Source organism: Streptomyces spinoverrucosus, from assembly GCF_015712165.1.
In the GTDB taxonomy this organism is placed as follows: Bacteria; Actinomycetota; Actinomycetes; order Streptomycetales; family Streptomycetaceae; genus Streptomyces; species Streptomyces spinoverrucosus_A.
In genome coordinates this window covers 3,675,001-3,790,343 of the sequence record NZ_JADPZX010000001.1, presented here as the reverse complement: position 1 = coordinate 3,790,343, position 115,343 = coordinate 3,675,001, and the positions used below count along the sequence as shown (strand labels likewise).

The window sequence follows — 115,343 nt, the reverse complement described above, 5'->3', positions numbered from 1 at the left end:
GGGACGGCAATATGCCCCGGTGCAGCATGTCGGGGTTGGTCAGGACGTACGTGGCGTACTGGCGGATCCACTCGCGTTCCTCGAACGGGGTGTCGCCGTCGTACACGGCCGGGCGTACGGACTGGCCCAGGGGATGTGAAAGTTCCTTCACGGCTCGGCACTGGTCCGCCGCAAGGGCCTTGGTGGGGGCCAGGTAGAGGGCGGTGGCGCCGCGGCCGTTCGGGGCCTCGGAGCCGTCCAGGAGCGTGGAGAAGACCGGGACCAGGTACGCCAGGGACTTGCCGGACGCCGTGCCGGTGGCGACGACCACCGACTGGCCGTCCAGGGCGTGTTCGGCGGCCCGCGCCTGGTGGGCCCAGGGATGTTCGATGCCCGCGGCCCGCACCGCGGCGATGACCTCGGAGCGGATCCGGTCCGGCCAGACGGCATGGCGACCCGCCCGCGGGGGCAAGTGCTCCGTATGAGTGATGCGCGAAGCCCTGTTCGGTCCCGAGGCGAGCCGGTCCAGGACCGTGCCTGGTGCGGGGCGGGATGCGGTGTCCGTCGGGGATCGATCGGATCGGTGATTCTTGGCCATCGGCACCGAGTGTGTCACCGGCGTGACGGACAATGGGTCCAAGGCGTCGTGCACGCCTGCCGGTAAGTGATTGAATGCCATCGCGGCTGGCGAACCGTCCAGGGGGATCTGCCGAGATGACCCAAGGACGACCGCTCGATAGCAAGGTGCTGGAGGATCCGTGGACCTGTCCCTGTCGACCGAGACCATCGGCGATCGCACGATCGTCAGGGTCGGTGGCGAAATCGACGTATATACCGCGCCCAAGCTGCGCGAGCAGCTGGTCGAGCTGGTGAACGACGGCAGTTTCCACCTCGTCGTCGACATGGAGGGCGTGGACTTCCTCGACTCCACCGGGCTCGGCGTGCTGGTCGGCGGCCTGAAGCGGGTGCGTGCCCATGAGGGCTCGCTGCGCCTGGTCTGCAACCAGGAGCGCATTCTGAAGATCTTCCGCATCACCGGCCTCACCAAGGTGTTCCCCATTCACACCTCGGTCGAGGAAGCGGTGGCGGCCACCGACTGATCACCGCCCCGGGCCGTGGGCCCGGGGCGGCAGTTTCGAACACGGGGGCCTGGACTTTCGGCGGTCCGGCCCCGAGCACGCCCGTAGCTCCGAGGGGGATGCATGGCCACCGTCGAACTCCGCTTCAGCGCGCTGCCCGAGCACGTCAGGACCGCCCGATTGGTGGCGGCCGCGGTGGCACGCAGGGCCGGGGTGGACGAGGCCGTCCTCGACGAGGTCCGGCTCGCCGTCGGCGAGGCCTGCTCCCGTGCTGTGGGACTGCATCAGATCAGCGGGATCACGGCGCCGGTGAAGGTGGCGCTGATCGAGGAGGAGAAACAGTTCTCCATCGAGGTCGGCGACGAGGCGCCGCACGCCCCCACCGGGGTCCGCACGGCCGGCGAGGCCGCCGAGGACCCCGACGCGGAGGCCGAGGAGGACGAGATGGGCCTCGCGGTCATCAGTGGCCTGGTCGACGATGTCGAGGTCACCGCCGGAGAGAACGGCGGATTGATCCGTATGACCTGGCCCACCACGCCGCCGCCGACCGCGGTGCTCCCCTGACCGTCCTCACTCCACCGGAGTAATCGCTGCGAGGGCCCTGCTGAGCAGGGCCCTCGCTGTTTTGTGCGGGAAGCGGGCCGGAATTCGTGAAGAAATTCACGATCAGTGATGGATCAATTGACCGATCAGCGCCCCCGTAATTCGATCAAGCGTGCACGCATCTGGGGCATTACCACTTTCGGGTTCGGTGGCTTCCTGCGATCATTTGCGGTGAAGCCGGGAAGACGAATTCCGCTTGCCGCGCCCTGTTTTGATCAGGACCGGCTCCCTACAATCCGTCCACATCTTGAGCTCAGCCCAAGCGTCAAGGAGGACGAATGGCGGGGCTTTCTACCCCTCATCGGTTGGACCATCTGGACCACTCCACAACCTTCGCAGCCGCAGTGCTGACCGACGACAACCGCGTCATGGTGATGGTCATCGCGGCCGTCGCCCTGGCCGCGCTCGTGGTCGCCGGCGTGCTGCTGCGCCAGGTGCTCGCGGCGGGCGAGGGCACCGACAGCATGAAGAAGATCGCCGCGGCCGTCCAGGAAGGCGCCAACGCCTATCTGGCCCGGCAGTTGCGCACGCTCGGTGTATTCGCCGTGGTCGTGTTCTTCCTGCTCATGCTGCTGCCCGCGGACGACTGGAATCAGCGTGCCGGGCGCTCGGTGTTCTTCTTGATCGGCGCGGCGTTCTCGGCGGCCACCGGCTATATCGGCATGTGGCTCGCGGTGCGCAGCAATGTGCGGGTCGCCGCGGCTGCCCGGGAAGCGACTCCGGCGGCGGGTGAGCCGGAAAAGGATCTCACTCTCGTCTCGCACAAAGCCATGAAGATCGCTTTCCGCACGGGCGGCGTGGTCGGCATGTTCACGGTGGGGCTCGGTCTCCTGGGCGCCTCCTGTGTCGTGCTGGTCTACACGGCCGACGCGCCGAAGGTGCTGGAGGGCTTCGGCCTCGGTGCGGCCCTCATCGCGATGTTCATGAGGGTGGGCGGCGGCATCTTCACCAAGGCCGCCGACGTCGGCGCCGACCTGGTCGGCAAGGTCGAACAGGGCATTCCGGAGGACGATCCGCGCAATGCCGCGACCATCGCCGACAACGTGGGCGACAACGTCGGCGACTGCGCGGGCATGGCGGCCGACCTGTTCGAGTCGTACGCCGTGACCCTGGTCGCCGCGCTGATCCTGGGCACGGCGGCCTTCGGCGACTTCGGGCTGGCGTTCCCGCTGCTGGTTCCCGCGATCGGTGTGATCACCGCGATGATCGGCATCTTCGCCGTGGCCCCGCGGCGCGCCGACCGCAGCGGGATGAGCGCGATCAACCGCGGCTTCTTCATCTCCGCGGTGATCTCGCTGGTGCTGGTGGCGATCGCCGCCTTCACCTACCTGCCGTCCTCGTACGCCGAGCTCGACGGGGTCACCGACGACGCCATCCTGGCCAAGGCCGGCGACCCACGGATCCTGGCCCTGGTCGCGGTGGCGATCGGCATCCTGCTCGCCGCCGTGATCCAGCAGCTCACCGGCTACTTCACCGAGACCACCCGGCGCCCCGTCAGGGACATCGGCAAGACCTCGCTCACCGGCCCGGCCACCGTCGTCCTCGCCGGTATCTCCGTCGGCCTCGAATCGGCCGTCTACACCGCCCTGTTGATCGGCCTCGGCGTCTACGGCGCCTTCCTGCTGGGCGGTACGTCGATCATGCTCGCGCTGTTCGCGGTCGCGCTGGCCGGTACCGGTCTGCTCACCACGGTCGGTGTGATCGTCGCCATGGACACCTTCGGGCCGGTCTCCGACAACGCGCAGGGCATCGCCGAGATGTCCGGCGACGTCGAGGGCGCGGGCGCGCAGGTGCTCACCAACCTGGACGCCGTCGGCAACACCACCAAGGCCATCACCAAGGGCATCGCCATCGCCACGGCCGTTCTCGCGGCGTCGGCGCTCTTCGGGTCGTACCGTGACGCGATCACCACCGGCGCGCGGGACGTGGGTGAGCGGCTCAGTGGTGAGGGCTCACCGATGACGTTGGCGATGGACATCTCGCAGCCCAACAACCTCGTCGGCCTCATCGCGGGCGCGGCGGTCGTCTTCCTGTTCTCCGGGCTGGCGATCAACGCGGTCTCGCGGTCGGCGGGTTCGGTGGTGTTCGAGGTGCGGCGGCAGTTCCGGGAGCGGCCCGGGATCATGGACTACACCGAGAAACCGGAGTACGGAAAAGTCGTCGACATCTGTACGAGGGACGCGCTGCGGGAGCTGGCCACGCCGGGTCTGCTGGCCGTCATGGCGCCGATCTTCATCGGGTTCACGCTCGGCGTCGGCGCGCTCGGCGCGTATCTGGCGGGCGCGATCGGGGCCGGCACCCTGATGGCGGTGTTCCTCGCCAACTCCGGTGGCGCCTGGGACAACGCCAAGAAGCTCGTCGAGGACGGCCACCACGGCGGCAAGGGCAGCGAGGCGCACTCCGCCACGGTGATTGGCGACACGGTCGGTGACCCATTCAAGGACACCGCCGGACCGGCGATCAACCCGCTGCTGAAGGTGATGAACCTGGTCGCGCTGCTCATCGCGCCCGCCGTGATCAAGTTCAGCTACGGCGACGACGCGAGTCTCGGCATACGGATCCTGATCGCCGTACTCTCCCTGGCCGTGATCGTCGGAGCGGTGTACGTCTCCAAGCGGCGCGGCATCTCCATGGGCGACGACAACGCCGAGCCGAGCTCCAAGTCGGCTGATCCGGCGGTGGTTTCGTAGCTCGTCGTACCCGGCTCGACCCAAGGGGCGGGCGGGGGGCGCGCATTGGCGCGTCACCCGCCCGCTCCGCTGTGTTCACGCCCGCGCCGTGAGCCTTCTCTCCCTTGGTATAAATGGCTGCAATGTGATGAATATCGGACGTTAGTCATACGTTTATCGTCCGCTTGGCGTGTATCTTCCGGGGCCGAGAGCCATGGAAGGGACCAATCCGGTGAACAAGAAGCTCGCGGTCGCACTGTCCGGCGGTGCGGTACTGGTACTGGCGCTGTCGGGATGCAGCGGCGACGACAGCAACGAGAAGCTGGATGCCTGGGCCAAGCAGGTCTGCGACGCCGTACAGCCGCAGGCCAAGAAGATCGCGGCGGCCAATTCCGCGATCCAGAAGGAGACCTCGGACAGCAGCACGCCGGAAGAGGTCCAGAAGACCGACGCGCAGGCCTTCCAGGACATGTCCGACGCCTACAAGGCGATCGGCGCCGCCGTGAGCAAGGCCGGGGCGCCCGACGTCGAGAACGGCGACAAGAAGCAGCAGGACGCGGTGAAGGAGCTCAACGGCATCGCCTCCTCCTACGCCTCCCTGAAGAAGCAGGTCGACGACCTCGACACCAAGGACCAGGCGAAGTTCGCGGACGGCCTCAAGGACATCGCCACCGAACTCGACAAGCTCAGCCAGAGCGGCAGCGACGCGCTGACCACCCTGGAGGAGGGCGAGGTCGGCCAGGCGATGGCCAAGCAGGAGACCTGCAAGAGCGCGTCGTCCACGCCGTCGGCCACCCAGGGCTGACGTTCGCGACGACTGTGCCGCGCGGTCACAATGGGGGCGTGAGCAACGCCAGCCTCTCCGCCCTGCCCGCCACCGACCGTCCCGACGTCACCGCGCGGCTGCGGGACGCCCTCCTGGGGGCCGCCTTCACCGCCGACGGACTGCTCGAACTGCTCGGCGCCTCCGCGTACGCGGCGCTGGCGCGCAGCGAGGTCGTTCCCGCGCTCCGGGCGACACGCGGCGACACGCCGTTGGAGATGCTCGTGCGGCTGTTCCTGTTGCAGCAGCCCGTTGCGCACGCGCGCGTGGAGGGCGTTCTGCCCGTCGCCGAGTGCCTGGAGAGCGGGTGGCTGACGCGCGTCGGCGGCGACGAGGTCGCGGCGACCGTGGACGTACGGCCGTACGGCGGGCTCGACGGCGAGGACTGGTTCATCGTGTCCGACCTCGGCTGCGCGGTCGGCGGCGCCGGGGGCATCGGGCGCCGGGAGGAGGGCGTCGTCCTGGGCGTCGGCGGCGCGTCGACGACGCTCGCCGGGATCACGGTCCGTACGCCCGTCTCCTCGGCCCTCGACCTCGGCACCGGCTCCGGCATCCAGGCGCTGCACGCCGCACAGCACGCCACGCGCGTGACGGCGACCGACGTCAACCCGCGCGCGTTGCACATCGCCGCGCTCACTCTCGCGCTGTCCGGCGCACCGGCCGCGGACCTGCGCGAGGGCTCGCTCTTCGAGCCGCTGTCGGACGACGAGAAGTTCGACCTGATCGTGTCGAACCCACCCTTCGTGATCTCCCCCGGTGCCCGGCTGACGTACCGCGACGGCGGCATGGGCGGGGACGAACTGTGCCGCACGCTCGTTCAACGGGCGGGGGAACGGCTGAACGAGGGCGGGTTCGCGCAGTTCCTCGCCAACTGGCAGCACGTACAGGGGGAGGACTGGCAGGAGCGGCTGCAGTCGTGGGTGCCGCACGGGTGCGACGCGTGGATCGTGCAGCGCGAGGTGCAGGACGTCACGCAGTACGCCGAGCTGTGGCTGCGCGACGCCGGCGACCACCGGGGCGACGTGGCCGAGTACGAGGCGCGGTACGACGCCTGGCTGGACGAGTTCGAGGCGCGCAAGGTGCGGGCGGTCGGGTTCGGGTGGATCACCCTGCGCAAGCGGGGGGCCGCGGTGCCCTCGATCACCGTGGAGGAGTGGCCGCATCCGGTCGAACAGCCGCTCGGCGAGACGGTCCGGGCGCACTTCGAACGGCTCGACTACCTGCGCTCGCGGGACGACGCGGCCCTGCTGGAGGAGCGCTTCCGGCTGGCAGCCGAGGTGGTGCAGGAGCAGGTCGGGCTGCCCGGCGCGGAGGATCCGGAGCATGTCGTGCTCCGTCAGAATCGGGGGATGCGGCGGGCCACCAAGGTGGACACGGTCGGCGCGGGGTTCGCGGGCGTGTGCGACGGGTCGCTGACCGCGGGGCGGATCCTGGACGCCATCGCCCAACTGGTCGGTGAGGATCCGGTGTTGCTGCGGGACCGGACGCCGGCGCAGATCCGGTTGTTGGTGGAGCAGGGGTTCCTGGAGCCGGCGGGGTGAGGCGAGCCGGGAGCGTGCTCGATGCGGTCGAGCTTCAGGTGGTCGTACGGAATGCGGGGCCGCTGCCGCCCACGGGATGTGAAACCGGCCAACATCGTTCTGGCGCCCTCCTCTCCCCAGACGATCGGGACGACACCGGCGCCGGTGGGGTCTGAGGGCGGCTGTGGAAGCCGTGGACGAAAAAATCTTCGAAAACCTCGGAGTGCCGGATCCAGGCCATGGCTGAAAGCGGACGCACAGCCCCGTCGCCCTCGCGTTCACGTCAGGTTCGCCTGGACGCAGCCCGTGCGTGTCAACCTCCCGGGGAGTGGATACTCGCCGACGGGAAAAAGGGGCACGGGAGCCATGGAGAGCGGACCGGCGATCTTCGCGGGAGTGGTGTTCGCCCTGTTCGGAGGCGGCCTGCTGGTCTGGACGGCGACCCGGGTGCGCCGCCGCGAGCCCGTCGCCCTCGGTGTGAACCCCGTCGCATCGGCGACCCTCGCGAGCATCGCCGCGGTGATCGCGCTGACCCTCGGGGCGTGGTGCTTCACCCAGGTCTGACAACTGAGGACGCGTTCGACCTGGGGTAATCGGTAGGACACGCTCCGGATCGACGCGGTCGGGTCGGTGGACACGCCGGGCGGCAGGAATGGCGGTAGTCGGGTTACCGTTCGAGTGGCCGTTGCGGGCTTTTCCCGTTTGACACGGGGGCGGGATGTACCGTCACACTCCGCAGCGTCACCAGCGAGTGAGCCATGAAAGGTGCCCAGACCCCGGGAGCAAGGCCTGGGGAGGCCCCAGCGTCGACCGGAGAGAAGAGCGAAGTTGTCCCCGACCAGCGAGACCGCACAGGGCGGCCGCCGACTCGTCATCGTCGAGTCGCCTGCCAAGGCGAAGACGATCAAGGGCTACCTCGGCCCCGGCTACGTCGTCGAAGCGAGCGTCGGGCACATCCGCGACCTCCCCAACGGCGCCGCGGAGGTGCCCGAGAAGTACACCGGCGAGGTCCGCCGCCTCGGTGTGGACGTCGACCATGACTTCCAGCCCATCTATGTGGTCAACGCCGACAAGAAGGCGCAGGTCAAGAAGCTCAAGGACCTGCTGAAGGATTCCGACGAGCTGTACCTCGCCACCGATGAGGACCGCGAGGGCGAGGCCATCGCCTGGCACCTCCAGGAGGTGCTCAAGCCCAAGGTCCCGGTCAAGCGGATGGTCTTCCACGAGATCACCAAGGCCGCGATCCAGGCCGCAGTCGCCAACCCGCGCCAGCTCAACCAGAAGCTCGTCGACGCCCAGGAGACCCGCCGCATCCTCGACCGTCTCTACGGCTACGAGGTCTCGCCGGTGCTGTGGAAGAAGGTCATGCCGCGGCTGTCGGCGGGCCGTGTCCAGTCGGTCGCCACACGACTTGTCGTGGAGCGGGAACGCGAGCGCATCGCGTTTCGTTCGGCTGAGTACTGGGACCTGACGGGCACCTTCGCGACCGGCCGCGCGGGGGATTCGTCGGACCCGTCGTCGCTGGTCGCCCGCCTGCAGACCGTCGACGGCAGGCGGGTCGCGCAGGGCCGCGACTTCGACTCCCTGGGACAACTCAAGAGCGCGAACACCCTCCACCTCGACGAGGCGAACGCCCGCGCCCTCGCCGCCGCCCTGGAGGACACCCGGTTCTCCGTCCGGTCGGTCGAGTCCAAGCCGTACCGCCGCTCGCCGTACGCCCCGTTCCGTACGACGACGCTGCAGCAGGAGGCCAGCCGCAAGCTCGGCTTCGGCGCGAAGGCGACCATGCAGATCGCGCAGAAGCTGTACGAGAACGGCTACATCACGTACATGCGTACGGACTCCACGACCCTGAGCGACACGGCGGTCGCCGCCGCCCGCGCGCAGGTCACCCAGCTGTACGGCGCCGACTACCTGCCGCCGCAGCCGCGGACGTACGCCGGCAAGGTCAAGAACGCCCAGGAGGCGCACGAGGCGATCCGCCCCTCGGGTGATCGTTTCCGCACGCCCGCCGAGACGGGTCTGACCGGCGACCAGTTCAGGCTCTACGAGCTGATCTGGAAGCGGACGGTCGCCTCCCAGATGAAGGACGCGACCGGCAACAGCGTCACCGTGAAGATCGGCGGCACCGCGGCCGACGGGCGGGACGTCGAGTTCAGCGCGTCCGGCAAGACGATCACGTTCCACGGCTTCCTGAAGGCGTACGTCGAGGGCGCCGACGACCCGAACGCCGAGCTGGACGACCGCGAGCGTCGGCTGCCGCAGGTCAACGAGGGCGACCCGCTGACCGCCGAGGAGATCACGGCCGACGGTCACGCCACCAAGCCGCCGGCCCGCTACACCGAGGCGTCGCTGGTCAAGGAGCTCGAAGAGCGCGAGATCGGCCGCCCGTCGACGTACGCGTCGATCATCGGCACCATCCTCGACCGCGGCTATGTGTTCAAGAAGGGCACGGCACTCGTCCCGTCCTTCCTCTCCTTCGCCGTGGTCAACCTCCTGGAGAAGCACTTCGGGCGGCTCGTCGACTACGACTTCACCGCCAAGATGGAGGACGACCTCGACGCCATCGCCCGCGGCGAGGCACAGGCCGTGCCGTGGCTGCGGCGCTTCTACTTCGGCGAGGGCACGGGCAACGGGGGCGCGGCCGACGCCGGCAACGGCGACGGGGACCACCTCGGCGGCCTCAAGGAGCTGGTGACCGACCTGGGCGCGATCGACGCGCGCGAGGTGTCGTCGTTCCCGGTGGGCAACGACATCGTGCTCCGCGTCGGCCGCTACGGGCCGTACATCGAGCGCGGCGAGAAGGACACCGAGCAGCACCAGCGCGCCGACATCCCGGCCGACCTGGCGCCGGACGAGCTGTCCGTCGAGCTCGCGGAGGAGCTGCTCGCCAAGCCGAGCGGCGACTTCGAGCTGGGCACGGACCCGGTGACCGGCCACACGATCGTCGCCAAGGACGGCCGCTACGGCCCGTACGTCACCGAGGTGCTGCCCGAGGGCACGCCGAAGACCGGCAAGAACGCCGTGAAGCCGCGTACGGCCTCGCTGTTCAAGTCGATGTCCCTGGACACGGTGACGCTGGAGGACGCCCTCAAGCTGATGTCGCTGCCGCGTGTCGTCGGCACGGACGCGGAGGGCGTCGAGATCACCGCGCAGAACGGGCGCTACGGGCCGTACCTGAAGAAGGGGACGGACTCGCGGTCGCTGCAGTCGGAGGACCAGCTCTTCACGATCACGCTGGAGGAGGCGCAGGCGATCTACGCCCAGCCGAAGCAGCGTGGCCGCGCCGCCGCCAAGCCGCCGCTGAAGGAGCTCGGCACGGACCCGGTCAGCGAGAAGCCGGTCGTCGTCAAGGACGGTCGCTTCGGTCCGTACGTCACCGACGGCGAGACCAACGCGACCCTGCGGTCCGGCGACAGCGTCGAGACGATCACTCCGGAGCGCGGCTTCGAGCTGCTCGCCGAGAAGCGCGCGAAGGGGCCGGCCAAGAAGACGGCGAAGAAGGCCCCGGCGAAGAAGGCGACGGCCGCGAAGAAGACCGCCGCCAAGAAGACCACGGCGGCGAAGAAGACGACGACCGCGAAGAAGACGGCCGCGAAGAAGGCGACGGCTTCCAAGACGACGTCGGAGGACTGAGTCCGCAGGGCCGGCGCAGCAGGAGGGCCCGGCTTCGCGGGCAACGGTGTTTTCTCCACCGCACGTTCGCGAAACGAACGCCCCGGCATCACATAGGTGCCGGGGCGTGCGGACGTTCGGGCGGGCGCACTGGAGTGTCGGTGCGGCCCGATAGGCTGAAAGACATGACGCGAGCCGAGCAGCCAACGGCCCATCACCCGGCCCCCGACGACGCCCTGGTCGCGGACTCCCGCGAGCGTGCCGTGCGCGCGCTGCTGCGCCGGCCGCAGCTGAAGCGGCTGTGGAGCGCACAGCTCGTCAGCGGCGTCGGTGACGTGCTGGCGCTCCTGGTGCTGGTCCTCCTCGCCCTCCAGGCGGCGATCGCCGAGGGGTCGTTCGGCGGTGGGTACCGGGGCGTGGCGTTCGCGGTGGCGACCGTCTTCGCGGTCCGCGTCCTCGCGACGCTGCTCTTCGGTGCCGTCCTCCTCGGCCCGCTCTCCGCGCTCACCTCGCAGGACGGCCCGCTCGACCGCCGCTGGACCATGGTCGGCGCGGACGGCCTGCGGGCCGCGCTGCTGATCGTCGCGCCGCTGTGGATCGACTGGATGCCTCAGGACGCGCTCGCCGTGCTGCTGGTGACCGTGTTCGTCACCGGTGTGGCAGAACGGTTCTGGACGGTGTGCCGCGAGAGCGCCGCGCCCGCGCTGCTGCCCGCGCCACCTCCCGAGGGCGCGACGGTACGGCCGCTGCCGGACCACATGGACGCGCTGCGCCGCCTGTCGCTGCGTACGAGCTTCGTGGCCGTCCCTCTCGCGGCGGCCGCGCTGGTCGGCGCGGGACTGTTCAACAATCTCCTCGGTGCCGGGATCGACTGGTTCGCCGAGCACCAGGCGGCCCTCGCCTCGTATGTCGCGGCGGGTCTGTTCGCCGCGTCCCTTTCCGTGCTGACGTTCCTTGAGGTACCCGGCACACGCACCCCGCGCGCGCGGTCCCCGCTGGAGGGGCTGCGGCGCCCCCGGACGGCCGAGGGCGGCGACAAGGGGCGTACGGGCGCGATGCCGCTGCTGGTGCTCGCCTGCGCGGCCGTCGCGGGCGCGGTGGCCGCCGTCGTCGCGGTGTCCGTGCTGCACGCCAAGGACCTCGGTGGCGGCCCGGTGACGTACGGGCTGCTGGTGTGCCTGCTCACCGGCGGTGTCGTCGTCGGAATCCGTACGGCACCGAAGGTGCTGGGGTCGCTGTCGCGGCGCCGGCTACTGGCGCTGGCCATCGCCTTCACCGGCATCGCGCTGCTGGCCGCCGGGCTCGTCCCGGACGTCGCCACCGTGCTGCTGATCGTCGCGCTGGCCGGGGTCGGCGCGGGCATCGCCGCCAACACCGGGCACACGCTGCTCGACCAGGAGGCCGAGGACTTCCGGCGGGCCCGCACGACCGAGCACCTGCACGCGGTGGTGCGGGTCTTCGTGGCGCTCGGCGCGCTGATCGCGCCCCTGGTGGCGGCGCTCATCGGGCCGCACCGCCTGGAGAACGGCAAGTTCGTGTTCGCGCATGGCGGGGCGGCGTTCACACTGATGCTGGTCGGCGCGCTGCTGCTGCCGGTGGCCGCGCTGGTGCTGGCCAAGCTCGACGACCGCTCCGGGGTGCCGCTGCGGCAGGACCTGCGCCACGCGCTGCTCGGCGGCGACGACCCGGAGCCGACGACCGCCGCCTCCGGGTTCTTCATCGCCCTGGAGGGCGGCGACGGTGCCGGGAAGTCCACGCAGGCCGAAGCGCTCGCCGAGTGGATCAGGTCCAAGGGCCACGAGGTCGTGCTGACGCGCGAGCCGGGGGCGACGCCGGTGGGCAAGCGGCTGCGGTCGATCCTGCTGGACGTCTCCAGCGCCGGGCTCTCGCACCGCGCGGAGGCGCTGCTGTACGCGGCGGACCGCGCCGAGCACGTGGACACCGTGGTGCGGCCCGCGCTGGAGCGGGGTGCCGTCGTGATCACCGACCGTTACATCGACTCCTCGGTCGCCTACCAGGGGGCGGGCCGCGACCTGTCCCCGACCGAGATCGCCCGTATCAACCGCTGGGCGACCCATGGTCTCGTCCCGCACCTGACGGTCCTGCTGGACGTCTCGCCGGAGACCGCGCGGGAGCGGTTCACGGAGGCGCCGGACCGGCTGGAGTCGGAGCCGGCCGAGTTCCACGCGCGCGTGCGGTCCGGTTTTTTGACGCTGGCCGCGGCCGACCCCGGGCGGTACCTGGTGGTGGACGCCGGGCAGGAGCCCGAGGCCGTCACGACCGTCGTCCGGCACCGGCTCGACCAACTGCTGCCGCTGTCCGAGGCCGAGGTGAAGGCCCAGGAGGAGGCGCGCCGCAAGGCCGAGGAGGAAGCCCGCCGCAAGGCCGAGGAAGAGGCCGCCCGCAAGGCCGAGGAGGAGCGCCTGGAGCGGGAGCGCCAGGAGCAGCTCGCCCGGCTGCGCGCCGAGGAGGAGGAGCGCAAGCGGCGCGAGCTGGAGGAGGCACAGCGGCGCGAGGCCGAACGGCAGGCGGAGGAGGCCCGACTGCGCGCCGAGGAGGCACGCCGCCGCGCCGAGGAGGAGCGGGCCCGGCTCCTGGCCGAGGAGCAGGCGCGGGCCGAGGAGGAGGCCCGCCGCAAGGCCGAGGAGGAGCGGCGTCGCAAGCAGGCCGAGGAGGAGGCCAGGATCCGGGCCGAGGCCGAGGCGCGGCGCCTGGAGAAGCAGCGCAAGGCCGAGGAGGCGCTGCTGCGGGCCGAGGAGGCACGCCGGGCCGCCGAACAGGCAGCGGCGGCGGCAGCGGCGGGTCCCCGGCAGCCGACGGCTCCGGCGACGCCGGCGGTGCCGCCCGATGCGGCGACCGTGCCCACGCCGGTGGTGACGCCGACGAACGCGTCGGGCGGGCCCGTGGAGGACACGGCCGTGCTGCGGCCGGTGCGGCCCGGGGACGAGCGACCGGACACCGGGGCCGACGCCGGGGGTTCCGATGCCGAGGTGACCGCGGAGTTGCCGCAGCCGGGGGCGGCTCCCCGGGCGGCCGACGAGACTGCGGTGTTGCCGCCGGTGGAGCGCCGGGATGGTGCGGGTGGGTCCTCTGGTGCCGGTGATGAGACTGCGGTGTTGCCGCCGGTGGAGCGCCGGGACGGTGCGGGTGGGGCCTCCGGTGCCGCTGACGAGACTGCCGTGCTGCCGCCGGTGGAGCGTCGGGATGGTGCGGGCGGGCCCTACCGTGCCGCTGACGAGACCGCCGTACTGCCGCCGGTCGTGCCCGGTGCGGCGGACGAGACCGCGGTGCTGCCTCCCGTACGGGGTGAGGGCCCCGCCGACCGGGTGCCGCCCGGGTTCTTCCGGGACGAGCGGCCGGGGGCTGGTCCGGACGGGACCGAAGACCGTACGCGGGAGCTGCCGCAGGTTGACGCCGACGGCAGGCCGCAGCGGCGGCCGCGGCCGGACTGGGCCGAGGAGACCCCGCTGGACGACCTGCCGTCACTGGCGGACGAGCTGCTCGGGCCGCACCAGGACGAGGACGACGAGCAGAACCGGCGGGGCAAGGGGCGCGGGCGCTGACGCTTGGCGGCGGGGCGCGGGCCGGGGCGGTGACGGGTGCTGGTGGGGCGAGGGCTGTGGGCGTCTGGCGGCGCAAGGGCCGCCGGCGCTGACGTATGGCGGCCGGGGGCGCTGACGCATGGTGGCGGGGCGGAGCCGGCCGTCGTTGTCAGTGGTCGGCCGCACAATGGAGGGCGTACCGGCGGAGTGTGACGGAAGGGCGGCGTGACCCGTGAGCGTGTGGGACGATCTCGTCGGGCAGGAGAGGGTGAGCGAGCAGCTCACCGCCGCTGCCCGGGACGCCGACGCCCTGGTCACCGCCGCCGCGGCCGACGCGCCGCTGCCCGAGGCGTCGAAGATGACGCACGCGTGGCTGTTCACCGGGCCGCCCGGCGCGGGACGGACGCAGACGGCGCGGGCGTTCGCGGCGGCGCTGCAGTGCGTCAGCCCGGACCGCGCGCTGGGCGGCGCACCGGGGTGCGGGTTCTGCGACGGCTGTCACACGGCGCTGGTCGGCACGCACGCCGACGTCACCACGGTCGTCGCGATCGGCGCGCAGATCCTCGTGGACGACATGCGGGACACGGTCCGCAAGTCGTTCACCTCGCCGGCGAACGGCCGCTGGCAGATCATCCTCGTCGAGGACGCCGAGCGACTGAACGAGAAGTCCGCCAACGCCGTCCTCAAGGCGGTCGAGGAGCCCGCCCCGCGCACGGTCTGGCTGCTCTGCGCCCCCTCCATCGAGGACGTCCTGCCCACCATCCGTTCCCGTTGCCGCCACCTGAACCTGACGACACCCTCGGTGGAGGCCGTCGCCGACATGCTCGTACGCCGGGAGGGCGTCGAGCCCGACGTGGCCGCCGCCGCGGCGCGCGCCACGCAGGGCCACGTCGACCGGGCCCGGCGCCTCGCCACCGACCCGGCGGCGCGGACGCGCCGGGCGGCGGTGCTGAAGCTGCCGCTGCGCGTCGATGACATCGGCGGCTGCCTCAAGGCCGCCCAGGAGCTGGTCGACGCGGCCGCGGAGGACGCCAAGCAGCTCGCCGAGGAGATCGACGTCAAGGAGACCGAGGAGCTGAAGGCGGCACTGGGCGCGGCGCAGGGCGGCCGGATGCCACGGGGTACGGCGGGCGTCATCAAGGAGCTGGAGGACAAGCAGAAGCGCCGGCGCACCCGGACGCAGCGCGACAGCCTCGACCTCGCGCTCACCGACCTCACGGCCTTCTACCGCGACGTCCTGGCCCTCCAGCTCGGTTCCCGCATCGCGCTGGCCAACACGGACGCCGAGGACGCGCTGGAGCGGCTCGCCCGCGGCAGCTCACCCGAATCCACCCTGCGCCGCATCGAGGCGATCGCGGCGTGCCGGGACGCGCTCGACCGGAATGTGGCGCCGTTGCTGGCAGTGGAGGCGATGACGATGGCACTCAGAGCGGGCTGAGCAGGGGCTCCCGGGACGGGAGCCGGCAGCGACCGTCACCCATGACGCCGACGTCGACGGGCGGGTGCACGGTCGCCGGTGCCGAGGCGGCTGTCGCCACGGGTGACGGGCGTCGAGCATGGGCGGCAGCTGTGACCCGCGGGCGCTGGGCGTCGGGCGTCCGAGGCGGCTCTCCCGGCACGGGCGCCGGGCGTCAACGGGCGGGTGCACGGTCGCCGGTGCCGAGGCGGCCGTAAGAGCGGCACCGGGCATCGGAGGTGGCCGTCACCAGCGGCACCGGGCGTAGGCAACGGCCGTCACCACCGGCACCGAGCGCGCGGCAGCTGCCGTCACTCCCTGAGGAGCCCGTTGACGGCGTCCCTCTTCCGTGGGACAGCCCGTACTCGTCCGAGGCACAAGGCGCACGCACGGCATCGGAGCCATCGCAGAGCGTTACGCTCGCTGAATGTACACAAGGCGCACCCACCGCAGGTACAGGACCATGTTCAGTGCCAGGTCCCGCACCGGAGCCACGTTCCTCGCCCTCGCGGCGCTGGTCGTCTCCGCCTGCTCCTCCGGGAGCTCGACGAGTTCCGCCAGCTCGCCGGCGGCCCGGACGGCGGCGCTCGCGGCGCTGCCCCAGACGACCCCGTCCGCCCTGGCGCCCTACTACGGGCAGAAGCTCAGCTGGCGTTCCTGCGGTGCCCCCGGCTTCGAGTGCGCCACGCTGCGGGCACCGCTCAACTACGCCAGGACGGACGCCGGCGACGTACGGCTCGCGGTGGCCCGCAAGAAGGCCACGGGCCCTGGCAAGCGGCTCGGCTCGCTGCTGGTGAACCCGGGCGGGCCGGGCGGCTCGGCGGTCGGCTACCTGCAGTCGTACGCGGGGATCGGCTACCCGTCGCAGGTGCGCGCCCGGTACGACATGGTCGCGGTCGATCCGCGCGGAGTCGCCCGCAGCGAGCCCGTCGAGTGCCTCGACGGCCGGGAGATGGACACGTACACGCAGACCGACGTCACGCCCGACGACCGGAGGGAGGTCGACGGGCTGGTGAAGGCGTACAAGGGCTTCGCAGACGGGTGCGGAGCCGACGCGCCCGAGCTGCTGCGGCATGTCTCGACGGTCGAGGCGGCCCGGGACATGGACATCCTGCGGGCGGCGCTGGGGGACCGGAAGCTGACGTACGTGGGGGCGTCGTACGGAACGTTCCTCGGTGCGACGTACGCCGGGCTCTTCCCCAAGCGGGTGGGGCGGCTGGTCCTGGACGGCGCGATGGACCCGACGCTGTCGGCCCGTCGGCTGAACCTGGAGCAGACGGCCGGGTTCGAGACGGCGTTCAAGGCGTTCGCGAAGGACTGCGTACGGCACGCGGACTGCCCGCTCGGGGGCCGTGGGGCGAGGCCGGAGCAGGTCGGCCGGAACCTCAAGGCGTTCTTCGACAGGCTCGACGCGAAGCCGGTGCCCACGGGCGACGCCGACGGACGCAGGCTCACCGAGTCCCTCGCCACCACCGGCGTGATCGCGGCGATGTACGACGAGGCGGCCTGGCAGCAGCTGCGCGAGGCGCTGACCGCGGCGATGAAGAAGAACGACGGCGCGGGCCTGCTCGCTCTCTCCGACGGCTACTACGAGCGCGACGCCGACGGCCGCTACTCGAACCTGATGTACGCCAACGCCGCTGTGAACTGCCTCGACCTCCCGCCCTCCTTCGACACCCCGGACGACGCGCGCCGGTCGCTGCCCGCCTTCCAGAAGGCGTCCCCGGTCTTCGGCGAGGCCCTCGCCTGGGCCGCCCTGAACTGCGCGTACTGGCCGGTCGCGCCCACGGGTGAGCCGCACCGCATCGAGGCCAAGGGCGCGGCCCCGATCGTCGTGGTCGGTACCACGCGCGACCCGGCGACCCCGTACCGCTGGGCCCAGGCCCTGGCCCGCCAGCTCTCCTCCGGCCGCCTCCTCACCTACGACGGCGACGGCCACACCGCGTACGGCCGCGGCAGCGAGTGCATCGACCGTACGATCAACACGTACCTCCTCCGCGGCACCGCACCCACGGACGGAAAGCGCTGCTCCTAGGCCTGCGCACGGCCTCGGAGCCTCGCGCTCCGGGGCCGGTACGGAGCACCCCCGGAAACTGTGTAGACTTACCGACGTTGCTGATCGCACCATAGTGCGGACAGCGCGCCGCCTTAGCTCAGATGGCCAGAGCAACGCACTCGTAATGCGTAGGTCTCGGGTTCGAATCCCGAAGGCGGCTCCATTCGAAAGCCCAGTTCAGACAGTGTCTGAACTGGGCTTTTTCGTTCAGCGCATGCGGCGACGGCGGCGGGCGCGGGCCGTGCGGGTGTCGGCGGTCTCAGTTCTGGTCTCAGTAAAGGCCCGAGACGAGGGAACGAAGTTCACCCCCATGCGCCGCATCGCGTCCTTCGAAGCAAGATCTCCATGATCGTGGGCATGTCGACGCCCAGCTCGTTCAGGATCGTGCCGGCCGTGTGGCGGCTCCCGTCGTACCGCCTCCGGTCATCGATTCCGGCTTCGGCGAGCAGCTCCTTGAATTCCTCGTAGTCGGCGCGCGGGTTGAGGGGGCGCCCGTCCGGGCGCGCGAACACGACGTCGTGGTCCTGCCACAGCTCAGCAGCCGCCGCGCGCATCTCCTCTTGCTGGGCCCTGTGCTTGCGCAGGAACGGGATGAAGACGGGCGGGATCGGCACGGCGTTCCGGCTCTTCTTGGTCTTTGGGCGAGTGAAGACGAGTCCGCCCTCCTTGCGGGCCGGGCAGGCGCTCGCGTGCTCTGTGCACGTCTTGGTGCATGGCTTCGGGCAACCGCGCTTGTAGCCCGTGTGCGTGGTGCAGTCCGGAGGGCACGTCTCGAAGCGGTGCAGGCGCGCTTCACAGGTGTGCGGGTCGTCGCAGCCGTGCCGCCACGTGAGGTGCTGTAGCTGCCACTCCGGGCGGAACAGCTCTGCTTCCAGGTCGTATGGCCACCTCAGGCCGGGTCACGTCCCCGGTCGTGGTGTAGCCGATCATGACCCGTCGCCTCCGGTCCCGGGCCGGACGGGCATGTCCCGCCATGGGGTGCCAGGCAGTTCTCGCCGGTAGCGGCCGCGTGAGCCCCAACAGCCCGTCGGGCAAAGGCGATCGGGGCGGCGACCTGGGGTGTTCCGCTTACTTGATCGGCTACACCACGGGGCGGGACACCACCGTGATCCAACCAACCACCGCTCTCGGTCAGGTTCATCACGGCGCCGATCAGGTCGCACGGGTCGTTCTCGTCCAACCCGGATGCAGGCGACGTGCCCAGCCGCCGGCCATCGCCGCGCGGATGAGTGCGTCCTCATCGGTGATGTGGAACTCGCGCAGGTGGGTAGTGCGTACGACCTTGCCCAGCAGGTCCCTCAGACGTGCTCCACGGGGCGTTCCTGACTCCGGCGCGGCAGGGGACTCGTCGCCTTGCGTCTCCACGTCCTCTCCAGGTGTTTCCTCAGGCGGGTAGAACGCCGTGCCTGCCGGGGCGGGCCATTTTCCTGAGGCTGCGTGGGCCGTAGCCATGCGCAGGGTCCTGGCGGGAGCGTCGGGTAGCGCTGAGGCCGGAGTATGCAGGTCTTCCGCGACGACCGCGGTGTCGCGGGAGGCCGGCGCGCGGCGCAGTAGCTGGACCGCTTGGTAGGCCTGGTGCTTGTCCTTGCAGCTCAACACTCCAGTGACAGGTCGACGACGGGCGTGATTCGGGCTCGGTGGCCATGCGGGAGACTCCGGGGACGCGTTGGGCGCGCAACCTTGCGGGTGCGCATGCGATAGAGGAGGTTTCCGCTGCTGAGCGCGTTGCTGGCGCGCTCCCGGACGGGGAAGCGTGTGAGCCGCGGCTGGTCCCCCGGGTGCTACCGGCGTCCGGACCGTGCGGAAAGGCAACGTACTTCAGTGCACTGACAGTGGGCGCCCAGATGGCTGGACAGAGCTGTGCTGAGCGGCACCGAGTCGATGGTCGCGGTCGGCCCGGCAGCGCACTGTGTCAGATCTTGATGACATGGACGACGGAGCCGCAGAGGATGTGGATGTCCTCGGGGTCTGACGTCAGGACGGTCACGGGCGAGGGCGAGGCCAATGCGGTAGCAGCCACAAGGGCGTTGGAGGCGTATTTGTGGCCGTGCAGGCCGGCTGCGGCGAGGAGCTTGCTGGCGTGGCGGGCGATGGCTTCGGTGGGCGGGGCGACGTTGACGCGCGAGATGGCGTAGTCGAAGCGGGCCTGGCTGGTTCTGGGGTCGCGGGCTTCGACTGGGGTGACGGAGCTGGTGATCACGCGGATGTCCTCCGCCTCGGCCGCAGTCAGCCACTCGGTGAGCTCGGGTGAGCGGCGTACGAGTTTGGACATGCCCTCGTAGTCCAAGACGAGGGTGCCGCCCACGCGGCGTCCGCCGAGCCGCCTGCGTTGCCGCGCAAAAGTGCCCGCTTGGCCTCGACCGCTGTCTGATCCACCGGCCCGTGCTCGGCCTCCGCGTCTTCGATGAGTTCGCGCAGCCGGTCTCGTTCGAGTTGGCGCTGGATGAGAGCTTCGACGTAGGCGGACATGCCGCGCTTGCCGGTGCGCGCCTTGAGGGCGGCGATGGTGCCTTCATGGAGGGAGACGGAAACCGGGCGGACAGGGCCTTCGCCAGGAGCGGGGTCGGGGGTGATGGCCATGGAGCCAAATTAACAAAACTCTTGTTATTGGGCGGGGCTCAGGTGAGGAGCCGGACGGGGGAGTCGGCGAGGTAGGCCTGGATGTTTTCGACTGCCTGGCCGTAGTAGCGCCGGTAGTTGGCCTGGGAGACGTAGCCGAGGTGCGGGGTGGCCAGGAGGTGGGGGGCCGTGCGCATCGGGTGGTCGGTGGGTAGGGGTTCCGCGTCGAAGACGTCCACCGCCGCTCCGGCGATGCGGCCCTCGTGGAGGGCGGTGAGGAGGGCCTCCTGGTCGATGATCGCCGCACGGCTCGTGTTGATCAGGTAGGCGGTGGGCTTCAGGAGGGACAGTTCCGTTGCGCCCAGGAGGGAGCGGGTGCGGTCGCTCAGGGCCAGGTGGACCGAGACGAAGTCGCTCGTGGTGAGGAGGTCCTCCTTGGTGGGGGAGAGGTGGACTCCGAGTTCGTCCGTGCGCTCCTTGGTGAGGTTCTGGCTCCAGGCCGTGACCTCCATGCCGAAGGCCAGGCCGACGCGGGCGACGCGGCTGCCGATCTTGCCGAGGCCCAGCAGACCCAGGCGGCGGCCGTGCAGATCGGCGCCCACGGTCGACTGCCAGGGGCCGCCGGTGCGCAGGGCGGTGTTCTCCTGGACCAGGCCGCGGGCCAGGCCCAGGAGCAGGGCCCAGGTGAGTTCGACCGGGGGAGTGGAGGAGCTTTCGGTGCCGCACACCGTGACGCCATTCGTCCGCGCGGCGGCGTAGTCGATCACCGAGTTGCGCATGCCGGACGCGATGAGGAGCTTGAGGCGGGGGAGGCGGTCGAGGAGCGAGGACGGGAAGGGGACCCGTTCGCGCAGGGTGACCACGAAGTCGAAGTCGGCGAGGGCGGCCGCCAGTTCGTCCTCGGTGGGGAAGTGCTCGGAGAAGGTGACGACTTCCACGCGGTCGTCGAGCGGGCTCCAGTCGGCGATCGTGGTCGCGACGCCTTGGTAGTCGTCCAGTACGGCGCAGCGGTATCGCATGTCTCGTCCTCCCGGGGTGTCGGTGTCTCCCCCAAGGGTGGCGGGTGTGCCTCGCGGAGCGGACGCGGGCCCCCGTCGGTCACCTCTGCCGACCGGGGCCCACTGGCGTCCCGGATCCGGCCGCGGCGGCGACACTCCCCCGAGTTGCGCGACGTACGCGCGCACCGTCGGGCCAGATCCGATGAAGTGATCACATCAGGCCGTACCAACGGATCGCTAACATATGGCCAACGGTTTCCCATGGCGTTGGCTGGGGTTGGCGTGAAGTCGCCGGGCTGTCGCGGGAGAACCGCCGTATCCGTGGTGGATTCTCGTGCGGTAACGGTGGCGGGATTCGGTGGTGGTCGTCCGGGCGCGGGTGGCGGGAAACGCCCGGGCGGGGGCGGGAAATGCGCCAGAAGTGGTCCTTCCTGTGTGGTGGAGCGTGCTCCGGCTCGGGTTGGGGACCGGGGAGTTCGGGCGTGGGTGCGTGGAAGGGCTGTGGGCGGAGTGATGCGGTGCGGGCCTCGCTTCGGACTGCGGTTCGGCTTGCTGGGGCCGCCTGTCCTGTACGAGCCGTGTGAGGGCGAGGGGTGCGAGCCTGCCGACGGGCCCGGTGGGGTGTACGACGTCGGGGGCGCGGGCGCCGGGCGGCCGGGCCTTGCCGCGCGGGCCGTGGGCAGCCCCAAGGCGCGTGTTCTGCTCGCCGCATTGCTGCTCGAAGCCGGGCGGGTCGTGCCCGTCGCGTCGCTCAAGGACGCCTTGTGGGGCGGCGCGCCGCCCGCCTCCGCGCACGCGTCCCTGCATAACCATGTCGCCCGGCTGCGCCGGATGCTCGACGATCCCGGACGGCTGCGTGCCGTGCCGCCCGGGTACCTGCTGCGCGTCGAACAGGGCGAATTGGACGTCCATGTCTTCGACAGCCATGTCGCCGCGGCGCGCGCCGCGCACGCCGGGCGTGAGTGGGAGCGGGCGGTGCGTGAGTGTGCGCGGGCGCTCGCGTTGTGGCGGGGTGCGCCCTTGAGTGGGCTACCGGCCGAGGTCGGCGGGTACGCGTTTGTGCAACGGCTGGTCGAGGCGCGGTTGCTGGTACTGGAGTGGCGGTACGACGCAGAGCTCGCGCTGGCGGAAACGGGGGAAGCCCGAGGCGATCGACTTGCCGGACTCGTGCCGGAGTTGGCCGCGCTCGCCGCCGAGCATCCGCTCCGCGAGGCCTACCACCGTCAGCTCATGCTCGCCCTGCACCGCACCGGTCGCCGCGCCGAGGCCCTCGCCGTCCATCGTGATCTGCGCAGCCGGCTCGTGGAGGATTTGGGGGTCGAGCCGGGGGCGGGCGTGCGCGGGGCTCATGTGGAGGTGCTGCGGGGGGTTCCGGAAACATCGGAAACACCCGAAACGGGTGACGGTGGCGATCCGGGTGAGTCTTCCGGCGATGCGCCGTCCGACACGGCCGTGCGTCCTGCCACCGCCGTGACCGGTCCCGTGGCACCCACACCGCGGCCATCCCAACTTCCCCCACCCCCGGCCCACTTCACCGGCCGCCCCGCCGTAAGCGACGCCCTCCTGCGCAACCTCGCGCGGCCCGCCGCCCTCGCCGTCCTCAGTGGTATGGCCGGCGTCGGCAAGAGCGCGCTCGCGCTGCATGCCGCGCACGCCCTGACGGAACGTTTCTCCGACGGCCAGCTCTACGTCAATCTGCACGGCGCCACCCCCGGCATGACCCCCCTCACCTCCGGCCAGGCACTCACCGCGCTCCTCCGCGACCTCGGCGTCGAGCCCCGCCGTATCCCCGAGCACCCGGACGCCGCCACCGCGTTGCTGCGCTCGCTGCTCGCGCCGACGCGCACGCTCCTGGTGCTGGACGACGCCGCGAGCGCCGCGCAGGTACGGCCGCTGCTGCCGGCCGGCGCCGGGTGCGCGGTGATCGTCACCAGCCGTTCGCCGCTGACCGCCCTCGACGGCGCCCGCCGCTTCCCGCTCGCGCCGCTGACCAGTGCGGAGAGTGCGGCACTGCTGCGCGCGGTGTCGGGGCGGGACGGGCTCGACGCCGGTCACCCGCTCGTCGAACTCACCGGCCGGCTCCCGCTCGCCCTGCGGGTTGTGGCGGCCCGGCTCGCCGCGCGCCGGGCGCTCACGCCGGACGTACTCGCCGGTCAACTGGCCGCCACGGAGGGGCGGTTGCACCATCTGGAGTACGACGACCTGAGCGTACGGCGTTCCCTTGCCGTCGCCCATGACGCGCTCGCCGCCTCCGACCGCGAGGTCGACCGGGACGCCGCCCTCGCGCTGCGGCGGGTCGGCGCGCTCGACCTGCCCTCCTACGGCGCGCCCCTGATCGCCCGCCTCACCGGCACCGATGAGCGCCGCGCCGAGGCCGCGCTGGACCGGCTGGTCGACGTGGCCCTCCTGGAGGAGACGGCGTACGCCCGCTACGCACCCCACGACCTGGTCCGCGACTTCGCCCGCGAACTGGCCGCGGGCCGGCACGGCAACGGCGCCGACACAAGCGCCCGCGCGATGGAGCCGGTCCCGACAGGGCAGGGCGACGGAAGCACCAATGCGGCCCGCGTCCGCGCTCAGGTCGAGGGCGCGGATGTTGGCCGCGTCGGCGCTCGGGTCGAAGGCGCGGATGTTGGCCGTGTCCGCGCTCGGGTCGAGGGCGCGGATGTTGGCTGCGTCGGCGCTCGGGCCGAGGGCGCGGATGTTGCCCGCGTCGGCGCTCGGGCCGAGGGCGCGGATGTTGCCCGCGTCCGCGCTCAGGCCGACGGCTCCGATGTTGCCCGCGTCCGCGCTCGGGCCGAGGGCGCGGATGTTGGCCGCGTCCGCGCTCAGGCCGAGGGCACCAATCTCGCCCGCGTCCGCGTGCCTGCCGCGGTGGACCGGTGCGGGGCGGCTGACGTGGCTCATGCCGACCTCGTCGACACCGCTCTCCGCTGGTACGCCGCCGTGGCCGAGCGCAGCCTCACCGCCGTCGTCGAACCCGGCCTCGACCAGGACGACCGTCGGCGCCCCACCGCCGCGCAGCCGTCGGAGCATGCCGCGTACGTGACGACGGTTGCCGCCTTCGACGGGGCCGAGGCGGCGTTCGCCTGGGGGGACGGTGAGCTGGGTAACGTCGTCGCGCTGGTCGAGGCGTACGCCGACGGTGCCTGCGAGCGTCGTGCCGCCTACCTGTCCACCCTCCTGCGGCTGCTCTTCCCGTACCTCCACCGCAGTGGCCGGATCCCCGAGATGGAACTGCTCGGGCGGGCCGCGCTCGCCTTGGCGCGGCGGCTCGGGGACGCGGCGGCCGAGGGGTACGCGTTGGGCGACCTCGCCGGGATGCACTTCCTCACGGGGCGGCAGAGCGAGGCGCTCGCGCTCAGCGACCAGGCGCTGGCGATATGGCGGCGGCTCGGGACCGTCTCCTGGATCCGGCGCTGTCTCAACAACCGCGGGCTGCTGCTCGAAGGGCTGGGGCGGTACGCCGAGTCGGAGGACGCGCTGCGGCAGAGCCTCGGCTACTCGCGCCGGCTGTGCGATCCGTACGGCGAAGCCGTGACGTACAGCCATCTCGGCAACCTGTACGAACACACCGACCCCCGCGCCGCCATCGAGCACCACCGCCGCTCGCTCGCCCTCGGCGTCGGGATCGGCGCCGTCATCGTGCAGCACACCGCGCACTGCAACATCGGCTACGCCCACCTGACCCTCGGCGAACCGGCCGCCGCCGTCGAGCACTTCGAGGAGAGCCTGCGCATCCTCGGCGGCCACGGCGACTGGCACGGCGAGTCCCAGACCCGGCTCGGCCTGGTCCGCGCGCTGCGCCAGCTGGGCCGCGTCGAACGGGCCGTACACGAGTGCGCGGAGCTGCTGCGCCGTGCCGACGCCCGCTCCGACCGGTACACCGGGGGCCTCGGCCGGCACCAGTACGGTCTGCTGCTGCGCGACCAGGGGCGTGAGGACGGCGCGCACGAGGCGTGGCGCACCGCTCTCGCCGATCTGGAGGGCACGGACGAGCGTGCGGTCGTCACGGAACTCCGGTCCCTCGTCCGCGGCGCCGCCGCTGATCACTTCGCGTCCGCATAGCACTCCACCACCGCCGTCGTGAACGGGAAGCGCACCGGCGTCTCCCCGAACGTCAGGCCGGCCGCCAGCGCCGCCGCCTCCCGGATCGCCGCCACGACCGCCTCGGCCTCCTTTGCCGGGCAGTGCACGATCACCTCGTCGTGCTGGAAGAAGACCAGCTCGGCCGCCATGTCCGCGCAGGTGCGGCGCAGCGCGGCGAGCAGCAGCAGGGTCCAGTCGGCCGCGCTGCCCTGGACGACGAAGTTGCGGGCGAAGCGGCCGCGGGCGCGGGCGTTGGTGGAGGCGTAGCCGGGGACCCACTGCTGGCTTTCGGGCTCGTCCTGCGCCGCCGTGACCGGGATGCCCGCCTCCTCGGCCGCGTCCTCGCCCGCCCCGGCGGCGGGCGGGCAGGTCCGGCCGAGCCACGTCCGCACCAGCCGCCCCTCCTCGCCCGCACGCGCCGCCTCGTCGACGTACGCCACCGCCTTGGGGAAGCGGCGTCTGAGGGCGGCGAGGTTCTTCAGGCCGTCGCCGGACGTCTGGCCGTAGACCGCGCCGAGCACGGCGAGTTTGGCCTGGTCGCGGTCGCCGGAGAAGGCGCGGTCGGAGACGGACTGGTACAGGTCGCTCTCGCGGCCGGCCACCTCCATCAGGCCGGGGTCGCGCGAGATCGCCGCGAGCACGCGCGGCTCCATCTGGTCGGCGTCGGCGACCACCAGCCGCCAGCCGGGGTCGGCGACCACGGCACGCCGGATCACCTTGGGGATCTGCAGGGCGCCCCCGCCGTTGGTCACCCAGCGGCCGGTGACCGTGCCGCCGGCCAGGAACTCCGGCCGGAACCGGCCGTCCCGCACCCAGTCCTGCAGCCAGGACCAGCCGTGGGCGACCCAGATGCGGTACAGCTTCTTGTACTCCACCAGCGGCTTCACCGCCGGGTGGTCGAGGGACTCGATCTCCCAGCGCCGCGTGGAGCCGACCTTGATCCCGGCCTGCGCGAAGGCCTTGATCACGTCGGCCGGCAGATCGGGCCGCACCCGGCGCCCGAACGCGGCGGACACCTCGTCGGCCAGCTCGGCCAGGCGGCGCGGCTCGCCACCGCCCGCGTACCGCTCGCCGAGCAGTTCGTGCAGCACCTCGCGGTGCACCCGCGCGCTCCACGGCAGCCCCGCGCGGTTCATCTCGGCCGCCACCAGCATCCCCGCCGACTCGGCGGCCGTCAGCAGCCGCATCCGGTCCGGGTGGGCGGTGCGGTCGTGCCGCCGCTGCTGGTCGGCGTAGACCGCCAGGAGGTCGTCCAGGGGCAGGCGGACGCCCTGGGGCTCGAAGAGGGAGGACTGCGCGCCCGGTTCGGCGGCGCGCAGGGGTGGGTCGGGCGGTACGGCGCCGCCGCGCAGGCGGGCCAGCGCGGCGGCGGCCGAGCGGGGTTCGCCGTAGCGTCCCTCGTGGCCCAGGAGGAGGGTCTCGGCGTCCTCGATGTCGTAGCACCGCTCCACTCGCACCCCCGTGGCGAGCAGTCGCGGATAGACCTCGGCGGTGGACCGCCACACCCACCGCGTGACGTTCGGCCGACTGCGCACCGCCTCCGCCAGGTCCCCCTCCCGCCGCACCGGCCCCGCGGGCAGCCCGTCCGGACCGAGGGGGGCGACCTCCACGCCACCGTCCTCGGCCGGAGCGAGCGCCCATCGATCGGCCATGCAAGCGAGTGTCGCAGCCGGGTCTGACAACGGCCTCAGCTCTGCGCTTCGCCCTGCTCGTCGAAGGTCACCTTGATCTTGGCGAGTGCCTCCGCGACGTACTCCTCCACTCCCTGCTTGGTGATGCCGAGGCCGGACAGGACGCCCTTGCCGTTCTCGAACTCCAGCAGGGCGAGGAGGATGTGCTCGGTGCCGATGTAGTTGTGGCCGAGGCGGAGGGCCTCGCGGAAGGTGAGCTCCAGGACCTTCTTGGAGTCCGACCCGTAGGGGATGAGCTCGGGTGCCTCCTCGGCGGCCGGCGGCAGCGCCGCCTTCGCCGCCTCGCGGACCGTCTCGAAGGTGACTCCCTGGGCCGTGATCGCCTTGGCGCCCAGACCCTCGGGTTCCATGATCAGGCCCAGGATCAGGTGCTCGGGCAGCCCCTCGGCGTGACGCGCGTGCTTCGCCTCGCTGTGGGAGGCCACGACCACCGCGCGCGCCCGGGGGGTGTAGCGGCTGAAGCCCTGGCTGGGGTCCAGGTCCATGGACTCCTTCGGCACGAAGCGCTTCTGCGCGGCCTGCCGGGTGACGCCCATGCTCTTGCCGATGTCCGTCCAGGACGCGCCGGAACGCCGGGCCTGGTCCACGAAGTGGCCGATCAGGTGGTCGGCCACGTCGCCCAGGTGCTCCCCGGCGAGTACGGCGTCCTGGAGCTGGTCGAGAGGCTGGTCGTGGACCTTCTTGATGGCCGCGATGAGGTCGTCGAGACGGATGGATGACGTGATGTCGGGGTTGGTCGCCATGTGTCAACCGTAGGTTGACACGCCTGGGGCGTCAACCCTGAGTTGACATCAAGCGGCTCCACGCGCGCGTGCCCCGGGGCACCCCTCGCCGGACGCCCCCGACCGCCGCCTCGACCGCATGGCACGACGCCCACGACCCGCATGACACGATCCCCACGTGGACACCAGCACCGTCGACCGAGCCTTCCAGGCCGCCCTCTACGCCCCCACCGACGACCACACCGCCCTCGACACCGGCGCGTCCCTGCTCGCGGCCGACCCGGCGGCGGACGTGGAACTCACCCGGCGGGGGCTGGACTTCGTCGCCGGGGCGTGGCGGCGTGGCTGGCAGCCCGCCGACGTCGTACGGATCGTCCGCCGCGAACTGGACGACGTACACGAACGCCTCGTATCCGCACTGATCCTCGAACAGGCACCGCACGACCGCCCGCGCGGCCCCCGCTGGGCGGCGCAGCTCGCCCAGCTCGCCGAGGAGCCCGCCCCGCCCCGCACGGACCGCTTCACGCACGCCACCGCCGTCCTGGAGCTGTACCGCCTCCTGCTCCGCCTGCCCACCCTCGAAGCCCTGGACGAGACCCGGACGCAGCCTCAGTCGCACGCACATGCGAGGCCCGAGTCCCGCATGCTGACCCGTGTCCGCGCCCTGCTCGCGAAGGCCGAGGCGACCGGTTTCCCGGACGAGGCGGAGGCGCTCAGTGCGAAGGCGCAGGAGCTGATGGCCCGGCACAGCATCGACGAGGCGCTGCTCGCCGGCCAGGCGCAGGACGGTGGCGGGCCGTCGGCCTGGCGGATCGGCGTCGACCAGCCGTACGAGCAGGCCAAGGCGGTGCTGCTGGACGCCGTCGCCACCGCCAACCACTGCCGCGCGGTGTGGAACGAACCCCTCGGCTTCTGCACCGTCGTCGGCTTCGAACCCGACCTGGAGGTGGTCGAACTCCTCTACACCTCGCTCCTCGTCCAGGCCACGACCGCGATGACGAAGGCGGAGGCCGCTCAGCGGGCGGGCGGACGCAAGCGTACGAAGACCTTCCGGCAGTCCTTCCTCGCCGCGTACGCCCACCGCATCGGCACCCGCCTCGCCTCCGCCGCCGAACACGCTGCCGAACAGGCAGCCACCGAAGCCCAGGCGCCCGGCGATTTGCTCCCGGTCCTGGCCTCCCGTGAGGTCGCGGTCACCGAGCGCATGGAGAGCATGTTCCCGGAGACCACCACGACCCGACTGCGCGGAGTCACCGACGCGGCGGGCTGGACGGAGGGTTCCCGCGCGGCGGACCGGGCGGAGGTCAGGTCCCGCCCTCGCCTCGACTGACCTTCGGCCGCACCGGCCTGCCCGCCTGCTGAAACGCCCGCCCCGTCGCCCGACTCGACTGACCTTCGGCCGCACCGGCCTGCCCACCTGCCGAAAGCGCCCGCCCCGTCGCCCGGCTCGACTGACGTTCAGCCGTCGGCCTGCCCCCCTGCCGAAAACGCCCGCCCCGTCGCCCGACTCTCAGTCGCCCGCCCGCTGAAACGCTCCCACCGAGGCGTCCGGCGCGCCACCCGCGACGAGCGCGACCGGACCGTAGGACCACTCGAAGCTCTGCTCCGCCGACGCGCCCGGCAGACCGATCTTCACCGTCGTGGCGTCGAGGCTGTCATCACCGCCCGCCTCGGCCCGTACGTACGTGATCGTGAACGTCGCCGCCGTGTCCTTGGCCAGCGTCAGCTTCTGCGCCTTCGCCGCCTTGTCCGCCGGCACGGTCGCGGAGGTGCCGTCGGCCTGGAGATCGACGGCGGGGAAGCCGTCCAGGGTGCAGTCGGCGCCCTGGTTGGTGACCGTGACGGGGATGTTGCCGGTGTCCCCGGCGACGGGCGCGGCGTTGGCGGGGCCGACCTCCACGCCGATCTTGTCGAGCGCACAGGCGGCGGTGTCCTGGCCGCCGCCGTCACCTTCACCGCCGCTGTCACCGCCCCCGCAGGCGGTCAGCAGCAGGGCGGCGGCGAGGGCGGCGGAGCCGACGGTGAGCGAAGTGGCGCGCATGAGTGGATCCCCTGGGTTCGTGACGATGCCCCAGGATCATCACGTACGCCCGCACCATGCGGTCACCCGGCCCGTCCCCGACCGCTCGGGTCACGTCACGAGCCGAGCCCCGCCGTCGGCAACCCGGACGGCATCTTCCCGCCCTCGGCCTTGGTGTAGGTCTCCTCGCCGAGACCGCCGTCCCACGTCACCTTCAGGCTCGTGGCGCTGACGGAGTCGACCGTGCCGGTACCGCGCTTGTCCTGGCCCTTCCCGCAGGCGAGCCGGATCGTCTGCGTGCCGGACGCCTCGCCCACGCGCCCGCTGCACACGGTCCCGCCGGTGGCGAACAACCCGACGTCCTCGCCGGTGACCACCAGGGCCACCGCCTGGCCTTCACTGGTGGCGAGCCAGCTCCCCTCCAGCCCCCCGGCAGCCGCGGACGGCGAACCGCCGCTCCCACCGGTACCGGCCGACGACGTACCAGGACTGGGACTGGAGCTCACAGAAGACCCGCCCGACCCCGACCCCGCGTCCGAGCCTCCGCCCCCACTGCAGGCAGTCAGCACGCCCGCCCCCACCACACCCGCGGCCACGGCCGCGAACCGCCACCGCCGGCGCACCACACCACGCGCGCGGGCCGCCGAAGTCGTCGCGGAAGTCACTTGCATGCCCCCAGGGGTGAGCCGGTAGCCGGTGTCGGCCGTTCAAGCCGCGTTGCCGTCGGTACAGCCGCATTGCCATACGGCCGTACATCCGTACATCCGCATTGCCGTACGGCCGTACATCCGCATTGCCCTACGGCCGGACAGCCCTACGACCACACAGCCTTACGACTACACAGCCCTACGACCACACAGCGCTACAACCACACGGCCCTAAGACCACACAGCCCTAACACCGCATAGCCATACAGCCACATTGCTGTACGACCGCATTGCTGTACGACCGCATTGCTGTACCAACGCATTGCCGTACGTCCGTACCTCCACATAGCCGTACACACATACAGCCCTACGACCGCAGCAAGCTACCAGCCCGTAACCGCGCCTACCAGGACGACTTCCGCACCCCCGGCAGATACCCCGCATGCGCCTGCTCCCGCAGACTCACCCGGGACAGCCCGAACGCCCGGAAGTATCCGCGCGGCCGCCCGTCCACCTGATCCCGGTTGCGTACGCGCGTGGCGCTGGCGTCGCGCGGCTGCCTGCTCAACTCCTGCCGCGCGGCGAGCCGTTCCGGTTCCGTCGACGACGGCCGTCGGATGATCTCCTTCAGCTCGGCCCGCCGGGCGGCGTACCGCGCGACGATCTCCTGCCGCTTCTCGTTCTTCGCGATCTTGCTCTTCTTGGCCATCAGACCTTCACTCCCCGGGCGCGGATACGGGCCACCGCCGCCTCGACGCCGATCACGTCGACCGTCTTGATCCCCTTCGCGCTCAGCCGCAGCCGTACGTACCGGCCCTCGCTGGGCAGCCAGTAACGCTTGGTCTGGATGTTCGGGTCGAAGCGGCGTGAGGTGCGCCGGTGCGAGTGGGAGATGCGGTTGCCGAAGCCTGGCTTGGCACCGGTCAGCATGCAGTGGGCGGACATGGGTGACGTACCTCTCCAGCGACTCTGTCGTAAATGGAATTCATTTTCAGTAAGATAGCAGCATGGCACGCAACGAACTCCGCCCGGTCATCAAGCTCCGGTCCACCGCCGGCACGGGCTACACCTACGTCACCCGCAAGAACCGCCGTAACGACCCGGACCGCATGACTCTGCGCAAGTACGACCCGGTCGTCGGCCGACACGTCGACTTCCGAGAGGAGCGCTGAGTCACCGCCATGCGCAAGGGAATCCACCCGGACTACGGTCCCGTCGTCTTCCGTGACCGTGCCGCGAACTACGCCTTCCTGACCCGGTCGACCATGACCAGCGAGAAGACGATCGAGTGGGAGGACGGCAACACCTACCCGGTCGTCGACGTCGAGATCTCCAACGTCAGCCACCCCTTCTACACCGGCACCGCCCGAGTCCTGGACACCGCCGGACGCGTCGAGCGCTTCGAACGCCGGTACGGGAAGCAGGGCTAGCCCATGCCCGAGCTCTCCGTCGTCATCGTCGGCGGGCTGCACGCCGACGCCCGCAGGGCCGCCGTCGAGCAACTGCTCGCCGACGTGCCCGGCAGTGTCGTACTCCACCACGACCTGGCGACCGCCGCGGCCGGCACCGTCGTGCGGACCGTCCGCGACGCCACCGGCATCCGGGACGCCGGTGAGACGCCCCTCGTCAACGACTGCGCGTGCTGTGCGCTGCGCGAGGACCTCGTCCCGGAGCTGGAACGGCTCGCGGACGCCGGTGACACTCCGCTCGCGGTCGTCGAGCTGTGGGACTCCGTCGAGCCGAAGGCCATGGCCGAGGTGGTCACGTCCGGCGGGCTCACGGTCACCGGCGTGATCACCGCCGTCGACCCCGCGCTGCTGCTGCCGTACCTCGGCAACGGCGACGACCTCGCCGAGGGCGGCCTCGCCGCGGCCGCCACCGACCAGCGGACCGTCGCCGACACCTTCGCACGGCAGCTGGAGTACGCCCCCGTCCTCGCCCTCCTGGACTCCCCGGAGGCCGACGACGAGGACCGCGAGCTGCTGGCCCAGCTCCATCCGACGGCCCGCCAGGTTCGGATCGGCGACGGTGGCCTGCCGGGCGGCACGCCCTCACCCCTCGCCCGTGCCGCCCTCGCCGGTTTCGACGTGGAGGCCGCCGCCGCGGCCCAGCACCCCGCGTGCGCGCTCCTGCCGACCGAGGCCGACGCGCGCGGGGTCGCCACCCTCGTCTGGCACCGGCGCCGCCCCTTCCACCCCGAGCGGCTCTACCAGGCGCTGGAGGACCTGACCTGCGCCGCAGCGCGCAGCCGGGGCCGGTTCTGGCTCGCCGACCGGCCGGACACGCTGCTGCACTGGGACGCCGCCGGCGGTGCGCTGTGCGTGGAGAGCGCGGGCCCGTGGCTCGCCTCGCTGCCCGACGCCGCCTGGGACATGGTGCCGCCGGTGCGCCGTGCCGCCGCCGCGCTGGACTGGCACCCGGAGCACGGCGACCGCTGCCAGCACCTGGTCTTCACGTCCCCCGGGCTGGACCGCGAGGGGCTCGCCCACCTGCTGGAGTCCTGCCTGCTCACCGACGCCGAGTACGCCGCCGGGCGCGATGCCTGGAAGCGGCTGCCGCCCGCCTTCGACACCCTTCTGGAGGTCTGACCCCGCCATGCCCCGCAAGACCGACCGCAAGCCCGCCAAGAACCGCCCCAACCCGCTGGACCAGGCCGGGATCACGTACATCGACTACAAGGACACCGACCTGCTGCGGAAGTTCATCTCCGACCGCGGCAAGATCCGCAGCCGCCGTGTCACCCGCGTCTCGGCCCAGCAGCAGCGACTGCTGGCCCGCGCGATCAAGAACGCGCGGGAGATGGCGTTGCTGCCCTACTCCAGCCGCTGACGTCCGTCCGCCACCGAGGCCCGCGGAGGCGGACGGCCTATAGGTAGGAGATTCCCTACGCTTGATTCGTAGGGAATCTCCTACCTATCTTCGTTTCCATGAGCATCCCCACGAACATCACCCACGCCTCCTTCATCACCGTCCCCGTCGCCGACCAGGACCGAGCCCTGCGCTTCTACACGGAGGTCCTCGGCTTCGAGGTCACCGCCGATCTCCAGATGCCCCCCGGCCGCTGGCTCCAGGTCGCCCCGCGCGGCGCGCAGACCGTGTTCACGCTCTCCGGGCCCGGGATGGGTGGTTTCGAGCCCGGTTCCACCCGGGGGATCATGTTGGTCACGACCGATGTCGACGCCGACTGCGCCCGGCTCGCGGAAGCGGGTGTGCGGGTGGAGGGCCCGGACGACCACCCCTGGGGGCGGATGGCCGCCTTCCGGGACCCCGACGGCAACGGTCTGATGCTGCTGACGGAGAAGGAAGGCTTCTGACGACGCCATGACCACCACCGGGGCCGGGGCGGGTGCCGCCGCCGACACCGCCGACCGTGTTTTCGCCGCGCTCGCCAACGCCACGCGCCGTGAGGTGCTGCGGCTGCTGCGCGACGGCGGGCCGCAGCCCGTCCAGGCCCTGGCCGACCACTTCGACATGCGCCGGCCCAGCCTCTCGGAGCATCTGAAGGTGCTCCGGGACGCCGGGCTGGTCTCCGAGCAGCGTTCCGGCCGACAACGCATCTACCGCCTGGAGGCGGCCCCGCTCGCCGACGTACAGGACTGGCTCCATCCGTACGAGCGGTTCTGGCGCGAGCGGTTGACGGGCCTCGGCGATCTGCTGGACCGCATGCCCGACGATGAGCCGACATGAGCAGCCCGCCCCACGCCGCAGACGGTGACGACCTCACCGTCATCCGCGTCGACCAGTTCTTCCCGCACCCGCCCGCCAAGGTCTGGCGGGCGCTGACCGACCCCGAACTGCTGGCGCAGTGGCAGATGCCCGGCTCCGAGGACTTCCGCCTGGAGGTCGGCCACCGCTACCGGATGACCTCCGTGCCCCGCCCCAACACCAACTTCTCCGGTGTCGTGGAGGTGCGCGTACTCGCCTACGACACCGAGCGGATGCTGCGCGTCCGGTGGGCGGACCCCGATCCCGCGAACGCGGCCGACTGGACCATCACGTGGACGCTGGAACAGGAAGGGCGCGGAACGCGTCTGTTCCTAGTGCACGAAGGATTCGATCCGGACGACCCGGCGCAGTTGATGGCGCGGAAGATCATGGACGGGGGCTGGCGGTCGCATGTCTTGCGATCCCTGGGGCAGACGCTGGAACGGCTTCGGTAAAGCGGTCGTCAAAGCTGTAACCGCAGGAACACCCCCCGTGCACGTGCATCTGCCCATGCATCTGCACATGAACAAGGTTATGATCCGGCTCAGTTGACCACTGCATCCATGGCCACACCAGCCAGTGCACCACCGGGGAGCGACCTGTGGATCACGACGTGTACGACGGTGACGTGTACGACGGTTACGTGCACCACGGCGCCGGCGCGTCCGGCGTGTACAACGGCATGGCCGCCACGAAGCTGCGCGGGGTGGCCTGGCAGAAGAGCCGGCACAGCAACTCGCAGGGGTCCTGCGTGGAGTTCGCGCGGCTGCCGGGCGGGAGAGTGGCGGTGCGCAACTCGAACTTCCCGGACGGGCCGGCGCTCGTCTACACGCGCGCGGAGATCGAGGCGATGCTCCTGGGCGTGAAGGACGGTGAGTTCGATCATCTGATCGCGGGCTGAGACCGCACGAGCGGGCCGGGTGACCGGTCGCCGACTCGCCGCAACACGCGTAACGCGCGTAGAACCTCGGCACCAGAAGGTGCCGAGGTTTCTCAGCCCTCCGGCTGCAGCCGGAACATCGCCCAGACGACCTTGCCGCTCAGCGTGCCGGCCAGCGGGTGCCAGCCCCAGCTGTCGCAGAAGGAGTCGACGAGGAACAGTCCGCGACCGGACTCCGCCGAGAAGTCGTCCGCCTCGCGCGCGACCGGACTGTCGTTGCTGGGGTCGCGCACCGCGCACACCAGCCGCTCGGTCCAGCGCATCAGGTGCAACCGCACCTGCGGCGGCTCGTGCGCACCCTCCCTGGCCGGCGGGCGCGGGGCGACAGCCGGCAGGGCATGCCGCAGGGCGTTGGTGACCAGTTCGGAGACCACCAGGCAGACGTCGTCGAAACGGTGGCCCACGTCCCACTGGTCGAGCGTTCTGCGGGTGAACTGCCGCGCCTCGCGCACCGCTTCGTAGCGGGCGGGCAGGGCGCAGGAGGCGGCGTTGGACACTGCCGTGGGATCAAGCGGCGGAAGGCCCTGCCGTAAAGGCTCGAGCATGGTCGATCCATTCGTCCCCATGCGAGGCACTCCCCCGGGAATTCGCGGTCGTGGCGATGCAGCGGTGGCGCGGGACCATGGTTTCGGATGCGTACAGCAGATGCAAGGGCAGATGCACGTGCACGCGACCGAATTGGACCCTCCCGTACCACTTGTTGGCCATTTTTTCCGCCATCTTCACGCCGTCCGCTTGCCTTCTCCTTCCCTCGGACTTGCTGAACCGATCCGGAATCTTTGGCTTCTTTCCGTCTGTGTAATCGGACGAGTACAGCTCGGAGTGGTTTAGTGGCAGACTGCGGGCCCTGAAGACCGTTGGGGAGGCTGGAACGTGAGCGCGGGAGAGCCCGGATCGGTGGTGCGGCGCATGCTGCTCGGCTCGCAACTCAGGCGACTGCGAGAGGCGCGAGGCATCACGCGCGAGGCGGCGGGGTACCACATCCGCGCCTCCGAGTCGAAGATCAGCCGGATGGAGCTGGGCCGGGTGAGCTTCAAGACGAGGGACGTCGAGGACCTGCTGACGCTGTACGGAATCGTGGACGAGACGGAGCGCACCTCACTGGTCTCCCTCGCCCGGGAGGCCAACGTCGCGGGCTGGTGGCACAGTTACTCGGACGTCCTGCCGAGCTGGTTCCCCACCTACGTGGGCCTGGAGGGCGCCGCGTCCCTGATCCGCGCGTACGAGGTGCAGTTCGTGCACGGGCTGCTGCAGACCGAGGCGTACGCGCGTGCCGTCGTTAGGCGCGGCATGAAGGGCGCGAGCGAGGCCGACGTCGAAAAGCGCGTGGCGCTGCGCCTGGAGCGGCAGAAGCACCTCGTCTCCGAGAACGCCCCCGACGTCCACATCGTCCTCGACGAGGCCGCCCTGCGCCGCCCCTACGGCGACCGTGAGGTGATGCGCGGCCAGCTCCAGCACCTGATCGAGTTCTCCGAGCGGCCCAACGTACGGCTGCAGATCATGCCGTTCAGCTTCGGCGGGCACTCCGGCGAGTCCGGCGCCTTCACCATCCTCAGCTTCCCCGAGTCCGACCTGTCGGACGTGGTCTACCTGGAGCAGCTCACCAGCGCGCTGTACCTGGACAAGACGGAGGACGTCGCCCAGTACGAGAAGGCGCTGAAGGAGCTCCAGCGGGACAGCCCCGGACCGGCCGAGAGCCGGGACCTGCTCAGGGGGCTGCTCCAGCTCTCCTGACCCGAGCTCTCGTGAGAGGTTCCCGGAGAGTCACTCCAACTCGGTTGCATCACAAGTACGATGACGCGTGATCAGGGCACTGCTTCACCGCAGGGATTGAGGGATCACATGTCGTCCTACTTCACCGACCTGGCTCAGCAGTACATCGACGGCGAGTGGCGTCCGGGCACCGGTTCCTGGGACATCATCGACTTCAACCCGTACGACGGTGAGAAGCTGGCCGCGATCACGATAGCCACGGTCGACGAGATAGATCAGGCCTACCGCGCCGCCGCCCGCGCCCAGCGGCAGTGGGCCGAGGCCGGGCCGCACGCCCGCCGCGCCGTGCTGGAGAAGGTGCTGCGGCTGGTCGAGGAGCGCGAGCAGGAGCTCACCGAGGCGATCATCGCCGAACTGGGCGGCACGCGCGTGAAGGCCGGCTTCGAGCTCCACCTCGCCAAGGAGTTCCTGCGCGAGGCCGCGAGCCTCACGATGCGCGCCGAGCACCGCCTGATCCCCTCCCCGGACCCCGGCAAGGAGAACCGCCTCTACCGCGTCCCGGTCGGCGTGGTCGGCGTCATCAGCCCCTTCAACTTCCCGTTCCTGCTGTCCCTGAAGTCGGTCGCCCCGGCCCTCGCCCTGGGCAACGCGGTCGTCCTCAAGCCCCACCAGGACACCCCGATCGTCGGCGGCACCGTCATCGCCAAGCTGTTCGAGGACGCGGGACTGCCGGCCGGTCTGCTCAACGTCGTCGTCACCGACATCGCGGAGATCAACGACGCCTTCCTGGAGCACCCGGTCCCCAAGGTCATCTCCTTCACCGGCTCCGACAGGGTCGGCCGCCATGTCGCCACCGTCTGCGCCCAGCACTTCAAGCGCGCGGTCCTCGAACTCGGCGGCAACAGCGCGCTGGTGGTCCTGGACGACGCCGACCTCGACTACGCCGTCGACGCGGCCGTCTTCAGCCGGTACGTCCACCAGGGCCAGGTCTGCATGGCCGCCAACCGCGTCCTGGTGGACCGCTCGGTCGCCGGCGCGTTCACCGAGAAGTTCGTCGCCAAGGTGAGCGGCCTGAAGGCCGGCGACCCGAGCGACCCGGAGACGGTCATCGGCCCGCTGATCAACTCCTCGCAGTCCGAGGCCGTCACGTCCGTCGTCGAGCAGGCGGTCGCCGAGGGCGCCACCGCGCTGGTGCGCGGCGCCACGCGCGGCAACCTGGTCGAGCCGTCGGTCCTGACGGACGTACCGGCGGACTCGGCGCTGCTGCGCCAGGAGATCTTCGGGCCGGTCGCGCTGCTGGTGCTGTTCGACGGCGAGGAGGAGGCGGTCCGCCTCGTCAACGACAGCCCGTTCGGCCTGAGCGGGGCCGTGCACACCGCCGACGTCGAACGCGGCGTCCGCTTCGCCCAGCGCATCGACACCGGCATGTTTCACGTCAACGACGGCACCGTGCACGACGAGCCGCTCGTCCCGTTCGGCGGCGAGAAGCACTCGGGCCTCGGCCGCCTGAACGGCGAGACGACGCTGGAGGCGTTCACGACGCTGAAGTGGATCTCGGTCCAGCACGGGCGGAGCGCGTTCCCGTTCTGAGCGGGCCGACCGGGGCGGACCTCGGTCGGGTCGGCCGGGCGGCCTAATCTGGACCGCATGTCAGCGATCCGTCTCCTGGTGCTGGGTGCCGTCCGCCAGCACGGGCGGGCCCACGGGTACCAGGTGCGCAACGACCTGGAGTACTGGGGCGCGCACGAGTGGTCCAACGCCAAGCCCGGCTCGATCTACCACGCCCTGAAGCAGATGGCCAAGCAGGGCCTGCTGCATGCGCACGAGATCGCGCCGTCCACCGCGGGCGGCCCGCCGCGCACCGAGTACGAGATCACGCCGGAGGGCGACCAGGAGTACTTCGCCCTCCTGCGTGACGCGATGACCTCGTACGACCAGAAGGTCGACGTCAAGTCCGCGGCCATCGGCTTCATGGTGGACCTGCCGAGGACCGAGGCGGTCGCGCTGCTCAAGGAGCGCATCCGGCGCATCGAGGAGTGGCGCGACGCCGTCACCGACCACTACGTCCCCGAGGACGGCCCCGAACAGCTGGGCCACATCGGCGAGATCATGAACCTCTGGATCCACACGGCGGACGCCGAGGCCGAGTGGGCCAGAGGCGTGATCGGCCGTATCGAGGGCGGCGCCTACACCTTCGCCGGTGAGGGCGAGCCGTTCGTCGGCGTACTCGCCGAGGGCGAGAAGAACCCGTACGCGACGACGGAGCGGCATCCCGAGGACGACCGCTAATCAAGTTTGACCAATACTCCCGCCGGGTACTACGGTGAACTGGTAGTCAAGTTTGACTAGCAGCGGGCTAGCGAGGGAGTGACTCAGTGGCCGACACGGCGATCACCGTCGTAGGAGCACGCAAGCAGTACGGCAACGGAAAAGACGTCAAGCACGCACTCGACGGGCTCGACCTCACGGTCGCGCGCGGCGCGGTGCACGCAGTGCTCGGGCCGAACGGCGCCGGCAAGACCACCCTGGTCCGCATCCTGTCCACGCTGCTGCGCCCCGACGCGGGCCGGGTCGAGGTGGCCGGGCACGACGTCGTGCGAGCGGCGTACGAGGTACGGACGCGCCTCGGGCTGCTCGGCCAGCACGCGGCCGTGGACGAGGAGCTGAGCGGCTTGCAGAACCTGGAGATGTTCGGCCGCCTGTACCACCTGGGCGCCCGGCACGCGCGCGTGCGGGCCGGTGAGCTCCTGGAGCGCTTCGGCCTCGCCGACACCGGCCGCAAGGCCGTCAAGCAGTACAGCGGCGGCATGCGGCGCCGCCTGGACCTCGCCGCGTCGCTGATCACCGACCCGGAGGTGCTGTTCCTGGATGAACCGACCACCGGCCTCGACCCACGCGGCCGCGCCGAGGTGTGGGCGTCAGTCCGCTCCCTGGCCGGCGGCGGTACGACGGTGCTGCTCACCACCCAGTACCTGGAGGAGGCCGACCAGCTCGCCGACCGCATCTCCGTCGTCGACCGGGGCCGGATCGCCGCCGAGGGCACGGCGGACGAGCTGAAGGCGCTGACCGGCGGCGACCGGATCGACGTCGTCCTGCGCGACGCGGGCCACCTGGGCGCCGCCGTCGCGCTGCTTCCCGTACCGAAGGACGACATCACCGTCGACGCCGACCGGCGGCTGCTCAGCGCGCCGGTCACCGACCGGATGGCCGCGCTCTCCGGCGTCGTACGAGCCCTTGAGGAGGCCGGTATCGAGGCCGAGGACGTGGCCCTGCGACGCCCCACCCTGGACGAGGCGTTCCTGCACCTCACCGCCGACCGCGCGAAGGAGGCCGCGTGACCACGCACGCGCTGACCGACTCCTGGACCATGACCCGCCGTGAACTCGCCCACTGGGCACGGCAACCGGTCCAGGTCGCCGTCAACGTCGCCTTCCCCGTGATGCTGCTGGTGATGTTCGGCTATCTGATCGGCGGCGGCCGGGCCGTCACCGGCGACTACATCGACTACCTGCTGCCCGGGATGCTCGCCCTCACCATGGCGTTCGGCCTGGAGGGCACGATGATCGCCGTCACCGAGGATCTCAACAAGGGAGTGATCGACCGCTTCCGGTCGATGCCGATGGCCAACGGCGCGGTCCTGGTGGGCCGTTCGGTCGCCGACATGCTCCAGTCGGCGCTCGCCCTGGCCGTCCTCATCGGCGTCGGCCTCGCCCTGGGCTGGCGCGCGCACGGCGGGCCGGTCGCCTTCCTCGGCGCCGTCGGCCTGCTGCTCCTGTTCCGCTTCGCCATGCTGTGGATCGGCATCCACCTCGCGATGGTCGCCGGGAAACCGGAACTGGTGCAGGCGGTGCAGATCCTGGTCTGGCCGGTCGGCTTCCTGTCCAACGCCATCGCCACCCCCGAGGCCATGCCCGGCTGGCTCGGCACCGTCGTCCAGTGGAACCCGATGTCCCAGACGGCCACGGCTGTGCGCGACCTGTTCGGCAACCCCGGTGGTGAAACCGGTCACATCTGGGCGGCGGTCATATGGCCGCTGGCGCTGCTCGCGGTCTTCTTCCCGCTCGCGGTACGACGGTTCGCGCGCCTGAGCCGATGAGGCCGCCGATTCCGGCTTGCACCTAACGTTGCGTGAGGCCTCAGCGTGGAGGGCGTACCGAGAAGGGAGCGGAAGTGAGCTACTCCGTGGGACAGGTCGCCGGGTACGCCGGGGTCACGGTGCGCACCCTGCACCACTACGACGACATCGGCCTGCTCGTGCCCAGCGAGCGCAGCCACGCGGGCCACCGGCGGTACAGCGACGCCGACCTCGACCGGCTGCAGCAGATCCTGTTCTACCGAGAGCTCGGCTTCCCGCTCGAAGAGGTCGCCGCCCTGCTCGACGACCCGGCCGCGGACCCGCGCGTACACCTGCGCCGCCAGCACGAACTGCTGACCGCCCGGATCGAGAAGCTGCAGAAGATGGCGGCGGCCGTGGAGCACGCCATGGAGGCACGCAAGATGGGCATCAACCTCACGCCCGAGGAGAAGTTCGAGGTGTTCGGGGACTTCGACCCGGACCAGTACGAGGACGAGGTGCGGCAGCGCTGGGGCGACACCGACGCCTACCGGCAGTCGCAGCAGCGCGCGGCCTCCTTCACCAAGGAGGACTGGAAGCGCTTCACCGAGGAGTTCGACCGGATCCACCGGAGCATGGCCGACCTGATGGCCGCCGGCACCCCGGCCGACTCCGAGGCGGCCATGGACACCGCGGAGGAGCACCGCCTCTTCATCACGCGGTCGTCCTACGACTGCTCCCACGAGATGCACGGCTGCCTCGGTGAGATGTACGTCTCCGACCCGCGGTTCACGGAGACGTACGACAAGATCCGCCCGGGCCTCGCGGTGTACCTCCGCGACGCGATCAGGGCCAATGCCGCCCGGCACACCTCCTGACCCTCCTGGCCCGGGAGCCTGCTCCCGGGCCAGGACCACCGGGACACCTCACAGCTTTGTCGCGGTCGGCTCACAGTGCATCCTGGAGACACCGGTGGAACCTGGGGCGGACACCTTGCGTTGATAGCTTTGTCCGGCCGTATTGGATGCCGTACTTCCCGACCCCTCAGGAGCCCGGAACCGTGACGACGCTTGCCCTCGGACCGAGCTGGCTGGATCCGAACTATCTGCTGGACAACTTCGGTATCTGGGGCCTGCTCCTCATCGTCTTCGCCGAATCGGGCCTGCTCATCGGCTTCTTCCTGCCGGGCGACTCGCTGCTGTTCACGGCCGGTCTGCTGATCACGTCCAAGCAGCTGGACTTCCCGCTGTGGGCGGCCATCGTGCTGATCTGCATCGCCGCGATCCTCGGCGACCAGGCGGGTTACATGTTCGGCAAGAAGGTCGGCCCGGCGCTCTTCACCCGCCCCGACTCCCGCTTCTTCAAGCAGGAGAACGTCGCCAAGGCCCACGAGTTCTTCGAGAAGTACGGCCCGAAGTCCCTGGTCCTGGCCCGCTTCGTGCCCATCGTGCGCACGTTCACGCCGATCATCGCGGGCGTCAGCGGCATGCGGTACCGCTCGTTCCTGATCTTCAACGTCGTCGGCGGCATCCTGTGGGGCGCGGGCGTGACCATGCTCGGCGCCTGGCTGGGCAACATCGGCTTCGTCAAGAGCAACATCGAGGCGATCCTGATCCTGATCGTCTTCGTCTCGGTCCTGCCGATCATCATCGAGTTCTGGCGAGCCCGCTCGAAGAACAAGAAGAACCCTCAGCAGCCCCAGCCCCAGCACCAGCCTCCGGCCCAGCAGCAGCCCGTGATGGACGACGCCACGACCCAGCTCCGCCGCATCGAGCCGCACCAGCAGAACGACCAGGGTTACGGCCAGGAGGGTTACGGCCAGGAGGGTTACGGCCAGGAGGGTTACGGCCAGGAGGGTTACGGCCAGCAGGGTTACGGCCAGCAGGGTTACGGCAACCAGGGCTACCAGCAGCAGTACCCGCACCAGCAGCAGCCGTACGCCGAGCAGTACCCGCAGCAGCAGTACGGCGGCCAGCAGGGCCAGCAGCAGTACCCGTACGACCCCTACCGGCAGAACTGAAAACGCCTCAAGGGGCGCGGGGAACTGCGCGAGCAACCACCCACAACCCGCAGCCGCCGAACAAAGCGGACGCACCGATCTCGTAGGCGCCCGGCACCCCCCGTAGGCGCCCGGCGTCAGAATCCCCGCGTCCGCTTGGCAGCCCTGCGCCCCCCGGTGGCAGCGCCCGGCAGTCGCAGGAACAACCGCGAGATCTCCGACCCCAGGTTGACCCCGATCGCAATGGCCATCGCCAGCGCCGCGGCCTTGGTCAGCGACCCCAACCCCGAGTCCACCTCGTTCTGCGCGATCGACAACAGCCCGAAGTACGTCGCGGAGCCGGGCAGCAACGGCCCGATCGCGGCCGTCGTGTACGGCAGCGCCGACGCGTACCGGTACCGCGACAGCAGCTGCCCGAACAGCCCCACCAGCCCCGCCGCCACCGCCGTGGAGGCGACCGGCGAGATGCCCCCGGCGTAGTGCATCGCCCCGTACACGGTCCACGCGACGCCCCCGTTGAGCGTCACCGCGAGCACCGTGGCCCGTTCCTGCTGCAACAGCACGGCGAAGGTCAGCGACAGCAGCATCGACGCGGCGATCTGCAGCCATGGCCGCTCGGCGATGTACAGCGCCGCGTCGGGGTTGAGCTGGGCACCGAGCTGAACGCCGAAGTACAGCACGACCAGCACACCCACGACGATGCCCACGAAGAGGTACATGACCTCCAGCAGGCGTGCCGCCGCGGTGATGTAGAAGCCGGTCAGCCCGTCCTGCACGCCCGCCACCAGCGCCCGCCCGGGCAGCAGCGCGAACAGCCCACCGGTGATGACGGCGGACGCCTTCACGTCGACGTGCAGCAGTGTGAGCGCCACCCCCATCGCGGCCGGCGGCATCGCGGCCACCGTGAACTGGTAGAACTCCGGCAGTCCACGCCCCGCGCACAGCCAGGCCAGCCGGTCGCCGAGCATCGCGCCCAGCGCGGCGGCGACGAACACGATCAGGTCACCGCCGACGAGCACCGAGGCCGCACCCGCGAGCAACCCGCTCGCGGAGGTCAGCACCCAGGTCGGGTACGGGTGCCGGTTGCGTCGGATCTCCGCGAGGCGCCGGTACGACTCCTCCAGGGAGAGGTGGGTCTCGGGGTCGCTGAGGTCGTCGACGAGCTGGTAGACGGCCGCGAGGCGGGTGTAGTCGGTGCCCCGGCGGCGTACCGTCCGGGCCGCCGACACGGGGTCGTCGACGAGGGACGGCTGGTACGAGATCGACAGCAGCGTGAAGGTGACGTTCGGCTCACACCGGTCCAGGCCGTAGGAGCGGCAGACCGCGAACATCGCCGCCTCCACGTCCTCGGCGCCCTCGCCACCGGCCAGCAGCAGCTCGCCGATACGCAGGGTCAGGTCCAGGACGCGCGGGACGGCCGGGCCGGCCTCGTCCTCCGACTTCTGCACCGGCTCCAGCGCGGGCCGCTCGGCGACGGGCATCCGCAGCATGGTGCGCATCCGGTCCTGCCAGGGCACGTCCTTGGTGAGCCGGACCGCCGGAATCCCGGTCGCGGGCGTGAACGCGGCCGGCGCGCTGCCCGAGCTGTAGGTCCTCGGCGGACTGAACGCCGACCCCTCGGCCTCGGCGACCGGCGGCGCCGGGACGTCGAGCCCGTCCGGCACGGCGAACTCCGACGTCGTCTCCGACTCGCCGACCGCCCTCGGAACGTCCAGCCCCTCGGGAATCGCGAACTCGGACGTGATCTCGGGGTCGAACGTGGTCCTCGCCTCGTCCGACTGCGGCTTGCGGTCCTCCGCCTCCGTCACTGAGCAGCACTCCCTGTACGACACACCCAGTAGGCCAGTATGCGCACAGACACGCGGACGGGCCGCACGCGCACGCGTGCGACCCGTTTACCCAGGACGCGAGGGCTCAGTGACCGCCCTGCTCCTCGAAGCGCTTGTAGGACCGCTCGATCTCGGCCTCGGCCTCCGTCCGGCCCACCCAGTTGGCGCCCTCGACGGACTTGCCGGGCTCCAGGTCCTTGTACACCTCGAAGAAGTGCTGGATCTCCAGGCGGTCGAACTCGGACACGTGGTGAATGTCGCGCAGGTGCTCCACGCGCGGGTCGTGGGCGGGCACGCACAGCAGCTTGTCGTCGCCGCCGGCCTCGTCGGTCATCCGGAACATGCCGATCGCACGGCACTGGATGAGGCAGCCGGGGAACGTCGGCTCGTCCAGGATGACCAGCGCGTCCAGCGGGTCGCCGTCCTCGCCGAGGGTGTTCTCGACGAAGCCGTAGTCGGCCGGGTAGCTGGTCGACGTGAACAGGCGGCGGTCCAGGCGGATACGACCGGTCTCGTGGTCCACCTCGTACTTGTTCCGCGAACCCTTCGGAATCTCGATCGTGACGTCGAACTCCACCGGTGGCTCCTCCATGATCAGCACACAGTTCTGGTGGTTAAGTGTCCCTCACGCAGCTGTGTGATCGCGAAAGGGGCTGGTGGTCGTGCCCGAGCTGAGGCCTTGGCAGGCCGCGAGACCGCGCCTGGCGCGGGTCGCGAACGCCGTACGTCCCCGTCTCGCCCGGGCCCGCGCGGCCGCCGCGCCCCGGGTCGCCCGGTGGGCGTCGGCCGCGAAACCGCAGGTCGGAAAGGTGATGGGGGCGAAACCGTGGCCGTACACCGCGGTCGCCGCCACCGCGGGCCTCGTGCTGGCCGCCGGTGTGGTGACCGCCACGGGGCCCTGGGACTCCTCCGGCCAGCGTACGGCGGAGCGGGACCGGGCCGCCGCCCAGCAGGACACGGGTGGCACAGATCACGGCGCCGACCCCGGCATGGCCGGCGCGCCGAAACCCGCACCCAGCGCGGCCTCGGTCCTGACCGGCCTCGACGGCGCCACGAACCTCGTCAAGTCGGCACCCAACAGCAAGGCCCTTGCGGGTGTCCTGGACCCGCTGCTGGCCGATCCGGCGCTCGGCAGCCGCCGTACCGCCGTCGTCGTCGACCTGGCCACCGGCAAGCGGCTCTACGGCCGCGGCGCCGACGAGGCGCTCACCCCCGCCTCCACCACGAAGATCGCCACCGCGGTCGCCGCCCTGTCCGCGCTGGGCGCCGACCACCGCCTCACCACCCGCACCGTCTACGAGCCCGACACCAAGGAGCTCGTCCTCGTCGGCGGCGGCGACCCCACCCTCACGGCCCACGAGGACAGCGCGGGCCAGGCGAGCCTGCGCACCCTCGCCGCCAGGACGGCCGCCGCCCTGAAGGGCGAGGTGCGCGAGGTGACGCTGTCGTACGACACCACCCTGTACGCCGGGTCCGAACTTCACCCCATCGGGGTCAACGACAACATCGCCGCCGTCAGCGCCCTGATGGTCGACGAGGCCCGCACCGACGGCTCGACCAGCGGGCCGGTGCGGCGCGTACCGGACCCGGCGGCGGACGCGACCCGGCGGTTCGCGGAATTCCTGAACGAGCACGGCATCAGGACCACGTCCCCGGGCCCGTCCAAGGCGACCGAGCGGGCCCAGCCCCTCGCCAAGGTCCAGTCGCCCCCGCTGTCCGCCCTGGTCGAGCGGATGATGACCAACAGCGACAACGACATCGCCGAGGCTCTCGCCCGCCACACCGCCCTCGCGACCGGCGAACGCGCCGACTTCGCCGGGGCCGGACGCGCGATCCAGGCCCAGCTGAAGAAGCTGGGCCTGCCTCTGAAGGGCGCCCGCTTCGAGGACGGCAGCGGCCTCGACCGCGACGGCCGGCTCACCGCGAACCTGCTGTCGCGCCTGCTCCTGCAGGCCGCCGACCCGTCCCGCCCCGAGCTGCGCCCCACCCTCACCGGCCTGCCGGTGGCCGGCTTCACGGGCACGCTGACCGGCCGGTACGCCGACGGCGCGGCCGGCATCGTACGCGCCAAGACCGGCACCCTCACGGGCGTGAACGCCCTGGCCGGGACGGCCGTCACCCGCGACGGTCATGTCCTGGGCTTCGCCTTCCTGGCCTCGGAGACCACCGATGTGACGGCGGCCCAGAGGGCCCTGGACCGGGCCGCGACGGCTCTGACGACGTCCCGCTGACCGGGGTGTGCGCGGGGCGGCGGGGCTCCAGGCTCGGCCGGCTCGCGGCCTCGACCGCCGTCGGGACCCCGTATCAGGGGCCCCGCCCCGCCGACCGCCACGCCCTGCCCGAAGTGGGACCGCTCACGTACCGTTGACGCATGACGAGCATCGGTGCTTCTTCCGGGATGGTCGACTGGAACCTCGCGGTGGCGACCGCGACCCGGCTCGTGCGGCCGGGCCCAGAAGTGAGCCGCGACGAGGCCCGGGCCGTCGTCGCGGAGCTTCGCCGGCACGCCAAGGCCTCGGAGGGGCACGTCCGGGGCTTCACCCGGATGGGCACCGAGGAGACCCACGACACGCCAGTCCTCGTGGTCGACCGCCCCGGCTGGGTCCGGGCCAACGTCGCCGGCTTCCGGGAACTCCTCAGGCCACTGCTCGACAAGATGCAGGAACGGCGCGGCAACAGCCCCGGCGGCGCGGTCCTCGGCGCCGTCGGCGGCAAGGTCACCGGCGTGGAACTGGGCATGCTGCTGTCCTTCCTCGCCTCCCGCGTCCTCGGCCAGTACGAGACCTTCGCCCCCGCCAGCCGCGACCTCCCGGCCGGCGCGAACGGCGGCGGCCGACTGCTGCTCGTCGCCCCGAACATCGTCCACGTCGAGCGCGAACTCGACGTCGAGCCGCACGACTTCCGCCTGTGGGTGTGCCTGCACGAGGAGACCCACCGCACACAGTTCTCCGCGGTGCCGTGGCTGCGTGATCACCTGGAGGGCGAAATCCAGTCGTTCTTGGCGGAGACCGACGTCGACCCCATGACCGTCCTCGAACGCATCCGCGAGGCCGCCCAGACGCTCGCCGGGGGCCGCCCCGAGGGCGAGGAGGGCGACAGCGGCCGGTCCCTGGTCGAGCTGGTGCAGACCCCGGCCCAGCGGGAGATCCTCGGCCGGCTCACCGCCGTGATGTCGCTGCTGGAAGGCCACGCCGACTTCGTGATGGACGGCGTCGGACCCGACGTCGTCCGGACCGTCGCGGAGATCCGTGAGAAGTTCCAGCAGCGGCGCGCCAAGGGCGCCTCCCGCCTGGACCTGGCTCTGCGCAAGCTGCTCGGTCTGGACGCCAAGCTCCGGCAGTACCGGGACGGCGAGCGCTTCGTACGCGCCGTCGTCGACGAGGTCGGCATGGACGGCTTCAACCGCGTGTGGACCTCCCCGAACACCCTCCCCACCAAGTCGGAGATCGCCAAACCGGCGGACTGGATCGCACGGGTGCACCGCAGGAGTGAAACATGAGCGCGGGGTGAGACGTGGTGAACCGGATCCGGCCGACGGCAGGCAAACGCCCCTCCAATCACCCGTCCGAGGGACCGTGAGCCATGGGTAGGCGTGCAATGCTCGGGGAACGGCCCGGTTCTGTCACCATCTACACACTCTGAGTGACTGAGCTCAGGCTCACCCCCCGAAAAACTTCATGAAGGGAACCGGACAATGGGTCCCCATCCTGCGGTCGCGGCGATACGCCTGGCGGTCCGCCGCGTCCTCCACGACATCCTCACCGAGCACACCTCCACCCCCCACACCGCCGCCCCCCACGAGCGCCCCCCGTCGCCGCTCGTGCTCGTGGCCTGCTCCGGCGGCGCCGACTCCATGGCGCTGGCCTCCGCCGTCGCCTTCGAGGCCCCCAAACTCGGCATCCGCGCGGGCGGCATCACCGTCGACCACGGCCTGCAGCCGGGCTCCGAGCTGCGCGCCGCGGAGGTCGTGCTGCGGCTGCGCGAGCTCGGCCTGGACCCGGCCGAGTCCATCGCCGTGCGCGTCGGCCGCGACGGCGGCCCCGAAGCCGCCGCCCGGGACGCCCGGTACGCCGCCCTGGACTCCGCCGCCGTACGCCACGGCGCCGCCGCCGTCCTGCTCGGTCACACCCGCGACGACCAGGCCGAAACCGTCCTGCTCGGCCTCGCCCGCGGCTCCGGCATCCGCTCCCTGTCCGGAATGGCCGCGGTCTCGGGGGCCGGCGGCCGTTACCGGCGCCCCTTCCTCCAGCTCGACCGGCAGACCGCCCGCAAGGCCTGCATGGTCCAGTCCCTGCCGGTGTGGGACGACCCACACAACGCGGACCCGGCGTACACCAGGTCCCGGCTGCGGCACGAGGGACTGCCCGCACTGGAGAAGGCGCTCGGCAAGGGCGTCGTCGAGGCGCTCGCCCGCACGGCCCAGCTCTCCCGGGACGACGCCGACGCCCTCGACACCTGGGCCAGCCAGGCCGAAGCCGCCGTCCGCGACGCCGCCGGCGGCCTGGAGTGCGCCAAGCTGTACGCCCTGCCGCCCGCGGTACGCCGCCGGATCCTGCGCCGGGCCGCCATCGAGGCCGGTGCCCCGGCCGGTTCGCTGTTCGCCCGTCACATCGAGGAAGTCGACCGCCTGATCACCGGCTGGCGCGGTCAGGGAGCCATCAACCTCCCCGGCAAAGTCGTCGTCCGGCGCCAGGGTGGCAGACTGGTGATTCGGCAAGGCTGAATCCCTCCCCCTCGGGGGAGGCGGCCGGTCTCCTCACCGGGGAGCGGTCGTGCGGCCGGTGGGACGACCGAAAGTGATGCGGGTGGACGCGAAAGACATGGGTGCCGACCTCCAGCAGGTACTCATCACCAAGGAAGAGATCGACGCGAAGCTGGCCGAGCTGGCCGCGAAGATCGACGCGGAGTACGCGGGCAAGGACCTGCTGATCGTCGGCGTCCTCAAGGGCGCGGTGATGGTCATGGCCGACCTCGCCCGGGCGCTGTCCACCCCGCTCACCATGGACTGGATGGCGGTGTCGTCCTACGGCGCGGGCACCCAGTCCTCCGGTGTCGTCCGGATCCTCAAGGACCTCGACACCGACATCAAGGGCAAGCACGTCCTCATCGTCGAGGACATCATCGACTCCGGCCTGACCCTGTCCTGGCTGATCTCCAACCTCGGCTCCCGCGAGCCCGCCTCCCTGAAGGTGTGCACGCTGCTGCGCAAGCCGGAGGCCGCGAAGGTCGCCATCGACGTGGAGTGGGTCGGCTTCGACATCCCCAACGAGTTCGTCGTGGGCTACGGCCTCGACTACGCCGAGAAGTACCGAAACCTCCCGTTCGTCGGTACGCTCGCGCCCCACGTCTACGGCGGCTGAGCCGGACGGCTGGGTCCTTCTAAGACGATCGGGAACCCCGGCGGGTTCCGCGCCGTTGGAGCATGCAGACGGGTTCGCCAGCCGTCCCGTGCGGCTTCGGGCACCATGGCTGGGGTACCGTCAGAAGAACTGTCTTATCAAACTCACTATGGCAGGAGGGACGGGGCGGCACCGCTCCGTATGGATGGACGTGAAGCGATACTTCCGTGGGCCGGTCATGTGGATCGTGCTGGCCGTCCTTGCCGTGGTCGTGTTGATGCAGGTCGTCGGCTCGTCCGGGGGCTACAAGACGGTGGACACCGGCCAGGTCGTCCAGGCGATCAATGACAACAGGGTCGAAGCGGCCAAGCTGACCACCGGCGACGAGCAGACCATCAAGGTCACGCTCAAGGACGGCGAAAAGATCGAGGACAGCTCGAAGATCCAGGCGAGCTACATCGGCGACCAGGGCGCCAACCTCGCCAACACGCTGCAGGACAAGTACCAGAACAAGCAGATCCCGGACGGTTACACGGTCTCGCCGACCAAGCAGAACGCGTTCGTCAGCATCCTGCTGTCTCTGCTGCCCTTCGTCCTCATCGTGGTCGTCTTCCTGTTCCTGATGAATCAGATGCAGGGCGGCGGCAGCCGAGTGATGAACTTCGGCAAGTCGAAGGCCAAGCTCATCACCAAGGACACCCCCAAGACGACGTTCACCGACGTCGCGGGTGCCGACGAGGCCGTCGAGGAGCTCCAGGAGATCAAGGAGTTCCTGCAGGAGCCGGCCAAGTTCCAGGCCGTCGGCGCCAAGATCCCCAAGGGCGTGCTGCTGTACGGCCCGCCCGGCACCGGCAAGACGCTGCTCGCGCGCGCCGTCGCCGGCGAGGCGGGCGTGCCCTTCTACTCGATCTCCGGTTCCGACTTCGTCGAGATGTTCGTCGGTGTCGGTGCCTCCCGAGTCCGTGACCTGTTCGAACAGGCCAAGGCGAACGCCCCGGCGATCGTCTTCGTCGACGAGATCGACGCGGTCGGCCGCCACCGTGGCGCCGGCCTGGGCGGCGGACACGACGAGCGCGAGCAGACCCTGAACCAGCTGCTCGTCGAGATGGACGGCTTCGACGTCAAGGGCGGTGTGATTCTCATCGCCGCGACGAACCGGCCCGACATCCTCGACCCGGCGCTGCTGCGCCCCGGCCGTTTCGACCGGCAGATCGCCGTCGACCGCCCGGACATGCAGGGCCGTCTGGAGATCCTCAAGGTTCACCAGAAGGGCAAGCCGGTCGCGCCCGACGTCGACCTGTCGGCGGTCGCCCGCCGCACGCCCGGCATGACCGGCGCCGACCTGGCGAACGTGCTGAACGAGGCCGCCCTGCTGACGGCCCGCAGCGACAAGAAGCTGGTCGACAACAAGATGCTCGACGAGGCCATCGACCGCGTCGTGGCGGGCCCGCAGAAGCGGACCCGGATCATGTCGGACAAGGAGAAGAAGATCACCGCGTACCACGAGGGCGGTCACGCCCTGGTCGCGGCGGCCTCACCGAACTCCGACCCGGTCCACAAGATCACGATCCTGTCCCGCGGCCGCGCCCTCGGCTACACGATGGTGCTGCCCGACGAGGACAAGTACTCGACCACGCGCAACGAGATGCTCGACCAGCTGGCCTACATGCTGGGCGGCCGCGCGGCCGAGGAGCTGGTCTTCCACGACCCGACCACCGGTGCCGCCAACGACATCGAGAAGGCCACCAACCTGGCCCGCGCGATGGTCACGCAGTACGGCATGACGGAGCGCCTGGGCGCCATCAAGTTCGGCGGCGACAACAGCGAGCCGTTCCTCGGACGTGAGATGGCTCACCAGCGCGACTACTCCGAGGAGGTCGCCGCGCTCGTCGACGAAGAGGTCAAGAAGCTCATCGAGACCGCGCACAACGAGGCGTGGGAGATCCTCGTCGAGAACCGCGACGTTCTCGACAACCTGGTCCTGGCCCTCCTGGAGAAGGAGACCCTGGGCAAGGAGGAGATCGCCGAGATCTTCGCCCCGATCGTCAAGCGGCCGCCGCGTCCCGCGTGGACCGGCTCCTCGCGCCGTACGCCGTCCACCCGTCCGCCGGTGCTCTCCCCGAAGGAGCTCGCACTGACGAACGGCGCCAACGGCGCGACGGCGGCGATCACCGCGAAGAGCTCGGCGACGGAGCCCGCCCCGGCAGCCGAACCGGCCGCCCCGGAGGACCGTCCCGAAGTCTGAGCCCGGGGCCGCCCCTGCGGCCCACCAGGCCCGGAATGGATGCCGCGCCCCCCAGGTTCTAGCCTGGGGGGCGCGGCATCGACGTATCCGCACGGATGGGACGCGTGAAAGTACGCGTCAGGCACAGGAACGAGGCACCAGATGACCGACCCCGTGACGCTGGACGGCGAGGGCACGATCGGCGAGTTCGACGAGAAGCGCGCCGAGAACGCCGTACGCGAACTCCTGATCGCGGTCGGCGAGGACCCGGACCGCGAGGGCCTCAGGGAGACGCCGGCGCGGGTGGCGCGGGCGTATCACGAGCTTTTGGCCGGGTTGAGGCAGGAACCCGAGGAAGTCCTGACGACCACGTTCGACCTCGGGCACGACGAGATGGTCCTGGTCAAGGACATCGAAATCGTGAGCCTCTGTGAACACCATCTCCTGCCATTTCATGGCGTGGCTCACATCGGGTATGTTCCGGCCGAAAGCGGCAAGATCACGGGTTTGTCGAAACTTGCGCGGTTGGTTGAGGTGTTTGCCCGTCGCCTGCAGGTTCAGGAACGACTCACCACGCAGATCGCCGATTCCCTCATGAAGATCCTTGAGGCCCGAGGCGTGATCGTCGTCATCGAGGCCGAGCACATGTGCATGTCGGTACGCGGTATCCGTAAGCCCGGCGCCAAGACCACGACGTCGGCGGTGCGTGGGCAGCTTCGGGACGCCACGACCCGGGCCGAGGCAATGAGCCTGATACTGGCACGCTGACCCGATTGTCAGTGGTGCCCGATACCGACCGTGATCCCCCTTGATCGCTGATCAAGGGGGATCACGGTGGGGTACGGGCTGCCCAGCAAGCAGACGGTGGCGACCGTCAAGGTCCGCGAGGTGGTGGACGTGATGACCGATCGGCTGACGTTCACCGTGGCTCCTGACCTGATGTTGGGAACACCCGACGGATGGGTCCACGCGAGGGATGCTGAGGGCACTGTCCTCGCGTGGACACACGCGCGGAAGCTACGTGTCGCTGGTGGTCAACGATGAGGCATTTGCCTCCCGCTGCGCGGCCTGCCTCACAGCGGCAACCGGGTTGTCCGCAGCTATCGGCTCGACCCTTGTCCCAGCTTCCTCGTCAACGGTCACCTGGCCCGCCAGCCCTGGTGAACGCGGGCCCCTCACGCCGCCGGAGCCGTGCCCGCGCCGTTGTGTTCGTCGTCCTCCGGGAGTTTGCAGACGTGCTCCAGGAAGATGGCGGCCGCTATCACGGCGATGCCCGCCACCACTGAGCAGCCGGCGTAGATGGCCTGGTCGCGGCGGGCCGGGATGTCGAGGGACTCCAGCAGGAAGACGCCCGTGCCGCCGTACATCCCGGCGACGAGGGCGGCGACCAGGGCGCTGGCCTGGCCGAAGACGACCGCGCGGGCCGCCATCAGCGGGTCGACGCCCTTGGCTTCGGGGCGGCGCTCGCGCTGGGCCTTGAGGCGGGCACGGATCGAGAGCGCCGTGGCGAGCAGCACCGCGGCGATCAGGGCCAGCACGATGGGGGCGGCGAGGGGGACGCTCGGGAGCGTGCCGATCGAGTTCCAGAGGCGGGCGCCCGCCCAGGACAGGATCCCGGCGACGACGAAGACGCCGGCCAGCACCCTGATGCGCAGCTCTCTCACGGTGTCCCTTCGGTTCCCCGGATGCCCCGGACTGTGGCCGTCTCGACCTTAACGACTACTCGGGCAGCCGGAGTTCCAGGTCCGCGCGGGCGGCGACACCCTCACGGGTGACCGCGCCGAGCAGTGCGGCGACGGCGCCGCGGCCGGGCAGCTGGGCGTCGGGGTCCACGTCGTGCCAGGGGGCGAGCACGAAGGCGCGTTCGTGGGCGCGCGGGTGGGGGAGGGTGAGCGTCGGGTCGTCGGAGACGACGTCGGCGTACGACACGATGTCGACGTCGAGGGTGCGCGGGCCCCAGCGCTCGTCCCGGATCCGGTGGAAGGCCTCCTCGACCGCGTGCGCCCGCTCCAGGAGCGAGGACGGGGGCAGGGTGGTCTTCAGGACCACGATCGCGTTGAAGTACGAGGGCTGGCTGCCGGGCTCGACGCCCCACGGCTCCGTCTCGTAGACCGGGGACACGGCCTTGATGCGCACCCCGGGCGTGTCCTCCAGGGCGTCGATGGCGCCCTGGAGGGTCTCCAGGCGGTTGCCGAGGTTGGAGCCGATGGAGATGACCGCGAATTTGGGGTTCTGCAGGGTGGTGTCGGCGGCGTCGACCTTCTCGACGACGGAGGCGGGTACCGGCTGTACGGTCGGGTCGCTGTGACCCTCGGTGAACGAGGCAGTCATACTCGGCTCCGGGTGATGGTGACGGTCACGTCGTCGAAGGGGACCGTGATCGGTGCGTCCGGTTTGTGGACGGTGACCTCGACCTCCTGGACACCTTCGTGCTTCAGACAGGCCTGGGCGATGCGCGCGGCGAGCGTCTCGATGAGGTTGACCGGTTCGCCCTCGACGACGGCCACGACCTCCTCCGCCACGATGCCGTAGTGCACGGTCTTCGCCAGGTCGTCGTCGGCCGCGGCCGGGTGGGTGTCCAGGCCGAGGACGAGGTCCACGATGAAGGTCTGGCCCTCCTCGCGCTCCCTGGGGAACACACCGTGGTGCCCGCGGGCCTTCAGGCCGCGCAGCGCGACACGATCCACGCGAATCACTCCTGCAATCGTCGGATGTGACCGGTCCGTACCGTGTGCGGACGGCACGCCGGCCTCGAACGAATCTACCTGCGGACACCGACAGCACCGGGCCACGGTGGCGCGGGCCCGGGCTGGGGCCGGGAGGTTTCATCGCGTGTTTCCCCTGGGGAATCCGGTGGCTCACGGGCTGGTAGCCGCCCATACCCCCAGGTTCGTGATTCCAACCACTTCTTGGTTCCTTCGGGCCCTGTTCGGTCCCTTCCGGCCCCTTTCGGGTCCCTTCCGGCCCTTGTGGTGCGCCTACCCACTCAGGCGGTCGACTCGTCGTCCTCGTCCTCGGCGCTTTCGGTCAGTACCGGGGATGCGTGGTGCGACCAGAGCTTCCAGCCGGCGGGTGTGCGCCGGAACACATTCGTGGCGACCACCAGCTGGCCGACGAGTGGGCCGGGCCCTTCGCCGTCCTCGGGGGCGGGGCCGCCGCTGAGGATGTTCTCCGTGCAGCTCACCAGGGCGGTGTCGCCGGTGACCGAGACGTGCACGTCGGTCAGGAAGAACTGGATGTATTCGGTGTTCGCCATGATCAGGGCGTACGACCTCAGGACCTCGCCGCGGCCGGTGAGCACCGGCCAGCCGGGGTGCACGCAGGAGATCACGCCGGTGTCCGCCGGGTCGTGGTACGTCTCGTCGACGCCCAGGTCGGACGGGGTGAGCCAGAGCGTGGACAGCTCCTCGAAGTCGCCCCGCTCCAGTGTCTCGTAGAAGGCGGTGTTGGCGAGTTCGACCTGTTCGACGTCGGTGTGAGGGGCGCTCACCTGGCTCCTTCCACGGCGCGTGCGACCCGTACCGCGTCCGCCGTCGCACGCACCTGGTGCACGCGCACCGCCCATGCGCCGGCGTGCGCCGCCAGCGCGGAGACGGCGGCCGTGGCCGCGTCGCGCTCCCGTGCGGGGGGCGGGGAGCCCTCCGGGCCCGCCAGGACGCGGCCGAGGAAGCGCTTGCGGGAGGCGGCGACGAGCAGCGGGTGCCCGAGGGTGCGCAGGCGGTCGAGGTGGGCGAGGAGGGTGAGGTCGTGCTCGGCCTCCTTGGAGAAGCCGAGGCCGGGGTCGATCACGATCCGGTCGGGGGCGACGCCGCCCTCCAGAACGGCCTCCACGCGCGCGTGCAGTTCGTCGACGACCTCGGTGACGACGTCGTCGTACACGCCCCTGACGTTGCCGCCCTCCAGGAAGCCGCGCCAGTGCATGACCACGAAGGGGGCGCCGGTCCGCGCGACGACCGGGATCATCGCGGGGTCGGCGAGGCCGCCGCTGACGTCGTTGACGAGGGCGGCGCCGGCGGCGAGGGCCTGTTCGGCGACGGACGCGCGCATGGTGTCGACGGACACTACGACGCCCTCGGAGGCGAGGCCGCGGACGACCGGGATGACGCGGCGCAGTTCCTCGGCCTCGTCGACCCGGGTGGCGCCTGGGCGGGTGGACTCGCCGCCGACGTCCACGAGGTCGGCACCCTCGGTGACGAGTTCGAGGCCGTGTTTGACGGCGGCGGTGGTGTCGAACCAGCGGCCGCCGTCGGAGAAGGAGTCGGGGGTGACGTTCACGACTCCCATGACCGCGCAGCGGTCCCATTCCGGAAGGCCCGCGATCCGCCCGCGTCCGCTGTGATTGCTCATACGTTCAGCGTAGGCCCAGGGTGGGAGCGGGCTCCTCACCTGGGCGGTCCGGCCAGGCGGGACCGGCGTGATCGCGTCCGGCGACGGCGGCGTCGGGTGGTGCGGCCCGAGCGGCGGCCCCCAGGGACTGGAGGGGGCGGGGGTCCGCCGCTCGGGCCTGTCCGGGTTCAGGCCGCGCGTACATCCCGTTCCGCGACGGCGTGCGCGCAGGGGCGCGCGGTGGCCTCCTGGCGCCGCAGGGGGCGCGGCAGGGCGCGGCCGAGGTTGAGGAAGCCCTCCGCCTGCAGGGCGGCCAGGCCGATGCGCGGCAGGTCGCCGGAGGCGCGGTAGACGACGAATCGGGGCTCCCAGCGCGGCTGGAACTTGGCGTTGAACCGGTACAGGGACTCGATCTGGAACCAGCGGGAGAGGAACACCAGAAGTCCGCGCCAGGCGCGCAGTACCGGTCCCGCGCCGATCTTCTCGCCGCGTGCCAGGGCGGAGCGGAACATCGCGAAGTTGAGTGACACGCGCGCGATGCCGAACTTCGGCGCCGCCCGCAGCGCGGCCACGATCAGCAGTTCGTTCATGCCCGGGTCCGCCGAGCGGTCCCGCCGCATCAGGTCCAGCGAGACCCCGTCGGCACCCCAGGGCACGAAGTGCAGGACCGCCTTCAGGTCGCCGTACGGACCCGGCTCCGGGTCGGCCTTGTGGGCGGTGGCCACGAGGCAGTCGCCGTCGGCGGGGTCGCCGATGCGGCCCAGGGCCATGGAGAAGCCCCTTTCGCTGTCGGTGCCGCGCCAGTCGTCGGTGGCGCGGCGGATCCGGTCCAGCTCGGCCTCGCCGAGGTCACGGACGCGTCGTACCCGGGTTTCGTAACCGGCGCGCTCGATGCGCTTGACCATCTGACGCACGTTGCGCATCGCGCGGCCGGTGAGGGAGAAATCCGCGACCTCCACCACCGCCTCGTCGCCCAGTTCGAGGGCGTCGAGGCCGGTCTCACGGGTCCACACCTCGCCGCCCGTCTCGGAGCAGCCCATGACGGCCGGCGTCCACGAATGCGCGCGTGCCTCGTCCATGAAGCGTTCGATGGCGCCGGGCCAGGCCTCGACGTCACCTATGGGGTCCCCGCCGGCGAGCATCACCCCGGAGACCACACGGTACGTCACCGCCGCCTTGCCGCTGGGGGAGAAGACGACGGCCTTGTCGCGGCGCAGCGCGAAGTGGCCGAGGGAGTCACGGCCGCCGTGCCGCTCCAGCAGGGCGCGCAGCCGGATCTCGTCGTCCTCGGTGAGCCGCGCGGCCGGGTGTTCGGGGCGCAGGGCGAGGTAGATCGTGGTGACGGCGGTGAGCAGGCCGAGTGCGCCCAGCGAGACGCCGACCGTCCATGAGGTGTCGCCCTGGTAGGCGACCGGGCCCTCGAAGCCGAACAGGCCGTACAGGACATGGGTGATGCGGTCCGCCAGCGACGGGGCGCCGATCAGGCTGTGCGGGTGCGCGCTGACGACGACCAGGCCCAGGGCGAGCGAACCGGCGCCCATGAGCACGAAGTTGGCCAGCGCCCGCCACCGGCTGCGCGGGTCGGGCAGGGAGGCGAACTGGTCGCGGTGGCGCACCAGCGGCGCGAGCAGCGCCAGCGTGATGAGCACGCCGATCAGGGAGTGCCGGTATGTGAACTGCGCGATCGCCCCGGCCGGCAGCAGCGCCACGGCGGCCCGCCAGGCCCGGCGCTTGCCGCGCTTGAGGCCGTGGGCGAGCAGCAGCAACAGCACGCCGACGCTGAGCGAGAGCGCGGCCGCGAACGGTCCGAGCGCACCGGGCAGCACCTCGGCGAGCGCGTGCATACGGCTGTGCCGGAAGCGGGGAAAGACGCCCGCGGCGATGTCCAGGAGGCCCACGAGGGCACAGGCCCTGCCGACGAGGGCGGGAACGGACTCGGGACGCGGACCGCGCAGTCGGCGGTGCCGCCTCATTTCCCCATCTTCCCTGACAGACATCGCATCCCGTGGTTCTGCGCGAGAGTTGGCGTCCGGTGCCGATTCGGGCATCCGGCGACATTGCGCCCTCTAGGACGGCGGGACGGAGGGCGAGGTTCACTCCGTTTCGCAAAGCCGTGCCAAAGGTGATGCGGTGGCGGTGCGCCAAGGTGCCTTGGTGGCTGCGTTCCAACGCAGCGCGGCGGCTGTGTTCCAGGTCTGGATGGCGGCTTTGCTCCACGGCAATGTGGTGGCCGTGTTTTTACCGCCTGGGGCACCATGGTTCGCCTACGCGCGGTAAGTTTCTGGCCATGCCACGTGGACGTCATCGCCATTCACCGCCCTTGCACAGGCTGCTGCCTCCGTCGGCGATCGCAGGCGTCTCGCTCGTCTGCGCCCTCGGCCCCTGGGTGTTCACGGAGCCGACGGTGCTCCGGGGGCTCGCGGCCGCCGCCGCGGTGACGGCTGTCGCCGGCGCGGTCGTCATGCGCCGCTGGGACATCCAGGCCGGCAAGCAGGTTGCCGACCTCACGCGCGCGCGTGCGAGCGACGAGTGGCGGCACGAGGAGCGCGTCGCGGAACTGGAGAGCGACCTGGAGGAGTCGCGCGAACTGCGCGGCAAACTCGAACAGCGGCTCCGGTCGAAGCGCGCCGAACTGGCCGGGCTGCGCAACGAACACGCGGCATTGCTGCGCCGGTACGCCACCGCCGAGTCCGAGCGGGCGAGCGCCCTGGAGGGCCGCCGCCTGCTGGAGATCGAGGCCGCCACTCCCGCGCGTGCGCTGCCTCCCGTACCGGCGCCGGAGGAGTCCGTCGAGGCCGACGAGGCCGCTGTCGAGGACAAGCCGACGACTCCGAGGCTGTTCTCCCCGGAGGGCTCCCGGCTGTTCCTGCGGGCGCAGGCCGCGCTGGTCCGCTTCGACGCCGATCCGAAGGCCGAGGCCGAGAAGGACACCGTTGTCGAGCCCCGGCCGGCCGACGCCGGCCGTGGTGCCGGGGCGGAGGCCGCGCAGGAGGACGAAGCGCGGGGGAAGACCGAGGCGGCCGACGGGCACCAGCACGCGGCCGCCCCCACCCCGGCGCACGTCCAGCAGCCCTCCGGGCACTACACCGTGCCGACCGCGGTGGCGGTCGTACCGGCGTCCACGCCCGTGCGGCGTCCCACTGTCGAGGGCGGGTTCGACTTCTTCGGTACGAAGGCGAAGGGCGCGGCGTTCGCCGCCCTGGAGGCCGTGCAGAACGAGGACCTCGCCGACGTGGTCGGTCAGGAGGCGCTCGATCTGCACAAGGCCCAGGCGGAGGCGGAGTTCAAGCCCCCGACCGCCGAGTCGCGCGGCGTCGGCCAGGTGATCGACCTGACGGCGCACGACGAGACCGAGCAGATCGACGTCCAGGGGCTGCGCAGCGCGGCTTCCTGAAACCCCGTTCGGTTCGCGTTTTCGCGCCGTCTCGTCCGGCGGCTCAGGCCATCCAGCGGTCCGGCCGCGCCGCCATGGCATGCGTCCGCAGGCTCAGGCCATCCAGCGGTCCGGCCGCGCGTCCCTGCGCCCTGTCCGTGACCGCTCGGCCTGCGCCCGCAGCAGCCGCGCGGCCTCCTCGGCGTCCCTCAGGCGGGCTGTCACGGTCTTGTTGGCGCCGGTGTCCACGTGGACGTGCGCGAGCCGCCAGCGCCGCATCCAGGGACCTTGCTCCTGCCGGACGCTCTGCACCTTGGCGTGCGGGACGAGTGCGACGCTGCGCCGGAGCAGGCCGTGCCGGGCCACGAACACCGTGTCCGTGGCGGTGAGGCCGTATCCCCGCCACCACAGCGGCATGCACCGGCCGGCGCGTCGCGGCGGCCGGGACAGGGACGAGGCGGGCGGTACGGTCACGCCGGGCAGTACGCGCGCGATGAGCGACTCCGCGACCTCGCGCGGGGCCACCGGCAGCAGCACGGAGTTGGACGAGCCGGCCACGTCCAGCTCCACCCGCACCCAACCGCGCCCGCGCCACAGCAGCGGCTCCACGATCCGCACGGTCTGCACCCGCCCCGGCGGCACCGTCTCGTGCGCGCGGTCCAGGAGCCCCCGGTCGATCCGCACCCCGTCCGGCGACTCCGCCACCGTCCAGTCGTACTCGGCGACGAACCTCCCCACACTGCTCGCGCCCGCCGCGCCGAGCAGCGGCACGGCGGTCGCGACCACCGTCCACAGGTTGTGGGTGAAGAACCACAGCACGGGTGGTACGACGAGCGCGGCGGCCAGCGTGGCCCAGGTCGCGCCAGTCAGCAGCAGGGAGACGGCGAGCACGCCCGCCGGCACGTGCAGCAGCCGCTGCTCCGGTGCCTCGCCGACCTCGTGCGCGGTCTCGGGCGCGAAACCGGCCGCCCGCGCGAGGAGTTCGGCCCGCAGCGCGCGTGCGTCGGCCTCGCCGAGGTAGGCGAGCTCGTCCTTCTTGTCGGTCCCTATGACGTCGAGTTTGAGTTTCGCGACGCCCGCCACGCGCGCGAGGAGCGGTCTCGTGACGTCGACGGCCTGGATGCGCTCCAGGCGGATGTGCGCGGTGCGCCGGAACAGCAGGCCGGTGCGGATGCGCAGTTCCGTCCCGGTCACCGCGAAGTGAGTGAACCACCAGCTGAGGAAGCCGTACAGGGCGGCGGCCGGGATGACCACCGCGAGGGCTATCAGGATCGTGGTCGTCGTCAGCCGGGTCAGCTGGCGGTGCGCTCCGTCCGGGTCGTGCAGCGCCCACCCGATGAGCACGGCGACCGGCGCCCAGGCCCGCCTGAACGGCGTCACCGGGTGCAGCCGCCGCTCGGTCACGGTCACCTCGCGGCGTACGTCGTCGTCGGTGCCCGGCGTCGTCACAGCCCCGCCGATCGTGCTTCGCCCAGCTCGGTGAGCCGGTCGCGCAGCCGTTCCGCCTCGGCCGGGTCGAGGCCGGGGATGGTCGCGTCGGTCGCGGCGGCGGCCGTGTGCAGCTGGACGCTGGCCAGCCCGAAGTGCCGCTCGACGGGACCGGAGGTCACCTCGACCAGCTGCATGCGGCCGTACGGCACCACCGTCACGGTGTGCCACAGCACGCCACGGCTGATCAGCAGGTCGTCGGCGCGCTCGGCGTACCGCCAGGAGCGCCAGTTGCGGCCGATCAGCACCCAGCCCCACACCATCAGCGCCGCCGGCAGCAGCGCGAACGCCGCCCACGCGGGACCGGCCAGCAGCCCCGGCAACAGACCCGTGGCCAGGGTCAACGCCCCCAACCACACCACCAGCAACAGTCGTCGCATGCGCAGCAGGCCGGGCGGCAGCCCGGTCCACGCCGGTTCGGCCTCCGCCGTCACCATGCCCGGGCCCATCGTCCCGCTGCCCTCCGGGCTCCCCGTCTCCATATGGTCAGCCTACGTAGGACAGACTGTGTCCATGACTCCTACGACGGAGACCACGGTCGGAATCGGCGGCGCCGCGGAGAGCACCGACATGGTGCTCAACATCGGCCCTCAGCACCCGTCCACACACGGCGTGCTGCGCCTGCGGCTGCTCCTGGACGGGGAGCGCATCACGCGCGCGGAGCCGGTGATCGGCTATATGCACCGCGGCGCGGAGAAGCTGTTCGAGGCGCGCGACTACCGCCAGATCATCATGCTCGCCAACCGTCACGACTGGCTGTCCGCCTTCTCCAACGAGCTGGGCGTCGTCCTCGGCGTGGAGCGCATGCTCGGCATGGAGGTGCCCGAGCGCGCGGTGTGGACGCGCACGCTGCTCGCGGAGCTCAACCGGATGCTGAACCACCTGATGTTCCTCGGCTCGTACCCGCTGGAGCTGGGTGGCATCACGCCGGTCTTCTACGCGTTCCGGGAGCGCGAGGTCCTCCAGAACGTCATGGAGGAGGTGTCCGGCGGGCGGATGCACTACATGTTCAACCGCGTCGGCGGCCTCAAGGAGGACCTGCCGGCCGGCTGGACCGCACGCGCGCGTGCCGCCGTCTCGGGGGTGCGCTCGCGCATGGACCGGTTCGACGACCTGGTCCTCGGCAACGAGATCTTCCGGGGGCGCACGCGGGGCGTGGGATACCTCGCGCCGGCGACCGTGCACGCGTACGGCGTGAGCGGGCCGATCGCGCGCGCCTCGGGCGTCGACTTCGACCTGCGCCGCGACGAGCCGTATCTGGCCTACGGGGAGCTGCAGGACACCCTCAAGGTCGTCACGCGCACCGAGGGCGACTGTCTCGCCCGGTTCGAGTGCCTGCTGGATCAGACGCACAACGCGCTCGACCTCGCCGACGCCTGTCTGGACCGGATCGCCGAGCTGCCGCCGGGGCCGATCAACCAGCGGCTCCCCAAGGTGCTGAAGGCGCCCGAGGGGCACACGTACGCGTGGACCGAGAATCCGCTCGGGATCAACGGCTACTACCTCGTCAGCAAGGGCGACAAGACGCCGTACCGGCTGAAGCTGCGCTCCGCCTCGTACAACAACATCCAGGCGCTGACCGAGCTGCTGCCGGGGACGCTGGTGGCGGACATGGTGGCGATTCTGGGGTCGATGTTCTTCGTGGTGGGGGACATCGACAAGTAGGGGCGTTCAGGCGGGGGTCAGCCGGTCAGCAAGTCCGGAATTCCAACCGGCTGCACCAGCCACCCGAAGTCCCCCAGCCCGCCCGGCGCCGTCAGCTCGGCGGCCTCCCCGGCGCTCGCGAGGGCGCGTACGTAGGCCGCGGGGTCGGTGGTGGCCAGCGTGAGCGGGGGGCGTGCGCCCGCGACCCCCAAGGCGTGCAGGGCGTGGCGTTGGGTCAGTGTGCGCCCCCCGGGCAGCGCGCACGCGTCCAGCGCGACGTGCGCCGTGAGGTCGCACGAGCCGTCCGGCACGGGCGCTGTCTCCCCCCCCTCCCGGAAGCCGGTGAGCGTCCCGAAGGGCGGCCGCGCGTCCGCCGTGTGCGCGTAGTCCACGGCGACCGCCAGCCCCCGCTCGACGCGCGCGACGACCGACGCCCACGCCGTGTCCCTGGGCAGCCCGATCTCCGCGCGCAGGCCTTCCTCGTCCGGCCCCGGCCACCACCGCGCGAGCCACTCGGCCGCCGCCCCGGACACCGGCTCCCCGAGCCGCTCGGTCCCGTCCTCCCGTACGAGCACCAGCCGCCACACCCCTGAGGGGTCCGCCTCGGCGACCTCCACGGGCACGTTGTCCAGCCACTCGTTGGCGAACAGCAGCCCCGTGACGCCCTTGGGGCACTCGGCGAGCCACTCGATGCGGTGATCGAGGCCGGCCGGGCGGTCGGCGATCTCGACGGCGTACGCGCGCGTGCGGGCGGCCAGGTCGGCGGGCAGCGCGGCGAGCACACCGGTGACCAGTTCGCCCCGCCCCGCCGCCATGTCGACGAAGTCGAGGGATTCCGGGTGGCCCAGCGCCTCGTCGACCCGGCGCAGCAGCCGCGCCACCGCCTCGGCGAACAGCGGCGACGCGTGCACGGACGTACGGAAGTGCCCGGCGGGACCCTCGGGCCTGCGATAGAAGCCGCCGGGGCCGTACAGCGCCGCCTCCATGGCCGCGCGCCAGCCCCGCCAGTCCCGCCGGCCCCGCCGGCCCCGCAGGTCGCGCCCGTCGCGCCACCCGTCGTCCGCCGTCTCGCTCGTCGCACCCGTCGTCACACGGCAAGGCTAGGCGCACAGGAGAACGGGGCCTCCACCTTGCGGAGTACACGTATCGCATCCGGATCGGCCCTCCGGTTGACTCCCGCACGCATCACGCTTCCCTACGCTGGGTTACGTGCAGCGCCTCTACGACTTCCTCCGCCGACACCCGACATGGGTGGACGGCTGCTGGGCCCTCGTTCTGTTCGGGATCTCGGTGGTCGGCGGGGTGGTCACCCAGGAGAGCACCGGGACCGATCTCCCGGCTCTCGTGGTGCCGGTCACGGTCCTGCTGTGCGTGGCGCTGACGCTGCGCCGGCGGATGCCGGAGAAGATGCTGGTCCTGGCGGCCGTGGTGGGGGTGGCGCAGCTGGCGCTCGACGTGGCGCCGATGCCCGCCGACTTCGCGATGCTGGTGATCGTCTACACCGTGGCCGCGGTCGGGGCGCGCTGGGCCTCCCGGTTCGCGCTGGTCGGCGGCCTGTGCGCGGCGCCGATGGCGCAGATCCGCTGGCCGGAGTTCCAGACGAGCGTCGCGGGCAACATCGCGCTGGCGATCTTCCAGACGGTGCCGTTCGCCCTCGCCTGGGTGCTCGGCGACTCCATCCGCACCCGCCGCGCCTACTTCGCGCAGCTGGAGGAGCGTGCCGCCCGGCTCGAGAAGGAGCGCGAGGCGCAGTCCAAGGTCGCGGTCGCCGCCGAACGCGCCCGTATCGCGCGCGAGCTGCACGATGTCGTCGCGCACAACGTGTCCGTCATGGTGGTGCAGGCCGACGGCGCCGCCTACGTTCTCGACTCCGCGCCCGACCAGGCCAAGAAGGCCCTGGAGACCATCTCCTCCACCGGCCGTCAGGCCCTCGCCGAGATGCGCCGCCTGCTCGGCGTACTGCGCACCGGCGAGCCCCAGGAGAGCGGGGAGTACGTCCCGCAGCCCGACGTCGGGCAGATCGAGGACCTGGTCGAGCAGTGCCGGACCTCCGGACTGCCCGTCGACTTCAAGGTCGAGGGCACGCCGCGCCCGCTGCCCAGCGGCGTCGAGCTCACCGCGTACCGCATCGTGCAGGAGGCGCTCACCAACACCCGCAAGCACGGCGGGCCCAACGCGGGCGCGAGTGTGCGCCTGGTCTACTTCGACGACGGTCTCGGCCTGCTCGTCGAGGACGACGGCAAGGGCGCCCCGCACGAGCTGTACGAGGAGGGCGGCCTCGACGGGCAGGGGCACGGCCTGATCGGTATGCGCGAGCGGGTCGGCATGGTCGGCGGCACCCTGGACGCGGGGCCCCGCCCCGGCGGAGGATTCCGGATCAGTGCTCTGCTACCGCTCAAACCAGCGCACTGACGCATACGCACGCCCCCTGTTGACACCTGTCACGCCCCCGAAAAACTTCGCACAAACGACCTTCGAGATGGAAAACCGTCTTCGAGACGGACAGGAAGAGGCCCCGATGACGATCCGCGTGATGCTCGTCGACGACCAGGTGCTGCTGCGCACCGGGTTCCGGATGGTGCTCGCCGCGCAACCGGACATGGAGGTCGTGGCCGAGGCGGGTGACGGCGTCGAGGCCCTGCAGGTGGTGCGCTCGACCGAGGTCGACGTGGTGCTCATGGACGTCCGTATGCCGAAGCTGGACGGCGTGGAGGCCACCCGCCGGATCTGCGCGGACCCCAACCCGCCGAAGGTGCTGATCCTGACCACCTTCGACCTCGACGAGTACGCCTTCTCCGCGCTCAAGGCGGGCGCCTCCGGCTTCATGCTCAAGGACGTGCCGCCCGGCGAGCTCCTCGCGGCCATCCGTTCCGTGCACAGCGGCGACGCCGTCGTCGCCCCCTCGACGACCCGGCGCCTGCTCGACCGGTTCGCGCCGATGCTGCCCAGTGCCGGCAAGGAACCGCAGCACAAGGAGCTGGAGCGGCTCACCGAGCGGGAGCGTGAGGTCATGGTGCTGGTCGCCCAGGGGCTGTCCAACGGGGAGATCGCGGCCCGGCTGGTGCTGTCCGAGGCGACCGTGAAGACGCACGTGGGCCGCATCCTGACCAAGCTCGGACTGCGGGACCGGGTGCAGGTGGTGGTCCTGGCATATGAGACGGGGCTCGTGCGGGCCGGGGGACACGGCTGACCGACCCGCTCGGCCGTCGGTAGGGTCTGCGCATGCTCCTGTGGATCAACGGCCCCTTCGGGGGCGGCAAGACACAGACCGCACACGAGATACAGCGCCGGCTGCCCGGCAGCGTCATCTGCGACCCGGAACACGCGGGCTTCGGTCTGCGCCGCATGCTCCCGCCCCGGCTGCGGGGAGACTTCCAGGACCTGGTCTCCTGGCGGCAGGGCGTCGTCGAGGTCCTCGACCTCGCCCTCACCCGGCACGACGGCCCCGTCATCGCGCCGATGACGGTCACCGACTCCGGCTACTTCGCGGAGACCGTCGGGCGGCTTCGCGAACTCGGCCACGACGTACGCCACTTCACCCTCCTCGCGGAACGCGACACCGTCCTGAAACGGCTGCGGGAGCGGAGCCTTGGACACCTCCTTCAGTACGTCGGTGGGATCGGTGGGAAGAACGCCGGGCCGCGCAGGGAGAGTTGGGCGGTGCAGCAGCTGGACCACTGTCTGGAGCGGCTGCGCGAGCCGGAGTTCGCCGAGCACCTGTGGACCGACCACTCGACGGTGCCGAAGACGGCGGACCGGATCGCCGTGCTCGCCGGGCTGACCCTGCGGCCGAACAACGAGGGGGCGCTGCGGACGCGGCTGCGGCAGGCCCGGGTGGGGATCAGGCACATCCGGTTCGACTGACGACTCCGCTCAGCGCAGGATCCCCTCCAGGAAGTCGCTGCCCAGGCGGGCCACCACCGTCACGTCCAGCTGGTGCAGGACGTACCGCCCGCGGCGGCGCGTGGTGACCAGGCCCGCCTTCTTCAGCACGCTCAGTTGCCGGGATATCTCCGGCGCGGTCACGCCGTACGCCGTGGCGAGCTCGCTGGTGGTGAACGCGGTGCGGGCCAGATGGCGGCAGATGCGCATTCGCAGGGGGTGGGACAGGGCGGTCATCCGCAGGGTGAGCTGCTCGAGCGACGGTGGCGAGGCCAACTCCGGGGAGCTCACCGGGTAGTGCAGGACCGGCTGCCAGCCGTACCGGTGCAGCACCTGGAGGTGCGGCCAGCCGAGGCTCGTCGGTACCAGCAGCAGCCCGCCGTCAGCGGTCGTCGTACGCCCGTCGCCCAGCTTGTCGACGATGATCCGGGAGCCGTCCCCGGCCAGTGCCACGGCCGAGGACACGGAGGCCAGTGCCTCGCCGAGGCCCTTGTGCCGCAGGAGTTCCGTCTTGTGCCGGGCGTCCGCGGCGAGCGGGTGGCGCACCCTGGCCCAGACGTCGTTGAAGAACGCCTCGTCGCACTCCTGGAGGAACTGCCGCAGCCAGGCACGCACGCGTGGCGGATCGCCGAGCAGCCGCTCGGTGAACCGCACCTGGCTCGGTCCGCGCGACGCCGCGAGGTCGAGGGCGCGGCGGCGCAGGCCGGCGTCGGCGAGGACGCTGCTGCCCGGCAGGTCGTAGTCGGGCGTGCAGGTGAACTCCAGCGCCGCGTCCGCGAACTGCTCGTCCGACAGCTTGTCCAGCAGGTCCATGTCCTCGGCGAGCGTCGCCCCGGGCAGGGTGGAGCGACCCGGGAGGCCCGCGAACGGCATGAACAGGTCCGAGAACGTCGTCCGCCACAGGAAGTCGGCCTCGCACATCCGGTCGGCCAGATGTGAGTCGAGGCGGGCGGTCACGCTGGTCACCCAGCCCTGCAGGCCGGGATGGTGCCCCGGCTCGGACAGCGCGTGCAACGCCATGCCGAGCTCGGCGAGGGGCGAGGGCACGACGGCGACCCTCTCCGGCGGCAGCCCCGCGATGTCGATGCTCACGGTCATGACGTCATGGTGCACCCCGCCACTGACAACGCGGCCCTCGATTGACGCCGGGCGTCAATCCACGCGACGCCGGCCGCCGGGGCGGCGCAGCCTGGGGTCACCGGGGCAGCCGCGGAGCCTTCCGGATTCCGACACCTGTTTGCACCAACTTCCGAAGAGGCGAACCGCCATGAGCATCACCCAGCAGTACCTCCTCGACGCCTACCGCGCCCAGCGCCTCGGCGAACCCGTCCCGCCCGCCCCCGGCGCCCACGACTGGCAGGTCGCGCGCGAGTGGCGCGACCAGCGGGAGTTCCGCGCGGTGCTCGCCGGCCGCCCGGCCCATGGGCGGCTACGGCAGTCCCTGGGCCGGTGGCTCCATCCGGGGCGACGGGCCACGAGCTGACGCCATCCGGCCTTAACGGCACCGGCCTTTACGGCACTGACCTTTACGGCACCGGCCTCTACGGCACTGACCTTTACGGCAACGACCTTTACGGCAGCAGCGACACGAACTCCGCGACCGCCGCCTTCACCTCGTCCGCCGTCCACTCCAGGCCCGCGGCCCGTACGTCGATCTCCGTGACGGCGAGGCCCGGGCCCGGGGCGTCCCAAGGGCGGCCGAAGAGCAGGGTCCCCGTTTCCTCCGCCTGCCGGACCGCCGCCTCGGCGACGACATCGGCCTCGTACGGCAGCCAGACCTGGAACTCGTTGGTGTGCGGCTTCTCGGGATGGACGCGCGCCCAGGGCACGCCGGCCGCGGCGAACCCCTCGCGCAGCGCGGCGGCCACCACGCGCGCGTGCCGTACGTAGTCGGGGAGCCGGGGCAGCTCCCGCTCCAGCCCCGCCAGTGCCGACAGCACGGTCGGGAACTGCTGGAACACCTGACCGCCGTACCGGTGCCGCCAGGTCTTCGCCTCCTCCACCAGCGTTCGCGGACCGGCGAGCGCGGCGCCGCCGAAGCCGTCGAGGGACTTGTAGAACGACACGTACACGCTGTCCGCGAGGCCGGCGATCTCGTGCAGGGGACGGCCGAAATGGACGGTGGTCTCCCACAGGCGCGCGCCGTCGAAGTGCACCACCGCGTCGCGCTCCCGCGCCGCCTCCACCACCTCGGTGAGCTCCTCCCAGGAGGGCAGGACGAAACCGGCGTCCCTGAGGGGCAGTTCCAGCATCAGCGCACCGAACGGCTCCTCGAAGTCCCGGATCTCGGCGGCGGTCGGCAGCCGCGGCGCACTGCTCAGGCGGACCGGGCGAAGGCCGCTGACCTGCGTGAGCGCGTGGCGTTCGTGCACTTCGGGGTGGGCGAGCGGGTGCAGGGCGACGGTCGGGTCGCCGGTGCGGCCCGCCCAGCAGCGCAGGGCGACCTGCTGGGCCATCGTGCCGGTCGGAAAGAACGCGGCGGCCTCGGTGCCGAGCAGCCCGGCGACCTTCGCCTCCAGGGCCTCCACGATGCCGTTGCCGTACAGGTCCGCCGGCTCGTCCAGGTCGTACAGCTCCTCGGCGGTCTCCAACCGCGCCAGCCGCTCCCGCATCGTCGCCAGCGCGCCGGGCCGCGCGAGCACTCGCCGCGCGCCCCGATGCGCTGCCTTGCGCCGCTCGTGGCGCCGCTTGCGCTGCTCTTCGACCGACACCGCCTCGACCGACACCACCGGTTCCCGCGAGTCCTGTCCCAGCGTCTCAGCCATGCCTGGATCATGCCGGGCCCCCTCCCGCGCGCGTACCGGATTTCCCAACCCACAGCCTGTGGACAAACCCACGGCCTGTGGACAACCGAACGCCCCTCGAACCAATCGCGTTAACATGACGAGAAATCGTCCGGTACCCCGAGCGGACTGGAACGGGAAGGCCACCGTCGCGTGAGTACAAGCCAACAGCCAGACCCCAGGGACCGCCCCGCGCGGCTCACCGTCGGCGTCGTCGGCGCCGGTCGTGTGGGCCCCGCCCTCGCCGCCTCACTCCAGCTCGCCGGGCACCGCCCGGTGGCCGTCTCCGCGGTCTCCGACGCCTCCCGGAAGCGGGCCGCGCTGCTGCTGCCCGACGTGCCGGTCGTCCCGCCCGCAGAGGTGTTCCAGCGCGCCGACCTGGTCCTGCTGACCGTCCCGGACGACACCCTGCCCGGCCTCGTGGAGGGCCTCGCCACCACCGGGGCGGTACGGCCGGGGCAGCTGCTGGTGCACACCTCCGGACGGTACGGCGCGAACGTCCTGGAGCCCGCTCTGCGCGCCGGCGGGCTGCCGCTGGCGCTGCACCCCGCGATGACGTTCACCGGGACACCCGTGGACGTCCAGCGCCTCGCAGGGTGCTCCTTCGGGGTCACCGCCCCCGAGGAACTGCGGCTGGCCGCCGAGGCGCTCGTCATCGAGATGGGCGGCGAGCCCGAGTGGATCGCCGAGGAGAACCGCCCGCTCTACCACGCGGCGCTCGCCCTGGGCGCCAACCACCTGGTGACGCTGGTCGCCCAGTCCATGGAGCTGCTGCGCACGGCCGGCGTCGCGGCCCCCGACCGGATGCTCGGACCGCTGCTCGGCGCCGCCCTCGACAACGCCCTGCGCTCCGGCGACGCTGCCCTGACCGGCCCCGTCGCGCGCGGGGACGCCGGTACGGTCGCCGCGCACGTCACGGAGCTGCGTCGGCATGCCCCGCAGGCCGTCGCCGGCTATCTGGCGATGGCGCGCGCGACCGCCGACCGGGCGCTGGCCCACGGGCTGCTGAAGCCGGAACTCGCCGAGGACCTGCTCGGGGTACTCGCCGCCGACACGACCCTGCCCGAGAACGGGGGAGACCGATGAGCCGCCGGAGCTTCGAGCTCGTCCCCACCCTGGCCGACCTGACGTACGTGCGCGAACACCACGCCGTACCCGGTCGCACCGCCGTGGTGATGACGATGGGCGCCCTGCACGACGGCCACGCCACCCTCGTCCGCACCGCGCGCGGGCACGTCGGCCGGGACGGCTTCGTCGTCGTCACGGTCTTCGTCAACCCGCTGCAGTTCGGCAAGGGCGAGGACCTCGACCGCTACCCGCGCACTCTGGAGGCCGACCTCAAGATCGCCGAGCAGGCCGGCGCGGACGTGGTGTTCGCCCCCGCCGTGGACGAGGTCTACCCGGGCGGCGAGCCCCAGGTGCGCATCAGCGCGGGCCCCATGGGGGAGCGCCTGGAGGGCGCCTCCCGCCCCGGTCACTTCGACGGCGTGCTCACGGTCGTCGCCAAGCTGCTCCACCTCACCCGCCCCGACGTGGCGTTCTTCGGGCAGAAGGACGCCCAGCAGCTCGCCATGATCCGCCGCATGGTGCGGGACCTGAACTTCGGCATGGAGATCGTCGGCGTACCGACCGTGCGGGAGGACGACGGCCTTGCCCTGTCCAGCCGCAACCGCTACCTCTCGCCCCAGGAGCGGCGCACGGCGCTGGCGCTGTCCCGCGCGCTGTTCGCGGGCCGCGACCGGCACGCGGCGCAGGAGGCGTTGCGCGCGCGGGCCCGCGAGGTGCCGTCCACGCGCGCGCGTGCCGAGGCACTGAGCGCCATCGGCGAGTCCCGCGCCGCCGCCGACGCGCACGCGGTCGCCAAGGCGGTCCCCGGCGGCCCGTCCGCCGTACGCGCCGCCGCCCGCCTGGTCCTCGACGAGGCCGCCCGCCTGGACCCGCCCCTGGTGCTGGACTACCTGGCCCTGGTGGACCCCGACGACTTCACGGAGATCGACGACGACTTCACGGGAGAGGCCGTCCTCGCGGTCGCCGCCAAGGTCGGCACGACCCGGCTGATCGACAACATCCCCCTCACCTTCGGAGCCGCCTCGTGACCAGCACAGGCATACGACTGCACGCCCCCGCCCCGGGCTGGTCCATCGCCGCGGACGTCGTGGTCGTCGGCTCCGGCGTCGCCGGTCTCACCGCCGCGCTGCGCTGCGAGGCCGCCGGCATGCGCACGGTCGTCGTGACCAAGGCGCGCCTGGACGACGGCTCCACCCGCTGGGCGCAGGGCGGCATCGCCGCGGCCCTGGGCGAGGGCGACAGCCCCGAACAGCACCTGGACGACACCCTGGTCGCCGGGGCCGGGCTGTGCGAAGTGGAGGCGGTACGGATCCTCGTCACGGAGGGCCCCGACGCCGTACGCCGCCTGATCGAGACCGGCGCCCACTTCGACGAGTCCACCGAGGGCGAACTGGCGCTCACCCGCGAGGGCGGCCACCACCGCCGCCGGATCGCCCACGCCGGCGGCGACGCGACCGGCGCGGAGATCTCCCGCGCGCTCGTCGAGGCCGTACGCGCGCGTGGCCTGCGCACGATCGAGAACGCCCTCGTCCTCGACCTCCTCACGGACGCCGACGGCCGCACGGCGGGCGTCAGCCTGCACGTCATGGGGGAGGGCCAGCACGACGGCGTAGGAGCGGTCCACGCCCCCGCCGTGGTCCTCGCGACCGGCGGCATGGGCCAGGTCTTCTCGGCGACGACGAACCCGTCCGTATCGACGGGCGACGGCGTGGCCCTCGCCCTGCGCGCGGGCGCGGAGGTCAGCGACCTGGAGTTCGTCCAGTTCCACCCCACGGTGCTGTTCCTCGGCCCGGACGCGGAGGGCCAGCAGCCCCTGGTCTCCGAGGCCGTTCGAGGTGAGGGCGCCCACCTGGTGGACGCCGACGGCGTGCGCTTCATGGTCGGACAGCACGAGCTCGCCGAACTCGCCCCCCGGGACATCGTCGCCAAGGGCATCATGCGGCGTATGCAGGAGCAGGACGCCGAGCACATGTTCCTCGACGCCCGGCACTTCGGCGCCGACATGTGGGAGCACCGCTTCCCCACGATCCTCGCCGCCTGCCGCGCCCACGGCATCGACCCGGTCCACGAACCGATCCCGATCGCCCCGGCGGCCCACTACGCCTCCGGAGGCGTCCGCACGGACTCCCACGGCCGTACGACGGTCCCCGGCCTGTACGCGTGCGGTGAGGTCGCCTGCACCGGAGTGCACGGCGCGAACCGGCTCGCCTCCAACAGCCTCCTCGAAGGCCTGGTCTACGCCGAGCGCATCGCCCACGACATCGCCGTGGCCCACCGCCGAAACGGCCTCCACGCGCGCGTGCCCTCCCCGATCCCGCAGCCCGACCAGCCCGCGCATCCCCTGCTCGCCCCCGAGGACCGCTTCACCATCCAGCGGATCATGACCGAGGGCGCCGGAGTCCTGCGCTCCGCCGACTCCCTCACCAAGGCCGCCGAACAACTCCACCGCCTGCACGCCGACGCCCGCGACGCCCTGCACGAGAACGGCAAGACGGCCGAGCCGGGCGTCGACACCTGGGAGACCACGAACCTCCTCTGTGTGGCCCGCGTCCTGGTCGCCGCAGCGCAACTCCGCGAAGAGACCCGCGGCTGCCACTGGCGCGAGGACCACCCCGACCGCGACGACGCCGCATGGCACCGCCACATCGTCGTACGGCTGAATCCGGACCGCACACTCGCCGTGCGCACCACCGATACCGCAGACTTCCCCCCAACCCGGCAGCACCACCCGGCGCACCGTCCCCAGGAGCAGTGACAGCAGTGAGCACCCCCGACCTTCCCCTCGTCCCCTCCGACGGCTGCGGTGACGGCTGCGCCTGCGGCGCCGACGAGGAATACCTGGAATGCGGCCTCGACCCCGCACTCGCCCAGCTCCTGGCCGAGGCCGGACTCGACCCCGTGGAGGTCGAGGACATCGCCAACGTGGCCATCCAAGAGGACCTGGCGGGCGGCGTGGATGTGACGACGGTCGCGACCATCCCCGAGGACGCGGTGGCGACGGCCGACTTCGTGGCCCGCGACGCGGGCGTCGTGGCGGGCCTCAGGGTCGCCGAAGCCATCATGTCGATCGTCTGCGAGGACGAGTTCGAAGTCGAACGACACGTGGAAGACGGCGACCGAGTAACGCCGGACCAGAAACTCCTCTCCATCACCACCCGCACCCGAGACCTCCTCACCGCCGAACGCAGCGCACTGAACCTCCTCTGCCGCCTCTCGGGCATCGCAACGGCCACCCGCGCGTGGGCGGACGCCCTGGAAGGCACGAACGCCAAAGTCCGGGACACCCGCAAAACGACCCCCGGCCTGCGCTCTCTCGAAAAGTTCGCGGTCCGCTGCGGCGGCGGCGTCAACCACCGCATGTCCCTCTCCGACGCGGCCCTGGTCAAGGACAACCACGTGGTGGCCGCGGGCGGCGTCACCCAGGCCTTCAAGGCCGTACGCGAGAACTTCCCGGACGTACCGATCGAGGTCGAGGTCGACACCCTGCACCAGCTCCGCGAGGCAGTGGACGCGGGCGCCGACCTGATCCTGCTGGACAACTTCACGCCGGGCGAATGCGAGGAAGCCGTGGCCCTGGTCCACGGCCGCGCCGCCCTCGAAGCGTCCGGCCGTCTCACCCTCGCCAACGCGAAGGCATACGCCGACACCGGCGTCGACTACCTGGCCGTGGGCGCCCTGACGCACTCCTCCGCGATCCTGGACATCGGCCTGGATCTGCGAGCGACGGAGTAGGGAGCGGGAACCGGCCATGCTGCTGACGATCGACGTAGGCAACACCCACACCGTCCTCGGCCTCTTCGACGGCGACGACATCGTCGAACACTGGCGCATCTCCACGGACGCCCGCCGCACTGCGGACGAGCTGGCGGTGCTCCTCCAGGGCCTGATGGGCATGCACCCCCTCCTCGGCGACGACCTGGGCGACGGCATCGACGGCATCGCGATCTGCGCGACGGTCCCCTCCGTCCTCCACGAACTCCGCGAGGTGACCCGCCGCTACTACGGCGACGTCCCCGCCGTCCTCGTCGAACCGGGCGTCAAGACGGGCGTCCCGATCCTCACCGACAACCCCAAGGAAGTGGGCGCCGACCGCATCATCAACGCGGTGGCGGCGGTCGAGCTCTTCGGCGGCCCGGCGATCGTCGTCGACTTCGGCACGGCGACGACGTTCGACGCGGTGAGCGCGCGCGGAGAGTACGTCGGCGGCGTCATCGCCCCCGGCATCGAGATCTCCGTCGAGGCACTCGGCGTCAAGGGCGCCCAACTCCGCAAGATCGAGGTGGCCCGCCCCCGCAGCGTGATCGGCAAGAACACCGTCGAGGCCATGCAGTCAGGCATCGTCTACGGCTTCGCAGGCCAGGTCGACGGGGTCGTCAACCGCATGTCCCGCGAACTCGCCGCCGACCCCGACGACGTCACGGTGATCGCAACGGGCGGCTTGGCCCCCATGGTCCTCGGCGAATCCTCGGTCATCGACGAACACGAACCCTGGCTGACCCTGATCGGCCTACGCCTGGTGTACGAACGCAACGTGTCCCGCATGTAGCCACACCCCCGCCCCACCACCCGGCGTCAGGCGCTACGCGCACCCGCACCGAACCCGAGCAGGCGCCGCAGGCAGGCACCCGCCCACCCGAGTGGCACCCCACGCCACACCCACCCCCTACCACCTGGTTTGTCTGATTAGCGCGTATCGTCGCCCCATGCCCACGCCATACGGATCCCGCGGCGGCATGGCGTTCGGTGTGGCGGAGCTGCGTGTGCTCCGCCGCGCTCTCGCCCTCGCCCTCCACCCCGGCCAGGCCTCGGCCGAGGACATCCAGGACTGCCACCGCCTGGCCGAGTCGCTCGACGAGGCGATGCGCGAGGGCGCCCGCCTGCGGGCCTTCCTCGTGGCCGACCTCGCCCGCTACCGCGCCGCCCTCCCCGGCACCGCGGCCGGCTACCTCACGCTCCTGGACGAGGCGCTGCGCGCCGGTTACCGCCCCGCCCCCGACGACCTGGCCGCCCTCCGCGCCCTCCGCGGCACCCCCACCGCCGCCGCCCTCCTGGACCGCTGCCAGACCCTCGCCGAACAGGACGTACGCGCCCGCCTGGCCCGCAACGCCACCACCCCCGCCGGCACCGCAACCCTCACGCCCCTCGTCCCGGCGTCCCGCACCCACCTCCTCGCCCTTCCTGGCGGCCTCACCAACACCGCCGAGAAACCGGACCGCAAGCCCGAGAAGAAGCCGGCCGAGAAACCCGCCCAACCGTCCCCCACTCCCACTCCCACTCCCACTCCCACCCCCGCACCCGCCGCCCCGAAGCCCACCCGCCGCCCCATCCCCACCCCGGGCGAGGTCTTCCCCCGCCGCAAACCACCCCAGTCCCCCGCGAACCCCTCCCAGCGACTCGCGGCCGTCTGACACCAGCCCCGAACAAACCCCCCAACCCCCCGCCACTACCCTGGACCCATGGACTACGTCTCCGCGCTCCTCCCCCCGGTCGTCATGGCCGTGTTCTTCATCAGCGTGATCCGGGTGATCGTGAAGTCCCAGGGCGGCGCCAACAAGGCCAAGGAGGACGCGGCCGTCGACGCCGCCCTCGCCGGCGCGGAGGGCACCCGCCGCCCCTCCGCGACCACCCCTGACGCCTGACACACACGCCCAAGCGCCCACAGGCCCAGGCGCCCCGCCCGCAGCGTCTCCGCTCCCCCTACCGGCGTACGACCTCCACCTTCGAGTCGTACGCCCTTTTTCTCCCCGTTTGCCAAGAAAAGTGCCGTCCGGCACGCCATAACCCAGATCTCCCACTATTGTGCTGAACTGTGCCTCGCCCATTGGGAGAACTCGAAGACGCGGTCATGACGCGGGTGTGGAAGTGGAACCGCCCGGTGACCGTTCGAGAAGTCCTGGAAGATCTTCAACAGGAACGGTCCATCGCCTACACCACGGTGATGACCGTTTTGGACAATCTCCACCAGAAGGGCTGGGTGCGCCGCGAGGCGGAAGGCCGGGCCTATCGATATGAGGCCGTCTCCACCCGCGCCGCCTACGCCGCGGCCCTGATGAAGGACGCCTGGTCGCAGAGCGACAACGCCGCCGCCGCGCTCGTCGCCTTCTTCGGCATGATGAGCGAGGAACAGCGCCGGGCACTACGGGACGCGGCGCGCATCGTAGGCATCCCGGAAACCCCCGAGCCCCCCGAACCTGTCAAGGGCGCCGAACGAGCCGAACCCCCCGAAGCCCCGAATACCCGCCCCGATACGCACGCCGAGAACCCCACAGAGAACCCTCCCGGCTCCCCGACCGAGAACCCCCCGGGCCCCCCAACCGAGAACCCCGGCCCCGCCCCGGAGGCCCCCGGGCGATAGCGTCCGCTCATGTCCGCAGAGAGCCCCTCCGCCGAGAACCCCGAAGTCACCGCTAAAGCCATCACCGTCCGCCGGGCCCGGACCAGCGATGTCCCCGCCGTCCGCCGACTCCTTGACGCCTACGTCCGCGACGGCATCCTGCTCGACAAAGCGACGGTGACGCTTTACGAGGACATCCAGGAGTTCTGGGTGGCGGAACGCGACGACAACGCCGAGGTCCTCGGCTGCGGCGCACTGCACGTGATGTGGGAAGACCTCGCGGAAGTCCGCACTCTCGCCGTGAAGCCCGGCCTCAAGGGCGCCGGCGTCGGCCATCAGTTGCTGGAGAAGTTGCTGCAGACCGCACGCTGGCTGGGTGTTCGCCGCGTTTTCTGTCTGACCTTCGAAGTCGACTTCTTCGGCAGGCACGGCTTCGTGGAGATCGGTGAGACGCCGGTCGACACCGATGTCTACGCGGAGCTGCTGCGTTCCTATGACGAGGGTGTCGCCGAGTTCCTGGGTCTCGAACGAGTGAAACCGAACACCTTGGGCAACAGCCGGATGCTTCTGCATCTGTGATCGCCAAGGGTATGCCGACGGTATGTGGGGGAGGTATGTCCGGGGTATGCCCGGAGTATTCAGCCCGAGCCCGCCGCCCAGGTTCCCTATGTCCGAAACGCGCATGTTTCCGGGCGGGGGCCGTCGGTCGGCCTCTCCCGGGGGTTTGTGTTTTTCCAGCAAAAGCGGTTTGCTTTCCGACGTACTGCAGTACTGCATATAACAGGGGGCGGCGAAACGGCGGACGCCGCAGACCCCCGACCCTCAACGTTATCGATGAAAGGAAATCCGGTGGCACAGAAGGTTCAGGTCCTTCTTGTCGACGACCTCGACGGCGGCGAGGCGGACGAGACGGTGACGTTCGCGCTGGACGGTAAGACGTACGAGATCGATCTCACGACCACCAATGCGGACAAGTTGCGCAGCCTTCTTGAGCCCTATGTGAAGGGCGGTCGGCGTACCGGTGGCCGTGCTTCGGGTGGGCGTGGAAAGGCGCGTGCCGCGGCCGGCGGCAGCCAGGACACCGCTGCGATCCGTGCATGGGCGAAGGAGAACGGTTACGAGGTCAATGACCGTGGCCGTGTTCCCGCAACCATTCGCGAGGCTTACGAGAAGGCCAACGCCTGACCGCACGCGCGTCGCAGCCGGATTCGGTGGCAGTGAGTCGCCACCGTGTCCACCAGCCGTACGAGATCGGGGGCGCCCCCAACGCCCCCCATGGCCGACAACGTCGGCAGCGAGGCCTCGACCTCGCACCCCGGCTCAGGGGGCCGCAGCCAAACGGCGGCCCCCTGAAGAGAGCCCTCACTGAGCGAGCCCTGAGCAGCGCCCTCAAGTCGGCCCTCGGCAGGCAGGTCCTCGGCAAGCAGGCCCTCAGTAAGTGAGCCCTGAGCAAGCGAGCCCTCGCCAAGAGAGGCCCCACCAAGCGAGCCCTCGCCAAGAGAGCCCTCAGCGGCGCCCTCAACGCGCTCCTCAGGACAGCCCTCGCCGACCCAGTCGACCCACCCGGCCCAGCCGCCCGCACCACCCCCCGGCGGCACGGGAGCCTCCATCACCCCGCTTCCTCCACCCCCACCGATGCCCCGCAGATCCAGCGGCAAGCTGCCCCACTCCAGCCACTCCAGCACCCCCGGCAGCTCCTCCGCGCTCCCCGGCGCCACCAGAAGCCGCATCCGGTCACCGCGGACGGCCACCGGAGAGCCCGCGACGAGGTGTCGCAGGCCCGCGAGGCCCGCCTCGACCGGTACGTCCAGGACGTCGAAGCGGACACCCACCGCCAGGTGGAGCGGGGTGCCCGGCACGGTCGGCCAGCCCAGTTCGTGCTCGTACCACCGCCTGAGCCGATCGCCCGCATCGAGGGGGCGCCGCGGGAGCGGGACCAAGGGCATTGCGCCAACCATGCCAAGCGCAACCGTCAGAACAGCGTTCGAGTTACGCTGGGTGTTACTGCGGATGCACAGAGTGGCGAAAAGGGGGGCGTGTGGGGGTGCGGGGTGGCGCAAGGTTGTTCGCCCATAGCGGAGGGAGCGGGGGCGCGCGGCATGGACTGTCAGTGCGAGCGGGTAAGACATCCCTAGTGGGAGGGGGCGACACGCAGGAAAGGCCGTCTCACGTTCGCCATCGGCGTACTGATGGTGGGGGTAACTGCCTGGCCTGCGGGAACATCGTCTCGCACCATCGGGTTGGAGCAGATGTCGGCGTCACGGGTCAGGAGGCCATCGACGGTGTCGGCAGTTGGAATGAGCGGTCCCCGCTTGCGGGACTAAGCTGCGGAAGGACAGGGAGGGGAAGTTCCCCTTACTGCCTGACCGCTCTGAGGAGCGATTAACGATGTTCGAGAGGTTCACCGACCGCGCGCGGCGGGTTGTCGTCCTGGCTCAGGAAGAAGCCCGGATGCTCAACCACAACTACATCGGCACCGAGCACATCCTCCTGGGCCTGATCCATGAGGGTGAGGGTGTCGCCGCCAAGGCCCTTGAGAGCCTCGGGATTTCGCTCGAGGCGGTCCGCCAGCAGGTGGAGGAGATCATCGGGCAGGGCCAGCAGGCCCCGTCCGGGCACATCCCCTTCACCCCCCGTGCCAAGAAGGTCCTGGAGCTGTCGCTCCGCGAGGCCCTTCAGCTGGGCCACAACTACATCGGCACGGAGCACATCCTGCTCGGCCTGATCCGTGAGGGCGAGGGCGTCGCCGCCCAGGTCCTGGTCAAGCTGGGCGCAGATCTGAACCGGGTGCGGCAGCAGGTGATCCAGCTGCTCTCCGGTTACCAGGGCAAGGAGACCGCCACCGCCGGCGGGCCTGCCGAGGGCACCCCCTCGACGTCCCTGGTCCTCGACCAGTTCGGCCGGAACCTCACCCAGGCCGCTCGTGAGTCCAAGCTCGACCCGGTCATCGGGCGCGAGAAGGAGATCGAGCGGGTCATGCAGGTGCTGTCCCGCCGTACCAAGAACAACCCGGTCCTGATCGGTGAGCCCGGCGTCGGCAAGACCGCCGTCGTCGAGGGCCTCGCCCAGGCCATCGTCAAGGGCGAGGTGCCCGAGACCCTCAAGGACAAGCACCTCTACACCCTGGACCTCGGCGCGCTGGTCGCCGGCTCCCGCTACCGCGGTGACTTCGAGGAGCGCCTGAAGAAGGTGCTCAAGGAGATCCGCACCCGCGGCGACATCATCCTGTTCATCGACGAGCTGCACACGCTGGTCGGTGCGGGTGCCGCCGAGGGCGCCATCGACGCGGCTTCCATCCTGAAGCCGATGCTGGCCCGCGGTGAGCTGCAGACCATCGGTGCGACCACGCTGGACGAGTACCGCAAGCACCTGGAGAAGGACGCGGCCCTGGAGCGCCGCTTCCAGCCGATCCAGGTCGCGGAGCCGTCGCTGCCGCACACGATCGAGATCCTCAAGGGTCTGCGCGACCGTTACGAGGCCCACCACCGGGTCTCCATCACGGACGAGGCGCTGGTCCAGGCCGCCACCCTGGCCGACCGGTACATCTCGGACCGCTTCCTGCCGGACAAGGCGATCGACCTGATCGACGAGGCCGGTTCCCGGATGCGCATCCGCCGGATGACCGCTCCGCCGGACCTGCGCGAGTTCGACGAGAAGATCGCCGCCGTCCGCCGGGACAAGGAGTCCGCGATCGACTCGCAGGACTTCGAGAAGGCCGCCTCCCTGCGCGACAAGGAGAAGCAGCTCCTGGCCGCGAAGACCAAGCGGGAGAAGGAGTGGAAGGCCGGCGACATGGACGTCGTCGCCGAGGTCGACGGCGAGCTGATCGCCGAGGTCCTCGCCACGGCCACCGGCATCCCGGTCTTCAAGCTGACCGAGGAGGAGTCCAGCCGCCTGCTCCGCATGGAGGACGAGCTCCACAAGCGGGTCATCGGTCAGAACGACGCCGTCAAGGCGCTGTCGAAGGCGATCCGTCGTACGCGCGCCGGTCTGAAGGACCCGAAGCGTCCCGGTGGTTCGTTCATCTTCGCCGGCCCGTCCGGTGTCGGTAAGACGGAGCTGTCCAAGGCGCTCGCCGAGTTCCTCTTCGGCGACGAGGACGCGCTGATCTCCCTCGACATGTCGGAGTTCAGCGAGAAGCACACGGTGTCGCGTCTCTTCGGTTCGCCCCCCGGATACGTGGGCTACGAGGAGGGCGGCCAGCTGACGGAGAAGGTGCGCCGCAAGCCGTTCTCGGTCGTCCTCTTCGACGAGGTCGAGAAGGCCCACCCGGACATCTTCAACTCGCTGCTGCAGATCCTGGAGGACGGTCGACTGACCGACTCCCAGGGCCGGGTCGTGGACTTCAAGAACACGGTCATCATCATGACGACCAACCTCGGCACCCGGGACATCTCCAAGGGCTTCAACCTCGGCTTCGCCGCCGCGGGTGACACGAAGTCCAACTACGAGCGCATGAAGAACAAGGTCTCGGACGAGCTCAAGCAGCACTTCCGGCCCGAGTTCCTCAACCGCGTCGACGACGTGGTGGTCTTCCCGCAGCTGACCCAGGCCGACATCCTGCGGATCGTCGACCTGATGATCAGCAAGGTGGACGAGCGCCTGAAGGACCGGGACATGGGCATCGAGCTCTCCCAGTCCGCCAAGGAGCTGCTGGCCCAGAAGGGCTACGACCCCGTGCTGGGCGCCCGGCCGCTGCGCCGCACCATCCAGCGCGAGATCGAGGACTCCCTGTCGGAGAAGATCCTCTTCGGTGAGCTGCGCCCCGGTCACATCGTGGTCGTGGACACGGAGGGCGAGGGCGAGACCAAGACCTTCACCTTCCGCGGTGAGGAGAAGTCGGCCCTGCCGGACGTCCCGCCGATCGAGCAGGCGGCCGGCGGAGCGGGTCCGAACCTGAGCAAGGACGCGTAGCCGCTGCGCTCGGCCTGAACAAAGGGGTTGCCCCGGGACCTGGTCCCGGGGCAACCCCTTTTGCGTATCGGCTCAGGACAACTGCCCGTCGTAGTCAGGCAGCTTGTACGCCTTCTCGGCGTGGCCGCCCGACAGGTCGGTGGTGTTGTTGCCGATGTTGGCGATGATCGTGTAGCCCTTGGACTCGATGTTCACGCGCTGGGCCGTCTTGTAGGCGGCGACGTTCTTGAAGAGGTCGAAGAAGCCGCGCACGTAGAGGCCGTCGACCTCGTAGCCGACCTTCTCCAGGTTGTACTCGGTGGGCGCGTAGATGATGCCCGGGCGGGCGGTGACGAAGAAGATGTCGACGCCGCGCTCCTGGGCGTACTCGGCTACCTCCAGGACCGGCTTGTTGGCCGGCTGCGGGTAGCTGAAGCCGAAGTCGGTCTCCAGCGTGGTGTTGTCGATGTCGAAGACGATCGCCTGCTTCTCGCCCGGCTCGGCCTGGGCGATCCGCTGCTTCACGTACGGCAGCGCCTGGTCCATCACGGCCTGGCAGTCCTTCTGCCAGGTGGCGTAGTCGACGTCCGCGGCGGCGGTGGCGGCTGCGGTGGTCGTGGCGGTGCTGGTCGCTGCCTCGGCGGGGGCGGCGATGGCCACGAGGGCGGCCGCGGCGATGGTGGTTGCGGCGGTGCGGCTCGCCCAGGGGCTGCGTCTTGTCATCTGGGGGGTCCCTTCACGTCCGTACGGGTTACGCACGGGGGCCGTCATGTCGTGTGCATGTTCGTGCGTGAGGGTGGCGCGAGAGGAACCGTAGGGTTACTGGACGGTAGGTGGCCAGAGGTGTGCGTCACACCAGGACGCGTGTCCTCTTGATCACGGGCGGGACCGGGAGCTGGGCGAGGGCCTCTTCCGGGATTTCGGGGACCTCGGGTGCCAGGACGACCGTGACCGAGCGCAGGTCCGGGAACAGGGCCGGGATCTGCGAAAGGTCCTCGGTGCCCTGGAAGTTGTTCAGGCGCAGGCCGGTGACGCCGGGCAGGGGCGGGCCGTGCCAGCCGACGGCCCCCCAGTTGATGCGCAGTTCGCGCAGTCGGGGGAGCCGGGCGATCTCCTCGTGGTCCTCCGGGGTGAGTGGAGAGGTCAGCTGCGCCAGGCTGAGCTGTCGTAGGGAACCGAACCGGTGCAGTCCGCGCAGGCCGGTGTTCCCCAGGGCGCTCTTCGTGAAGCGCAGGTAGCGCAGGGGGAGGTTGCGGGGCAGTGCCTCGTCGAGGGACTCGGCCTCCAGCGCGATGCCGAGGTCGAGTTGGTCCAGGGTCTGTGAACCGGTGAGCCCGGACAGGGCGCCGGGCCGTTCGAGGCCGGGGAGGAGTTCCAGCGAGAGCCAGGACAGGGGCAGGCGGGCCAGCGGGGTCACGTCGGTGACATGCGGACACCTGCTGATGTCCAGGTAGGTGAGTCGCCGCAGGGCCGACAGACAGGTCAGGTCGTGCAGCAGGTCGTTGGCGCGGATGACCAGTTCGCTCGTCTGGGGCAGGAGGCCGGCGCTGATCTCGTCCGGTTCGATGTCACCCGCGAGTTGCAGTGCCTCCCGGCCCCCCAGTTCGCGCAGGAAACGCAGGTGTCCCCTGGACTGGGCGGCGAAGAAGAGATCGTCCTCGTGCAGATGGGCGATGACCTCCGTGCCGTATCGCATGGTCGGGAACCGGTACCAGGTCCAGGTGAGTTGGGCGCGCACCGCGAGCGACGGGTGGGAGCGGAAGCGGGTGAGGACGGGCAGGGCGGCCTCCGTGCCGACCACCGATGCCGTGATGACGACCGCCCGCGCCTCCTCGTCGCTGAGTCCCTCGGGCCCGGGCAGCAGCTCCAGCGCGAGCGGGCCGACCGAGGCGAGGGCGCGGGCCTCCTCGGCGGTCCGGGGCGGCATCAGTTCCTCGGCCTGCCGCTCCACCTCGGCCCGCACCCCGGGGTCCAGCTCGGTCGCGTGCTCCAGGGACGCCAGCGCCAGCAGCCGTACCCGCGCCCGAGCCGGGTCCTCCAGCTGGTGCGTCGATGCCACCAACTCCCGTAGCAGATCGGCCCGTTCCCGGGGGCGGGCATGGGCCACCGCCATTCGGATCACGTCCGCCCACTGCTCGTCCGCCGCGCCCCGCACCAGCAGCCCGAAGTCCCCGTCCTCCACCGCCGCCTTCGCGCCCAGGTAGTCCTGGAAGGTGCGGTGGACGAACTCCACGGTGTCGGGGGCGGGTTCGCGCAGCAGGCCACTGCGGACCAGCAGGTGCCGGAGGATCGACGGGGCGTCACCCTGGGACGCCGCGGCCGGGAGGGAGGGGAGGACGTCGGCGACGAGGCGCTCGGCTCGTTCCCGGTCCATCTCCGACTGGTTGTTGCGGATCAGCCAGTAGGCGAGCCGCTGGAGCAGCTGGATCTGGGGGAGTTCGGTGAGGTGGATGCCGTCGGGCCCGGCCATGTCCCGTTCCTCGTCCCGGCGCGCCAGCAGCATCGACAGGGCGGCGTCGTACAACTCCTGGCGGCCGTGCGGCAGATAGCCGCGCCGGTCGCGGTGCAGGGCGCAGATCAGGCCGCACATCAGGGGGTTGGTGGCGAGGCGGCCGAGGTCGGGCTTGGTGCGGACGGCGTCGAGGAGGGTGCGTTCGTAGGCGTCGAGGCGGTCGCGGTCCTCGGGGGCGTCGGCGCGGGCGGCCGTGTGCCAGCGGGTGACGAAGGCGGCGACGTCGTCCCCGCTCATCGGGGTGAGGGCCAGCTCCGTGAAGCCGTCGGGGGCGAGCCAGTCCTCCCGTACGGCGGAGGGGCGGGAGGTGACCAGCCACTGGTTGCCGGGATAGACGTCCAGCAGGTCACGCAGCCAGCGCCGGGTGCGTTCGCGCTCGCGTTCGGGGATCTCGTCGATGCCGTCCACCAGGAGCAGCCCTCGGCCCGCGCTGAGCACGTGGTCCGCCCAGCCGTCCGGCTGGCTCGCGTGGAAGGGGACGCGTACGGCGGACAGGAAGGCGTCGGGGGCAGGGAGGCCGTCGGGGCGGCGGACCAGGGTGCGCAGGGGCAGGACGAAGGGGATGCGATCGCCGCGCTCGCCCCGGGCCGCGGTCACCGCGAGCCACTGTACGAGCGTGGTCTTGCCGGAGCCGGCCACCCGCGCAGCAGCACCCGGTCGTGCTCGGCGAAGGCCTGTTCGGCGGGGAGCGCGGTGGCGGCGGAGGCGATGCCCGGGCCGTCCGGATCGGCAGACTCGCCGTCGGCGGCCGGGTGCAGGGCCTGGAGGCTGAGGTAGGCGGCGTCGAGGGGCCAGCGGTCGGGGGAGTTGACCAGGTCGATGCCGTAGATGGTGAGGTGGCCGTGCTTGGTGGTGACGTACGTCATATAGCGCTGTTCGAAGGCGGAGTCGGACGCCGGTGCGGTGCGGGCGAGCAGGGCGTCGACCTTGTCGATCAGCTCACGCTGGCGCCGGGACTGTTCGACCAGGGTGCGGGCGACGAAGGTGGACCGCTGGGTGAAGAAGTGCAGGATGTGCAGGCAGGCGGTGGTGAGCGTCCGGAAGTAGAACAGGGCCGCGTCTAGGGAGAGGTCGCGGTCCGGCTTGCCGCTCGCCGCGCGCAGACGTACGGCCAGTGCCTCGTGGCCCAGCTCCACCGCCTGTACGTCGGTCATGTCCAGCTCGCCGAGGGCGTACAGGGTGTCGGAGAGGGCGTGCGCCACGGCCTCTTCCTCGTCTGACAGCAGGGGGCGCTCCCCGGCGCCCTTCAGCGCCTGCCGCACCAGTTCGGTGGCGAGCCGCGCCAGGTCCTTGCGGTCGAGCTGCCGTTTCTCGCCCCGGAACGAGACGTACGACGAGATCCGCACCGGCCGGTCCACCAGCCCGGCGCCCGCGCCCTCGGTCACGAACAGCTTCTTCACGAGCGGCGCGACGACGGCCGACGCCAGCCGTACGCCGATGACCGACGGTTCCACCCGGCCTCCCCCAGAGCCTTGTTGGCAGGAATCAGCAGAGTAGCGCCGGTCACATTCCGGGGTGGTTGGATCTTGCCCGCCGGTGATATGCCGCACAGGCGATTTGTCCCTTACTACCCGGAATAGTGGAAACGCCTATTCGGGCAAAGCGGACTTTTACCCCGTAACTCAGGTGTCGGATTCGCCAAGTTAGGTGGATTCATCCGGGATGGGAGCTCTGTCAAGAGTCCCTGCATTATGGGGTGAACTACTAATTTCCGTCGTAGGTCACACGTTTTGGGCTTAATGGGTCGGCCGGGTACCAAGGGATGGCCGTCCGGCAGGTGCCTTACACGCCGGGTGGATCCGCCGTCTCCGTCCCATGAGGTTCCGCATGTTCACGCGTGTCACGTCCCGTTCTTCCCGTACGTCCCAGCTCCGCACCCGCGCGGCCGTGCTGGCTGCCGGTCTCGGCGCCACGGCCGTGCTGGGGACCGGGGTCGCGGCCGCCGCCGGCAGCACCACGGCCACTGCCACGACCGCCGCCACCGGTGTCGCGCACGCCGTCGAGGCGCAGGCCGCGGCTCAGGCCAAGGCGGCCCAGGTCGCCACCGCCCAGAACGCCAAGGTCGCGGCCAAGTCGGCCGCCGCAAAGAAGGCCGCCTCCTGGATCAGCCCGGTGAAGGGCTACCGGCTCAGCGCCAGCTACGCCCAGGCCGGCGGTATGTGGCAGTCCACCCACAGCGGTCAGGACTTCGCCGTGGCCAGCGGCACCAAGGTCGTGGCCGCGCACGGCGGTACGGTCGTCAAGGCCGGCGGCAACGGCGCCGGTGACGGCCCCGCGTACGGCAACGCCGTCGTCATCAAGCACGGCAACGGGACCTACTCGCAGTACGCCCACCTGTCCCGCGTCGACGTGCGGGTCGGCCAGGTCGTCGCGACCGGCCAGCGCATCGCCCTGTCCGGCAACACCGGCAACTCCAGCGGTCCGCACCTGCACTTCGAGATCCGCACCACGCCCAACTACGGCACCGCGATCGACCCGGTCGCCTTCCTGCGGACCAAGGGCGTCAATCTCTGACTGCCTGTGACCTAGGCCACACCTTTGTGTGCCTGCGTCACCATGTCGACGGCGACCTCGAGGATGGCTTCGCGCTTGTCCTCGGGGTCGCCTTCGAGTTCCTGCATCACGAACACCATCCCGGCGTGCAGCGTGAAGATGGCGCTCACGCACCGGACCTGGTCGGCCAGGGTGGCGTCCCGGTCGATGATGATGTGGCGCAGGCCCTTCATGCGCTCCTTGAACAGCTCGCCGATGCGCAACTCGCGTACCGTCGCCTGGTTCTCGTGCATGAAGCGGAACAACGGCCCGGCGGCGGCCAGGTGTTCGCTGTAGCGCCGTACGATCTGCTGCTTCGTCTCCAGGGTGTGCGGCCGGCGGGCGCCCCACTCGATGAGTTCGTCGATCGGCCGCATCACGTCGTCGAAGATGCTGACCAGGATCTCTTCCTTGGTCTTGAAGTGGTAGTAGAGCGCCGCCTTGGTGACGTTCAGGCGTTCGGCGATCTCGCGCAGGGACGTCTTCTCGTAGCCCTGCTCGGCGAAGAGGTCCAGGGCCACGTCCTGGATGCGCTGGCGGGTGTCGCCGCGTCGCCGCTGCTTGGTGCCGTCCATCGTGCCGCCCGTCCTCGTGCTTCCTGGCAACTCCCTGGCAAAGTGAAACTTACTTGACGCCCGGCTAGTTTGCGAGCTACGTTCGCGCGGTAGCTAGCCGGGCGGCAAGTAAGTTGGGGGAGCGGTGCAAGAGGGGAAGCAACCGAAGAGCGTGCGGGTCGTCCTGCTCGCCCTGATGATCGCGATGATGCTCGCGATGCTCGACAACATGATCATCGGTACGGCGATGCCGACGATCGTCGGCGAGCTGGGCGGTCTGGAACACCTGTCGTGGGTGGTGACGTCGTACACCCTTGCGACCGCGGCCTCCACCCCGATCTGGGGCAAGCTCGGCGACCTGTACGGGCGCAAGGGCGTCTTCCTGAGCTCGATCGTGCTCTTCCTGATCGGATCCGTGCTCAGCGGCATGGCCCAGGACATGGGCCAGCTGATCGCCTTCCGGGCCGTGCAGGGACTCGGCGCCGGCGGGCTGATGGTCGGCGTGATGGCGATCATCGGTGACCTGATACCGCCCCGGGAGCGCGGCAAGTACCAGGGCATGATGGCCGGCGTCATGGCGCTGGCGATGATCGGCGGACCGCTGGTCGGCGGCACCATCACCGACCACTGGGGCTGGCGCTGGACCTTCTACATCAACCTGCCGCTCGGCGCGGTCGCGCTGGTCGCCATCAGCGCCGTACTGCACCTGCCGAAGAAGCGGTCCGAGGCCCGGATCGACTACCTGGGCGCCGCGCTGCTGACCGTCGGCATCACCGCGATCGTGCTCGTCACCACCTGGGGCGGCACGGAGTACGCCTGGACGTCCGCGGTGATCATGGAGCTGATCGGTATCGGTGTCGCCGCGCTGGTCGGGTTCGTGTTCTGGCAGGCCCGTGCCGCCGAGCCGATCCTGCCGCTGCACATCTTCCGCAGCCGGAACTTCACACTGATGTCCGTGATCGGATTCATCGTCGGCTTCGTGATGTTCGGCGCGACCCTGTTCCTGCCGCTGTACCAGCAGTCGGTGCAGGGCGCGTCCGCGACCAACTCCGGGCTGCTGCTCCTGCCGATGCTGGGCGCGATGCTCGTCACGTCGATGGTGGCCGGGCGGGTGACCACGCAGACCGGGCGGTACAAGGCGTTCCCGGTGCTGGGCGGTGCGCTGCTGGTCGTCGGGCTGTATCTGCTGTCCCTGATGGACACGGAGACCTCGCGGCTGACGTCCGGTGTGTACATGGCCGTGGTCGGGCTCGGCATGGGCTGCCTGATGCAGATCACCATGCTGGTCGCGCAGAACAGCGTGGAGATGAAGGACATGGGCGTCGCGTCCTCCTCCACCACCCTCTTCCGCACCCTCGGCTCCTCCTTCGGCGTCGCGATCATGGGCGCGCTCTTCAACCACCGGGTCCAGGACGTCATGGCCGAGCGGGCCGGCGCGCTGGGCTCGAAGGTGACCGAACAGTCCGCCCAGCTGGACGCCGCGGGCCTGGCCCAGTTGCCGGCGGCGGTCCGGGAGGCCTACCAGCACGCGGTGTCCGCGGGGACGCACGGGGCGTTTCTGCTGGGCGCGGCGGTGGCCGTGCCGGCGCTGGTCGCGGCGGTGTTCGTGAAGGAGGTGCCGCTGAAGGGGGCGGGCCCGAAGACGGAGGAGGCGGGGGCGACCGCGGCTCCGGTGAGCGAGGCGGTGTGACGGCGGGATGCCGGGTGGGTCATTGGCTGGGCGAGGCTGTTTGACGCCGGGTGGGTCATTGGCTGGGCGAGGTCGTCTGACATCGGGTGGATGATCGGCTGGGCGAGGTCGTCTGACATCGGGTGGATGATCGGCTGGGCGAGGCCGTCTGACATCGGGTGGATGATCGGCTGGGCGAGGCCGTGTGGTGCCGGGCGGGTCATTGGCTGGGCGGGCCGTGTGGTGCCGGGCGGGTGATCGCCTGGGCGGGCCGTGTGGTGCCGGGCGGGTCATTGGCTGGGCGGGCCGTGTGACGCCGGGTGGGTCATCGGCTGGGCGAGGCCGTCTGACATCGGGCCGGTGATCGACTGAGTGGGGGCGTCTGGCGTCGGGCCGGTGCTTGGCATCGGCGTCGGCGTTGATGTCAGTGCCGCGTGTCACCATCGGCTCATGGACAAGATGCGCCAGCTGCGGCTGGCGAAGGACGCGATGGACCGCGACTGGGCCGACCCCGCACTCGACCTGGACGCGGTCGCCGCGCACGCCGGGTACTCGCGGTACCACTTCGTCCGTGCCTTCAAGGAGGCATACGGCGAGACACCCGGCCAGTACCTCACCCACCGCCGGATCGAGCGGGCCGAGGAACTGCTGCGCGCCGCCGACCTCACCGTCACGGAGATCTGCCACCTGGTCGGCTTCAGCAGCCTCGGCACCTTCTCGACCCGCTTCAAGACGCGCACCGGGCTGACCCCGAGCGAGTACCGGACCAAGCACGTCGGCAGCGGCGCCGCCCTGATACCCGGCTGCTACGCGATGCTCTGGGCCGGCGGCTTCCCGCGCCGCACGCCCGCCGACCAGGACCGCAATTCTGGAGAAGCGCCCTGAGCCGTGCCCTGCCTACGGTGGCGAACACAAGCCGTTACCGACAAGCAGGAGAGCAGAGCCATGATCACCGGCCTGGGCATCAGCACCGTATGGACCTTCGACCAGCAGCGCACCAAGGCCTTCTTCACCGAGAAGCTCGGGTTCGAGGTGCGCAGCGAGGTCCCCATGGGCGACATGCGGTGGGTCACCGTCGGTGCCAAGGAGCAGCCGGACGTGGAGCTGGCCCTGATGAGCCTGGACGGGCCCGGCCTCGACGCCGAGTCCTCCGAGGCGCTGAAGAAGCTGGTCAGCAAGGGTGTCATCGGCGCGGGCGCGTTCCGGACGGACGACTGCCGGGGTGACTACGAGACGTTCCGGGCGCGCGGGGTGGAGTTCCTCCAGGAGCCGCAGGAGCGGCCGTACGGCGTCGAGGCGATCTTCCGGGACGACAACGGCAACTGGTACTCGCTGACCCAGCGCAGCGAGGAGCTGGACTTCTCGAAGGACTTCGGCTGCTGAGCCACCCCCCGGGGTCCGGCCCTAGTCGGCCAGCATCGGATAACTCCCCGTGTTCGTCGGCGCGTGTTCCGGCAGCCACAGGACGGCGACGGCGCCCTCGGCCGGTATGTGGTCGGCGGCGCCCGGGGGGCGGACGTTGCGGAAGGTCAGGCGGGCGCCCAGCACCCTCGCCTGGCCGGCCGCGATGGTCAGGCCCAGGCCGTGGCCGACACCGGCGCGGTCCTTGCTGCCGGTGCGGAACCGGCTCGGGCCCTCCGCCAGCAGGTCCTCGGGAAACCCCGGCCCGTGATCGCGGACGCGGATGACCCGGCCCTCGACGATGACCTCTATGGGCGGCCTGCCGTGCCGGGCGGCGTTGGCGAGCAGGTTGAACAGCACGCGCTCCAGCCGGCGCGGGTCGGTCGTCACCTCCGACTCGTGCACCACCTGTACGCCGATCTCGGCGTCCTTCGCCGCCACCCGCCGGGCGACGAACTCGCCCAGCATGATGTCCTGCAGCTCGGCCCGCTCGGAGGCCCCGTCGAGGCGGGCCACCTCCAGCACGTCCTCGACGAGCGTGCGCATGGCCTTCGCCCGGTCCAGCACCAGCTCGGTCGGGCGGCCCGGCGGCAGCAGCTCGGCGGCGGTCAGCAGCCCGGTCACCGGGGTGCGCAGCTCGTGCGCGATGTCGGCGGTGACCCGGCGTTCCGCCTCCAGCCGCTGCTGCAGCGTGTCCGCCATCGCGTCCACGGCCCGTGCCAGGTCGTCGGTCTCGTCCCGGACGACCCCGCCGATGGCCTCGCGCACCCGCACGTCCGGCTCACCCTTGGCGACCTGGTGCGCGGCGGAGGCCGCCTTGCGCAGCCGGCGCGACAGCTGGCCCCCGATGAGCACACCGAGCGCACTGCCGCCGAGGACCACCGCGATGGAGCCGATGACGAGGGCCTGGTCGAGGTCCTTGAGGATGTCCGTGCTGCGGTCGGTGAACCCGGTGTGCAGGGACAGCACATGCCCGTCCTTGAGCGGCACCGCCGCCCAGATGTCCGGCCCGCCACCCGGCTTGTCGGTCACATACGTCGCCCGGCGCCCGGCCTCGACCTTCGCCCGCAGCGCGGACGGAAGGTCCGGGTCGTCGATCTTGATGTCGGGGAAGTTGGGCCGCCCGGACAGCTCGTAGTTGCGCTGGGCGATCTGCACCCGCTCGTCGGCGAGGTCGCGCGCGTTGTCCAGCATCGAGACCCGGGCGGCGTTGTGCACGACCAGGCTGAGCACGATCGCGACCAGCGCACCGACCAGCGTGATCGCCGCGCTGAGCTTCCATCTGAGTCCCGTACGGATGCCCGTGCGCCGCACGCGCGCCCCGACCAGGCGCCGGGTGATCCCCCGCATCGACGTGTCCCGCCCCGCCCTCAGGGCTTCAGCTTGTAGCCGAAGCCGCGGACCGTCTCGATCCGGTCCTGACCGATCTTCGTACGCAGCCGCTGCACATGGACATCGACCACACGGGTGTCCCCGCCCCAGCCGTAGTCCCACACGCGCTCCAGCAGCTTGTCCCGGGACAGCACCGTGCCGGGCGCGGAGGAGAACTCCAGCAGCAGCCGCATCTCGGTCGGCGTGAGTGCCACCGGCCGGCCTGCCTTGCGCACCTCCATGCCCTCCGTGTCGACCTCCAGGTCCCCGAAGGTCAGCACCCCGCCGCCCGTAGCGGAGTCCGCCTCCTCCGGCCGGCCCGCCGCGCCGCCGCTCGCGTGCCCGAACCGGCGCAGCACCGCCCGGATCCGGGCGACCAGCACGGCACCGTCGAACGGCTTGGTCACGTAGTCGTCGGCGCCCGCCTCCAGGCCGAGGACCACGTCGATCGAGTCGGCCCGTGCCGACAGCATGATCACCGGAACGGTCGACTCGTCGCGGATACGGCGGCACAGGCTGACCCCGTCGAGGCCCGGCACCATGACGTCCAGCAGGGCGATGTCCGGCCGGTTCGCCCGGAACGCCTCCAGCCCCGACAGGCCGTCGGGCATGGCGGTGACCGCGAAGCCGTCCCGCTCCAGGGCGAGCTGGGTGGCCTCGCGGATGACGTCGTCGTCCTCGACGAACAGGACGTGGGTCTGGTCTGCCATCCGTGCTCTCAGTCCGTATCCGTTGGGGGCCGTTGGTTCTGGGGTCTGTTGGGTCTGGGACAGCTTGGTTGGGGCCGGTTGGGCCCGGGTCCGTCGGGCCCGTACTCGGTCAGTTGCTCTCGGGCGCCACGGTCGGCTCCGCCCCGACCACCGTGCTGTAGTCGTTGCGCGTGCGGTACTTCTCGGTGAAGCGGCCCTCCGTCCAGCGGTACGTGATCACGTTCTCGCCGGACGGGCTCGACACCGGGTCGCCCTTCTCGTACACCTGCTTGGTGACCACCAGGTCACCGCGGTCTATCTCGGCGTAGACCGGGGGCTCCTCCGCCCGGAAGACATTCTGGTAGCTACCGCCCTGCTCGCGATACACGTACGAGCCGACGCCGACGACGTCGGTGCAGGTCACGACGTTGACGACGACGTCCTCGACGGCCCCGCCGGTCAGATCGCCGTAGGACAGGTCGACCGGGTACTCGTCGGCGACGCACGGTTTCAGGCCGCGCTTCACGGCCGCCGAGACATGCGGATCGGACAGCAGCAGCTTGACGGCCGCGCCCCTGCTCAGGGTCCTGGACGGAGGCACCGCCGAGGCCTGGGCGGCCGGGCTCGCCGCCGAGGCAGCCACCGCGTCGTCATGCGCCGGACCCTCGTCCCGGGCACCGGTGCCGCCCGTGGCGCAGGCGGACAGTAAAAGGCTGAGGGCGGTGAGCACGGCCACCGCCGTGATCACCGCCTGCAAGGTGCCTCGGGCCGGGCTGGGCCCGGGGCCGGTGTCGACACCGGCCCTGCCGGTCAGGCCGCGCAACGCTCCCGCTCCTCACGCTCCAGCGCGCGTGCGTCCAGGTCGCGGGCCTCCAGCTCCTCCCGGAGCCGGGCGAGCGCCCGGTGCAGCGTGCTCTTGACCGTTCCGGCCGACATGCCGAGGGCGGCGGCCGTCTCCTCCGTGGACATCTGCTCCCAGTGTCGCAGCACCACCACGCTGCGCTGCTTGGGGGCCAGCACCTTCATGACGTCCATCAGCAGGGCGCGGTCCGCGTGCTGCTCCGAGGAGTCGTCCACGCACGCCTCCGGGAGCTGCTCGGTGGGCACCTCCTCCAGCTTGCGGGCCCGCCACCACTCGGTCCGCGTGTTGATCATGACCCGGCGCAGATAGGCGTCCGCGAGCCGCTTGTCGGCTATGCCGTCCCAGCGGCCGTACGTCCGGGCCAGTGCCGTCTGGAGCAGGTCCTGGGCGTCGACCGGGTCCGGGACCAGCCGGCGGGCACTGCGCAACAGCGCGTCCTGCCGGGTGCGGACGTACTCCTCGAACCCGAGCACCTCGCCCGCCTCGCGCTGCTCCATGATCAACCGCCTCCATCCCCGTTTTCTGCACCTGCGCCCCCCTGTCGGGCACAGAAATGAAGCTACGGAGGCGTTGTCACGGGGCTGTCCGAAGCAGCCTGCGGTGAACGCTCGGCTGTCCGTCGGTTGTGTAACGGAAGTAGGAAACGGTTAAAGGCGCAGCTCAGATGGGGTGGGTATGGGGTGATTTGGGTGCCGGGAGGGTGCCCTGCGCTGTGACGTGACTGTGCGCCGGACTGTGACGCGGCTGTGCGCCGGGCTGTGACGCGGCCGTGGCCCCGACTGCGACGCGGCTGTGCGTCAGCTCAGCGGCAGCCGGTACAGCCCGCCCGGCAGCGGCTCCACCAGACCGTCGGCGACCAGACCGTCCAGGGCCCGGGCGCGCTGGACCGGCTCGTGCCACACCCGGTCGAGGAGCGCCTGCGGAACGGGTGCGTGGGCCTCGCGCAGTACGGCGAGCAGCTTGCCGCGCACCTGGCGGTCCGTACCGGCGTACGTCTGGCCGCGCCGCGGCGGACCCTCGTGCTCCGGCTTGCCCGCCAGCCGCCACGCGCACTGCGCGGCGATCGGGCAGCGCTGGCAGCCCTCGTTCTTGGCCGTGCACACCAGCGCGCCCAGCTCCATCGAGGCGGCGGCCCAGCGGGCGGCGATCCCCTCGTCCTCCGGTAGCAGGGCCCGCGCCAGCCTGCGCTCGGCGGCCGTCGTCGCGTTCGGCGGGTACTGCGTGCCGGCGACCGCGCGGGCGAACACCCGGCGGACGTTGGTGTCGAGCACGGCATGCCGCTGCCCGTACGCGAACGACGCCACGGCCGCCGCCGTGTACTCCCCGATGCCGGGCAGCGCGAGGAGCTGGGCGTGGTCGGTCGGTACGTCGCCGCTGTGCCGTTCCGTTATGGCGACGGCGGCGCCGTGCAGGCGCAGGGCGCGGCGCGGGTAGCCGAGCCGGCCCCAGGCGCGGACGGCCTCGCCGGGGGCCTCCTTGGCGAGGTCGGCCGGGCGCGGCCAGCGGGCCAGCCACTGCTCGTAGACGGGCAGCACGCGGTTGACCGGGGTCTGCTGGAGCATGAACTCGCTGACCATCACGCCCCACGCGCCGGCCTCCGGCCGCCGCCAGGGCAGGTCGCGCGCGTGCTCGTCGAACCAGGCGATGACGGGGGAGTGGAGGTGTTCTCCGCGGATCTCGCCGCGGATCTCTCCACGGGTCTCTCCGGGGGTCTCTCCGCGTGGGGAGCCAGTGAGGGCCTCGGCGGGGCTGGTCTGCGGGGGCTTCGTGGGAGCAGTCATGGCAGTTCCGATCCTGCCACGTCGGTGCGGATCGACCGTGCTGCTGCGAAGCGTTTCGCGGGGCGGCGGGCCATGGCCAACGGTGTGCGGTTCGCGGTCGCGCGGGCCCGCCACTGTGCCCGGCGCACCCAACTGTCGTACGTCCGCAGGACGTTTCCGGGATGATGATCCGGAAAAGTTGTGGCTCCAGGCGGCGGGTGGGGCCAGTGAAGGCACCGATCTCTCGTACAGTTTGCGCCGTGGGATCTCTGCGCAATCCGGTCGGGCCGCTTCCCTCCTCCATCTACTGGCGACGGAGGGTGGTCATGCTGTCTGTGGTCGCCCTGCTGGCCCTGCTGATCACCTGGATCGTGACGTCGGGTGGCGGCGGCCGGAGCGGCAACGGCGCGAACGGCTCCGACGGCAAGAATCCCGCGCCCTCGATCACACCGGGGCCGTCCGGTTCCGGTCCCGCGATCACCGAAGCGCCGGGCGGGCGCGACGAGTCGGGCGACGAGGGCACCGGTGGGACCGGTAGCGGGGACGGTTCGGGGGACGGATCCGGCGACGGTACGGGTGACAGCTCCGGTGCGGGTTCGGGTGACGCCGGTGGGTCCGACGCCTCGGGCGGAGCCGCTTCCGGCGGTACGGCCGCGGGTGCCTCCGGCGGTGGTGTCGGTACGGGCGACACGCTGCCGGCCGGGTCCTCACTGCCCAACTGCACCGCCAACGCGGTGACGTTGACTCTGCGCAGCGTGCGCAACGCGTACTCGCCCGACGAGACGCCCGCGTTCCGGCTGACCGCGAAGAACACCTCCGGCAGTGACTGCAAGGTCGACCTCGGGCCGAAGAGCGCGGTGCTGACGGTCACTCAGGCGGCCGGCGACGACACGTACTGGTCGTCGGCGGACTGCCCCAAGGGTGCCGGGAGCTTGCTGTACCGGGTGCCGGCGGGGAGCAGCGTCACGTACACCGTGGAGTGGGACCGGAAGCCGAGCGCCCCGAAGTGCGGGACGCCTCCGGCGGGGGTGGCCGGGGCGGGGACGTATCTGTTGGAGGGGAAGTCGGCGGGGTTCGGGACGTTGCGGACGTCGTTTGTGCTGGATGCCGACTAGGCTCCGCCAGGTTCGGGTCCGCGGTGGCTGGTCGTCATCGCCGGGTGTGGGCTCGTCGTGGCTGGTCGCGCCCACGCGGCGGAGCCGCACATTGATACAGCCCCGCGCCCCCGACGGCGCTGCCCAGCCGTCCCGTACTAGACGTACCGCTCCAGGATCGACGACTCCGCCAGGCGTGACAGGCCCTCCCGTACGCTGCGTGCGCGGGCCTCGCCCACGCCGTCCACCGTCTGGAGGTCGTCGACGCTCGCGGCGAGGAGCTTCTGCAGGCCGCCGAAGTGCTCCACCAGGCGGTCGATGATGGCGCCCGGCAGCCGGGGCACCTTGGCCAGCAGCCGGAAGCCGCGTGGCGAGACCGCCGAGTCGAGCGCCTCGGGGGAGCCGGTGTAGCCGAGCGCCCGGGCCACCGTGGCCAGTTCGAGCAGTTCGGCGTGGCTGAGCGCGTCCAGCTCGGACAGTGCCTCGTCCACCGTGCGCGAACGCTTTGCGGTGGGTTCGGGGACGTAGTCCCGGACGACCAGCTCGCGCTCGGGCTCCACGCCCGCGATCAACTCGTCCAGCTGGAGCGCGAGCAGCCGCCCGTCGGTGCCCAGCTCCACCACGTACTCGGCGATTTCGGTCGCGATCCGGCGCACCATCTCCAGCCGCTGCGCCACCGCCGAGACGTCCCGGACCGTCACCAGGTCCTCGATCTCCAGCGCGGACAGCGTGCCCGCGACCTCGTCCAGGCGGAGCTTGTAGCGCTCCAGGGTCGCGAGGGCCTGGTTGGCGCGGGAGAGGATCGCCGCCGAGTCCTCCAGGACGCGGCGCTGGCCGTCGACGTAGAGGGCGATCAGCCGCATGGACTGGGAGACCGAGACCACCGGGAAACCGACCTGCTTGCTGACCCGGTCGGCCGTGCGGTGCCGGGTGCCGGTCTCCTCGGTCGGGATCGTGGGGTCGGGGACCAGTTGGACGCCCGCCCGGAGGATCTTCGACAGGTCGGAGGAGAGCACGATGCCGCCGTCGAGCTTGCACAGCTCCCGCAGCCGGGTCGCCGTGAACTCGACATCCAGGACGAAACCACCCGTGCACATGGCCTCGACGGTCTTGTCGGAGCCGAGCACGATCAGGCCGCCGGTGTTGCCGCGCAGGACCCGCTCCAGGCCGTCGCGCAGGGGCGTGCCGGGTGCCACGGCGCTCAGCGAGGCGCGCATCAGGCCATCGGAACCGGCACTCCCACCGGACTTTCCGGGAGCTGCTGCCCGGTCGTTGGCTGCCACTGCACTCCTCCGGTCGCAGGTTCTGGGGCGCTCCCGGATCCGCACTCGGTTCGTACGGACGGGCGAGACCAGGGCAAAGTCTACCGGCGGTCCTCCTCGTCCCGGGGGGCCTCTCGGCGACGGGAGCGGGGCAGCACCCTCAGGGCGTCCCCTATGTCCGCGACTTCCAGGACCTTCATGCCGGCCGGGATCTTGCCCGGGTCGCCCGGTACGAGGGCGTGCGTGAAGCCCAGCCGGTGCGCCTCCGCGAGCCTGCGCTGCACGCCGGTGACCCGTCTGACCTCGCCCGCGAGGCCGACCTCGCCGATCGCGACGAGGTTCTTCGGCAGCGGGGTGTCGCTGGCGGCGGAGGCCAGGGCAAGGGCGACGGCGAGATCGGCGGCCGGTTCGGACAGCCGCACGCCGCCGACCGTCGCCGAGTAGATGTCCCGCTTGCCCAGGGCGCTGATCCGGCCGCGCTGCTCCAGCACCGCCAGCATCATCGAGACGCGGGAGGTCTCCAGCCCGGACGTCGTGCGGCGAGGGGAGGGGATCTGGGAGTCGACCGTGAGCGCCTGGACCTCGGCCACCAGGGGGCGGCGGCCCTCCAGGGTGACGGTCAGGCAGGTGCCAGGGACCGGTTCGTCACGACGGGTCAGGAAAAGTCCGCTCGGGTCCGCAAGGCCCATGATGCCCTCGTCGTGCAGCTCGAAGCAGCCGACCTCGTCCGTCGTGCCGTACCGGTTCTTGACGCCTCGTACGAGGCGCAGGCGCGCGTGCCGGTCGCCCTCGAAGTGCAGGACGACGTCGACGAGGTGCTCCAGGAGGCGGGGGCCCGCGATCGCGCCGTCCTTGGTGACATGGCCGACCAGGAGCGTGGACATGCCGCGCTCCTTCGAGGCGCGGATCAGGGCGCCGGCCACCTCGCGGACCTGCGCCATGCCGCCGGGCGCGCCGTCGATCTCCGGGGAGGCGACCGTCTGTACCGAGTCCATGATCAGCAGTGACGGCTTCACCGCGTCCAAGTGGCCGAGGACGGCGGCCAGATCGGTCTCGGCGGCGAGATAGAGGTGGTCGTCGATGGCGCCGATGCGGTCGGCGCGCAGCCGGACCTGGCTCGCCGACTCCTCGCCGGTCACATAGAGGGTGCGGTGCTCGTCGCTCGCCGACTTGGCCGCCACATCCAGCAGCAGCGTCGACTTGCCGACGCCGGGCTCGCCCGCGACCAGCACCACCGCGCCGGGGACCAGGCCGCCGCCGAGCACCCGGTCCAGCTCGGGCACGCCGGTCGAACGGGCGGTCGCCTGCCGTCCGTCGACCTGCCCGATGGGCAGCGCGGACGTCGTGACGCGCCCCGGCGCCGTGGTCCGCACCGCGGGCGCGCCGTACTCCTCGATCGTCCCCCATGCCTGGCACTCGGGGCATCGACCGAGCCATTTGGCCGTCTGCCAGCCGCACTCGGTGCAGCGGTAGGACGGCCGGTCCTTGGTGGTCTTCGTACGGGCAGCCATGGACGAAACCGTAGCCGCCGGCACTGACAGCCGGGCGCCGGGCCGCCGATGAGCTACCTGCGCCGACCGGCGCTGAACTCCCCTTCGCGCCCGGCCGCGCGCCCGTACGCGCCCCGAACCGGCCACCCCGTCACGAACGAGCCCCGGAATACAGGGGTCCTGTCCCCTTATGAGGGATCGTTTCACCCGTACGGATTAAAAGTACTCAACGGGGCAGAAGCCACCACTCCCCGCCGCCTACGGTCGCCGGGTGATGAGCAGCAGCCCGGACACCACGACCCGCACCACCGGCGCCCATCGTGCGCGCCGCGATGCGCGTGACCGCGCTGCGGCCCGCACATTGGTGCAGCGGCCGCCCGCGCGCTACGAGCCGTATCTGGACGGTCTGTTCACGTACTGCCTGTCCGTGCTGTGCGACCACGACGCGGCCACCGCCGCCCTGGGCGAGGTCCTCGCGCTCGCCGAGCGCCGCGGCCAGCGCGCCCCGGAGGCCGCCGGTGACCGCCGGGCCTGGCTGTACGCGCTGGCCCGCTGGGCGTGCCTGTGCAAGCTGGCCGAGGCCAAGCAGAAACGTCAGGCCACGCACGCGGCGGGTCGCCCCGGCACCGAACGAAAACGTGGCGCGCGGTCCGCCGCGCCCCCCGTCTCCGACGAGGCGCACGAGCAGCGCCGCCGCGAACTCGCCCTGCTCGCCTGGCCAGAGGCCGCCGGCACCACTCCCGAGCAGCGCGAGGCGCTCGAACTGGCCGTGCGCCACCACCTGGCCGCCCACGAGGTCGCCGCCGTCCTCGGCACGGACCTGGCCGCCGCCCGCGACCTGCTCGCCTCCGCCGCCTGCGAGGTCGAACGCACCCGCGCGGCCCTCGCCGTCGTCGAGACCGGCGCCTGTCCGAGCGTCGCCCGCCTCACCGGCGACCACCAGCTGGTCCTCAGCACCGCCCTGCGCCGGGAACTGGTCCGGCACGTCGACGACTGCCCCCGCTGCCGCCGCACCGCCGAGCGCGCGCTCCCCGGCCGCTGGCCCGGCGCCGGTCCGACCCCCGCCCAGCTGCCCGTGCTGGAGGCGCCCCGTGCGGCCCTGCACATGGCCATGGCGCACCACCCGCGCGCGCGGGGCACCGCTCCCCGCTTCGACCGGCGCGGATTTCCGATGGACCCCAAGGACCGCGCCGCCCGCAGAGACCGCCTACGCGCGCGTGCCGTCACCACGACCGTCGTCGCCACCGTGGTGGCCGCCCCGGTGCTCGCACTGTGGTCCGCCTACCGGGGCGCGCCGATCACCGGTGAGGGCGCGGGCGGGCGCGGCGCCACCGCCAGCCGCGACGACGGCCCCGGCGCCCTCGACGGCGAGGCGGCGGGCGGCGGCTACGAGAACGCCGGCAACGCCAGCACCAGCCCCGGCAGCCGCTTCTCCAGGGGCAACAAGCCGGACGTGTCGGTGGAGGTCATCAGCGTCGCCGGCGCCGGTCAGAAGGGCGCGGGCCGGCTCCGGGTGGCGGCGGACAACACCGGCGACACCACCCTCATCACCCTCACCGCGTCCGGCTCCGCCCCCGTCCGCTGGTCCGCGAGCACGGCCGCCTCCTGGCTCTACCTGAGCCAGTCCTCGGGAACCCTCCACCCCGGCGAGACGTTGACGATCAAGGTGTACGTCGACCAGCTGCGCGAGCCGTCCGGTTACTGGAGCGCACGGGTGGCGATCTCACCCGCCGGCGCGATCGTCTCCATCCAGGGGTACGGCAGCGCCCCCACCCCGTCCGACCCCGGCCCCGCCCCGGACCCCCGGCCGAGCACCCCGGGCGACCCCGGCCATCCGACCCCGTCCGACCCAGACCCGACGCCCACGACCCCCGCCCCGCCCGATCCCACGCCGACCGACCCGACCACGCCGCCGCCCGACCCCGAGCCCACGCCCACCGCCTCGAACCCCTCCGACCCGGGCAGCCCGACGCCGCCGCCCAGCGACAGCGGCACCCCGAGCCCCAGCACGCCGTAGGCCTTGTCGAGCCGCCGCGTCAGCCGCGTCCGTCCACCGGATCCGCCGGATGCGGTGCCAGCAGCGGCAGCTGCGACGCCAGCCGCTGCTCGCAGAGCTCGACCAGACGGTCGTACCCCGCCTTGCCCATCAGCTCGGTCAGCTCCGCCCGGTAGGACACGTACACCGGCTCGCCCGCGCCGTGCGCCGAGGTCGCCGACGTGCACCACCAGTGCAGGTCGTGGCCGCCCGGACCCCAGCCCCGACGGTCGTACTCACCGATCGAGATCTGCAGCACCCGCGTGTCGTCGGGCCGGTCGATCCAGTCGTACGTCCGCCGGATCGGCAGCTGCCAGCACACGTCCGGCTTGGTCTCCAGCGGCTCGCGGCCCTCCCGCACGGCGAGGATGTGCAGCGAGCAGCCCGCGCCGCCCGCGAAGCCCGGCCGGTTCTGGAAGATGCACGAGCCCTGGTAGGGCCGGGTCTGCCGGGAACCCTCGTCGTCCTTGGAGACCCAGCCGTTCCGGGTGCCCTCGCCGTGGTTCTGCCAGATCTCCGGCGTGAGCCTCGCCACATTCTCGGCGACCCGCCGCTCGTCGTCCTCGTCCGAGAAGTGGGCGCCCAGCGTGCAGCACCCGTCGTCCGCGCGGCCCGCCTGGATGCCCTGGCAGCCGCTGCCGAAGATGCAGTTCCAGCGAGAGGTGAGCCATGTCAGATCGCAGCGGAACATCTGCTCGTCGTCCGCCGGATCCGGGAACTCCACCCACGCGCGCGGGAAGTCGAGGCCCTTCTCGTCGGCTGCCGGCACGGCCAGGTCCTGCTTCGACTTCTTCGGTGCTTTCGCCTGCGAAGAACCCGGGGACGAACCCTTGGCCGATTCGGCCTTCTTGTCTGCCTTGTCGGTCTTCGCCTTTTTCGTCTTTGGCACCCGTCCAGGGTAAGTCGCCCGCGGCTGGTCCCGGGACAGCCTCGGGGGCGGTGCACAGCGCGGCTGGCAGTAGCGTTCCGTACATGAGACTCGGTGTCCTCGATGTGGGAAGCAACACGGTGCATCTGCTGGTGGTGGACGCACACCCCGGCGCGCGCCCGCTGCCCGCGCACTCGCACAAGGCAGAACTGCGCCTCGCTCAACTCCTCGACGAGGCCGGTGCCATCGGCCCCGAGGGGGTCGACAAGCTGATCGCCGTCATCCATGACGCGCTCCAGGCCGCCGAGGACAAGGGCGTCGAGGAACTCCTGCCGTTCGCCACCTCCGCCGTGCGCGAGGCCACCAACGCCGACGACGTCCTCGCGCGCGTGCAGCAAGAAACCGGTGTCGCCCTCCAGGTCGTCACCGGCCCCGAGGAGGCCCGGCTCACCTTCCTCGCCGCCCGCCGCTGGTTCGGCTGGTCGGCGGGCAAGCTGCTCGTCCTGGACATCGGCGGCGGCTCCCTGGAGATCGCCTACGGCATCGACGAGGAACCCGACGCGGCCGTCTCACTGCCGCTCGGCGCCGGCCGGCTCACCTCCGGCTGGCTGCCCGGCGACCCGCCCGCCACCGACGACATACGAGCCCTGCGCCGCCATGTCCGCGCCGAGATCGCGCGCACGGTGGGCGAGTTCACCCGCTTCGGCGCCCCCGACCACGTGGTCGCCACCTCCAAGACCTTCAAGCAGCTCGCCCGCATCAGCGGCGCCGCCCGCTCCGCCGAGGGCCTCTACGTCCAGCGCGAACTCAAGCGGCAGTCCCTGGAGGCCTGGGTCCCCCGACTCTCCGGCATGACCGCGGAGGAACGCGCCGACCTCCCCGGCGTCTCGGAGGCCCGCGCGGGCCAGCTCCTCGCGGGCGCGCTGGTCGCGGAGGCGGCGATGGACCTGTTCGGGGTGGAGACGCTGGAGATCTGCCCGTGGGCATTGCGGGAGGGGATCATTTTGCGTCGTCTGGATCACATGGGTTCGGACGACGATCTCGTGGGGCGGACTTGAAACGGGGCGCTGGGCATCGCCCCCAAGGGGCGCGGGCTGCATCGATATGCGGCTCCGCCGCGTGGGCGCGATCAGCCACAACGGATACCGCACCCGCCCCTGGCGAACGACCGGCAACGGCGAATAGGCGCCCACCAACGCCGGGCCACTCTCCAGACCCACGTAACCTTTCTTCCGTGGCAAACCCAGTCGTACGCGTCCCGGATGCGAAGGTCGCCCTCTCGACGGCCTCCGTCTATCCGGAGTCGACGGCGACGGCCTTCGAGATCGCCGCACGCCTCGGGTACGACGGCGTCGAGGTCATGGTGTGGAACGAACCCGTCAGCCAGGACATCGAGGCCCTGCGCCGGCTCAGCGACTTCCACCAGATCCCGATCCTCGCCGTACACGCTCCCTGCCTGCTCATCACGCAGCGCGTCTGGTCCACCGACCCCTGGGTCAAGCTCCAGCGCGCCCGGGCGGCCGCCGAGAAGCTCGGCGCGACCACGGTCGTCGTCCACCCTCCGTTCCGCTGGCAGCGCCAGTACGCGCGCGACTTCGTCGCCGGGATCTGGCGGATGGCGAACGAGACGGATGTGCGGTTCGCCGTCGAGAACATGTACCCCTGGCGCTACCGCGACCGCGAGATGCTCGCGTACGCCCCCGACTGGGACGTCACCAAGGACGACTACCGGCACTTCACGATCGATCTCAGCCACACCGCGACCGCCCGCACCGACGCCCTGCAGATGATCGACCGCATGGGCGACCGCCTCGGCCACGTCCACCTCGCCGACGGCGGCGGCTCCGGCAAGGACGAGCACCTGGTCCCCGGACGCGGCACCCAGCCCTGCGCCGAGCTGCTGGAACGTCTCGCCCTGAGCGGATTCGACGGCCATGTCGTCATCGAGGTCAACACCCGCCGCGCCATGTCCAGCGCCGAGCGCGAGGCCGACCTCGCCGAGGCCCTGGCCTTCACCCGGCTGCACCTGGCCTCCGCCGTGAAGGTGCCCCGGCGATGACCGGCGCGACCGCCCGCAGGCGCGGCAGACCCCCTCGTACGGAGTCCGCCGACACCCGCGACCGCATCCTCGCCGCGGCCCGCGAGGAGTTCTCCGAGCGGGGCTACGAGAAGACGTCCGTACGCGGCATCGCCAAGGCGGCGGGCGTGGACTCGGCGCTGGTGCACCACTACTTCGGCACCAAGGAACAGGTCTTCCAGGAGGCGCTGGAGGCGGTCTTCACGCCCGCGCTGAAGGCACCGGACGTGATCTTCGAAGGGCCGGCCGAGGAGGTCGGCGAGCGGTTCGCCCGGTTCCTGTTCGGCATCTGGGAGAACCCGGTCACCCGGACCCCGCTGCTCGCCGTCGTCCGCTCCGCCGTGACCAACGAGGTGGCCGCGGCCGTCTTCCGCCGCCTCGTCGCCGCCCAGCTGCTGCGCCGGGTCGCCTCGCGGCTCGGGCTGCCCGACGCCGAGCTGCGTGCCGAGCTCGCGGCCGCCCAGCTGGTCGGGGTGGCGATCATGCGGTACGTGATCAAGTTGGAGCCGCTGGCCTCGGCCGACGTGGAAGTGATCATCAGGCGCGTCGCACCGGTCGTACAGGGACACCTGACCGGGCCCTGACGAGCGCGGGCATATCACCCTGAGACACACATCCCGCATTCCGGACACTGTGTCCATCCCTTGGAGCACGGGCGTAGGCTCGTAGAAGTCAGATTTCTCCGAAGGAGCGAGCGACTATGCCCGAGCTGAGGTCCCGCACAGTCACCCACGGCCGCAACATGGCGGGCGCCCGCGCCCTTATGCGCGCCTCCGGTGTACCCGGTGCGGACATCGGCCGGAAGCCGATCATCGCGGTGGCGAACTCCTTCACCGAGTTCGTGCCCGGTCACACCCACCTCCAGCCCGTCGGCCGGATCGTCAGCGAGGCGATCAAGGAGGCCGGGGGCATCCCGCGCGAGTTCAACACCATCGCCGTCGACGACGGCATCGCGATGGGCCACGGCGGCATGCTGTACAGCCTGCCCTCCCGCGACCTGATCGCGGACAGCGTGGAGTACATGGTCGAGGCCCACTGCGCCGACGCCCTGGTCTGCATCTCCAACTGCGACAAGATCACCCCGGGCATGCTGAACGCAGCGCTCCGCCTCAACATCCCCACGGTCTTCGTCTCCGGCGGCCCGATGGAGTCCGGCCGCGCCACGCTCGTCGACGGCACGGTCCGCACGCTCGACCTGGTCGACGCGATCTCCGACGCCGTGAACGACAAGATCTCGGACGAGGACATCCTCCGTATCGAGGAGAACGCCTGTCCGACCTGCGGCTCCTGCTCCGGCATGTTCACCGCCAACTCGATGAACTGCCTGACCGAGGCCATCGGCCTCTCCCTGCCCGGCAACGGCTCGGTCCTCGCCACCCACACCGCGCGCAAGCAGCTCTACGTCGACGCCGCCCGCACGGTCATGGACCTCACCCGGCGCTACTACGAGCAGGACGACGACACGGTCCTGCCCCGCTCCATCGCCACCTTCGCGGCCTTCGAGAACGCGATGGCCCTGGACATCGCGATGGGCGGCTCCACCAACACGATCCTGCACCTGCTGGCCGCCGCCCAGGAGGCCGAGGTGCCCTTCGGACTGGAGCAGATCGACGCCGTCTCGCGCCGCGTGCCGTGCCTGGCGAAGGTCGCGCCCAACGTCGCCAAGGACCGCACGTACTACATGGAGGACGTGCACCGCGCCGGCGGCATCCCCGCCCTGCTCGGCGAACTGCACCGCGGTGGCCTGCTCAACGAGGACGTGCACGCCGTCCACAGCCCCTCGCTCGCCGACTGGCTGAAGACCTGGGACGTCCGCGGCGGCTCGCCCTCCGCCGAGGCGGTGGAACTGTGGCACGCGGCCCCCGGCTGCGTCCGCTCCGCCGAGGCCTTCTCCCAGTCCGAGCGCTGGGAGGCGCTGGACGAGGACGCCGAGGGCGGCTGCATCCGCTCGGTCGAACACGCGTACTCGCAGGACGGTGGCCTGGCGGTTCTCAAGGGCAACCTCGCCGTCGACGGCTGCGTGGTGAAGACGGCCGGTGTCGACGAGTCGATCTGGACCTTCGAGGGCCCGGCGGTCGTCTGCGAGTCGCAGGAGGAGGCCGTCGAGAAGATCCTCAACAAACAGGTGACGGACGGCGACGTCGTCGTCATCCGCTACGAGGGCCCCAAGGGCGGCCCCGGTATGCAGGAGATGCTCTACCCGACGTCCTTCCTCAAGGGCCGTGGCCTCGGCAAGACCTGCGCGCTGATCACCGACGGCCGTTTCTCCGGCGGCACGTCGGGTCTGTCGATCGGCCACGCGTCCCCCGAGGCGGCATCCGGCGGCACCATCGCGCTCGTCGAGGACGGCGACCGCATCCGCATCGACATCCCGAACCGCTCGATCGAGCTGCTCGTCGACGATGCGGAACTGGCGCGCCGGGAGGAAGCGTTGAACGGGGCGTACGCCCCGAAGAACCGCGACCGCAAGGTGTCCGCCGCGCTGCGCGCGTACGCGGCGATGGCGACCAGCGCGGACAAGGGCGCGGTGCGGGACGTCAGCAAGCTGGGCTGAGGCCGACAGCCGGGCCGGGCTCGGGCTGGGGTGGGCCTCAGCGACAGGGTTGGGGTCGGCCTCAGCGACAGGGTCGGGGTCCGCCTCAGCGACAGGGCTGAGGCACGCGGGCGACTGGGCTGAGGCATGCGAGCGACTGGGGCCGCCTGTGACGGGTGCGGCCCCTTTCGCGTGTCAGGGGCTTGGTGCTCGGGGTGCCTTGAGGGTCGGGGCTGTTGGGGCGGCCGGCCGGGGGCGGCTCTTGAAGGCCCGGGTTCGGCGCGCGGGGCTTGGGGGCCAGGCGTTGGGCGTGCGGGTTCGTCGGTGGCCTGAGGCTCGGCGCGTTTCACCGCGCGGCCGGTACGCCGCCGTATCCGCACCGCCGGAACGCCCTCACCTCACCACCCCGCCACACGGCCCCCGTCCACCGCGAACAACACCCCGTCCGGCGCCCCCGCGAACACCTTCCCGTCCGCCGCCACCGGCAACGGCAGCCCCGACACCACCGCCCCCCGGGCCGCCCCCGGCCGCGCGTCCGTCTGCCCCGCCAGCGCCCCCTTCACGGCGTCGACGGCGACGAGGCGCCCGTCCCCGGCGCTGAAGTACAGCCGTTTCCCGGACACGACCGGCGCCGACGGGAAACTGACGGACGTCTCCAGCCGCCACCGCTGCTCCGACGTCCCGGTGTCCACCGCCGTCAGCGCACCGTCGGCCCCCAGCAGATACACCGTCTCCTGCGCCACGACCGCCTGCGCCCCCGCCACCGGGAAGCGCAGGGCGATCCGGCGCTGGTCGCCGTGCGTGGCGTCGTACCGCACGACGGCGTCCGTGTCCGCGTACGCCGCGGACGTCGACGTGAACCACAGCACGCCGTCCCGCGCGCCCACCAGACTCAGCGCCCCCGCCAGCCGCCGCTGCCACCGCACGGCACCGGTCTCCGGGTCCACGGCGGTGACGCTCGTCCCGGCGCCGTCCGCGTTCACGGCGTACGCGGCCCGCCCGCCGTACGACTGGAACACCGGCTGGGTGAGCCCGGCGACCTTGTGCCGCCACTTCCGTTCGCCGGTGGCCGCGTCCAGCGCGGTGACCGTGGAGTCGGGGCCGGTGAGCAGGACGACCCCGCCGACGTGCGCGATCCGGCCGTCGTAGCGGGCGATGTCGTGGGTCCAGCGGGTCCCGCCGGTCGCCGGGTCGAGCACGACGAGACGCCGGCCGCCCTCGGAGACGACGTGCAGCAGGCCGCCCGCGAGCACGGGCGGCTGAACGTTTCCGTCCGCGCGCTCCTTCGAGCCCGCCCGCGCCCACTTCACCGCCCCGTCGAGGGAATCGACGGCGGCGGCCAGAACACCCGGGCGCGTGCAGTACAGCGTGCCGCCCCCGTACGCGCACTGCGGCATCCCGCTCGCCTCGACGCCTCGCGCGCTCAGCTCGACGTCCCAGGCCCGGAACCGCTGGGCCTGCTCCTGCCCGGCGGGCGCCGCGGTCCCACCGGTCCCGGCCAGCACGAGGCCCCCGGCCCCGAGCGCGAGCACGGCCGCCCCCGCGGCGACCGCCAACCACCGTTGCCGCCGCTGGGGCCGGCTCTTCGGCGGTACGTTTGAGGCGGCCGCGTCCGTCCCTCCGGCGGCCGGGGCGGCGGGCACCCGGCGCCGGTGGGTGGGCTGGTCGCCGGTCGCGGGCTTGCCGGCGGGCTCGCCAAGACGCTCGCCGACGGGTTCGAACGACTGCTCGCCCGTGCGCTGTTCGGGGATGAAGGCCTGGGTGTCGTACGACGCCGACAGCGACCGCAGCTCCGCCATCAGCTCGTCCGGGGTGGGTCGGTCCTCCGGCTCCTTGGCCAGACAACGGGCGACAAGCGGCACGAGTTCCTGCGGCACGCCTGTCAAGTCCGCCTCTTCATGGACGACCTGATACGCCACCAGGTACGGGCTGTCGGAGTCGAACGGCCCGCTGCCCGTCGCAGCGTGCACGATGACCGAACCGAGCGCGAACACGTCGGCGGCCGGCCCGACATCCCGCGGCCTGCGGAACTGCTCCGGCGCCATGAACGGCGGCGTGCCGATCAGCTTGCCGGTCTCGGTGCGCAGTTCGCTGTCCGAGGGCCGGGAAATGCCGAAGTCGATGACCTTCGGTCCGTCCTCGGCGAGCAGCACATTGCTGGGCTTGAGGTCACGGTGCACCACCCCGGCCCGATGGATGTCCCGCAACGCCTCCGCCAGCCCCGCCATCAACTGCCGCAGCCGGGCAGCAGGCAGGGCACCGTTCCGCTTCACGTACTCGGAGAGGGTCGGCCCGGGGATGAACAGCGTCGCCATCCACGGCCGCCCGGCATCCGGATCGGCGTCGACGACGGGCGCGGTGAACGCACCGCTGACCCGCCGGGCCGCCCCGACCTCCTGCCGGAACCGCCCCCGGAACTCGGGGTCTTGCGCGAACTCCGCGTGCACGACCTTCACGGCAAGCCGCAGTCCCGAGGCCGACCGCGCCAGATGGACCACGCCCATGCCGCCGGACCCGAGCTGCGCCTCCAGCAGATACTGTCCGGCGTACCGCTGCGATTCCGCTTCCGCATCCGTATCGGTGTTGCGCCATGGCGGCATCTCTCACCCCCGGATGTCCGTCCGCACGCGCGACGCGCTGAGCCTAGTCGATGCTGCGTGCGAAACCCCTGTGGCTTGCTAGCCTCGGTGCGCCACATGATTTTGGCGTGAACCGTTCACAGGCATCCAAACGGGGGGAGGCCGACATGGCCACGGAGAACATCGAGATCGCGGGCCCGGGCGAGCCGGAGACGGCGACAACAGCGATCGCCGAGCCTGACACGCAGACGCTGAACGCCACGGCGGAAACCGTGCCGACGGAGGCCGCGGCCGAGGCGGAGACGCTCAGTGCCACGGCGGCCGCCGCGCCGCGAGTCCGCGCCTACCCGGTCGCCCCCGGCGTCCGGCTCAACGTCCGCAGCGGCCCCGGCACCGACTACCGCATCGTCCGCGTCCTGCCCGAGGGCGCCACCGTCCCGATCTACTGCCAGCGTCCCGGCGACACCGTCACCGGCCCCTACGGCACCACCGACATCTGGGACTGCATCGCCAACTCCCAGTACGTCTCCGACGCCTACGTCAGGACCGGCAGCGACGGCTATGTCGCCCCGCGCTGCTCCTGACCACGGCATGGGGCCCGTCGCGCACCGGGAGCCATAATCGAACCGTGAGCGACAACCAGAACGGCACCCCGGACCTGCCCACGGGCGGCGGGCCCCGCCCCGAACCTCTCCGCTTCTTCGGCACCACCTGGGTCGACCACGACCACGGCTACACCGCCCGCCGCATCGCCGCGTCCGTCGGCTCCCTGGCCGCGGCCGCCGCCGCCTGCCTGCTGCTCCGCTTCGCCTACGAGGGCATCCAGCTCGCCCAGACGGGCAGCTTCGTCCCGCTTCTGGTCGTCGTCATGTTCGCGGTCTGCAGCTCCCTCGCCTTCCGGCACACCTGGGAGGGCTTCACCAAGCGCCCCGACCCCGACCGCCAGTCCTCCCTCCGAGGCCTCCTCGCCGTCGGCTTCGTCGGCTCCCTCCTCGCCTACTTCTTCCGCTCCCTCATCGAGGCCCCCGGCGAAAAACTCCACCGCGAGGAGTACGAAACGGCCCTCCAGGACCACAAGAAACGCACCACCCGCCGCACCGGCAACCCGGCCAAGAGACGCCGCCGCACCTGAGGAGACGCGGGCGCTCACTGGGGGGCGGGACAGGGGTAGGACAGGGGTAGACCGCCGTCCCGCAAAACCTCTGTCACCCTCGCCCCACCCCCGCCACGATGTCCCCGTGCCCACCTCAACGACGCCCCCGCCGCATCCCCCCTCCCACTCCTCCCGCGCTCACTCCTTCAACGCCGTCGCAGCCCAGTACGCCGCGAACCGCCCCTCCTATCCGCCCGCCCTCTTCGACACCATCGAGGAACTGGCCGGGCGGCCCCTCGCCGGTGCGCGGGTGGTGGACGTCGGTGCCGGTACGGGCATAGCCACCGCCCTGCTGCACGGCCGGGGCGCCGACGTGGTGGCGGTCGAGCCCGGGGACGGCATGTCCGCCCACTTCCACCGCACCCGCCCCGGCATCCCGATCGTCCGCGGCGACGGCAACGCCCTCCCGCTCGTCGACGCCTGCGCGGACTTCATCACCTACGCACAGGCCTGGCACTGGACCGACCCCAACCGCGCGCTCCTGGAGGCCTTCCGCGTGCTACGGCCGGGCGGCGCACTGGCACTGTGGTGGAACCGCGACGCGGAGGGCGTCCCCTGGCTCGAAGCCCAGGCGGAACGAATCAAGCGGCACTACGGCGACCCACTCGCGGTCCAGCCGGACACCCCGGACTCCGGCACGGACTCCTCCGAGCGCGCTGTCCCGGCCCCGGACTACGCCCGCCGAGCCGTCCGCTGGAGCCGCCGCGTCCCGCTCGACACCCACCTCGCCAACCTCGGCAGCCACTCGATCCTGCTGGTCAACGGCACGGAACGCAGCGCCGCCTTCCTCGCCGAGGAGCGACGCCATCTCCTCCAGGTCTTCCCCGACGGCCTCGTCGAAGAGGTCTACGACGTGGAACTCCTGCTCGCCATGGCCCCCTGACCGTCCCGACACCCCCTCCAGGGCCGCCGGACAGGCATGCTCCGCCGCACCCGGCGGCCCCACGGCAACGCGTCCGGCCCGCGAAATCAGCTGCAGAAAGCGGAAGTTGACCGCGCCGCACCCTAATCCCGGCGAACCCGGATAGCGGAAGCGCAACCGGAACCCACGCCCGGATCACCCCCATGCACCTGCATGGGCAGCGCGACCACAACCACCCCACTTGACGCCCCAAGATCCCAGGAGGATTATTCATCGCATGATGAATTATGCCGCCGGCCCACCCGACACGGGCAGGCAAACCGGAACCGGAACCACCCAGACCGCCGCCATCCGTGCCGAGGGCCTCACCGTCGTCCGCGGCCCCCGCACAGTCCTGCGCGCACTGAACTTCACCGTCCCGCGCGGCCAGATCACCGGCCTCCTCGGCCCCTCCGGCTGCGGCAAGTCCACCCTCATGCGCGCCATCGTCGGCACCCAGGCCAAAGTCACCGGCACCCTCGACGTCCTCGGCCACCCCGCCGGCCACCGCACCCTGCGCACGCGCATCGGCTACGTCACCCAGGCCCCCTCCGTCTACGACGACCTCACCATCCGCCAGAACCTCGACTACTTCGCCGCGATACTCGACCCCGGCCGCACCGCCGCCGACCGCCGCCGCGACGTCGACCGCGCCCTCACCGACGTCGACCTCACCAGTCACGCCGACGCCCTCGCGGGCAACCTCTCCGGCGGCCAGCGCAGCCGTGTCTCCCTCGCCGTCGCCCTCCTCGGCACCCCCGAACTCCTGGTTCTCGACGAACCCACCGTCGGCCTCGACCCCGTCCTCCGCCGAGACCTGTGGAACCTCTTCCACGCCATCGCCGCCGACCGCGGCGCCACCCTCCTCATCTCCTCCCACGTCATGGACGAGGCCGAGCGCTGCCACCGCCTCCTCCTGATGCGCGAGGGCGAAATCCTCGCCGACGACACCCCGGACGCCCTGCGCGCCTCGACCGGCGCCGAGACGGTCGAGGCCGCGTTCCTGCACCTCGTGGACGAGGCGAGCGCCGCGGCCCGCACCAAGGAGACGACCCGATGACCACGACGACGGCGACGACCCCCGCCCCCACCAGCGCCCTCAACGCATCCCGCACCGCCGCGACCGCCGCGCGGGTCCTGCGCCAACTCCGCCACGACCCGCGCACCATCGCGCTGATGATCCTCATCCCCTGCCTGATGCTGATCCTGCTGCGCTACGTCTTCGACGGCAGCCCGCGCACCTTCGACAACATCGGCGCGTCCCTGCTGGGCATCTTCCCGCTGATCACGATGTTCCTGGTGACCTCCATCGCCACCCTGCGCGAACGCACCTCGGGCACCCTCGAACGCCTCCTCGCCATGCCCCTCGGCAAGGGCGACGTCATCGCCGGCTACGCCCTCGCCTTCGGCACACTCGCGATCATCCAGTCCGCCCTCGCCACAGGTCTCGCCCTCTGGCTCCTCGGCCTCGACGTCACCGGCTCCCCCTGGCTGCTCCTGCTGGTGGCCCTGCTCGACGCGCTCCTCGGCACAGCCCTCGGTCTCTTCGTCTCTGCCTTCGCGGCCTCGGAATTCCAGGCGGTGCAGTTCATGCCGGCAGTGATCTTCCCCCAGCTCCTCCTCTGCGGCCTCTTCACCCCGCGCGACAACATGCACCCCGTGCTCGAAGCCATCTCCAACGTCCTCCCCATGTCCTACGCCGTCGACGGCATGAACGAAGTCCTCAAGCACACCGACATGACGGCCAACTTCATCCGCGACGCCCTGATCGTCGCGGGCTGCGCCCTCCTGGTCCTCACCCTCGGCGCGGCGACGCTACGACGCCGAACCGCATGACCCCCGTGGGCGAGCCACATCCCGCCCACCGGACAAACAAGCCCGTCACCTGCACCCGGTGCGAGGATGAATCCGGACGACGCAACCCCCCGGAGGGCCCCGCACCATGACTCAGAAAGTCGCAGTCCTCGGCACCGGCAAGATCGGCGAAGCCCTGCTCAGCGGAATGATCCGCGCCGGCTGGACCCCCGCCGATCTCCTGGTCACCGCCCGCCGCCCGGAGCGGGCCGAGGAACTCCGCACCCGTTACGGAGTCACCCCGGTCACCAACCCGGAAGCCGCGAAGACCGCCGACACCCTGATCCTCACGGTCAAACCGCAGGACATGGGCACCCTCCTCGAGGAACTCGCCCCTCACGTCCCCGCCGACCGCCTGGTCATCAGCGGCATGGCAGGCATCACGACCGCCTCCCTCGAAGCACGCCTCGCCACCGGCACCCCGGTCGTCCGCGTCATGACGAACACCCCCGCCCTCGTCGACGAGGCCATGTCCGTCATCTCCGCCGGCACCCACGCCAGCGAGGCCGACCTCGCCCACGCCGAGGAGATCTTCGGTGCCGTCGGCAAGACGCTCCGCGTCCCCGAGTCCCAGCAGGACGCCTGCACCGCACTCTCCGGCTCTGGCCCGGCGTACTTCTTCTACCTGGTCGAAGCCATGACCGACGCCGGCATCCTGCTCGGCCTGCCCCGCGACAAGGCCCACGACCTCATCGTCCAGTCCGCGATCGGCGCGGCCACCATGCTCCGTGACAGCGGCGAACACCCGGTCAAGCTCCGCGAGAACGTCACGTCCCCCGCCGGCACCACCATCAACGCCATCCGCGAACTCGAGAACCACGGCGTACGAGCCGCCCTCATCGCCGCCCTCGAAGCCGCCCGCGACCGCAGCCGCGAACTCGCCTCCGGCAAGAACAACTGACCCACACCTGCCCCGGGGAAGGAGGGGCGGGTGACCACCGCCCCTCCCATGCCTACCGAGCGGCGTTCAGCACGGCACCCGTATCAACGCCTGCACCCCCGGAAGCAGCCGGTAGCAAACCGATCGCGCGATAGGCGGCATCCACGACCGGCCGGGCCATCGCCCGCGCCCTCTCCGCACCATCCCGCAGCACCCCCTCCACATAGCCAGGATCCGCGCACAACTCCTTGTGCCTCTCCTGCACGGGCCTCAAGACCTCGACCACGGCCTCTGCGGTGTCCTTCTTCAAGGCGCCGTACGACTCATATACACCGCTCAGGTCCGATGGGTTCCCACCTGTGCACGCCGCCAGAATCTCCAGCAGATTCGCGACCCCGGGCCGCCCCTTCCGGTCGTACACGACCTCCCGCCCGCTGTCGGTCACCGCCCGCATCACCTTCTTGCGCACCACGTCCGGCTCATCGAGCAGATAGACGATCCCCGGCCCGGCATCGTCGCTCTTCCCCATCTTCGACGTCGGCTCCTGCAGATTCATCACCCGCGCGGCCACCCCCGGATGCGTGGCCCGAGGCACCACGAACGTATGTCCGTACCGTTGGTTGAACCGCACCGCCAGATCCCGCGTCAGCTCCACATGCTGCGACTGGTCATCCCCCACAGGCACCTCATCGGTCCCATACGCCAGGATGTCCGCCGCCATCAGCACGGGATACGTCAGCAGCGACAGCCGCACACTCCCACCCCGCGCCTGCTCCCGCGCGGCCTTCTCCTTGTACTGGATCATCCGCCGCATCTCGCCGTCGGTCGCCACGCACTCCAGCAGGTACGACAGCCGCGCGTGCTCATCGACGTGACTCTGTACGAAGACGGTGCACCGCTCCGGATCCAGCCCCGCCGCCAGCAACAACGTCGCCGCCTGCCGACTCAGCCTGCGCACCCGCGCCGGATCGTGCTCCACGGTCAGCGCATGCAGATCGACGATGCAGAACAGCGCATCCGCCTGGCGCTGGTCGACCTCCACCCACCGCCGCATGGCCCCGAGGTAGTTCCCCAGCGTCAGATGCCCGGTCGGCTTGACCCCACTGAAGACCCGCGTCATCTCTCCACCTCCTGATCGAGGCCACCGCACCCGGCCGGCCGACCCTCTCGGAGGGAGATACGAGAACGGCCGCCGAGGCGGCGGCCGTTGAGTGCATACGTGAGTACGGCCGCCGTCAGGCGGCCCACCACAGCTGGGTACACGTACGCGTAGTCACGTCCTCAGGGTACGCCCCCGGGGTGCGGTCAGGGACCCGAGTTGACACGCCCCACCTCGATACGTACTGTTCTCCGAGTTGTCCGACGTGAGCGCCGACTCCGGTCGGTCCCCGGACAGCCATTCCGCGAGTAGCAACCACTCCCGACGAGCAGTCGATACGTCGCTCTGCTGTCGTGTCATTGGTATGCCTATTTTCGGAATGAGGAATCCGCGTTCGAAAGGACGCAGCCCCCGATTAGCTCGGGAGCGAGGAATCCGCTAAAGTCTCACTCGTCGGAACGGCCCGAGGGCCGGGAAGACAAACCCCGCTGACTGGGGATCAGGTC

Annotated in this window: 103 protein-coding genes, 1 tRNA gene and 2 pseudogenes (1 of these 106 running past the window's edge); 67 read left to right on the top strand and 39 right to left on the bottom strand. The window is 71.2% G+C overall.

Annotation, left to right across the window (positions count from 1 at the left end; genetic code table 11):
- On the bottom strand, positions 1-658 hold the beginning of the coding sequence (locus I2W78_RS17005) for a DEAD/DEAH box helicase (protein WP_230885481.1). The gene continues 2,045 nt to the left of window position 1, outside the view; 658 of the gene's 2,703 nt are visible here — the first part of the coding sequence; it begins with the start codon at positions 656-658; its stop codon lies off the left edge, out of view.
- A 79-nt stretch (positions 659-737) separates the two neighbouring features.
- Between I2W78_RS17005 and bldG the strand changes: the two genes are divergently transcribed.
- From bldG to I2W78_RS16950, 11 genes are all read left to right on the top strand, one after another.
- On the top strand, positions 738-1,079 hold the full coding sequence (gene bldG / locus I2W78_RS17000; protein ID WP_024885807.1) for an anti-sigma factor antagonist BldG: 342 nt from the start codon (positions 738-740) through the stop codon (positions 1,077-1,079).
- Positions 1,080-1,181: 102 nt separating this feature from the next.
- The gene (locus tag I2W78_RS16995; protein WP_196460881.1) at positions 1,182-1,622 is read left to right on the top strand and encodes an ATP-binding protein; all 441 of its coding nucleotides are present in this window, start codon (positions 1,182-1,184) and stop codon (positions 1,620-1,622) included.
- Positions 1,623-1,939: 317 nt separating this feature from the next.
- Complete coding sequence (locus I2W78_RS16990) at positions 1,940-4,351, top strand: sodium-translocating pyrophosphatase (protein ID WP_196460879.1); 2,412 nt, start codon at positions 1,940-1,942, stop codon at positions 4,349-4,351.
- A gap of 193 nt (positions 4,352-4,544) precedes the next feature.
- Complete coding sequence (locus tag I2W78_RS16985; protein ID WP_196460877.1) at positions 4,545-5,135, top strand: small secreted protein; 591 nt, start codon at positions 4,545-4,547, stop codon at positions 5,133-5,135.
- A gap of 38 nt (positions 5,136-5,173) precedes the next feature.
- Positions 5,174-6,694 carry a DUF7059 domain-containing protein gene (locus I2W78_RS16980; RefSeq protein ID WP_196460876.1) on the top strand — a complete coding sequence of 507 codons (1,521 nt, stop codon included), beginning with the start codon at positions 5,174-5,176 and terminating at the stop codon, positions 6,692-6,694.
- Positions 6,695-7,039: 345 nt separating this feature from the next.
- Entirely contained in the window at positions 7,040-7,237 is a 198-nt protein-coding gene (locus tag I2W78_RS16975) for a hypothetical protein (protein WP_196460874.1), read from the top strand.
- Positions 7,238-7,501: 264 nt separating this feature from the next.
- A complete protein-coding gene (topA, locus tag I2W78_RS16970; protein ID WP_196460872.1) occupies positions 7,502-10,309 on the top strand; it encodes a type I DNA topoisomerase in 2,808 nt (935 codons plus the stop codon).
- Positions 10,310-10,473: 164 nt separating this feature from the next.
- Positions 10,474-13,851, top strand: a complete 3,378-nt coding sequence (gene tmk, locus I2W78_RS16965; protein ID WP_196460870.1) for a dTMP kinase — start codon at positions 10,474-10,476, stop codon at positions 13,849-13,851.
- Between the two features lie 211 nt (positions 13,852-14,062).
- Complete coding sequence (locus tag I2W78_RS16960; protein ID WP_196460868.1) at positions 14,063-15,268, top strand: DNA polymerase III subunit delta'; 1,206 nt, start codon at positions 14,063-14,065, stop codon at positions 15,266-15,268.
- Between the two features lie 445 nt (positions 15,269-15,713).
- Positions 15,714-17,321 carry an alpha/beta hydrolase gene (locus I2W78_RS16955; protein ID WP_196460866.1) on the top strand — a complete coding sequence of 536 codons (1,608 nt, stop codon included), beginning with the start codon at positions 15,714-15,716 and terminating at the stop codon, positions 17,319-17,321.
- A gap of 107 nt (positions 17,322-17,428) precedes the next feature.
- Positions 17,429-17,505: transfer RNA gene (locus tag I2W78_RS16950), tRNA-Thr, on the top strand.
- A 44-nt stretch (positions 17,506-17,549) separates the two neighbouring features.
- Here the strand turns inward: I2W78_RS16950 and I2W78_RS16945 are convergent.
- From I2W78_RS16945 to I2W78_RS16930, 4 genes and pseudogenes are all read right to left on the bottom strand, one after another.
- Positions 17,550-18,238 (bottom strand): annotated as a pseudogene (locus I2W78_RS16945) (tyrosine-type recombinase/integrase); the annotation flags it as partial.
- 1,016 nt (positions 18,239-19,254) lie between these two features.
- Positions 19,255-19,647, bottom strand: a complete 393-nt coding sequence (locus tag I2W78_RS16940) for a type II toxin-antitoxin system VapC family toxin (protein WP_196460864.1) — start codon at positions 19,645-19,647, stop codon at positions 19,255-19,257.
- Complete coding sequence (locus I2W78_RS16935; protein ID WP_374222738.1) at positions 19,569-19,922, bottom strand: hypothetical protein; 354 nt, start codon at positions 19,920-19,922, stop codon at positions 19,569-19,571. Before I2W78_RS16935 ends, I2W78_RS16940 begins: the two co-directional genes overlap by 79 nt.
- 38 nt (positions 19,923-19,960) lie before the next feature.
- Positions 19,961-20,920, bottom strand: coding sequence for a D-2-hydroxyacid dehydrogenase family protein (locus I2W78_RS16930; protein ID WP_196460863.1), 960 nt, complete (start codon positions 20,918-20,920; stop codon positions 19,961-19,963).
- A 492-nt stretch (positions 20,921-21,412) separates the two neighbouring features.
- On the opposite strand from I2W78_RS16930, the gene I2W78_RS16925 reads away from it, so the two are divergent.
- A complete protein-coding gene (locus tag I2W78_RS16925; protein WP_196460861.1) occupies positions 21,413-24,967 on the top strand; it encodes a BTAD domain-containing putative transcriptional regulator in 3,555 nt (1,184 codons plus the stop codon).
- Here I2W78_RS16925 and I2W78_RS16920 read toward each other — a convergent pair.
- Both I2W78_RS16920 and I2W78_RS16915 read right to left on the bottom strand, forming a co-directional pair.
- On the bottom strand, positions 24,949-26,640 hold the full coding sequence (locus I2W78_RS16920) for a bifunctional 3'-5' exonuclease/DNA polymerase (RefSeq protein WP_196460859.1): 1,692 nt from the start codon (positions 26,638-26,640) through the stop codon (positions 24,949-24,951). The two genes, I2W78_RS16925 and I2W78_RS16920, sit on opposite strands and share 19 nt — an antisense overlap.
- Positions 26,641-26,675: 35 nt before the next feature.
- A complete protein-coding gene (locus tag I2W78_RS16915) occupies positions 26,676-27,422 on the bottom strand; it encodes a Clp protease N-terminal domain-containing protein (protein WP_196460857.1) in 747 nt (248 codons plus the stop codon).
- A 157-nt stretch (positions 27,423-27,579) separates the two neighbouring features.
- On the opposite strand from I2W78_RS16915, the gene I2W78_RS16910 reads away from it, so the two are divergent.
- On the top strand, positions 27,580-28,731 hold the full coding sequence (locus tag I2W78_RS16910; protein ID WP_196460855.1) for a DUF2786 domain-containing protein: 1,152 nt from the start codon (positions 27,580-27,582) through the stop codon (positions 28,729-28,731).
- 180 nt (positions 28,732-28,911) lie between these two features.
- On the opposite strand, the gene I2W78_RS16905 is transcribed toward I2W78_RS16910, so the two are convergent.
- From I2W78_RS16905 to rpmB, 4 genes are all read right to left on the bottom strand, one after another.
- Entirely contained in the window at positions 28,912-29,442 is a 531-nt protein-coding gene (locus tag I2W78_RS16905; protein WP_196460853.1) for a DUF4232 domain-containing protein, read from the bottom strand.
- Positions 29,443-29,537: 95 nt separating this feature from the next.
- The gene (locus I2W78_RS16900) at positions 29,538-29,927 is read right to left on the bottom strand and encodes a hypothetical protein (RefSeq protein ID WP_307783705.1); all 390 of its coding nucleotides are present in this window, start codon (positions 29,925-29,927) and stop codon (positions 29,538-29,540) included.
- A 544-nt stretch (positions 29,928-30,471) separates the two neighbouring features.
- Positions 30,472-30,777, bottom strand: coding sequence for a 30S ribosomal protein S14 (gene rpsN, locus I2W78_RS16895; protein ID WP_196460851.1), 306 nt, complete (start codon positions 30,775-30,777; stop codon positions 30,472-30,474).
- Complete coding sequence (gene rpmB, locus I2W78_RS16890) at positions 30,777-31,013, bottom strand: 50S ribosomal protein L28 (RefSeq protein ID WP_196460849.1); 237 nt, start codon at positions 31,011-31,013, stop codon at positions 30,777-30,779. Before rpmB ends, rpsN begins: the two co-directional genes overlap by 1 nt.
- Before the next feature lie 62 nt (positions 31,014-31,075).
- On the opposite strand from rpmB, the gene rpmG reads away from it, so the two are divergent.
- The 8 genes from rpmG to I2W78_RS16850 all read left to right on the top strand — a co-directional run bounded on the left by rpmG (position 31,076) and on the right by I2W78_RS16850 (position 34,674).
- On the top strand, positions 31,076-31,240 hold the full coding sequence (gene rpmG / locus I2W78_RS16885) for a 50S ribosomal protein L33 (RefSeq protein ID WP_003999141.1): 165 nt from the start codon (positions 31,076-31,078) through the stop codon (positions 31,238-31,240).
- 9 nt (positions 31,241-31,249) lie between these two features.
- Complete coding sequence (locus tag I2W78_RS16880) at positions 31,250-31,498, top strand: type B 50S ribosomal protein L31 (protein WP_196460847.1); 249 nt, start codon at positions 31,250-31,252, stop codon at positions 31,496-31,498.
- A gap of 3 nt (positions 31,499-31,501) precedes the next feature.
- Positions 31,502-32,656 carry a CobW family GTP-binding protein gene (locus I2W78_RS16875; RefSeq protein WP_196460845.1) on the top strand — a complete coding sequence of 385 codons (1,155 nt, stop codon included), beginning with the start codon at positions 31,502-31,504 and terminating at the stop codon, positions 32,654-32,656.
- 7 nt (positions 32,657-32,663) lie between these two features.
- Positions 32,664-32,897, top strand: a complete 234-nt coding sequence (rpsR, locus tag I2W78_RS16870; protein ID WP_196460843.1) for a 30S ribosomal protein S18 — start codon at positions 32,664-32,666, stop codon at positions 32,895-32,897.
- Between the two features lie 98 nt (positions 32,898-32,995).
- Positions 32,996-33,382, top strand: coding sequence for a VOC family protein (locus tag I2W78_RS16865; RefSeq protein WP_196460841.1), 387 nt, complete (start codon positions 32,996-32,998; stop codon positions 33,380-33,382).
- Between the two features lie 7 nt (positions 33,383-33,389).
- Entirely contained in the window at positions 33,390-33,755 is a 366-nt protein-coding gene (locus tag I2W78_RS16860) for an ArsR/SmtB family transcription factor (protein ID WP_196460839.1), read from the top strand.
- Positions 33,752-34,228 (top strand): SRPBCC family protein, encoded by a 477-nt coding sequence (locus I2W78_RS16855; protein WP_196460837.1) that lies wholly within the window; start codon positions 33,752-33,754, stop codon positions 34,226-34,228. The genes I2W78_RS16860 and I2W78_RS16855 overlap by 4 nt, the downstream gene beginning before the upstream one ends.
- Positions 34,229-34,374: 146 nt before the next feature.
- Positions 34,375-34,674, top strand: coding sequence for a DUF397 domain-containing protein (locus I2W78_RS16850; protein ID WP_196460835.1), 300 nt, complete (start codon positions 34,375-34,377; stop codon positions 34,672-34,674).
- Between the two features lie 92 nt (positions 34,675-34,766).
- On the opposite strand, the gene I2W78_RS16845 is transcribed toward I2W78_RS16850, so the two are convergent.
- On the bottom strand, positions 34,767-35,279 hold the full coding sequence (locus I2W78_RS16845) for an ATP-binding protein (protein ID WP_196460833.1): 513 nt from the start codon (positions 35,277-35,279) through the stop codon (positions 34,767-34,769).
- A gap of 343 nt (positions 35,280-35,622) precedes the next feature.
- On the opposite strand from I2W78_RS16845, the gene I2W78_RS16840 reads away from it, so the two are divergent.
- The 7 genes from I2W78_RS16840 (at position 35,623) to I2W78_RS16810 (ending at position 42,500) form a co-directional block, all read left to right on the top strand.
- The gene (locus I2W78_RS16840) at positions 35,623-36,447 is read left to right on the top strand and encodes a helix-turn-helix domain-containing protein (RefSeq protein ID WP_196464591.1); all 825 of its coding nucleotides are present in this window, start codon (positions 35,623-35,625) and stop codon (positions 36,445-36,447) included.
- Between the two features lie 108 nt (positions 36,448-36,555).
- Positions 36,556-38,016 carry an aldehyde dehydrogenase family protein gene (locus I2W78_RS16835; protein ID WP_196460832.1) on the top strand — a complete coding sequence of 487 codons (1,461 nt, stop codon included), beginning with the start codon at positions 36,556-36,558 and terminating at the stop codon, positions 38,014-38,016.
- Between the two features lie 57 nt (positions 38,017-38,073).
- Positions 38,074-38,715, top strand: a complete 642-nt coding sequence (locus I2W78_RS16830) for a PadR family transcriptional regulator (RefSeq protein ID WP_196460830.1) — start codon at positions 38,074-38,076, stop codon at positions 38,713-38,715.
- Positions 38,716-38,801: 86 nt separating this feature from the next.
- Positions 38,802-39,764 carry an ATP-binding cassette domain-containing protein gene (locus I2W78_RS16825; protein WP_196460827.1) on the top strand — a complete coding sequence of 321 codons (963 nt, stop codon included), beginning with the start codon at positions 38,802-38,804 and terminating at the stop codon, positions 39,762-39,764.
- Entirely contained in the window at positions 39,761-40,522 is a 762-nt protein-coding gene (locus tag I2W78_RS16820; RefSeq protein WP_196460825.1) for an ABC transporter permease, read from the top strand. Before I2W78_RS16825 ends, I2W78_RS16820 begins: the two co-directional genes overlap by 4 nt.
- Before the next feature lie 74 nt (positions 40,523-40,596).
- The gene (locus I2W78_RS16815; protein ID WP_196460823.1) at positions 40,597-41,358 is read left to right on the top strand and encodes a MerR family transcriptional regulator; all 762 of its coding nucleotides are present in this window, start codon (positions 40,597-40,599) and stop codon (positions 41,356-41,358) included.
- A 182-nt stretch (positions 41,359-41,540) separates the two neighbouring features.
- Positions 41,541-42,500 carry a DedA family protein gene (locus tag I2W78_RS16810; RefSeq protein WP_196460821.1) on the top strand — a complete coding sequence of 320 codons (960 nt, stop codon included), beginning with the start codon at positions 41,541-41,543 and terminating at the stop codon, positions 42,498-42,500.
- A gap of 116 nt (positions 42,501-42,616) precedes the next feature.
- On the opposite strand, the gene I2W78_RS16805 is transcribed toward I2W78_RS16810, so the two are convergent.
- Both I2W78_RS16805 and I2W78_RS16800 read right to left on the bottom strand, forming a co-directional pair.
- Positions 42,617-44,287 (bottom strand): threonine/serine exporter family protein, encoded by a 1,671-nt coding sequence (locus I2W78_RS16805; RefSeq protein ID WP_196460819.1) that lies wholly within the window; start codon positions 44,285-44,287, stop codon positions 42,617-42,619.
- 106 nt (positions 44,288-44,393) lie between these two features.
- The gene (locus I2W78_RS16800; protein WP_196460818.1) at positions 44,394-44,885 is read right to left on the bottom strand and encodes an inorganic diphosphatase; all 492 of its coding nucleotides are present in this window, start codon (positions 44,883-44,885) and stop codon (positions 44,394-44,396) included.
- Between the two features lie 79 nt (positions 44,886-44,964).
- Here I2W78_RS16800 and dacB point away from each other — a divergent pair, with 79 nt between their 5' ends.
- From dacB to folE, 6 genes are all read left to right on the top strand, one after another.
- Positions 44,965-46,539: a D-alanyl-D-alanine carboxypeptidase/D-alanyl-D-alanine endopeptidase gene (dacB, locus tag I2W78_RS16795; RefSeq protein ID WP_196460816.1), complete on the top strand. Its 1,575-nt coding sequence runs from the start codon at positions 44,965-44,967 to the stop codon at positions 46,537-46,539.
- 140 nt (positions 46,540-46,679) lie between these two features.
- Positions 46,680-47,807, top strand: coding sequence for a zinc-dependent metalloprotease (locus I2W78_RS16790; RefSeq protein WP_196460814.1), 1,128 nt, complete (start codon positions 46,680-46,682; stop codon positions 47,805-47,807).
- A gap of 195 nt (positions 47,808-48,002) precedes the next feature.
- A complete protein-coding gene (gene tilS, locus I2W78_RS16785; RefSeq protein ID WP_196460812.1) occupies positions 48,003-49,031 on the top strand; it encodes a tRNA lysidine(34) synthetase TilS in 1,029 nt (342 codons plus the stop codon).
- Between the two features lie 76 nt (positions 49,032-49,107).
- Complete coding sequence (gene hpt / locus I2W78_RS16780) at positions 49,108-49,668, top strand: hypoxanthine phosphoribosyltransferase (RefSeq protein ID WP_020270244.1); 561 nt, start codon at positions 49,108-49,110, stop codon at positions 49,666-49,668.
- Positions 49,669-49,852: 184 nt separating this feature from the next.
- Positions 49,853-51,892, top strand: coding sequence for an ATP-dependent zinc metalloprotease FtsH (ftsH, locus tag I2W78_RS16775; protein WP_196460810.1), 2,040 nt, complete (start codon positions 49,853-49,855; stop codon positions 51,890-51,892).
- A 141-nt stretch (positions 51,893-52,033) separates the two neighbouring features.
- On the top strand, positions 52,034-52,639 hold the full coding sequence (gene folE, locus I2W78_RS16770) for a GTP cyclohydrolase I FolE (RefSeq protein WP_196460808.1): 606 nt from the start codon (positions 52,034-52,036) through the stop codon (positions 52,637-52,639).
- Positions 52,640-53,046: 407 nt separating this feature from the next.
- Here folE and I2W78_RS16765 read toward each other — a convergent pair whose 3' ends face one another.
- The 6 genes from I2W78_RS16765 to I2W78_RS16740 all read right to left on the bottom strand — a co-directional run bounded on the left by I2W78_RS16765 (position 53,047) and on the right by I2W78_RS16740 (position 58,170).
- A complete protein-coding gene (locus I2W78_RS16765; RefSeq protein WP_196460806.1) occupies positions 53,047-53,535 on the bottom strand; it encodes a DUF3180 domain-containing protein in 489 nt (162 codons plus the stop codon).
- A 55-nt stretch (positions 53,536-53,590) separates the two neighbouring features.
- Positions 53,591-54,202, bottom strand: coding sequence for a 2-amino-4-hydroxy-6-hydroxymethyldihydropteridine diphosphokinase (folK, locus tag I2W78_RS16760; protein ID WP_196460804.1), 612 nt, complete (start codon positions 54,200-54,202; stop codon positions 53,591-53,593).
- Entirely contained in the window at positions 54,199-54,558 is a 360-nt protein-coding gene (gene folB, locus I2W78_RS16755) for a dihydroneopterin aldolase (protein ID WP_196460802.1), read from the bottom strand. The genes folK and folB overlap by 4 nt, the downstream gene beginning before the upstream one ends.
- A gap of 299 nt (positions 54,559-54,857) precedes the next feature.
- Positions 54,858-55,361 (bottom strand): nuclear transport factor 2 family protein, encoded by a 504-nt coding sequence (locus I2W78_RS16750; protein WP_196460800.1) that lies wholly within the window; start codon positions 55,359-55,361, stop codon positions 54,858-54,860.
- A complete protein-coding gene (gene folP, locus I2W78_RS16745; protein WP_196460798.1) occupies positions 55,358-56,218 on the bottom strand; it encodes a dihydropteroate synthase in 861 nt (286 codons plus the stop codon). The genes I2W78_RS16750 and folP overlap by 4 nt, the downstream gene beginning before the upstream one ends.
- A 167-nt stretch (positions 56,219-56,385) precedes the next feature.
- Positions 56,386-58,170 (bottom strand): phosphatidylglycerol lysyltransferase domain-containing protein, encoded by a 1,785-nt coding sequence (locus I2W78_RS16740; protein WP_196460796.1) that lies wholly within the window; start codon positions 58,168-58,170, stop codon positions 56,386-56,388.
- Positions 58,171-58,484: 314 nt separating this feature from the next.
- Here I2W78_RS16740 and I2W78_RS16735 point away from each other — a divergent pair, with 314 nt between their 5' ends.
- Positions 58,485-59,591: a hypothetical protein gene (locus tag I2W78_RS16735; RefSeq protein WP_196460794.1), complete on the top strand. Its 1,107-nt coding sequence runs from the start codon at positions 58,485-58,487 to the stop codon at positions 59,589-59,591.
- 93 nt (positions 59,592-59,684) lie between these two features.
- Here I2W78_RS16735 and I2W78_RS16730 read toward each other — a convergent pair whose 3' ends face one another.
- Positions 59,685-61,019 carry a PH domain-containing protein gene (locus I2W78_RS16730; protein WP_196460792.1) on the bottom strand — a complete coding sequence of 445 codons (1,335 nt, stop codon included), beginning with the start codon at positions 61,017-61,019 and terminating at the stop codon, positions 59,685-59,687.
- Complete coding sequence (locus I2W78_RS16725; RefSeq protein ID WP_196460790.1) at positions 61,016-61,540, bottom strand: PH domain-containing protein; 525 nt, start codon at positions 61,538-61,540, stop codon at positions 61,016-61,018. The genes I2W78_RS16730 and I2W78_RS16725 overlap by 4 nt, the downstream gene beginning before the upstream one ends.
- A gap of 31 nt (positions 61,541-61,571) precedes the next feature.
- Between I2W78_RS16725 and I2W78_RS16720 the strand changes: the two genes are divergently transcribed.
- Entirely contained in the window at positions 61,572-62,723 is a 1,152-nt protein-coding gene (locus I2W78_RS16720; protein ID WP_196460788.1) for an NADH-quinone oxidoreductase subunit D, read from the top strand.
- 17 nt (positions 62,724-62,740) lie between these two features.
- Here I2W78_RS16720 and I2W78_RS16715 read toward each other — a convergent pair whose 3' ends face one another.
- Positions 62,741-63,688: an SAM-dependent methyltransferase gene (locus tag I2W78_RS16715; protein ID WP_196464590.1), complete on the bottom strand. Its 948-nt coding sequence runs from the start codon at positions 63,686-63,688 to the stop codon at positions 62,741-62,743.
- 223 nt (positions 63,689-63,911) lie between these two features.
- On the opposite strand from I2W78_RS16715, the gene I2W78_RS16710 reads away from it, so the two are divergent.
- The 3 genes from I2W78_RS16710 to I2W78_RS16700 all read left to right on the top strand — a co-directional run bounded on the left by I2W78_RS16710 (position 63,912) and on the right by I2W78_RS16700 (position 66,566).
- A complete protein-coding gene (locus tag I2W78_RS16710) occupies positions 63,912-65,114 on the top strand; it encodes a sensor histidine kinase (protein WP_196460786.1) in 1,203 nt (400 codons plus the stop codon).
- Between the two features lie 106 nt (positions 65,115-65,220).
- On the top strand, positions 65,221-65,892 hold the full coding sequence (locus I2W78_RS16705; protein ID WP_196460784.1) for a response regulator: 672 nt from the start codon (positions 65,221-65,223) through the stop codon (positions 65,890-65,892).
- A 32-nt stretch (positions 65,893-65,924) separates the two neighbouring features.
- Positions 65,925-66,566 carry an AAA family ATPase gene (locus I2W78_RS16700; RefSeq protein WP_196460782.1) on the top strand — a complete coding sequence of 214 codons (642 nt, stop codon included), beginning with the start codon at positions 65,925-65,927 and terminating at the stop codon, positions 66,564-66,566.
- A 9-nt stretch (positions 66,567-66,575) separates the two neighbouring features.
- On the opposite strand, the gene I2W78_RS16695 is transcribed toward I2W78_RS16700, so the two are convergent.
- Entirely contained in the window at positions 66,576-67,682 is a 1,107-nt protein-coding gene (locus I2W78_RS16695; RefSeq protein ID WP_196460781.1) for a DUF5937 family protein, read from the bottom strand.
- A 169-nt stretch (positions 67,683-67,851) separates the two neighbouring features.
- Between I2W78_RS16695 and I2W78_RS16690 the strand changes: the two genes are divergently transcribed.
- Positions 67,852-68,067: a hypothetical protein gene (locus I2W78_RS16690; RefSeq protein WP_196460779.1), complete on the top strand. Its 216-nt coding sequence runs from the start codon at positions 67,852-67,854 to the stop codon at positions 68,065-68,067.
- A gap of 88 nt (positions 68,068-68,155) precedes the next feature.
- On the opposite strand, the gene I2W78_RS16685 is transcribed toward I2W78_RS16690, so the two are convergent.
- Complete coding sequence (locus tag I2W78_RS16685; protein ID WP_196460777.1) at positions 68,156-69,349, bottom strand: threonine aldolase family protein; 1,194 nt, start codon at positions 69,347-69,349, stop codon at positions 68,156-68,158.
- Positions 69,350-69,520: 171 nt separating this feature from the next.
- Here I2W78_RS16685 and I2W78_RS16680 point away from each other — a divergent pair, with 171 nt between their 5' ends.
- From I2W78_RS16680 to I2W78_RS16635, 10 genes are all read left to right on the top strand, one after another.
- Positions 69,521-70,453 (top strand): Rossmann-like and DUF2520 domain-containing protein, encoded by a 933-nt coding sequence (locus tag I2W78_RS16680; RefSeq protein ID WP_196460775.1) that lies wholly within the window; start codon positions 69,521-69,523, stop codon positions 70,451-70,453.
- On the top strand, positions 70,450-71,463 hold the full coding sequence (gene panC / locus I2W78_RS16675; RefSeq protein WP_196460773.1) for a pantoate--beta-alanine ligase: 1,014 nt from the start codon (positions 70,450-70,452) through the stop codon (positions 71,461-71,463). Before I2W78_RS16680 ends, panC begins: the two co-directional genes overlap by 4 nt.
- Positions 71,460-73,190: an L-aspartate oxidase gene (locus I2W78_RS16670; RefSeq protein WP_196460771.1), complete on the top strand. Its 1,731-nt coding sequence runs from the start codon at positions 71,460-71,462 to the stop codon at positions 73,188-73,190. The genes panC and I2W78_RS16670 overlap by 4 nt, the downstream gene beginning before the upstream one ends.
- Positions 73,191-73,195: 5 nt before the next feature.
- On the top strand, positions 73,196-74,167 hold the full coding sequence (nadC, locus tag I2W78_RS16665) for a carboxylating nicotinate-nucleotide diphosphorylase (RefSeq protein ID WP_196460769.1): 972 nt from the start codon (positions 73,196-73,198) through the stop codon (positions 74,165-74,167).
- A 16-nt stretch (positions 74,168-74,183) separates the two neighbouring features.
- Positions 74,184-74,981 (top strand): type III pantothenate kinase, encoded by a 798-nt coding sequence (locus I2W78_RS16660; RefSeq protein WP_196460767.1) that lies wholly within the window; start codon positions 74,184-74,186, stop codon positions 74,979-74,981.
- 187 nt (positions 74,982-75,168) lie between these two features.
- A complete protein-coding gene (locus I2W78_RS16655) occupies positions 75,169-75,843 on the top strand; it encodes a hypothetical protein (protein WP_196464589.1) in 675 nt (224 codons plus the stop codon).
- 48 nt (positions 75,844-75,891) lie between these two features.
- The gene (locus tag I2W78_RS16650) at positions 75,892-76,074 is read left to right on the top strand and encodes a hypothetical protein (RefSeq protein WP_196460765.1); all 183 of its coding nucleotides are present in this window, start codon (positions 75,892-75,894) and stop codon (positions 76,072-76,074) included.
- Between the two features lie 206 nt (positions 76,075-76,280).
- The gene (locus I2W78_RS16645; protein WP_230886278.1) at positions 76,281-76,790 is read left to right on the top strand and encodes a BlaI/MecI/CopY family transcriptional regulator; all 510 of its coding nucleotides are present in this window, start codon (positions 76,281-76,283) and stop codon (positions 76,788-76,790) included.
- A gap of 9 nt (positions 76,791-76,799) precedes the next feature.
- Positions 76,800-77,348 (top strand): amino-acid N-acetyltransferase, encoded by a 549-nt coding sequence (locus tag I2W78_RS16640; RefSeq protein ID WP_196460761.1) that lies wholly within the window; start codon positions 76,800-76,802, stop codon positions 77,346-77,348.
- Positions 77,349-77,618: 270 nt separating this feature from the next.
- Complete coding sequence (locus I2W78_RS16635) at positions 77,619-77,954, top strand: histone-like nucleoid-structuring protein Lsr2 (protein WP_196460759.1); 336 nt, start codon at positions 77,619-77,621, stop codon at positions 77,952-77,954.
- Here the strand turns inward: I2W78_RS16635 and I2W78_RS16630 are convergent.
- Entirely contained in the window at positions 77,933-78,715 is a 783-nt protein-coding gene (locus tag I2W78_RS16630; RefSeq protein WP_230885476.1) for an SCO3374 family protein, read from the bottom strand. The genes I2W78_RS16635 and I2W78_RS16630 overlap by 22 nt on opposite strands.
- Before the next feature lie 442 nt (positions 78,716-79,157).
- Here I2W78_RS16630 and I2W78_RS16625 point away from each other — a divergent pair, with 442 nt between their 5' ends.
- Positions 79,158-81,683, top strand: coding sequence for an ATP-dependent Clp protease ATP-binding subunit (locus I2W78_RS16625; RefSeq protein WP_196460755.1), 2,526 nt, complete (start codon positions 79,158-79,160; stop codon positions 81,681-81,683).
- A gap of 72 nt (positions 81,684-81,755) precedes the next feature.
- Here the strand turns inward: I2W78_RS16625 and I2W78_RS16620 are convergent, their stop codons facing one another.
- Positions 81,756-82,385, bottom strand: a complete 630-nt coding sequence (locus I2W78_RS16620; RefSeq protein ID WP_196460753.1) for an HAD family acid phosphatase — start codon at positions 82,383-82,385, stop codon at positions 81,756-81,758.
- A 127-nt stretch (positions 82,386-82,512) separates the two neighbouring features.
- Positions 82,513-85,628, bottom strand: a pseudogene (locus I2W78_RS41150) (NACHT domain-containing protein).
- Positions 85,629-86,001: 373 nt separating this feature from the next.
- Here I2W78_RS41150 and I2W78_RS16610 point away from each other — a divergent pair.
- The gene (locus I2W78_RS16610) at positions 86,002-86,688 is read left to right on the top strand and encodes a M23 family metallopeptidase (protein WP_196460751.1); all 687 of its coding nucleotides are present in this window, start codon (positions 86,002-86,004) and stop codon (positions 86,686-86,688) included.
- Between the two features lie 11 nt (positions 86,689-86,699).
- Here I2W78_RS16610 and I2W78_RS16605 read toward each other — a convergent pair whose 3' ends face one another.
- A complete protein-coding gene (locus tag I2W78_RS16605; protein ID WP_196460749.1) occupies positions 86,700-87,281 on the bottom strand; it encodes a TetR/AcrR family transcriptional regulator in 582 nt (193 codons plus the stop codon).
- Between the two features lie 124 nt (positions 87,282-87,405).
- Between I2W78_RS16605 and I2W78_RS16600 the strand changes: the two genes are divergently transcribed.
- From I2W78_RS16600 to I2W78_RS16590, 3 genes are all read left to right on the top strand, one after another.
- Positions 87,406-88,950: an MDR family MFS transporter gene (locus I2W78_RS16600; RefSeq protein ID WP_196460747.1), complete on the top strand. Its 1,545-nt coding sequence runs from the start codon at positions 87,406-87,408 to the stop codon at positions 88,948-88,950.
- A gap of 429 nt (positions 88,951-89,379) precedes the next feature.
- Positions 89,380-89,814 (top strand): helix-turn-helix transcriptional regulator, encoded by a 435-nt coding sequence (locus I2W78_RS16595; RefSeq protein WP_230885475.1) that lies wholly within the window; start codon positions 89,380-89,382, stop codon positions 89,812-89,814.
- A gap of 60 nt (positions 89,815-89,874) precedes the next feature.
- Positions 89,875-90,312 carry a VOC family protein gene (locus tag I2W78_RS16590; protein ID WP_196460745.1) on the top strand — a complete coding sequence of 146 codons (438 nt, stop codon included), beginning with the start codon at positions 89,875-89,877 and terminating at the stop codon, positions 90,310-90,312.
- A 21-nt stretch (positions 90,313-90,333) separates the two neighbouring features.
- Here I2W78_RS16590 and cseC read toward each other — a convergent pair whose 3' ends face one another.
- The 5 genes from cseC to I2W78_RS16565 form a co-directional block, all read right to left on the bottom strand.
- Positions 90,334-91,680, bottom strand: coding sequence for a two-component system sensor histidine kinase CseC (gene cseC / locus I2W78_RS16585; protein WP_196460743.1), 1,347 nt, complete (start codon positions 91,678-91,680; stop codon positions 90,334-90,336).
- A 20-nt stretch (positions 91,681-91,700) separates the two neighbouring features.
- Positions 91,701-92,411 (bottom strand): two-component system response regulator CseB, encoded by a 711-nt coding sequence (gene cseB, locus I2W78_RS16580; RefSeq protein ID WP_196460741.1) that lies wholly within the window; start codon positions 92,409-92,411, stop codon positions 91,701-91,703.
- Positions 92,412-92,520: 109 nt separating this feature from the next.
- On the bottom strand, positions 92,521-93,213 hold the full coding sequence (locus tag I2W78_RS16575) for a hypothetical protein (RefSeq protein WP_230885474.1): 693 nt from the start codon (positions 93,211-93,213) through the stop codon (positions 92,521-92,523).
- Positions 93,201-93,749: a SigE family RNA polymerase sigma factor gene (locus I2W78_RS16570; protein WP_196460739.1), complete on the bottom strand. Its 549-nt coding sequence runs from the start codon at positions 93,747-93,749 to the stop codon at positions 93,201-93,203. Before I2W78_RS16570 ends, I2W78_RS16575 begins: the two co-directional genes overlap by 13 nt.
- 300 nt (positions 93,750-94,049) lie before the next feature.
- Positions 94,050-95,033 (bottom strand): A/G-specific adenine glycosylase, encoded by a 984-nt coding sequence (locus I2W78_RS16565; RefSeq protein WP_196460737.1) that lies wholly within the window; start codon positions 95,031-95,033, stop codon positions 94,050-94,052.
- Between the two features lie 239 nt (positions 95,034-95,272).
- Between I2W78_RS16565 and I2W78_RS16560 the strand changes: the two genes are divergently transcribed.
- On the top strand, positions 95,273-96,127 hold the full coding sequence (locus I2W78_RS16560; protein ID WP_196460735.1) for a hypothetical protein: 855 nt from the start codon (positions 95,273-95,275) through the stop codon (positions 96,125-96,127).
- A gap of 137 nt (positions 96,128-96,264) precedes the next feature.
- Here the strand turns inward: I2W78_RS16560 and disA are convergent, their stop codons facing one another.
- Positions 96,265-97,389 (bottom strand): DNA integrity scanning diadenylate cyclase DisA, encoded by a 1,125-nt coding sequence (gene disA, locus I2W78_RS16555; RefSeq protein ID WP_196460733.1) that lies wholly within the window; start codon positions 97,387-97,389, stop codon positions 96,265-96,267.
- An 80-nt stretch (positions 97,390-97,469) separates the two neighbouring features.
- Positions 97,470-98,879, bottom strand: a complete 1,410-nt coding sequence (gene radA / locus I2W78_RS16550) for a DNA repair protein RadA (RefSeq protein ID WP_196460731.1) — start codon at positions 98,877-98,879, stop codon at positions 97,470-97,472.
- Positions 98,880-99,129: 250 nt separating this feature from the next.
- Between radA and I2W78_RS16545 the strand changes: the two genes are divergently transcribed.
- Positions 99,130-100,875: a BACON domain-containing protein gene (locus I2W78_RS16545; RefSeq protein ID WP_196460729.1), complete on the top strand. Its 1,746-nt coding sequence runs from the start codon at positions 99,130-99,132 to the stop codon at positions 100,873-100,875.
- 19 nt (positions 100,876-100,894) lie between these two features.
- Here I2W78_RS16545 and I2W78_RS16540 read toward each other — a convergent pair whose 3' ends face one another.
- Complete coding sequence (locus I2W78_RS16540; RefSeq protein ID WP_196460728.1) at positions 100,895-101,782, bottom strand: hypothetical protein; 888 nt, start codon at positions 101,780-101,782, stop codon at positions 100,895-100,897.
- A gap of 83 nt (positions 101,783-101,865) precedes the next feature.
- On the opposite strand from I2W78_RS16540, the gene I2W78_RS16535 reads away from it, so the two are divergent.
- From I2W78_RS16535 to ilvD, 4 genes are all read left to right on the top strand, one after another.
- Positions 101,866-102,819 carry a Ppx/GppA phosphatase family protein gene (locus I2W78_RS16535; protein ID WP_196460727.1) on the top strand — a complete coding sequence of 318 codons (954 nt, stop codon included), beginning with the start codon at positions 101,866-101,868 and terminating at the stop codon, positions 102,817-102,819.
- A gap of 176 nt (positions 102,820-102,995) precedes the next feature.
- Positions 102,996-103,820 (top strand): sugar phosphate isomerase/epimerase family protein, encoded by an 825-nt coding sequence (locus tag I2W78_RS16530; protein ID WP_196460726.1) that lies wholly within the window; start codon positions 102,996-102,998, stop codon positions 103,818-103,820.
- Positions 103,817-104,422 (top strand): TetR/AcrR family transcriptional regulator, encoded by a 606-nt coding sequence (locus tag I2W78_RS16525; RefSeq protein ID WP_196460725.1) that lies wholly within the window; start codon positions 103,817-103,819, stop codon positions 104,420-104,422. The genes I2W78_RS16530 and I2W78_RS16525 overlap by 4 nt, the downstream gene beginning before the upstream one ends.
- A 116-nt stretch (positions 104,423-104,538) precedes the next feature.
- A complete protein-coding gene (ilvD, locus tag I2W78_RS16520; protein ID WP_196460724.1) occupies positions 104,539-106,392 on the top strand; it encodes a dihydroxy-acid dehydratase in 1,854 nt (617 codons plus the stop codon).
- 377 nt (positions 106,393-106,769) lie between these two features.
- Here ilvD and I2W78_RS16515 read toward each other — a convergent pair whose 3' ends face one another.
- Positions 106,770-108,971, bottom strand: coding sequence for a protein kinase domain-containing protein (locus I2W78_RS16515; RefSeq protein WP_196460723.1), 2,202 nt, complete (start codon positions 108,969-108,971; stop codon positions 106,770-106,772).
- A 230-nt stretch (positions 108,972-109,201) separates the two neighbouring features.
- Here I2W78_RS16515 and I2W78_RS16510 point away from each other — a divergent pair, with 230 nt between their 5' ends.
- The 6 genes from I2W78_RS16510 (at position 109,202) to proC (ending at position 113,759) form a co-directional block, all read left to right on the top strand.
- Positions 109,202-109,534 carry an SH3 domain-containing protein gene (locus tag I2W78_RS16510; protein WP_230886274.1) on the top strand — a complete coding sequence of 111 codons (333 nt, stop codon included), beginning with the start codon at positions 109,202-109,204 and terminating at the stop codon, positions 109,532-109,534.
- A gap of 44 nt (positions 109,535-109,578) precedes the next feature.
- Complete coding sequence (locus I2W78_RS16505) at positions 109,579-110,082, top strand: EamA/RhaT family transporter (protein WP_196460719.1); 504 nt, start codon at positions 109,579-109,581, stop codon at positions 110,080-110,082.
- Between the two features lie 106 nt (positions 110,083-110,188).
- A complete protein-coding gene (locus tag I2W78_RS16500) occupies positions 110,189-110,986 on the top strand; it encodes a class I SAM-dependent methyltransferase (protein ID WP_196460717.1) in 798 nt (265 codons plus the stop codon).
- Positions 110,987-111,242: 256 nt separating this feature from the next.
- Complete coding sequence (locus I2W78_RS16495) at positions 111,243-112,064, top strand: ABC transporter ATP-binding protein (RefSeq protein ID WP_196460715.1); 822 nt, start codon at positions 111,243-111,245, stop codon at positions 112,062-112,064.
- The gene (locus I2W78_RS16490; RefSeq protein ID WP_196460713.1) at positions 112,061-112,840 is read left to right on the top strand and encodes an ABC transporter permease; all 780 of its coding nucleotides are present in this window, start codon (positions 112,061-112,063) and stop codon (positions 112,838-112,840) included. Before I2W78_RS16495 ends, I2W78_RS16490 begins: the two co-directional genes overlap by 4 nt.
- 106 nt (positions 112,841-112,946) lie before the next feature.
- Positions 112,947-113,759, top strand: a complete 813-nt coding sequence (gene proC, locus I2W78_RS16485; protein WP_196460711.1) for a pyrroline-5-carboxylate reductase — start codon at positions 112,947-112,949, stop codon at positions 113,757-113,759.
- A 52-nt stretch (positions 113,760-113,811) separates the two neighbouring features.
- Here proC and trpS read toward each other — a convergent pair whose 3' ends face one another.
- On the bottom strand, positions 113,812-114,858 hold the full coding sequence (gene trpS / locus I2W78_RS16480; RefSeq protein WP_196460709.1) for a tryptophan--tRNA ligase: 1,047 nt from the start codon (positions 114,856-114,858) through the stop codon (positions 113,812-113,814).
- Positions 114,859-115,343 lie beyond the last annotated feature (485 nt).

Coding starts and splice junctions, on each gene's coding strand:
- I2W78_RS16720 (WP_196460788.1), top strand. CDS start 61,572: ATGACTCCTACGACGGAGACCACGGTCGGAATCGGCGGCGCCGCGGAG.
- I2W78_RS16705 (WP_196460784.1), top strand. CDS start 65,221: ATGACGATCCGCGTGATGCTCGTCGACGACCAGGTGCTGCTGCGCACC.
- cseB (WP_196460741.1), bottom strand. CDS start 92,411: ATGGCAGACCAGACCCACGTCCTGTTCGTCGAGGACGACGACGTCATC.
- I2W78_RS16685 (WP_196460777.1), bottom strand. CDS start 69,349: ATGGCTGAGACGCTGGGACAGGACTCGCGGGAACCGGTGGTGTCGGTC.
- I2W78_RS16695 (WP_196460781.1), bottom strand. CDS start 67,682: ATGACCGTGAGCATCGACATCGCGGGGCTGCCGCCGGAGAGGGTCGCC.
- I2W78_RS16690 (WP_196460779.1), top strand. CDS start 67,852: ATGAGCATCACCCAGCAGTACCTCCTCGACGCCTACCGCGCCCAGCGC.
- I2W78_RS16860 (WP_196460839.1), top strand. CDS start 33,390: ATGACCACCACCGGGGCCGGGGCGGGTGCCGCCGCCGACACCGCCGAC.
- ilvD (WP_196460724.1), top strand. CDS start 104,539: ATGCCCGAGCTGAGGTCCCGCACAGTCACCCACGGCCGCAACATGGCG.
- I2W78_RS16995 (WP_196460881.1), top strand. CDS start 1,182: ATGGCCACCGTCGAACTCCGCTTCAGCGCGCTGCCCGAGCACGTCAGG.
- I2W78_RS16865 (WP_196460841.1), top strand. CDS start 32,996: ATGAGCATCCCCACGAACATCACCCACGCCTCCTTCATCACCGTCCCC.
- I2W78_RS16725 (WP_196460790.1), bottom strand. CDS start 61,540: ATGGAGACGGGGAGCCCGGAGGGCAGCGGGACGATGGGCCCGGGCATG.
- panC (WP_196460773.1), top strand. CDS start 70,450: ATGAGCCGCCGGAGCTTCGAGCTCGTCCCCACCCTGGCCGACCTGACG.
- I2W78_RS16655 (WP_196464589.1), top strand. CDS start 75,169: ATGGCGTTCGGTGTGGCGGAGCTGCGTGTGCTCCGCCGCGCTCTCGCC.
- I2W78_RS16990 (WP_196460879.1), top strand. CDS start 1,940: ATGGCGGGGCTTTCTACCCCTCATCGGTTGGACCATCTGGACCACTCC.
- I2W78_RS16935 (WP_374222738.1), bottom strand. CDS start 19,922: ATGGCCATCACCCCCGACCCCGCTCCTGGCGAAGGCCCTGTCCGCCCG.
- I2W78_RS16975 (WP_196460874.1), top strand. CDS start 7,040: ATGGAGAGCGGACCGGCGATCTTCGCGGGAGTGGTGTTCGCCCTGTTC.
- I2W78_RS16875 (WP_196460845.1), top strand. CDS start 31,502: ATGCCCGAGCTCTCCGTCGTCATCGTCGGCGGGCTGCACGCCGACGCC.
- I2W78_RS16955 (WP_196460866.1), top strand. CDS start 15,714: ATGTACACAAGGCGCACCCACCGCAGGTACAGGACCATGTTCAGTGCC.
- I2W78_RS16660 (WP_196460767.1), top strand. CDS start 74,184: ATGCTGCTGACGATCGACGTAGGCAACACCCACACCGTCCTCGGCCTC.
- trpS (WP_196460709.1), bottom strand. CDS start 114,858: ATGACGCGGGTCTTCAGTGGGGTCAAGCCGACCGGGCATCTGACGCTG.
- I2W78_RS16920 (WP_196460859.1), bottom strand. CDS start 26,640: ATGGCCGATCGATGGGCGCTCGCTCCGGCCGAGGACGGTGGCGTGGAG.
- proC (WP_196460711.1), top strand. CDS start 112,947: ATGACTCAGAAAGTCGCAGTCCTCGGCACCGGCAAGATCGGCGAAGCC.
- I2W78_RS16845 (WP_196460833.1), bottom strand. CDS start 35,279: ATGGGGACGAATGGATCGACCATGCTCGAGCCTTTACGGCAGGGCCTT.
- I2W78_RS16630 (WP_230885476.1), bottom strand. CDS start 78,715: ATGCCCTTGGTCCCGCTCCCGCGGCGCCCCCTCGATGCGGGCGATCGG.
- I2W78_RS16495 (WP_196460715.1), top strand. CDS start 111,243: ATGATGAATTATGCCGCCGGCCCACCCGACACGGGCAGGCAAACCGGA.
- I2W78_RS16595 (WP_230885475.1), top strand. CDS start 89,380: ATGGACAAGATGCGCCAGCTGCGGCTGGCGAAGGACGCGATGGACCGC.
- I2W78_RS16835 (WP_196460832.1), top strand. CDS start 36,556: ATGTCGTCCTACTTCACCGACCTGGCTCAGCAGTACATCGACGGCGAG.
- ftsH (WP_196460810.1), top strand. CDS start 49,853: ATGGACGTGAAGCGATACTTCCGTGGGCCGGTCATGTGGATCGTGCTG.
- I2W78_RS16915 (WP_196460857.1), bottom strand. CDS start 27,422: ATGGCGACCAACCCCGACATCACGTCATCCATCCGTCTCGACGACCTC.
- I2W78_RS16985 (WP_196460877.1), top strand. CDS start 4,545: ATGGAAGGGACCAATCCGGTGAACAAGAAGCTCGCGGTCGCACTGTCC.
- rpsR (WP_196460843.1), top strand. CDS start 32,664: ATGCCCCGCAAGACCGACCGCAAGCCCGCCAAGAACCGCCCCAACCCG.
- I2W78_RS16830 (WP_196460830.1), top strand. CDS start 38,074: ATGTCAGCGATCCGTCTCCTGGTGCTGGGTGCCGTCCGCCAGCACGGG.
- I2W78_RS16490 (WP_196460713.1), top strand. CDS start 112,061: ATGACCACGACGACGGCGACGACCCCCGCCCCCACCAGCGCCCTCAAC.
- radA (WP_196460731.1), bottom strand. CDS start 98,879: ATGGCTGCCCGTACGAAGACCACCAAGGACCGGCCGTCCTACCGCTGC.
- rpmB (WP_196460849.1), bottom strand. CDS start 31,013: ATGTCCGCCCACTGCATGCTGACCGGTGCCAAGCCAGGCTTCGGCAAC.
- I2W78_RS16590 (WP_196460745.1), top strand. CDS start 89,875: ATGATCACCGGCCTGGGCATCAGCACCGTATGGACCTTCGACCAGCAG.
- rpmG (WP_003999141.1), top strand. CDS start 31,076: ATGGCACGCAACGAACTCCGCCCGGTCATCAAGCTCCGGTCCACCGCC.
- cseC (WP_196460743.1), bottom strand. CDS start 91,680: ATGCGGGGGATCACCCGGCGCCTGGTCGGGGCGCGCGTGCGGCGCACG.
- I2W78_RS16650 (WP_196460765.1), top strand. CDS start 75,892: ATGGACTACGTCTCCGCGCTCCTCCCCCCGGTCGTCATGGCCGTGTTC.
- I2W78_RS16880 (WP_196460847.1), top strand. CDS start 31,250: ATGCGCAAGGGAATCCACCCGGACTACGGTCCCGTCGTCTTCCGTGAC.
- I2W78_RS16790 (WP_196460814.1), top strand. CDS start 46,680: ATGACGAGCATCGGTGCTTCTTCCGGGATGGTCGACTGGAACCTCGCG.
- I2W78_RS16605 (WP_196460749.1), bottom strand. CDS start 87,281: ATGGACGGCACCAAGCAGCGGCGACGCGGCGACACCCGCCAGCGCATC.
- I2W78_RS16930 (WP_196460863.1), bottom strand. CDS start 20,920: ATGCGATACCGCTGCGCCGTACTGGACGACTACCAAGGCGTCGCGACC.
- folE (WP_196460808.1), top strand. CDS start 52,034: ATGACCGACCCCGTGACGCTGGACGGCGAGGGCACGATCGGCGAGTTC.
- I2W78_RS16840 (WP_196464591.1), top strand. CDS start 35,623: ATGCTGCTCGGCTCGCAACTCAGGCGACTGCGAGAGGCGCGAGGCATC.
- tmk (WP_196460870.1), top strand. CDS start 10,474: ATGACGCGAGCCGAGCAGCCAACGGCCCATCACCCGGCCCCCGACGAC.
- hpt (WP_020270244.1), top strand. CDS start 49,108: ATGCGGGTGGACGCGAAAGACATGGGTGCCGACCTCCAGCAGGTACTC.
- I2W78_RS16855 (WP_196460837.1), top strand. CDS start 33,752: ATGAGCAGCCCGCCCCACGCCGCAGACGGTGACGACCTCACCGTCATC.
- I2W78_RS16515 (WP_196460723.1), bottom strand. CDS start 108,971: ATGCCGCCATGGCGCAACACCGATACGGATGCGGAAGCGGAATCGCAG.
- I2W78_RS16565 (WP_196460737.1), bottom strand. CDS start 95,033: ATGACTGCTCCCACGAAGCCCCCGCAGACCAGCCCCGCCGAGGCCCTC.
- folP (WP_196460798.1), bottom strand. CDS start 56,218: ATGAGCAATCACAGCGGACGCGGGCGGATCGCGGGCCTTCCGGAATGG.
- I2W78_RS16925 (WP_196460861.1), top strand. CDS start 21,413: ATGCGGTGCGGGCCTCGCTTCGGACTGCGGTTCGGCTTGCTGGGGCCG.
- I2W78_RS16715 (WP_196464590.1), bottom strand. CDS start 63,688: ATGGAGGCGGCGCTGTACGGCCCCGGCGGCTTCTATCGCAGGCCCGAG.
- I2W78_RS16625 (WP_196460755.1), top strand. CDS start 79,158: ATGTTCGAGAGGTTCACCGACCGCGCGCGGCGGGTTGTCGTCCTGGCT.
- I2W78_RS16645 (WP_230886278.1), top strand. CDS start 76,281: ATGACGCGGGTGTGGAAGTGGAACCGCCCGGTGACCGTTCGAGAAGTC.
- tilS (WP_196460812.1), top strand. CDS start 48,003: ATGGGTCCCCATCCTGCGGTCGCGGCGATACGCCTGGCGGTCCGCCGC.
- I2W78_RS16570 (WP_196460739.1), bottom strand. CDS start 93,749: ATGGAGCAGCGCGAGGCGGGCGAGGTGCTCGGGTTCGAGGAGTACGTC.
- I2W78_RS16905 (WP_196460853.1), bottom strand. CDS start 29,442: ATGCGCGCCACTTCGCTCACCGTCGGCTCCGCCGCCCTCGCCGCCGCC.
- I2W78_RS16700 (WP_196460782.1), top strand. CDS start 65,925: ATGCTCCTGTGGATCAACGGCCCCTTCGGGGGCGGCAAGACACAGACC.
- rpsN (WP_196460851.1), bottom strand. CDS start 30,777: ATGGCCAAGAAGAGCAAGATCGCGAAGAACGAGAAGCGGCAGGAGATC.
- I2W78_RS16610 (WP_196460751.1), top strand. CDS start 86,002: ATGTTCACGCGTGTCACGTCCCGTTCTTCCCGTACGTCCCAGCTCCGC.
- I2W78_RS16740 (WP_196460796.1), bottom strand. CDS start 58,170: ATGAGGCGGCACCGCCGACTGCGCGGTCCGCGTCCCGAGTCCGTTCCC.
- I2W78_RS16640 (WP_196460761.1), top strand. CDS start 76,800: ATGTCCGCAGAGAGCCCCTCCGCCGAGAACCCCGAAGTCACCGCTAAA.
- I2W78_RS16525 (WP_196460725.1), top strand. CDS start 103,817: ATGACCGGCGCGACCGCCCGCAGGCGCGGCAGACCCCCTCGTACGGAG.
- I2W78_RS16535 (WP_196460727.1), top strand. CDS start 101,866: ATGAGACTCGGTGTCCTCGATGTGGGAAGCAACACGGTGCATCTGCTG.
- I2W78_RS16620 (WP_196460753.1), bottom strand. CDS start 82,385: ATGACAAGACGCAGCCCCTGGGCGAGCCGCACCGCCGCAACCACCATC.
- I2W78_RS16735 (WP_196460794.1), top strand. CDS start 58,485: ATGCCACGTGGACGTCATCGCCATTCACCGCCCTTGCACAGGCTGCTG.
- folK (WP_196460804.1), bottom strand. CDS start 54,202: ATGACTGCCTCGTTCACCGAGGGTCACAGCGACCCGACCGTACAGCCG.